Origin of the sequence: Pseudomonas lalkuanensis, assembly GCF_008807375.1 — a bacterium.
In the GTDB taxonomy this organism is placed as follows: domain Bacteria; phylum Pseudomonadota; class Gammaproteobacteria; order Pseudomonadales; family Pseudomonadaceae; genus Metapseudomonas; species Metapseudomonas lalkuanensis.
In genome coordinates this window covers 57,672-150,000 of sequence record NZ_CP043311.1, presented here as the reverse complement: position 1 = coordinate 150,000, position 92,329 = coordinate 57,672, and the positions used below count along the sequence as shown (strand labels likewise).

Sequence of the window (92,329 nt, the reverse complement as noted above, 5' to 3'; positions counted from 1 at the left end):
GAAGTCGTAACCGGCACGCTTGGCATAGGGGCCGAACTGGCCGAAGCCGGTGATGGAGCAATAGATGAGGCGCGGGTTGATGGCCTTCAGCGACTCATAGTCCAACCCATAGGCCGCCAGGCCACCCACCTTGAAGTTCTCGATAAGGATGTCGGATTTCGCCGCCAGTTCGCGAACCAGTTTCTGGCCCTCGGGACGGGTGAAGTCGACGGTCACCGACTGCTTATTGCGGTTGGCAGAGAGGAAATACGCGGCCTCGCTGGTATCCCGGCCATCGGCGCCCTTGAGGAAGGGCGGGCCCCAGGCACGGGTGTCGTCGCCGGAGCCCGGCCGTTCGACCTTGATTACCTCGGCCCCCAGGTCCGCGAGGATCTGGCCGGACCAGGGGCCAGCCAGCACGCGGGAGAGGTCGAGCACACGGATATGGGAGAGAGCGCCAGCCATGGGATCACCTGGGTTCGCGAAAGGGCCCGGGCCTCGCACCTATATATAGAAGAGAGGCCCGGCGGAAGATCAGAAGAACGCCTGGATGCCGGTCTGCGCGCGACCGAGGATCAACGCGTGGACGTCGTGGGTACCCTCGTAGGTGTTCACCACTTCCAGGTTCACCAGGTGACGGGCCACGCCGAACTCGTCGGAGATGCCGTTGCCACCCAGCATGTCGCGAGCCATACGGGCGATATCCAGCGCCTTGCCGCAGGAGTTGCGCTTCATGATCGAGGTGATTTCCACCGCGGCGGTGCCTTCGTCCTTCATGCGGCCCAGGCGCAGGCAGCCTTGCAGGGCCAGGGTGATCTCGGTCTGCATGTCGGCCAGCTTCTTCTGGATCAGTTGGTTGGCCGCCAGCGGGCGACCGAACTGGTTGCGGTCCAGCACGTACTGGCGCGCGGTGTGCCAGCAGGCTTCGGCGGCGCCCAGGGCGCCCCAGGAGATGCCATAGCGCGCGGAGTTCAGGCAGGTGAACGGACCACGCAGGCCGCGTACGTCGGGGAAGGCGTTCTCTTCGGGAACGAAGACGTTGTCCATCACGATCTCGCCGGTGATGGAGGCGCGCAGACCGACCTTGCCGTGGATCGCCGGAGCGGACAGGCCCTGCCAGCCCTTCTCGAGCACGAAGCCACGGATCTCGCCGGCATCGTCCTTGGCCCAGACCACGAAGACGTCGGCGATCGGGCTGTTGGTGATCCACATCTTGTTACCGGTCAGGCGGTAGCCGCCGTCGACTTTCTTGGCGCGGGTGATCATCGAGCCCGGGTCGGAACCGTGGTTCGGCTCGGTCAGGCCGAAACAGCCGATGTACTCGCCGCTGGCGAGCTTCGGCAGGTACTTCTGCTTGGTGGCTTCGTTGCCGAACTCGTAAATCGGCACCATCACCAGGGAGGACTGCACGCTCATCATCGAGCGATAGCCGGAGTCGATGCGCTCGACTTCGCGGGCGATCAGGCCGTAACACACGTAGTTCAGGCCGCTGCCGCCGTAGGTTTCCGGAATGGTCGCGCCGAGCAGGCCGGTTTCGCCCATCTCGCGGAAGATCGCCGGATCGGTCTGCTCATGACGGAAGGCTTCGAGGACACGCGGGGCCAGCTTGTCGGCTGCGAACTGCTGGGCGCTGTCACGCACCATGCGCTCTTCCTCGGTGAGTTGCTGGTCCAGCAGCAGCGGGTCGATCCAGTTGAAGCTTGCTTTGGCGGCCATGGGGAGTGTCCTCGGTAAGCGGGGTTCGGGGGGCGGGCCATCGCGGGCCACTGCCTTACTAGTGTTGACGCATCCTAGACAGCCTAGGACGTATCGGACAAACGAGGATTTCGCATGCTGTTGTGCTAATTTCTCACTCCGAAAAGCCAAAAGACCCATTTCCAAGCCTTTACTTGTGAACCTGAGGTACAGCATGCGCCGCAAGATACCCAGTACCGGCGCCTTGGTCGCCTTCGAATCCGCCGCCCGCCACCAGAGCTTCACCAAGGCCGCTGATGAGCTGTCACTGACCCAGAGTGCCATCTGCCGACAGATCGCCGGACTGGAGGAGTTTCTCGGACTGGAGCTCTTCCGCCGCTCGCGGCGCGGGGTGAAGCTGACCGAGGCCGGCCTGGCCTATTCACGGCGCATTGCCGCCCAGCTCGACGCGGTGGAACGCGACACTCTGGCGGTGATGGGTCAGCAAGGCGCAATGACCGTGGAGCTGGCCATCGTGCCCACCTTCGGCACCCAGTGGCTGGTACCACGGCTGAAGGACTTCCAGCGCCTGCATCCAGAGGTCACGGTCAACCTCACCAACCGCACCCGCCCCTTCCTCTTCGCCGACACCGACTTCGACGCCGCCATCTATTTCGGCGATGCCGAATGGTCGGGTACTCGCGCCGACTTCCTGATGCACGAAAACTCGGTGCCGGTGTGCAGTCCGGCGCTGCTGGAGGACCAACAGGGCCTGGACGCCGACGCCATCGCGCGCCTGCCGCTCCTGCAGCAGACCACCCGCCCCTACGCCTGGCGCCAGTGGTTCAGCTCCCTCGGGATGAACGTCGCCCGCGACCTCAGCGGCCCACGCTACGAACTCTTTTCCATGCTCGCCCAGGCGGCGATGCACGAGATGGGCGTGGCGCTGATCCCACCTTTCCTGATCCAGCGCGAACTGGCCGACGGCCGCCTGGTGATCGCCCACTCCCACAGCTTCCGCAGCGACAAGGCCTATTACCTGATCATTCCCGAACGCAAGCTCGAATCCGCCGCCCTGATCGCCTTCCGCGACTGGCTGGTGGACGCCGCGGGCACCTACCGGAGCGGCGCCGGCCTGGACTGAGTACAGGCTGTAACCCCAGGTAGCACCACCTCGCCCGCCCCCGTCCAGCGAGCGGAGGAAGACCCGTTCCAGGCACTCGCACGACGCGCCTATCACCCTCTAGGGTGATAGGCGAAATCGCCCGTTCAGGCAGTTATGGCGCTGGAAGCGGCTGATTAGCATGAGGCCTCCCAAGACCCGCTCTGGAGAGCCGCATGACAACAAGAACAATGCGCGGAATCTTCCGGCCGCACACGCTGGCCGCCGCCATCGCCCTGGGTTGCAGCGCCCAGGCCTTTGCCATCACGTTCAACATCGGTGAAATCGAAGCTCAGTTCGACTCATCCCTCTCGGTAGGCGCCAGTTGGGCTGTGCGCTCGCCTGATCCGGAGTTCATCTCCACCGCCAGCGGCGGCGAGGCGCTGTCGCGCACCTCGGACGACGGCCGTCTGAACTTCAAGAAGGGGGAGACCTTCTCGAAGATCTTCAAGGGCATCCACGACCTGGAATTGAAGTACGGCGATACCGGCGTCTTTCTGCGCGGGAAGTACTGGTATGACTTCGAGCTGAAGGACGAGCACCGGCTCTTCTACGACATCGACGATCACAACCGCAAAGAGGGCGCCAAGTCCTCCGGCGCGCAATTGCTCGATGCCTTCCTCTATCACAACTACAACCTGGGCGACCTGCCGGGCAGCGTCCGGATCGGCAAGCAGGTGGTTAGCTGGGGTGAAAGTACCTTCATCGGCAACAGCATCAACTCGATCAACCCGATCGACGTGGCTGCCTTCCGCCGCCCCGGCGCCGAGATCAAGGAAGGGCTGATCCCGGTCAATATGATCTACGTGTCGCAGAGCCTGACCGACAGCCTCTCCGCCGAAGCCTTCTACCAGCTGGAATGGGACCAGACGGTGGCCGACAACTGCGGCACCTTCTTCTCCACCTCGGACGTTGTGGCCGATGGCTGCGTCGACCGCCTGATCGTTGCTGGCCCAGACCTCCCGCCCGGCGTATCCACCAATACTGGCGGCACCCTCTACATCCCCCGCGCCGGCGACCGTGACGCCCGCGACAGCGGTCAGTTCGGCGTGGCCCTGCGCTGGTTCGTACCGGAAATGAACGACACCGAGTTTGGCGCCTACGCGATGAACTACCACAGCCGCGGCCCGATCTTCAGCACCATCCGCACCAGGACGCCGAGCGCGGCGATCATTCCGGGCGCCCCCGGTGCGCGCTACTTCATCGAGTACCCGGAAGACATCCGCCTCTACGGCCTGAGCTTCCAGACCAACGTCGAAGGCACCTCGCTCGCCGGTGAAGTCAGCTTCCGCCCGAACATGCCGCTGCAGCTGAACAGTACTGACTTGTCGTTCGCCGCCCTTGGCGTACCCAACACGCCCATCTTCGAAAGTGGTCACTCACGTAACCGCGCCGGTGAAGAGCTGCACGGCTACGAGCGCAAGCCGGTCACCCAGGCCCAGATCACCGCCACCCAGTTCATCGACCAGGTCATGGGCGCCAGCCGCCTGACCCTCGTCGGCGAGGTTGGCTACAACCATATCGGCGGCCTTGACGACAACATCGGCGACCTGCGCTTCGGCCGCGACCCCATCTATGGTCCCGGCCAGCTGTCCTCGCAGGCGGTGTGTCTCGCCCTCACCGCCGCCAGCCCCCAGCAGCGCGAGTGCAACGACAAGGGCTTCTACACCAGCAGCTCCTGGGGCTACCGCGCCCGCGCCAGCCTGGATTACAGCAACGTCTTCGCCGGCATCAACCTGACGCCGAGCATCGCCTGGTCCCACGACGTCGACGGCTACGGCCCGAACTTCAACGAAGGCTCCAAGGCCGTCAGCCTCGGTCTCAACGCTGAGTACCAAAACACCTACACCGCCAGCCTGTCGTACACCGACTTCTTCGGCGGCCACTACAACACGACCACTGACCGCGACTTCGTCGCCCTCAGCTTCGGCCTCAACTTCTGATCGCAAGGATTCCTGCAATGAAGAGAAGCATCCTGCAAAGCGGCGTCCTGGTCCTCAGCCTGCTCGCCGCCAACGTCATGGCCGCTGTCAGCCAGGAAGAGGCAGCCCAACTCGGTACCAGCCTCACCCCGCTGGGCGCGGAGAAGGTCGGCAATGCCGATGGCAGCATCCCGGCCTGGACCGGCGGCCTGCCCACCAACGCCGCGGTAGTCGACGCCAATGGCTTCGTCGGCGACCCCTATGCCAATGAGCAGCCGCTGTTCACCATCACCGCCGCCAACGCCGAGCAATACAAGGACAAGCTGTCACCCGGCCAGATGGCGATGTTCAGGCGCTACGCCAGCACCTACAAGATTCCGGTTTACCCGAGCCATCGCAGCGCCGCCGCACCGCAGGCCATCTATGACGCGGCCAAGCAGAGCGCCGTCAACACCCAGCCGGTGGACGGCGGCAACGGTCTGTCCAACTTCGCCGAGAGCCACTACTACGCCTTCCCTATTCCCAAGGACGGCGTGCAAGTGATGTGGAACCACATCACCCGTTACCGCGGCGGTAACGCCCGGCGCCTGGTAGTCCAGGCCACCCCGCAGACCAACGGTTCCTTCACCCCGGTGCAATTCGAGGACGAAGTGGCCTTCCCGGCCGACATGAGCCAGCTGGACAAGGAGAAGTCGGCCAACGTGCTGCTCTACTTCAAGCAGCGCGTGCTGGCACCCTCGCGCCTGGCGGGTAACGTGCTGCTGGTCCACGAGACCATCGACCAGGTGAAGGAACCTCGCCTGGCCTGGCTCTACAACGCCGGCCAGCGCCGCGTGCGCCGCGCCCCGCAGGTGGCCTACGACGGCCCGGGCACCGCCGCCGACGGCATGCGCACCGCCGACAACTTCGACATGTTCTCCGGCGCCCCGGATCGCTATGACTGGAAGCTGATCGGCAAGAAGGAGATGTACATCCCCTACAACAGCTACAAGCTGGAATCGCCCAAGCTCACCTACAAGGAGATCATCCAGCCGGGCCACCTGAACCAGGACCTGACCCGCTACGAGCTGCACCGCGTGTGGGAAGTGGTCGCCACCCTCAAGCCCAACGAGCGCCACATCTACGCCAAGCGCCATTACTTCATCGACGAAGACAGCTGGCAGGTTGCCTACGCCGACCACTACGACGGCCGTGGCCAGCTCTGGCGCGTGGGTGAAGGCCACGCCAGCTACCACTACCAGCGTCAGGTGGCCACCTATGCCGTGGAAGCCCTCTACGACATCATCGCTGGACGCTACATTGCCCTTGGCCTGAAAAACGAAGAGAAGCACGGCATCGAGTTCGGCTTTGCCGCCACCGGCGCCGACTACACCCCTGCCGCCCTGCGCAACGCAGGCATTCGCTGACCCCTCCGGGCGCCCCGATCCAGGGGCGCCCCTCCCCTCCGCACCGCCGTGTTATGGCGACTCATCAGCGCCATGCATGCTCCTTCAAGCGCACCTGAGGCCGATCTAGTCTGCAAGGGTCCGGTTCACCCATAACAACAACTCCGCGAGAACCGCCTCATGCCCCGTCACGGCCAGACACCGCACGTCCTTGCGTCTCGCCTGCCACGCCTGCCTCCGGCCCATATCCCGCGTCCGCGACTGGTCGAACGCCTCGCCGCCCAGGATGCCCAGCTTCGCCTGCTCTGCGCCCCGGCCGGCTTCGGCAAGAGCGTGCTGATCAACGAGTTCCTCCGCGCCCGGACCGAACCGGCACGGGTCGTCTGGCTCAACCTCGCCGGCCAGGCGCTGACGCCGGAGCAGCTGCTCGCCCAACTCGCCGCCGAGCTGGCCGAGGACGCCCCTGCCCTGCCCACCGCCCAGGCCCTGCAGCAGCTGTTGGCACATCGCGGCGAACCGATATGGCTGGTCCTGGACGACTACCCCGGCCATCCCTCCGCCGGGCTCGACGACTGCATCGACCAGCTCCTGGCGCGCGCCTTGCCCGATCTGTGCCTGCTGGTCAGCGTGCGCCAGCGCCCGGCCTGGAACCTGCCGCGCCTGCTGCTGGCCGGCGAGCTGCTGGAACTGGACGCCCCCCAGCTGGCTTTCGATCGCCAGCAGCACGAACAGCTGGTAGAGCAACTGGCGCCGCGCACCAGCGCCGCCATGCGCGAAGAGCTCTGGCAGGAAACCGAAGGCTGGTGCGCCGGCGTGCGCCTGCACCTCTCCGCCAAGGTGCCGACCAGCGCCAGTGGCAACCACTGCTGGCTCAGGGAATACCTGGACCACGAACTGCTCAACCGCCTGAGCCCTGAAGAAGCCAACTGCCTGTTCGCCCTGGCGCACCTGCCCAAGGTCTCGGCCGAGCTTTGCCAGCACCTCTGGGAAGAGAGCGACGGCGCCGGGCTTTTCGAGCGCCTGCTCGCACGGCAGGCCTTCTGCATGCCGCTGGACGAACACGGCACCTGGTACCGCGTGCTGCCAGCCGTGGCCCGCGCCCTTCGCCACCGCATCAGCGAAGCCGCCGCCACTCGCCTCCACCTCAGCGCCTGCCGCATGTTCATCGCCGCCGGCCAGGTGGAGGACGCCATCGAGCAGGCCCTCTGTGCCGGCCAACCGGAAGCGGCGGCCAACTACCTGGAGCGCCTCGGCCAGGAATGGCTGACCGGCGAACAGCACCTGGCCCACCTCCTGGCCTGGCGCGCGCGACTGCCCGCCACCTTGCTGGAAAGCACACCGCGCCTGCTCAGCCTGAATGCCTGGGGCCTGCTGATTTCCTGGCGCCTGGACGAAGCCGAAGCCTGCATCGCCAAGCTCGGCCATTTCCTGCCGCAACCGACCGCTCTGCGCAACCGCAAGCTGCTGGCCAACTGGCAGGCTCTGCACGGCGTGCTCGCCGCGCTGCGTGGCCAGTCCGTCGCCAACGCTCGGCTGCACTGCCGCGAGGCACTGGAGCACCTGCCCGAACACGACTGGATGCCCATCCTGTTCTGCTACTCCAGCCTGGCACGGGTGGCCATGGCCAGCGGCGCCCCGGAAGAGGCCCAGCCCCACCTGCACAAGGCGCTGGAGATCGCCCGCCGCCAGGGCAGCCTGCTGTTCGAAGTGCTGCTCAACCTCGACCGAATCCGCCTGCTTCTGCTGCGCGGCGAGTTTGGCCGGGCCCAGACCTTGCTGGAGCAAAGCTTCGCGCTGATCGGCAGGCGCAAGCAGGTGGACAGCCTGATGCTTGGCCGCCTGCACCTGATCCAGGCGGAACTGCACCTGATCACCGATCGCCTGGAGGACGCCGAAGGTGCCCTGCGCGCTGGTCTGGAACAGGCCCACGAATGCCTGGATCCCTTTGCCCTGCACGGTTTCCTCGGCCTGGCGGAACTCCGCGCCCGCCGTGGTCAGTTCGACGAGGCCTACCAGGAACTGCGCGAGGCCGAGCGGCAGATGCACTGCCGCCAGGTCTGGCGCTATGCCTACAGCGGCGTCCTGAATCTGCAGGGCATGCGCGTGCTGGCCCGTCAGGGCCGCTGGGAGCGCATCGAGCCGGTTGCCCTGCGCATCCAGCGCTACTTCGAGGGCGATTGCCGCTGGATGGCGCCCCTGGACTACCCCACCCTCCCCCTGCGCAACCAACTGCTGCTGGCCCGTGCACAACTGGAATCCGGGCGTGCCGAGCAGGCTGAAGCCATGCTCCAGTCACTGCTGGCGCACAGTCAGTCGCTGCAGTTCGCGCCCCTGGCCTGCGAGGTGCAACTGGCCCTCGCCGCCACCTGGCATGCCCTCGGCCGTGCCGAGGCCAGCCAGTTGCACCGCCAGGCCCTGGAGGAGGCCGAGCGCCTGGGCATGCACGGCCTGCTGCGTGACTACCCACGCTGCGACAGTGCCGGCGCGGTCGAGAACGATCAGGGCAACCTGCTCAGCCAGCGCGAACGCGCCGTCCTGCAACTGCTGGCTGAAGGCTTCTCCAACCAGGAAATCGGCGGCTACCTGTTCATCTCGGTGAACACGGTTAAAACCCACACGAAGAAGATCAACAGCAAGCTCGGCGTAAAGCGCCGCACCCAGGCGGTGATGCGCGCCAAGACGCTGGGATTGCTGGTCTAGGGCCTCACAAGCGGAAACGCGCCGTGCATCCCCCGGCAGGGTGGAAATCCTTTCCGTGGTTTTCCACCCTGCGTACGAAACCGCCGGCAAAAGCCGAACACCCCCGGTATCGCCTGCCCGAATTTCACCCGAGCGACATCGTCCGTTCCCATTACGGCACCCGCGACAAATTGGCGCAGCCCGCGAGGCGACTGGGTTACACGCGAACTACCCTTCTCCTTGCCAATCGACTGAAATCTGAATCCTGACTCTGTAGTCAGGCATTTTCAAAAGCTACAGAACGCCCATTTTCCGCAGCCTTATGGCAACTATTAAAAAGTCTTACTAACAGTGCGCCAGCCATTAACGGCAGGATGTCACGTACCCAAAGCCTGTACTGGCGCTGCTTTGATGGATAGTCATTCAGCCTGGGGATGGAGACCGGCACCGGAGTCCTTGGTGAAGACTCGCCTCCACCAGTGATGACGGGGTCTGGAACGGAAGCCAGGGACGACAAGTCTAATCGTGACTTGTAGTTTTTGCGCCGTTTTACTCCAGAACTGCTTGAAGCAGTTGAGGTCCCGATTGCAGAATGCCGCGCCACCAGGTTTCGGCTGTTGCGATACCAGGCTGTTGAAAGGCGGATCCGCCTCGCCAGAGCACCATCCGCAGTGCACTGGTTCACCAGATCGATCACGCAGGAGATTTGAAGTGCACATCGGTGTTCCTCTCGAAAGCCATGCTGGCGAGACGCGGGTTGCCGCGACGCCCGAAACCATCAAGAAGCTGGTGAGCCAAGGCCACCAGGTGACGGTGCAAAGCGGTGCCGGCGTCAGCGCCAGTATCCCGGACAGTGCCTATGAGGCCGTTGGCGCCACCATTGGCAACGACGCCGCCGCCTTCGGCGCCGACCTGGTGCTGAAAGTGGTTGCCCCGACCGAGGGCGAGTTGGCGCACATGCGTGCCGGCGCCGTGCTGGTGGGCATGCTCAACCCCTTCAGCAACGAGACCATCGCGCGCATGAACGCTCGCGGTATCACCGCCTTCGCCCTCGAAGCGGCGCCGCGCACCTCTCGCGCCCAGAGCCTCGACGTGCTGTCGTCCCAGGCCAACATCGCCGGGTACAAAGCCGTGCTGCTGGCGGCTCACCACTACCCGCGCTTCATGCCGATGCTGATGACCGCCGCCGGCACCGTTAAGGCCGCGCGCATCCTCATCCTCGGTGCCGGCGTAGCGGGCCTGCAGGCCATCGCCACGGCCAAGCGCCTGGGTGCGGTGATCGAGGCGTCCGACGTGCGCCCGGCGGTGAAGGAGCAGATCGAATCCCTCGGCGCCAAGTTCGTCGACGTGCCGTTCGAGACCGACGAGGAGCGCGAATGCGCCCAAGGCGTTGGCGGCTACGCCCGTCCGATGCCGGCCTCCTGGATGGAGCGTCAGGCCAAGGCCGTGCACGAGCGCGCCAAGCAGTCCGATATCGTCATCACCACCGCGCTGATCCCGGGCCGCAAGGCACCGACCCTGCTCCACGAGGCCACCGTTGCCGAAATGAAGCCGGGCTCCGTGGTCATCGACCTGGCCGCTGCCCAGGGCGGTAACTGCCCGCTGACCGAAGCCGACCAGGTAGTGGTCAAGCACGGCGTGACCATCGTCGGCCACAGCAACCTGGCCGCCATGGTGCCGGCGGACGCCTCCGCCCTCTATGCGCGCAACCTGCTGGATTTCCTCAAGCTGATCCTCGACAAGGACGGCCAGCTCAACATCAACCTCGAAGACGACATCGTCGCCGCATGCCTGATGTGCCGCGACGGCAATGTCGTGCGTAGCAACGGCGCTCCCGCCGCGACCGCTGCTCCGCAAAAAGCGAACGCATAAGGATAGAGACCATGGACCTGATTTCCGACGGCATCTACAACCTGATCATCTTCGTGCTGGCCATCTACGTTGGCTACCACGTGGTGTGGAACGTCACCCCGGCCCTGCACACCCCGCTGATGGCGGTGACCAACGCCATCTCGGCGATCGTGATCGTCGGAGCCATGCTGGCCGCCGCCCTCACCGTCACCCCGCTGGGCAAGGCCATGGGCACCCTCGCCGTGGCACTGGCCGCGGTGAACGTCTTCGGTGGCTTCCTGGTCACCCGACGCATGCTGGAAATGTTCAAGAAGAAAGCACCGAAAGCGCAGTTGGAGAAGCACTGACCATGAGCATGAACCTGATCACTGTTCTCTACCTCGTCGCCTCGGTGTGCTTCATCCAGGCGCTCAAGGGCCTGTCGCACCCGACTTCGTCGCGTCGCGGCAACCTGTTCGGCATGGTCGGCATGGCCATCGCCGTGCTCACCACCGTCGGCCTCATCTATAAGCTCGGTGCGGACCTCGCCACCCAGGGCATCGGCTACGTGATCGTCGGCCTGCTGGTCGGCGGCACCGCTGGTTCGATCATGGCCAAGCGCGTCGAAATGACCAAGATGCCGGAGCTGGTCGCCTTCATGCACAGCATGATCGGCCTGGCCGCGGTGTTCATTGCCATCGCCGCTGTCGTCGAGCCGCAATCCCTGGGTATCGTTGCCTCCCTGGGCGACTCCATCCCGGCCGGTAACCGCCTGGAGCTGTTCCTCGGCGCGGCCATCGGTGCCGTTACCTTCTCCGGTTCGGTCATCGCCTTCGGCAAGCTGTCCGGCAAGTACAAGTTCCGCCTGTTCCAGGGTGCCCCGGTGCAGTTCGCCGGCCAGCACAAGCTGAACCTGCTGGTGGGCCTGGCGATCATCGCCCTCGGCCTGTACTTCACCTTCACCGGCAACATCGCAGCCTTCGCCCTGCTGGTGGCGCTGGCTTTCGTCATCGGCGTGCTGATCATCATCCCGATCGGTGGTGCCGACATGCCGGTGGTGGTGTCCATGCTCAACAGCTACTCGGGCTGGGCGGCGGCTGGTATCGGCTTCTCGCTGAACAACTCGATGCTGATCATCGCGGGCTCCCTCGTGGGCTCCTCGGGCGCGATCCTCTCCTACATCATGTGCAAGGCGATGAACCGCTCCTTCTTCAACGTCATCCTCGGCGGCTTCGGTGCCGAAGCTGACGCCGGCGCATCGGGCGGCAGCCAGGAGCAGCGTCCGGTGAAGTCCGGTTCGTCCGACGACGCGGCCTTCCTGCTGACCAACGCCGACAGCGTGATCATCGTCCCCGGCTACGGCCTGGCGGTGGCCCGTGCCCAGCACGCGCTGATGGAGCTGTCCGAGAAGCTGTCCCACCGCGGCGTGAACGTGAAGTACGCGATCCACCCGGTTGCCGGCCGTATGCCGGGCCACATGAACGTCCTGCTGGCCGAGGCCGAAGTGCCCTACGAGCAGGTGTTCGAGATGGAAGACATCAACTCCGAGTTCGGCCAGGCCGACGTGGTGCTGGTGCTCGGCGCGAACGACGTGGTCAACCCGGCGGCGAAGAACGATCCGAAGTCGCCGATTGCCGGCATGCCGATCCTGGAAGCCTTCAAGGCCAAGACCATCATCGTGAACAAGCGCTCCATGGCCAGCGGCTATGCCGGCCTGGACAACGAACTGTTCTACATGGACAAGACCATGATGGTGTTCGGCGACGCCAAGAAGGTGATCGAGGACATGGTCAAGGCTGTGGACTAAGCCCTGTCCGGCGATACCGAAAACCCCGGCCTGGTGCCGGGGTTTTTGTTTTTTTGAAGCCCCCCTGGGGTAGTCGGATTGTGGGAGCGAATTCATTCGCGAAGCAGGCCGCAGGACTGCCCTCCAGACCGACCGGGGCAGCTGCGCTGCTCTTTCGCGAATGAATTCGCTCCTACGGACGGATCGCCAAGCGTCGGCCATTTACCGACGAAAGGCCCAAAATAGAGCCATTTCTTCGACCTTGGTATAGAAGCCGGGTACCCCGCCAGTCCCTAGACTGCGCGGCTCCTACCCCGTTGTCCGAGGTTTTTCCCCATGTACTCTGATCGCGTGCGCCTGTCCTCCCTGTTGGGCAAGGTGATGAGTGCGGCCGACGCCGCTGCCCTGATCGAAGACGGCATGACCGTCGGCATGAGCGGCTTCACCCGTGCCGGTGAAGCCAAGGCCGTGCCCCAGGCCCTGGCCGCGCGAGCCAAGGAGCAGCCGCTGCAGATCAGCCTCATGACCGGCGCGAGCCTGGGCAACGACCTCGACAAGCAGCTCACCGAAGCCGGCGTGCTTGCCCGGCGCATGCCCTTCCAGGTGGACAGCACCCTGCGCAAGGCGATCAACGCGGGCGAAGTGATGTTCATCGACCAGCACCTGTCGGAAACCGTGGAGCAGCTGCGCAACCACCAGCTCAGGCTGCCAGACATCGCCGTGATCGAAGCCGTGGCCATCACCGAGCAGGGCCATATCGTGCCGACCACCTCCGTGGGCAACTCCGCCAGCTTCGCGATCTTCGCCAAGCGCGTGATCGTCGAGATCAACCTGGCGCACAACCCCAACCTGGAAGGCCTGCACGACATCTATATCCCGACCTACCGGCCGACCCGCACACCGATCCCGCTGACCCGCGTGGACGACCGCATCGGCGGCACCGCCATCCCGATCGACCCGGCGAAGATCGCCGCCATCGTCATCACTGACCAGCCGGATTCGCTGTCCACCGTGCTGCCGCCGGACCACGAGACCCAGGCCATCGCCGACCATCTGATCGACTTCTTCAAGCGTGAAGTGGACGCCGGGCGCATGAGCAACAACCTCGCGCCGCTGCAGGCCGGTATCGGCAGCATTGCCAACGCCGTGATGTGCGGCCTGATCGAGTCGCCCTTCCAGGACCTCAGCATGTACTCCGAGGTGCTGCAGGACTCCACCTTCGACCTGATCGACGCGGGCAAGCTGAGCTTCGCCTCGGGCAGCTCCATCACCCTGTCCGCACGTCGCAACAGCGACGTCTTCGGCAATCTCGAGCGCTACAAGGACAAGCTGGTACTGCGCCCGCAGGAAATCTCCAACCACCCCGAAGTGGTGCGGCGCCTGGGCATCATCGGCATCAACACCGCCCTGGAGTTCGACATCTACGGCAATGTGAACTCCACCCACGTGGGCGGGACCAAGATGATGAACGGCATCGGCGGCTCCGGCGACTTCGCCCGCAACGCCCACCTGGCCATCTTCGTCACCAAGTCCATCGCCAAGGGCGGCGCGATTTCCAGCGTGGTGCCCATGGTCAGCCATGTGGACCACACCGAGCACGACGTGGACATCCTGGTCACCGAACAGGGCCTGGCCGACCTCCGTGGCCTGGCACCGCGCGAGCGCGCCCGGGCGATCATCGACAGCTGTGTGCACCCCGATTACCGCCACGAACTGCTGGACTACTTCGAGCGCGCCTGCGCCAGGGGCGGCCATACCCCGCACCTGCTGCGCGAAGCCATGTCCTGGCATATCAATCTGGAAGAAACCGGCCGGATGCTGGCCAACTGATCCGGTCGGAGCAAAACAGTTATGGGCTTGTAACCATTGATTCTGAGGGCAAGACCTAAAAACAGTTTCTGAAAATACAGAACTGTACTGTTCAAAAGCCCTGCTGTTCATTATTTACTCAGGAAAAATTGCGGTTTCCCGTTGAATTACGAGTGATTCAACGGGGCACCCATACAGTTGCGCAGTTTTTCAGCAAAACAGTTGATAAGCATGCTAATAAAGCCCAGCACAATTTAGAGCAACTGTGACTACAGAGGCAGCTGTTCAGGGTCCATCATAGGCACCAGTTGATAACCAAGCCCCGTCACAAGCGGGAAGGACCTGCCGCCATGGAACGTACCCTCAGTTCCGACCTGATTTTCGAAAGCGCTGAACAATCCCCGAAATCCTCGTGGGCCCTGCGCGCCGTTTCCACCCTGCTGCTGTGGCAGCGCCGCATCGCCAGCCGTCATCAACTGGCCATGCTGGACCATCGCCTGCTGGCCGACGCTGGCATCAGCGAAGCACAGCGCGAAGCCGAACTGAACAAGCCCTTCTGGCGCTAAGCAGTTCGCCGGGCCAGGAGGCCCGAATGCAACACCCCAGACAGAACCCGTCGCCACCCGCGACGGGTTTCGTCGTTTCTGGGACCGGATTTTTCTGGCGACTGAAGAGCGAACTGTAGTGTGAACACTGCGCGCACCAGAATTTCCGGACTTCCCGGTGCGAGCGGCGCCCCCCCTAGGACGCAGCCCCAACACAGCTGCACCGGATCAGACCGATACAGTTTCCAATAAATCAGATCTGCTACAGCACAATTCACCCTTGCTGTGACTGCACAGCTTTTCTGCAGAACGAGATCATGGCCTTCCATAACCAATCCCCGCAGTGCTGCGGGAAGGAAAAGCGCCATGGACCGCACCCTCACTGCCTCTGCCACTGCACAGTTCGAATCCAGCCGCCCGCGCACCCACCGGTACCTGCGCCTGTTCGCCACCCTGGCCCAGTGGCAGCGTAACGCCCGCACCCGGCACCAGCTCGCACAGCTGGACGCCCGCGCCCTGGCTGATGTGGGAATCAGTCCGAGCGAGCGCTACCAGGAACTGGAGCGTCCCTTCTGGCGATGAGTACCGATGTGCGACCCTGCGCGCTGGAACGTATCGAGGCGCCCCCATCACCTCTCCAACGCGCAGCCGCCAATCGCAGGCGCTTGGCCAGTACTGGCCCGGAACAGCCATATTGACTAGGCTTTCCCCTCAGCCGGCGGCATTCATCACGTATCACGCCGCCGTCCCGGTCAGTAAAAGGAGCCCCCAATGACCTCTATTCGCCTGCTCAGCGCGGCCGCCCTGCTGGCGCTCGCCACCAGCGCCTCGGCCACCAGCTTCGTGGTTACCACTGACGCTGTGGTCAACGCCGTTGCGGCCACCTCGGATGCCACGTCCGACGTCACCTCTTCGTTCAAGGACGACAAGATCGTGCTCGCCGCCCGAGACGACGCCGCCAGCTTCGTCGCCAGCGCCGGCGACATCCGTGGCGCCCAGCTGGAAGCCGCGTTCAAGCACATCCGCAGCGCTCAACCGCAGCTGGCGGCCAGCGACCTGCAACTGGCCCAGGCCATCCTCACCCTCTGACGGCCCCCTCCGGGCCGCGCCAGTCGCGGCCCAACAGGCTGCATGCCGCGTCCCGCCTGGCTCTCGTCCGCCCATTCCGCTAACCTTCGCGCCCTGCGCCCGAGGCTGAGAACTGCCGACGGGCATTTCCGTCCAATGCCTTAGAAATTTTCAACGGAGAGCTTCCATGCGCCGCTCGCTGTCTGTCGCAGCCATCGCCCTTTCCCTCGTTGCCGGTGCCGTCCAGGCCCAGACCCTGGTGGCGACCAGCAACATCATCGTCCGCGCGCTGGATCGCACCCTCGATTTCACCTCCGACACCACCACCTCGATCCGCGACATGAAGGTCGTCGTGGCCGCCCGTGACGACGCCGCCAGCTTCGTCGCCAGCGCCGGCGAGATCCGTGGCGCCCAGCTGGAAGCCGCCTTCGCCGCCCTGCGCGAACAGTTCCCGCAAGCCCGCGAGGCCAGCGACCTGGCCCTGGCGGAAACCATCGTCGCCCTCTGACCCTCACGAGAATCGGCCCCTGAACACCTGGTTTCGCCGAATCTGCCTGGGTGGCCTGCTGCTGGCAGGCAGCGCCCAGGCCGATTTGCGCCTGGCTCTGGATGACGAAGGGCTGACCGCGGCCCAGCGCCAGGCCAGCCAGCAACTATTGGACGAGGCCCTCGCGGCCCTGCCGCCGACCTTCGTCCAGCGCCTGGACCGGGAAGTAGAAGTGGGCTGGAGCAATGACCTGCCGGGGAACGGCTACGGCCGGGCCACCCGTTTCGACGCACTGGTACTCAACCGCAACCTGCTGGCGGGCCTCACCGACGGCAGCGCGGCGACCCGGAAGACCAACCGCGTGCACGGCACGGTGCGCCGCGAACTGCTCGCCACCGTGCTCCACGAACTGACCCACATCTACGACCGCGCGCGGCTCTGGTCCGGCGCCGAGAAGACGCAACAGTTCCGCTGCCGCAACCAGGCCGGCAGCAACGGCCCAGTGGGCCTGCCCGGCGACTGCCGCGGGCAGACCGAACGCCGCTTCACCCTGAGCGACGACCCGCGCCTGCTCGACCTCGCCGGCTGGCCGCAGTACGTGGGCAGGCGTGGCCAGCGCGAGCAGGACAACCACCAGGTGGCGCGCAGCCCGGACATCTACGAGCTGTCGAACTCCCGCGAATTCGTCGCGGTGAACATGGAGTACTTCCTCCTCGATCCGGCCTATGGCTGCCGCCGCCCGGCGCTCTACCGCTACTACCGCGAACACTTCGGCTGGGCGCCGGAACGGCAGGACACCTGCAACGACGGCTACGCCTATCTCAACGCCGGTCGCGACTTCGGCAAGCAGCCCCTGGGCAAGCTCGACCCCGAGCGCGTCTACGAAGTGGACTACCTGTTCGCCGAAGCCAACCAGAACTGGGTGAGCCGCTGGGGCCACAGCATGCTGCGCCTGGTCATCTGCGCCCCGGGCCGCCCGCGCGGACCGGACTGCCGCCTCGACCTCGACCAGCACCTGGTGCTGTCCTACCGCGCCTTCGTCGGCGACGTGCAGCTTTCCAGCTGGGACGGCCTCACCGGCGCCTATCCGTCGCGCCTGTTCGTGCTGCCGTTGCACCAGGTGATCGAGGAATACACCAAGGTCGAACTGCGCAGCCTGGCCTCGGTGCCGCTCAAGCTCAGCCGCGAGGAAGTGGACGCCCTGGTGGAACACGCCGCCGAGATGCACTGGAGCTACGACGGCGACTACTGGTTCCTCTCCAACAACTGCGCCGTGGAAACCCTCAAGCTGTTGCGCAGCGGCACCGACCACCCGGCCCTGCGCGACCTCGACAGCATCATGCCCAACGGCCTCCTGAAGCTGCTGGAAGGCCGCGGCGTGGCCGACCCCGCGCCCCTGGAAGATCCCAAGGAAGCCCTGCGCCTGGGCTATCGCTTCGACTCCTTCCGTGACCGTTACCAGGCCATGTTCAAGATCCTCCGCGAGCGCCTGAACGTGCCGCAGGAACAGGTGGAAGACTGGCTGGAACTGGCCGCCGAACGGCGCCGCCCCTGGTTCGACAAGGCCGACCTGCGCGCCAGCGCCGCCCTGCTCCTGCTGGAACAGGCTGCCCAGCGCCGCCAGCTGCTGCTGGCCCAGGACGAGCTCAAGCGCAATTACCTCAGCTCCCGCGAACAGGCCGGGCAGACCCGTTTCGCCAAAGCCGGCGGCACCCTGGAACAGATGCTCGCCAACAGCGGTTTCCTCAGTCGGCCGGCGGAAATGCTGCAAGGCGGCTACGGCCTGCCGCAAAGCGCCGAGTGGCAGCGCCTGGAAGCCGAAAGCAGCAGCCGTCAGCAGACCATGCGCAAGCTCAACGACGACCTCGACCGCGAGGTCCGCAGCCTGCTGGAACCCCAGCGCCTGGCTGAGCTGAATGCCACCGAAGCCAACCTCAAGGCCATCGGCGCGCACTTGCGCCAGTTGCACAAGGACGCCGGCGGGTTAGTCCTTCCGTAAAGCGCGCGATGTGCCCTCGGCAGGTTGGCGCAAAGCGAAGCCCAACGATTCCGCACCCGGGGCCGTTGGATTTCGTGGGGTGCGCCATGCGCATCGGCCCCCCGTGTGGAGATTCCGGTGCGCGCAGCGCACCCTGCGCGGTCCCGACTCACAGCTGCTCCTCATCCTCCTCCGGCAATTGCGGGTCCAGGTGCAGCCACGGAAGACGGCTCTTCACCCAGATATGCCGGTCCGGCGGAACGACTTCCGGCCGGTCCAGGGTGGCCACCGTCAGGTCCAGGGTGTCCGGGGCAAGCTGGGTGAAGAACGCCAACTGGCTGCCGCAATTCGCGCAGAAGTAGCGGATGCAACCGGCCGACGAGGCGTATTCGGCCGGCGTGCCGGCGGTCCAGCGGAAGCTCGCCAGGGGCACCGTGGCCCAGGTGGTGACGATGCCGCCGGTGGTCCGCCGACAGATCGAGCAATGGCAGTGGGCGACGTCGGTCAAGGGCGCCTCGACGCTGTAGCGCAGCTGCCCACAGTGGCAGCCGCCGGTATGCAGTTCGCTCATGGCAGTCTCCGTTCGCTGGCACCTGGTTAACGCTAGCAGGCGGTTGCGCAAGGCCGCCCGCATACAGAAGATGAGGGCTTCCCGCTGACTGGATGTCGCCGTGCTCACCCTCTTCCAGGCCCTCTGGCCCCTCTTCGCCCTGATCGTCGGCGGCTACCTGCTGCGTCGCTGGGACTTCCCCGGCGAAGCCTTCTGGCCCGCCGCCGAGCGCCTGAACTACTTCATCCTCTTCCCCGCCCTGCTCTTCAGCAGCCTGGCCACCGCACCGCTCGGTAACCCGGCGTTGCCGCGCCTGGCGCTGGCGGTGTTCCTCGGCCTCGGCATCGGCTGGGCCGCCCTGCTGCTGGCACGACGCGTGCTGAGCTGGCCGGCCGCACGCTTTGGCGCCATTACCCAGGGCATCCTGCGCTTCAACACCTACCTGGGCCTCGCCGCCATCGGCAGCCTCTTTGGCAAGGATGGCCTGGCCATTGCGGCGCTGATGCTGGCCCTGATGGTGCCATTGGTGAACCTGATGTCGGTCTGGGCGCTGACCGCCGAACGCGGTGTGAGCCTGCGCGGCCTGCTGCTGCCGGTGGCGAAAAACCCGCTGATCCTCGCCTGCCTGGCCGGCGCCCTGGTCAACCTGGCCGGTATCGGCCTGCCTGGCGGCACCGACCGCCTGCTCAACCTGCTGGCGGTGGCCAGCCTGCCGCTGGGCCTGCTCTGCGTCGGCGCCGCGCTACGCCCCCAGGAACTGGCCGGCGAGGTTCCCGCACTGGCCTGGAACTGCGCCCTGCGCCTGCTGGCCATGCCCGCCCTCGCCTTCCTGGTGGCCCGCGTACTCGGCCTGCCCGCCATGGAAAGCAGCATCCTGGTGCTGTTCTTCGCCCTGCCCACCGCGCCCACGGCCTACGTGCTGACCCGACAGCTCGGCGGCGACAGCCACCTGATGGCCGGCATCATCACCCTGCAGACCTTGCTCGCCGCCGGCAGCCTGCTGCTGGTGATGCGCACGCTGTCCGCCTGAAACCACGCAGGCAAATCCGCCATTCGTCGACAAATCGCCACGTAATCGGTACCGATCACCGCCGAAAGCTGGCTGAAAGGTTGCGCGCTTAGCATCCGCCCCCAGCAGGCAGAGTGAAAACGTCGCGAGCGAAGGTGAGGCAAGGCGAAAACAGGCGAAAGAGCGCAGTTTACGAGCAGTAAATGAGCATTTTGAGCCTCCTTTCAACGCAGCATCACCAAGCGCAGCAGTTTTCAACGGCCTGATGTGCCGGCAACAGACCGGACATCTGACAACAACAAGATTGGTGATCGATATGCTCCGCACCCCCTGCCTGCCCGGCACTCCTCCGTCCGTCCTCCGCACGCCTTCGGCCACGCGCTGACAGCCCCGCCCGAATCAAGTCCGGAGAACCGCCATGCTGACTCTGCTCGGCTTCGCCATGGTCATCTGCTTCATGTACCTGATCATGACCAAGCGCCTGTCCGCCCTGATCGCCCTGATCATCGTCCCCATCGCCTTCGCCCTGATCGGCGGCTTTGCCGCGGGCATCGGCCCGATGATGCTGGAGGGCATCGGCAAGCTCGCCCCCACCGGCGTGATGCTGATGTTCGCCATCCTCTACTTTGCGCTGATGATCGACTCCGGCCTGTTCGACCCGGCCGTGCGCAAGATCCTCAAGCTGGTGAAAGGTGACCCGCTGAAAGTCTCGATGGGCACCGCCGCCCTGGCGCTGATCGTCTCCCTCGACGGTGACGGCGCCACCACCTACATGATCTGCGTCGCCGCCCTGCTGCCGCTGTACAGCCGCCTGGGCATGAGCCCGCTGATCATGGCCGGCCTGATCATCCTCGCCGGCGGCATCATGAACATGACCCCCTGGGGCGGCCCCACCGCCCGCGCCGCCAGCGCCCTGCACGTGGACCCGTCGGACATCTTCGTGCCGATGATCCCCGCCATGGCCGCCGGCGCCATCGCCCTGTTCGGCCTCGCCTGGGCCTATGGCAAGCGCGAACGCGCCCGCCTCGGCGTGCTGCACCTGCCGGATGACCAGATCAATCACGACGAAATCAGCGTGTCGCAGTACCCGGAGGCCCGCCGTCCCAAGCTGCTATGGGTGAATGGCGCGCTGACCGCCACCCTGATGGTGACCCTGATCGCCGGGCTGCTGCCGCTGCCGGTGCTGTTCATGATCGCCTTCAGCATCGCCATGATCATCAACTACCCCTGCCTGCAGCAGCAGAAGGAACGGGTCGCGGCCCATGCCGGCAACGTGCTGGCGGTGGTCGGCCTGATCTTCGCCGCCGGCATCTTCACCGGCATCCTCTCCGGCACCGGCATGGTGGAAGCCATGTCCAAGAGCCTGCTGGCGATCATCCCGCCGTCCATGGGACCTTACATGGCGGTGATCACCGCGGTGGTGAGCATGCCGTTCACCTTCTTCATGTCCAACGACGCATTTTATTACGGCGTGTTACCGGTTCTGGCCGAGGCTGCGAGCCACTACGGCATCAGTCCGGTGGAGATGGCGCGAGCGTCTATCGTAGGCCAGCCGGTGCATCTGCTGAGCCCGCTGGTACCCTCCACCTACCTGCTGGTGGGCCTGGCCAAGGTGGAGTTCGGCGACCACCAGCGCTTCACGTTGAAGTGGGCGGTGATGATTTGTCTGTGTATCCTCGTCGCCGCCTTGCTGCTGGGTGTGTTCCCGCTCTTCGGATCACACTGACAGTCGCTAATTGACATTCGATCAAGCCGGAAACTGCGTAAGCTCTTTCCGGCTTGATCGTGTTCCATCCCTAGACCAAGAAACTTGCGAGGATCAACGCATCATGGAATGGCTGACCAGCCCGGAAATCTGGGTCGCCTTCTTCACCCTGACCGCCCTGGAGATCGTCCTGGGCATCGACAACATCATCATGATCGCCATCCTCGTGGGCCGCATGCCGCCGCACATGCAGGCGCGCACCCGCTTCTTCGGCCTGGCGCTGGCGATGGTCACCCGTATCGCCCTGCTGCTTTCCATCACCTGGATCATGCGGCTCACCAACGACCTGTTCCAGGTGTTCGGCCAGGGCATCTCCGGCCGCGACCTGATCCTCTTCTTCGGCGGCCTGTTCCTGCTGTGGAAGAGCACCACCGAGATGTACCACAGCCTGGAAGGCGAAGATGAAGCCGAAGCAGCGCCCAACGGCGCGGCGCGCAACTTCATCGGCACCATCATCCAGATCGCCATCATCGACATCGTGTTCTCGCTGGACTCGGTGATCACCGCTGTCGGCATGGTCTCCCACGTGCCGGTGATGGTGGCCGCGATCATCGTCGCCGTGCTGGTGATGATGCTGGCCGCCGGCACCATCAGCGACTTCATCGACAAGCACCCGAGCCTGAAGATGCTGGCCCTGGCCTTCCTGGTAGTGGTCGGTACCGTGCTGATCGCCGAGTCCTTCGAAGTCCACGTGCCGAAGGGTTACGTCTATTTCGCCATGGCCTTCTCCCTGGCCGTGGAGGCGCTCAACATCCGCATGCGTATCGCTCGCGGCCGCAAGGAAGATCCGGTGAAACTGCGCAAGGACATTCCCGGGCAGTAAGTAAGCCGATGGAATGAAGAACGGGGCCGAATGGCCCCGTTTTTCATTGCACACAGCTCAGGTGCAGGGGCGAATTCATTCGCCAAGGGCTGCGCAGCTGCCCCCCCAGTCCAAGCGCAGACCTTCTGCCCTGCCGGGAAGAAGCATGCAAAGCCTGCAACCCACTGATGGAGAAAAGATTTTCACATCATCAACGACATCGATGTCTTCTATCTGGCGTGATCACTTTTTAATCAGAACGCCATCCGTAACATGGGCTCCAGACGAAGTTTCCTCCCCCCTTCACGGAGCCACAGATCATGAAAACCCAAGCCTTCGCTGCCCTGTTCATCGCCGCCCTGAGCACCTCCGCCTTTGCCCTGCCGTCCGACTCGCAGCCGGTGCTGGGTGAATCGAAAGAAGCCACCACCCTGCAGGTCATCGACCCGGTCGCCGCCGAAGGCAGCTTCATGGTCCTGGACCGCGTGGCTGAAGGTGGCTCCGACCGCGCTGGCGCCAACCGCATCGCCGAAGGCGGCGCTGACCGTAGCGGTGCCAACCGTATCGCCGAAGGTGGTGCCGATCGCACCAATGGCTTCCGCGTAGCCGAAGGCGGTTCTGATCGCACCAAGGCGTTCGACGTCGCCGAAGGCGGCGCCGATCGTCTGCCGCAGGCCCAGCGCGTCAGCTGATCGCAGACTGCAACACCTCAAAGCCCGGCGGATGCCGGGCTTTCTGTTTCCGGGCATCCACCTCTGTAGGAGCGAATTCATTCGCGAACACCGCCTAGCGGCCCAACGAGGCACTGTTGGGTTTCGCTTCGCTCTTCGCCAACCGGCAAGGGCGGCTCCCCATCCGCCTCATGGTCAGAACAGGCTCAGTTGATCCTGGTCCCCTGGTGCTGGCAGCGCGGCCGGAGGGGCGACCTCCGCCGACTCGCCCAGCCTTTCCGCCAGCCCGGCAGCACGCTCGGCGCGGGTCGATACCGCTTCGGTCAGGCGCGCCGGCAAACCCCAGATCTCCACCTTTTTCTTGGCCCGGGTGATGCCGGTGTAGAACAACGCACGGCTGAGCAACGGGCTGGGCTGTTCCGGCAGGGCCAGCAGCACTTCGGTGAACTCCGAGCCCTGGCTCTTGTGCACGGTCATGGCGAAGGCGCTGTCGTGGCTGGGCAGGCGCGCCGGGGCGAAAGGCCGATAACCCTCGTCACCCTCGAAGAAGACCCGCAACCCGTTGGGCGTGGACAGACAAAGGCCGATATCGCCGTTGAACAGGCCGAGGGCGTAGTCGTTCTGGCGCACCATCACCGCCCGGCCGGGATACCAGCGCTCGCGGCTGGACACACTCAGGCGGCGCTTGATACGCGCCTCCAGGGCTTCGTTGATACCACCCACGCCCCAGGGCCCTTCGCGCTGGGCGGTCAGGGCGCGGAAACCGTTGAACGCGGCGAAGGCCGAGGCGGGGTCTGCGGCGCGCACGGCAGCGAAGTAGGGCGCATAGCCCGATTCCAGCCGCTCCAGCAGGGCAGCCGGGGTGGGGCCGGCGTTCCAGGTCAGGTCCGGATGACCACCACGCAGCAGCTCCAGGGTGCCACGGGCGTCGCCGCCATTGATGCGCCGCGCCAGCTCGCCGATGCCGCTGTCGCCGGCAAAGCGGTGGCTGTGGGTCAGCAGCACCACGGCATCGCCGAGGCGCGAACGGGGCTGCTCCACGGGCACGGTCTGGCCCGTGATGCGCGTCAGGTCAGCGGCGGCGGCAGCGTCCAGGCCACGGCCTTCGCAGAGTTCGGCGAACACCGCGCCAGCCTCCACCGCCGCCAGCTGATCCTTGTCGCCCAGCAGGATCAGTCGTGCATTGGGCGGCAGGGCGTCCAGCAGCTTGGCCATCAGCGCCAGGTCGACCATGGACGCTTCGTCCACCACCAGCACGTCCAACGGCAACGGATTGTCGGCATGATGGCGCACCTGAGGGGTGTCGCCACGGCTGCCCAGCAAGCGGTGCAGGGTGCGCGCCTCCTCGGGCAGCGCGGCCTTGATGGCGTCGCTCACCGGCAGTTCGGCCTTGGCGTTACGGATGGCCTCGGCCATGCGCGCAGCGGCCTTCCCGGTAGGTGCGGCCAGGCCAATGGCAAGCCGCTCACCACCGGGCTGCTCCAGCAGCGCCGCCAGCAGGCGCACCACTGTGGTGGTCTTGCCGGTACCCGGGCCGCCGGAAATCACGGCCAGGTTACGGCGCACCGCCTGGGCTGCGGCCAGGCGCTGCCAGTCCGGTTGCTGGGTGTTGCGGGCGAACAGCCGCGCCAGGGATTCGCTGAGCTGCGCCTCGTCCACCTCCGGCCGGGCGGATGCCCGCCGCAACAGGTTCTCCGCCAACTGCGCCTCGTAGGCGTGGTAGCGGCTGAGGTAGAGGCGGGCGCCGTCCAGGGTCAACGGCGCATAACCGCCGGGCGCAGCCACCAGGGCCGATGCCTGCAACGCGGCGAGCCAGGCGGGCAGGGCGGGGGCCTGCAGGCCGGGACCGCCCTCGACGAACAATGGCTGCCCGGCCCAACGTGCCAGCGGCAGGCAGACATCGCCGGCGCCCAGGGCCTGGCAGCACAACGCGGCGGCCGCCAGCACGGCATCGGGCGCCTGCGGCTCGAGGCGCTGCAGGCTCTCGGTGAAATGGCGTTCCAGCGGCCCCAGGGACCAATCGGACAGGCTCATCAGCGGCCCTCCTCGAACAGCAGGTCCAGCGCATCCAGCAGGCTGTCGGCGGGACGATGGAAGAACACCCCGGAATCCGGCATGCCGCGCAGGAACAGGTACCAGGCGCCGCCGAGCTGCCCGCTGGCGAAACCATCCAGCCGCTGGCGCAGGAAGCGCCGCAGCGCCACCAGGTAGATCAGGTACTGCAGGTGGTAGTGCTCGGCGGCGATGGCCTGCTCCAGGCGCTCGCCGCCATAGTAACTGGCATCCGGGCCGAGCCAGTTGGACTTGTAGTCAGCGATGTACCAGCGCCCGTCGTGCTCGAAGGTCAGGTCGATGAAGCCCTTCATGAAGCCCTTGAGGGTATCGAACTCCAGGCGCTCGGCAGCCACGCGCATCACTTCCGGCAGGCCATGGGCGGGGTCGGCGAGGATCGCCCGCAGGCGCCCCACATCCAGCCCGGCCACGGGGAAGGTGAAGCCCAGCTCCGGCAAGCGGCGATTGGCGGCAAGGGCCGACAGGCGCAGGCCCCGGCCGTCCAGGTCGGTATCCAGCACCCGCTGCAGATGGTCGCTGGCGATCTCCACCCAGCTATCGGGCAGGCCGTGGCCCTGCAGATGCTTCTGCACCAGCGCCGGCAGCTCGCCTTCGCCACGCATCCAGTCCTCCAGCACGGCGTGCAGGCAGGTACCGGCCCGGGCGCCACGGGGAAAGGCGAAGAAGCCGCTGCCCGGTTCGGTGGCCGGCGGCACCACCAGGCCATCGCGGTCGGGTGCTTCCATGTGCATACCAGCAGCCAGGCCGGAGAAGCTGCCCACCCGCCAGGCGCTGGCCAGGGTGCGCTCCAGGGTCGCCAGTCCGGCCGGCGGCAGGGCACGGGACTCGCCCTGCGCATTGGCTTCCTCGACCTGGGGCGGCACCACGGCGATCTGGCCCCGGCTGGCTCCGGCCAGGGCTTCGAGCTCGGCGCGCAGGGCCGCGCCATCCCGGACGGCCATATGGTGGGCGAGGGCGCCGAGCACGTCGGCCTCGTCCAGTTCGCGGCCGTGCAGCAACCAGGCGAGGGCGCAGCTGTGCAGGCCGTCTTCCGGCAGCTCGCCGTCCTTCTTCGCCTTGGGCAGGGCCACTGGCCCCCAATGGATCCACAGGCGGTCGCGAGCACGGGTCAGCGCCACGTAGGCCAGGCGCAGACGCTCGGCGAAGCGCTCGCGGCGGGCCACGGCGCGGTGCTCGTCGAGGTGCTCGCCACCAAGGTCCAGCAGCGGCGTGCCGTCCTCGGCGTGGCAGGTGATGTCCTCATCGCGGCGCAGCAGGGCGCCGTCCCAGAGGTAGGGGCAGAACACCAGCGGGTACTCCAGACCCTTGCTGGTGTGCACGGTGACGATCTGCACCCGTTCGGCATCGCTCTCCAGGCGCAGCAGGGCATCGTCGCCATGGCTCTCGGCGACGCGCTGGGCGTTGAACCAGGCCAGAAGCGGCTCCAGTCCGGGGCGCTGGAGACTTTCGGTCTGCAACAGTTCGGCCAGGTGGAGGAGGTTGGTCAGGCGCCGCTCGCCGTCGGGCAGGGCGATCAGGCGTTCGGCCACGCCCTGCTCATCGAGCCAGGCGCGGAAGGCACGCATGAAGCCTTGCTGCTGCCAGAGCTGATGATAGCGCTCGGCGTTCTCGCGCTCCTCGTCCCAGGCGTGCTCGTCGTCCTGGCAGCGCGCCAGTTGCTGGGCATCGCGGCCCAGCAGGCGAGTGGACAGGGCGTAGCGCAGCACACCTTCGCGACCGGGTTCGGCATAGGCGGCGAGCACTGCCGCCAGTTCCTCGGCCTCTTCGCTGTGCCAGACGCTGTCCCGCCCCCGGCGTACGCTGGGTACGCCACGGGCGGCGAGTTCGGCGGCGACATCACCGGCCTGGCGGTGGCTGGCCACCAGCACGGCGATGTCCCCACCCTTGAGGGGCGAACGTACGCCATCTTCGTCGAAATAGGCTTCACCACGGGCACTGGCAGCCAGGAGGCCAGCGATGCGTCGCGCGGTATCGCTGGCCACCGCGCGCCCCGCATCGCCCTTGCCGATCGGCTCGTCCCCCAGCCACACCAGCTCCAGCGGCGCACCGGTTTCGGGCAGCACCAGGTGCGCACGAGCCTTGCTGCTGGCGCCCACCGGTGGGTAGTCCAGTCCGGGCTCGGCAAAGGGCAGGGGTCGGTCGAACACCTGGTTGAGGGCGGCGATCAGCTGCGGCGTGGAGCGGTGGTTGGTGTCCAGGCTGTACTGCCGCGCGGCCTCGTCGCGGGCCTTGAGGTAGGTGGCGAGGTCGGCGCCACGGAAGGCGTAGATGGCCTGCTTGGGATCACCGACGAAGCAAAGGTCTCCCTGGTGCTCGTACACCCGGTGGAAGATGGCGTACTGCACCGGGTCGGTGTCCTGGAATTCGTCGATCAGCGCCACCGGATAGCGCTCGCGCAGGGCCTGGCCGAGGGCTTCGCCGGCCGGACCGCGCAAGGCATCGTCGAGGCGGTTGAGCAGATCGTCGAAGGCCAGCAGGCGCTGGGCCGCCTTGCGGGCCGGCAACTCGCGGTTGAGGGTCTGCAGCAGGCGCACCTGCAGGTCGATCAGGCGCTCCTCACCGGCTGGAACAGCTTCCTGCAAGGCGTCGAAGAGGCCCTGCAGCGCGGCGCAGACCGCGTGATCCGGCGCATCGAAGCCCTTCCGGGTGGCCTTGGCCAAGGCCTCGGTGCCCAGCTTTTCCAATCCGGTCGGCGGGGCGAAGAGGGCAGCCGGATCGGCGAAGTAGGCATCCAGTTCGGTTTGCCACAGGGCGAACTTGGCGGCGTCGTAACTGCGCTTGTTGAGGCTGTCGAGCTGCGCAAGCTGGGCCACGCACTCGCTGCCCAGGCGCTGCCAGAAGCTCTGGGCATGGCTCCAGGCTTCGCTGGCGGCGGACAGGTCTCCCGCTTTCAGGTCACGGGGCTCGACACGCAGGTACGGCTTGCCCAGGTGCGAACGCAGGCGCTGGCGCAACCAGGCCGGCGTGATGCGTTTCTGCGCCAGGAAACGCGCCCAGGCCGGTTCTGCGTCCGCCAGCTCGCGCCGCCAGAGGTCGGCGAGCAGCGCGTCCAGCACTTCGCGGTCGTCGGTGGACAGCTCACTGTCGAAATCTCCGCCGGCTTCGAAGGCGGCGTCCTGCAGGGCGCGCTGGCAGAAGCCGTGGATGGTGAAGATGGCCGCCTCGTCGAATCCGTGGACGGCCAGCAACAGACGGCGATGGGCGTCCTCGCCCGGGTACTGCGCATGCAATCCGGCCAGTACCGGATCGGCTGCCGGAGCGCCTTCGTACATGGCCAGCAAGGCTGCCAGACGGGCACGGATGCGCTCGCGCAACTCGGCGGTAGCCGCCGTGGTGTAGGTCACCACGAGGATCTGCCCGACACCCAGCTGGCGTTCCAGCAACAGGCGCGCGTACAGGGCGGTGAGGGTCCAGGTCTTGCCCGTGCCGGCGCTGGCCTCGATCAGGCTGCGGCCGGTGAAGGGGTCCTTGAGCAGGTCGAGGCTCATGGGTGCTCCTTGCCGATGACGAGGCCGCAGGGCAGGCCTGCGGCCTGCATCGCGAATGAATTGGCTCCCTCAGGGAGCTGGCGATCACTCTTCATCGTCACCTCCCGCCAGAGCGTCCAGGGCCGGACCGTAGAGGGTTTCGGCGAGTTGCTCGAAGCGTTCTCCCAGGGGTTCGCGGTCGCGGAAGGCGAGGGCGTACCAGGGGTCACGGGATTCGCCCACCGGGCCGAAGTCGAGGCCTTCCCAGGCCACGCGGGCCTTGTCGCGGGCGGCGTCGATCGGCTCCTTGCGGCCCGGCTTGCGCAGGCCATGGGCGAAGCCGTAGCTGGCCTTGGTGAGCAAGGGCAGGGGCGCGCACAGGGCCTCGCGGTAAGCCTGCAGCCAGGGCTCCAGCAACTCGCGGGCGTTGGCCAGGGGACCGGCCTGCCAGTCGCCGGCCGGGGACAGCAGCCGGCTGTCGCGGGCGATGCCGGGCGTGGCAGCCAGGTTGAGCAGCAGGTGACGCAGCCAGAAGGGCGCCAGCTCCCATTCGCCGAGGCGATTCAGGCGCCAGCCGAACAGGCCGTCCGGGGTGACGCCGTCAAGCCAGCCGTGGATGCGCACACCGGCCAGCTCGATATCCACCAGTAGCGGCTGCGGCACGGCATCCGGGCGTGCCTCGAACAGGCGCGGGGCGAAGGCGCGCACCGGGCCGCGCAATTGGCCCCAGAGCGCGTGCCCCACCTCGCCCACCGGCAGCCAGCCAGCGGCCCGGGCAATGCGTTTTTCAGCCTCCTCGCTCCAGCCACGTTCCACGGCATCCAGCGCCAGCTGGCGCAGGCCGCGCCAGGCCGGACCTTCGAGGCTGAAAGGCTCGTCCCCGGCCAGGGCTTCCTCGGCTTCTGCCAGGCGCAGTCCCAGACGCTGTTCGAGCAGGAAGCGCGCCGGGTGGCGGAAGCACTGGATCAGTTGCGACGGCTCCAGGGTCAGCCAGTCGGCGCCGGGCTCCGGCAGGGGCAAAGCGAAGGGCGCGGCGGCCGGCTGCGGGGTTTCCGCCAGGCGGCTCGCGGCGCGGAACCAGGGCGCGGCAAAACCGGCCCACTGGCCACCGGCGAAGTTGGCCGAGGCGAAGGGTTGCAGTGGATGGGCCACCAGCACGCGTTCGCTCGCCTTGCGCTCACCCGCGGTGGCAGTGACGTCGATGGTTTCCAGCAACTCGCTGACCAGCACCGAGGGCGGCAGGTGGGCGTTATCCCGGGGATCGCGGCCAACGAAGCTCAAGTACAGGCCATCGCGCGCCGATTGCAGGGTTTCCAGCAGCAGGTAGCGATCGTCGAGACGTCGGGCGCGATCGCCGCGCCGGGGTTTGCGGGCGATCAGGTCGAAGCCGGCAGCCGGAGTGCGGCGCGGGAAGGCACCGTCGTCCAGGCCCAGCAGGCAGACCTGGCGGAACGGCAGGCTGCGCATGGGCACCATGGTGCAGAAGGTCACGGCACCGGTGAGGAAGCCCGAGGCGCCACTGCCCTGGTCCAGGGCGGCCACCAGGTGCTGGCGCACCAGGGCCAGTTCCAGCGGACGCTCGATGCCGGCGGCCTCTGCCTGTTCGCGCAGGGCGCCGCAGGCCTGGGACAACAGCAACAAGGTATCGCCGGCCTCGCGCTCGTCGAACAGCTGGTCGATCAGGCCCTGCAGGGTTTCCGCCCAGTCGGCCAGCGGCCGTGGCCGGGCCATGTCGTCAGCCAGGGCACTGAGGCGCTGGACGAAACCGGCGAGGCGGCCGAGCAGCTGTGCGCGCGCCCCTTCCAGGGCATCCAGCGGCCAGCTGTCGCCGAGCAGGGGCGGAGCGTCGCCGGCCAGTTGCGGCGGCGCGGCGAAGCCCAGCAGCAGGCGATCAAGGCCCTGGCGCCAGCTGAAGGCACCTTCCTCCGGCAACCCCAGCCGTGCGCGGTGGGCGCCGTCGCGGCCCCAGCGCACACCAGCGTCGCGCAGCCAGTCGCGCAGCAGTGGCAGGTCCTCGTTCTCGATGCCGGCACGGGCGGCCAGGGCGGGCTGCTCCAGCCAGGCGAGCAGCTCTTCGGCAGCGAAACGGCTCTGGGGCAGCTCCAGCAGCGCGAGGAAGGCTTCCACCAGCGGCAGCTCGGCGCGCAGGCTGCGATCGGCGAGGCTGAAGGGAATGCGCGGCACGCCTTCCCGGGGGGCGAACACGGCCTCGATATAAGGGGCGTAGCGCTCGATGTCAGGGGTCAGCACCACCACCTGGTCCGGCGTGAGGCCGGGGTCGGCCTTGAAGCGCGCCAGCAGCTGGTCATGCAGCACCTCCACTTCACGCAGGGGCGAGTGGCAGAGGTGCACTTCCAGGGAGCGGTCGTCTTCGCGCAGGACCATGCGCTCTTCGGGACGGCGGGTGCGCAGGCACAGGATGTCGTTCTGCACGGCGCGCAGCAGGCTGCTGTCGTGCAGGTCCTCGTCCTCGGCATAGACGCCGACTTCCTGGCCGCCCAGGGCGAAGAGGCCATCGAAGAAATCGCGGCCCTGCTTGCCAAGGCTGGCCAGCAGCGGGTGGCCGACATCCAGGTACCAGTCGTCGATGCCCGGCTCCGGCAGTTTAGCCAGCTCGCGGATGTCACGGATATCGCCCCAGGCTTCGCGGCAGGGGTTGAGGGCGAAGAGGATCACCTGGCAATGCCGCGCCAGACCTTCGAGCACGCGCATGTGGTGCGGCGGCAGGCTGCTGATGCCGAACACCACCAGCCGCTCCGGCAGCCCCTCGACAGGAGCGCCATCATGCAGTCGCGCCAGCAGGTCGCCCAACAGGCGTGCGCGGTGCGGGTGGCCATCGGCGGTGAGTTCGCGCCAGAGCAGGGCCTGCCATTCCTCATCCGCGCCCAACCCGAGCAGCTCGCCGCGTTCCCAGGCATCGAGCCAGTCGTCGCGGTAGAGCAGGTACTGGTCGAAGACGTCGGCGATGCGCGAGGCCAGGGTCAGCCGGCGGCGTTCGTCGCCGCCCTCAAGGTACTGTGCCAGGCGCGGCGCGCGGGCCAGGTTGTCCGTCTCGCAGAGCCAGTCGTAGAGGCGCCAGCCCAGGGTGACCGGGTTGAAGGCCGATTGCGGCGGCAGCTCGCCGAGCACCAGGCGGGTGACATCCCAGACGAAACGCGCCGGCAGCTGGATATCCAGGTGCATGGCGATGCCTTGCTTGCGCGCCAGTTGCAGGGTCAGCCAGCGCCCCATTCCCTGGCTCGGCACCACCACCCTGGCGGGTGCCAGCGGGTCCTGCTGGGGTTGCGCGAGCAGGGTGCAGGCCAGCTCGCCGAGGCTTTCCAGGTCATTGGCGTGGTAGAGGTTGAGCATGGGGGCGCCGCTTGCTGAAGGTGGGCACAGGTTAGCAGCCGGGCCGGGCGACGGTCGCCCCCATCACGCACCATGGGGCCCGGAAATCCCATGCGGAAACCACCTCAGCTTTTTGCGCCAACTTATTGATCGACAACGAGCACAAACCCCGGAGACGGGCTTTACTTGTCACCATGTAAAGAAAACTCAGGCAGGCAACGGTAATCAGCCAGGGCCGGGACGGTCCAACGATGACAATCTTGTTGCAACTCGCCTGACTGGGCCGCTGTTTTCCCGCCCACGGACACAGCGGCCTTCGAGATCGCCAGGAGGGCCACCATGCTGACCTTGCTCAATCTCCTCTCGGCCGTCGCCCTGCTCATCTGGGGCACGCACATCGTGCGAACGGGCATTCTCCGCGTGTACGGCTCCAACCTGCGCCGCCTGCTCAGCCGCAGCGTGCGCCGCCGGCCCCTGGCCTTCGCCTCGGGTATCGGCGTCACCGCCCTGGTGCAGAGCAGCAACGCCACCGCGCTGCTGGTCAGTTCCTTCGTCGCCCAGGGCCTGATGCTGCTGGCGCCGGCGCTGGCGATCATGCTCGGCGCCGACGTCGGTACGGCGCTGATGGCCCGGGTGCTGACCCTGGACCTTTCCTGGCTGTCGCCGCTGCTGATCTTCTTCGGGGTGATTTTCTTCCTCTCCCGCAAACAGACCCGCCTGGGGCAGTTGGGGCGAGTCGGCATCGGCCTCGGGCTGATCATCCTCGCCCTGCAGCTGATCATCGCCGCCGCCGAACCCATCACCACCGCCAAGGGGGTGAAGGTGCTGTTCTCCTCGCTGACCGGCGACGTGCTGCTGGACGCCCTGACCGGCGCGCTGTTCGCCATGGTCTCCTATTCCAGCCTGGCGGCCGTGCTGCTCACCGCGACGCTGGCGGCCTCCAAGGTGATCTCCCTCAAGGTGGCGCTCTGCCTGGTGATCGGCGCCAACCTTGGCAGCGGCGTACTCGCGCTGCTCAGCAGCAGCCTGCAGAACCCCGCGGGGCGCCGGGTGGCCCTCGGCAGCCTGCTGTTCAAGCTGGCCGGCTGCATCCTGGTGCTGCCGCTGGTGGGGCCGCTGGCCAACTGGATCGATAGCTGGCCGATCTCCACCGCCGAACTGGTGATCGCCTTCCACCTGCTCTACAACAGCGTGCGCTGCACCCTCTGCCTGCCGCTGACAGTGCCCATGGCGCGCTTCTGCGACTGGCTGCTGCCGGACCGCCCGCAGCCCGACGATGTGGCCAAGCCGCGCCACCTCGACCCGGCCGACCTGGAAACCCCCAGCCTGGCGCTGGCCAATGCCGTGCGCGAGACCCTGCGCATGGGCGATATCGTCGAGCAGATGCTGAACAACCTGCTGCACCTGCTGCGCGGCGGCGACCCGCTGCTGGGCAAGGACATCCACCGCCTCGACGACGACATCGACGCCCTCTACACCGCCATCAAGCTCTACCTGGCGCGCATGCCCCGCGAAGACCTGGGCGAGCGCGACAGCCGGCGCTGGGCGGAAATCATCGAACTGACCATCAACCTGGAGCAGGCCGGGGACATCATCGAGCGCATGCTCGACGACGTACAGAGCAAGAACAACGCCCAGGGCCGGGCCTTCTCCGATGAAGGCCTGGGAGAGATCGTCAGCCTCCACGACCAGTTGGTGGAGAACCTGCACCTGGCCCTCTCGGTGTTCCTCAATGGCGACCTGGAAAACGCCAAGCGCCTGCGCCGCGCCAAACAGCGCTTCCGCATCCTCGAACGGCGCTTTGCCCACGCCCACGTCTCGCGGCTGCACCAGCAAGTGGTGCAGAGCATCGAGACCAGCGCGCTGCACCTGGGCCTGATCGGCGACATGAAGCGTCTCAACTCGTTGTTCTGCGCCATCGCCTATGCGGTGCTGGACAACCCGGACGCCCCCGATGCAGTCGAGGACGAGCACGCGCCTGCCGCGCCCTCGCACTTCTTCGAACCGGAGATCGGCTCGCATCGCTGAATCAAGCGCTTCACAGCGTGCCGGCCGCTTGGGCAGAATCCGGGCATGACGCCTCATGCCCCCTCCAGCGCCTCGGTCAGCGCCAGTCTGACCCAGGCCGTCCTGCACGCCGCCACCGGGCTCGGCCTCGCCCGCGAGGAACTGCTGCGCGCCAGCAGCCTCGACGAAAGCCGCCTCGCCGACCCGGACGCGCGCATCCCCTTCAGCACCCAGGAGGCACTCTGGGGAACCATCCACAGCCGCCTGCCACATCCCGAACCGGGCCTGGCCATCGGCCGGGCCCTGGCGCCCGGCCAGTTCAGCGTGCTCGGCTACCTGCTGCAGAGCAGCCCGACCCTGGGCGAAGCGCTGGAGGCCGAATTGCGCTACCAGCGGCTGGTAGGCGAGGGCGGCAGCCTGGCCCTGGAAGTGCGTGGCGATGAGCTCTGGACCCTGTACCGTCCGCTGCACCCGGCGCTGCCGGCAACCCGTGCACGCGTGCTGGCGCTGATGGCGTTCTGGCTGGAGCTGATGCGTCCGCTGCTGGCGGACCTGCGTCTGCTCAAGGCCTGTTTCGTGCACGCGGCGCCGGCCGATACCAGCCTTTACCAGCAGTGTTTCGCCTGCCCGCTGCAGTTCGAGGCGGAGGATTACGCCCTGGTACTGCCCCTGGCCTTGCGCACGGCGCCGCTGAAACAGGCCAACCCGCCACTGCAGGCGGTGCTGCGCCAGCACGCCGAGGCACTGCTGGCACGCCTGCCCAGCGAAGGATTACGGGCGCGGGTCGTCGCCCTGCTCGGCGCCCAGTTGGCCCGTGGCGAACCTGACCGCAGCGCCCTGGCCGCGGCCCTCGGCATCAGCGAACGAACCTTGCAACGGCGCCTGGCGGAAGAAGGCAGCAGCTACCAGCAACTGCTCAGCGACACCCGCCGCCACCTGGCTGAGCGCCATCTGGAGGAAAGCCGCCTGCCGATTGCCGACATCGCCGTGCTGCTCGGTTATTCCGAGCCCAGCGTGTTCTTCCGCGCCTTCCGCCAGTGGACCGGGCTGACGCCGGGGGAGTACCGGCAGAAGCACAGGAGCTGAGCCTTGGGTGCCTGACCGGCTTTCCGTAGAGGCGAATCCGCCACCGAACACAACGCCGACCTCTTTAGCCCGGACTGGACCGCAGGGTGCGCTGTGCGCACCGACTTCAGGACCAGCTTCGGCACCAGGCCAAACCGACGCTGCGCACGGCGCACCCTACCCGATGGGCCCCACAGGGATTCAACCCAGTTTTGGGGCAATGCCCCGCGCCTTGAGAAACGCCAGGAACGCCTCGCGGCTGGAGTACTTCGGCCGGTAGCCGAACTCGTCCTTCAGCCGGCGGTTGTCCAGTACCGGGCGGTAGCGCAGGAAGTCCAGCTGCTCCGGCCCGTACTGTGTCAGGCCCAGGGGCTTGAGCACGGCCAGGGCGGTACGCAGCAGACCGGCGGGCAGCGGCCGGTAGGGCTTGCCGAGGATGTCGGCGATCTCGGCCATGCTCAGCGCGCCGTCGCCGGCCAGGTTGTAGATGCCTTCGGCGCGGCGCTCCAGGCCTTCGCGGATGATCGCCACCACGTCCTGGTCCCAGATGAACACGAAGCGGCTGTCGTGCCCCTTGATGCCCAGCACCGAGCGCTTCTGGAACAGCTCGGTGATCTGGTTGTTCACCTGCTCGCCAAGGATGGTGCCAGGGCGCAGCACCAGCTGGCGCAGTTGCGGATGTCGCTTGCGCGCGTCGGCCAGCAGCAGCTCCACTTCGCGCTTGTGACGGGCGTAGGCGAAGCGTTCATGGCCGCGCAGCGGGTGCTGCTCGTCGATCCACTCGGCGTTCTCCGGGTAATAGCCATAGGCAGCGCCCGAGCTGGTGACGACCAATTGACCGACGCCCTGGGCCACGGCCGCATCCAGCACGGCGCGGGTGCCACCGACGTCGATGGCATGCAGGCGCGCCTCGCCCATGCCCAGTGGCGGGGTCACCACGGAGGCCAGGTGCACGATGGCGTCGGGCTTCCAGCGCTGCACGCAGGCGGCCACTTCGCGGGGCAAGCTGATGTCCAGTGACACCGGTTCGATATTGGCCTGGAGCGCCTGGTGGCTCAGCGGGCGGATGTCCGCGGCGACCAGGGTCCAGTCCGGATGGCGCAGAGTCAGGTCGCGCAACAGTTGTTGGCCGATGAAGCCGGCAGCGCCGGTGATCAGGACGCGCACGAGAGTTCCTCCTGGCCACGGGGCGGATTGCGCCGCCAGACGGCCACCAGCAGCAGGCCGGAAACGATGTGCCAGAGCCCCCAGAAGCCGGCCACCAGGGCCATGTCCACCTGGCCGCCGAACTGGGTGAGGATCAGCCCCAGGGCCAGCCCGGAGTTCTGCATGCCGACCTCGATGGTCAGGGCGCGGCGGTCCGCGTCGGCGAGGCCGGTCAGGCGCGAGGCGCTCCAGCCCAGCAGCAGGGCGCCGGCGTTGTGTCCAACCACCACCAGCAGCACCAGCCCGGCGTTGGCCACCAGCAATTGCCAGTTGCCCGCCGCGGCCACCACCAGGAAGAGGCCGAAGGCGAGCAGTGAGAAGCGCTTGAACCAGGGCAGCACGCGGGTGCTGAAGGCTGGTGCCAGGTTGCCCGCCGCCATGCCGGCCAGCAATGGCAGCACCAGCAGCAGTACCAGGCCGCCGATGATGCCGCTGGCGTCCACGTCCAGGCTGCTCATCTGGCCCCGCAGGAACGCAGCGGTGTCCGGGTTGAGGCTGGCGGTGGCGGCGAAGTTCAGCGGCAGGCTGAGGATCGCCAGGAGGCTCGACAGGCTGGTGACGCTCACCGACAACGCGGTATTGCCCCGCGCCAGGTGGGTGATGACGTTGGACAGGTTGCCGCCGGGGCAGGCGGCCACCAGCAGCATGCCCAGTTCGAGGCCGGGGCGCAGGTCGAGGAAGAGGGTAGCCACCAGGGTCAGCCAGGGCAGCAGCAGGCACTGGCAGAGCAGCCCCACCAGCGCCGGCAAGGGCCTTCTCAGGACCAGGAGGAAGTGGGCCAGGCGCAGTTCCAGCGCCACGCCGAAGATCAGCGCGGCGAGCACCAGCCCGAGTATCAGTTGCTGACTGCTGTCGTAGTTCATCGATGGGTTCTCTTGTTGTTCTTCTGTCGCCGCTCGCGGGGGCAAGGCCAGAGCAGCTTAGTCGCCCGTCCCGGGAGCGGCAGTGGCCGACATCGCCAGGGCGGGTGGCGAATCGCGACAACTGATGCGGGTCAATATTTGTCCACAGGCTCGTGGATAAAGTTGATGGCCACTTGATATCAGGTCATCCCGCCATGCCACGCATCCTCCCGCCCCTGCTGCTGATCAGCGATGACCGTGTGCTCGCCGACCAGGCGCGCCAGCTGCTGACCTACAACGCCCTGGAATGCACCGTGCTGACCACCAGCAGCGACTGCTCGAAGGCCCCGCTGTGCCGCTGGCTGAAGGACGCGCCGCTGAACCATTCCGGCCGTGTGCATGCCCTGCTGGGGGAGGCGGTGGAGGTGCTCGAGCGCACCCGCCACGCCTTCCGCTCCAGTGAACTGGGCCGCCTGCGCAAACGCCTCGAACAGGCACTGGGGGAGTTGCCGCCTCCCGACGACTGAGGTAAAAACGGGGCCGCAAGGTTCCGCCAACGCGGAAGCCGGCTTTGCCGGGCAGGACGTTAGGGGCCTGCAAGACAAAGCGCCGTGATCGGCATCTCCTCCGGGGATGTCGATCACGGCGCTTTTTTTATGCCCGCAGAAAACATCCAAGGGAGGATGCATGGGCCTGGAACGACAACTCGAGGGAATGCTCGGCCGCATCGGCCTGTCACGTGCGGAAGTCACGATGCGCTGCCGTTATCTGGACTGGCAGGACGAGGACGCGGCACACCTGGCCAGCCGGGGCGCAAGCCTGGACGACTGCCACCAGGCCTTCGTCGAACGCCTGTACGACCATCTGGCGCAGTTCGGGCCCATCGCCGGCATCCTCCGCGACCCCGTCACCCTTCAACGCCTCAAGCACAGCCAGCTCGACTACTACCAGCGGCTCTGGCGCGGTCCTTACGACCGTGGCTATGTGCTCGACCGGTTGCGCGTGGGCCTGGTGCACCAGCACGTGGGGGTGGACCTCAAGTGGTACCTGGGCGCCTACCGCCTGTACCTGGATCACATGCTCGGCGCACTGCTGGGCGAAGGCGCGGACCAAAGGATCTACGCCAGCCTGCTGAAGGCAGTGTTCTTCGACATGACACTGGCCATCGACACTTACAGCAGCGCACAACGCCAGGCCCTGGAGGACAGCGAAGCGCGCTTCGCCCGGGCCCTGCGCGGGGCCAACGACGGCCTCTGGGACTGGGACCTGGAAACGGACCGGATCTACTTCTCCGAACGCTGGGCGGCGATGCTTGGCCTGGGCCGCGACAGCCTGGGCGAAGGCAGCACCAGCTGGTTCGGCCGGGTTCATCCGGACGACCTGCCCGGCTTGCGCCAGTCGGTGGATGCCCACCTGCGCGGCGACACGCCCTGGCTGAACCATGAGTACCGCATCCGCCGTCGCGACGGGGCCTACCTCTGGGTGCTGGTACGCGGCGTGGCGGAACAAGGGCGCATGGCCGGTTCGCAGACCGACATCAGCCAGCGCAAGCTCTCCGAACAGCAACTGCGCCACGCCGCCCGCCACGATCCCCTGACCGGCCTGGCCAACCGCCTGCGCCTGGACGAGTTGCTGCAACAGGCACTGCAACGTCGCCAGCGTCCCGGGGCAAGGGAGGCCGGGCTGCTGTTCATCGACCTCGACCGCTTCAAGCTGATCAATGACAGCCTGGGCCACGCCATGGGTGACCGCGTGCTGGTGGAGGTGAGCCAGCGCCTTACCCGTTGCCTGCGTCCGGGGGACCACCTGGTGCGGTTCGGCGGCGACGAGTTCGTGGTGCTGCTGGACGACCTGGCCTGCCTGGCCGACGCCGAACAGGTCGCCCAGCGCATGCTCGACAGCCTGCACCAGCCCCTGCACCTGGACGACCACAGCCTGGCGGTCAGCGCCAGCATCGGCATTACCGGGCTGCTGGCCGAGGGGCAGGCGGTGGATACCCTCCAAGCCGCCGACCTGGCCCTGTACCGCGCCAAGGAAGCCGGCAAGGCCCAGTTCGCCCGCTACAGCACCGAACTGCAGGCTGCCGCCCAGAAGCGCCTGGACCTGCACAACGCCCTGGCCCACGCGCTGGCCCGCGAAGAGTTCGAACTGCATTACCAGCCGATCTGCCGCATCGATGGCAGCCGACCGCAGGTCACCGCGGTCGAGGCCCTGCTGCGCTGGCGCCGGAATGGCCGGCTGGAATCGCCACTGCAGTTCATTCCAGCGCTGGAGGAATCCGGCGAGATCATCGCGGTCGGCGACTGGGTGCTGCGGGAAGCCTGCCGGCGGACTCGCCGCTGGCAACTGGCAGGCCAGCAGGACCTGCGCTGCTCGGTGAATCTCTCCAGCCGGCAGCTGCTGCAACCAGGATTCGCCCAGCGGGTCGCGGCCATCCTGCGCGAGTGCGGGCTGCGCCCCACCAGCCTGGTGCTGGAGATCACCGAGAGCCTGCTGATGCAGGACAGCGCCGAGACCCTGGCATGCCTGCGCGAACTGGCCGTGCTCGGGGTCCGCCTGGCCCTGGACGACTTCGGCACCGGCTATTCCTCCCTCGGCTACCTCAAGCGCTTCCCGTTGCAGATCCTCAAGGTGGACCGCAGCTTCATCGGCGGCGCGCCGGACGATCCCGAACTGAACGCCATCTCCCGAGCCATCATCGGCCTGGGCCGCAGCCTCGGCCTGGAAGTAGTGGCCGAGGGCGTCGAAGACCCGGCCCACCTGGACTTCCTGCTTGGCCAGGACTGCCGCTACGCGCAGGGGTACTGGTTCAGCCGCCCCCGGCCGCCGGGCATGCTCGAACCGCTGTTGCTGGGCGAGGAAGGGTTCGAAGGCGAGGGCTGCCTGCCAGGTCCGGCCACCGGGCCCCGGGAAGATAGCCAGGGGAGCCGCCGATGAAGATCAACTTGCCGGTGAGCGGACGAGCGGTGGAGTTCGACGCCAATGCCAACATCCTCTCCACCACGGACCTGAAAGGGATCATCACCCACGTCAACGACGACTTCCTGGCCATCAGCGGCTTCGACCGCGACGAACTGCTGGGGCGCAGCCACAACCTGGTGCGTCACCCGGACATGCCGCCGCAAGCCTTCGCCCATCTCTGGCAGACCCTCAAGGACGGCCGCAGCTGGATGGGGCTGGTGAAGAACCGTTGCAAGAACGGCGACCACTACTGGGTCAGCGCCTATGTCACGCCGGTGCTGCGGGACGGCAAGGTGGTGGAATACCAGTCGGTGAGAACCCGCCCCGATTCCGTCCAGGCTGCAGCTGCAGAACAGCTCTACACAAGCCTGCGGGAGGGGCGCCGACCCAGTGCCCTGCGGCGTCCGCTCCTCGGCCTGGGTGCACGCCTGCTGGCGGGTTGCGTCGCTGCCGGCCTCTCCGGCCTGGGCCTCGCCCAGCTACTCGACGGCATGCTGCCGTTGGCCGGTGTTCCCGCCGCCCTCGCCAGCCTCGGGGTCTGCGGTGCCTGGATCCACTGGCAGTTGCGTCCCCTGAGCGCACTGCTGGAAAAGGCCAGGCGCATCGCTGACAACCCCATCGGCCAGTGGCTCTATTGCGGCCGGACCGACGAATTCGGCGAACTCGACTTCGCCATGCGCATGCTGGAAACCGAAACGGGTGCCGTGGTCGGGCGTATCGCCGAATCCGCCCGGCAACTGGCGGGCCATGCCGGCCACCTGGCGTCGTCGGTGACCAGCACCAGCGCTGCGACCCGCCGCCAGCAGCTGGACACCGAGCATGTCGCCAGTGCCATCGAGCAGATGGCCTGCAGCGTCCAGGAAGTGGCCCGCAGCGCCCAGCAGAGCGCCACCGCCGCCGACCAGACCGACGCTGCCGCGAGCGCCGGCCGGGAAGAAGTGGATGCCACCCGCCTGCACATCGCCAGCCTCGACGAAGAGGTTCGCCAGGCCAGCGGCACCGTGCAGGCACTGCGCAGCCACAGTGGCGATATCAGCCAGATCCTGGAGGTGATCCGCAGCATCGCCGAACAGACCAACCTGCTGGCGCTGAACGCTGCCATCGAGGCGGCGCGCGCGGGCGAGGCCGGCCGTGGATTCGCGGTGGTCGCCGACGAGGTGCGGGCCCTGGCTTCGCGGACCCGGCACTCCACGGAAGAGATCCACACACTGATCGCCAGACTCCAGCAGGGCGCCGGCGATGCCGTGGAAGCGATGCAGCAGAGTTGCCGGCAGGCATCCGCGAGCCTGGGGCAGGCGTTACGCGCCAGCGACTCCCTGGCCCGGATCAATGGCCAGGTCAGCGAAATCAGCAGCATGAGCCTGCAGATCGCCAGCGCGGTGGAGCAGCAGAGCGCCGCCAGCGAGGAGATCCAGCGCAGCCTGGCGAGCATCCGTATCGCCGCCGACAGCAACGCCGAAAGCAGTGGCCACAGCCAGCACAGCGCCCACCAGGTGGCGGACCTGGCGGCGGAACTGCAAGCACTGGCCCAGCAATTCTGGGAGAGGCGCCACCGGCACGGCTGAAGCATTGCCAGACATCGAACCCTGGGCGAGAGTGCCAGCATTTCCCCGGAGCAGGACGCCATGTCGATCAGGAAGCTGCGCATCAGCGATATCGAAGCCTTGCATCGCCTCTTCGCCGAGGTCAGCGCCGAGGGTGAGTTCCTGCTGCGAGCCGAGGCGCCGCCCATCGAGCAGATGCGGGCGATGCTGCTGCGCTCGCTGCCACTGGACCTGCCGCAGTTCGTTGCCGAAGTCGAAAGCGACCTGGTGGGGTCCATCGAGGTCTTCCCCGCGAGCTTCTGCGGTATGAAGGATGGCTCCGGGGAAGACTTCGGCGTGCTCGGCATGCAGGTTAAGAAGGCTCACCGCAACCGGGGCCTGGGCGGCAACCTGATGGAAGTGGCGCTCGAACATTGCCGCCGGCTCGACATGCGCCGGGTGGAGCTGACGGTGCTGAAGTCCAACGCGACGGCCATCCGCCTCTACGAGCGCTTCGCCTTTCGCTGGCTGACGGACCTGCCGCCGGTGACCCTGCCCAACGGCCGCACCGACCAGCCGCAGAAGATGCGCCTGCTGCTGGGCTGAGCCGCAGGCCGTCAGCCCGGCGCCGGCGCGCCTTCTCAGGGCTCCCGGCGGGCAGTATCCTGCGCGCCTTCGCCCCCAGCCCAGTCGCGACCGATGCTGCTGTCCACCTTCAAACCCCAAGTGCTCAAGCTCATCGAGCTGCTGCAACGCCATCCACGGCTGATCGCCCTCTACGGCTTCTGCTCCGGCATGGCGAGCTTCTTCCTGGTGGACCGGGGCGCGCGGGTGGCCAAGGTGATCGCCATCCTGCTGCTGGTGAGTTGGCTCTGGTTGATGCTGGAGAACCTGTTCCGACGCAGCGTCGAGCGCCTGTTCGGCATCGAGCTGCCGCCACCCCTGATGCGCTTCCTGACCCAGCTGATCCACCAGGAAAGCCTGTTCTTCGTGCTGCCGTTCTTCGCCATCACCACCAGCTGGAACAGCGGCCAGGCCCTGTTCACCGGGCTACTGGGCGTGGCGGCGCTGTGCTCGATCACCGACCCGATCTACAACCGCCACCTGGCGCCGCGACGCTGGCTGTTCCTGGCCTATCACACGCTGACGCTGTTCGCCGTGCTGCTGGCCGCGCTGCCGCTGATCCTCCAGCAGACCACCGCGCAGAGCTACCGCTGGGCACTGGGCACCGCCGTCGCACTGTCCTTCGTCAGCCTGCTCGGGGTGTTTCGTGGGCAACGCTGGTGGCGGGTGCTGGGCCTGGCGGTACTGATCCTGGCCCTGGGCGGGCTGGGCTGGGTGACGCGGGTCTGGGTGCCGCCGGCGACGCTCTGGCTGACCGAAGTGGCGGTGACGCCGGACCTGGATAACCACCAGCGCACCCCGGGCGATGGCGTGGAAGAAGTCAGAGCCGCCGAACTGCGCAGCAAGGGCTTGTACGCCTACACCTCGATCAATGCACCGCGCGGGCTTAACGAGCGCATCTACCACGTGTGGCGCTTCAATGGCCGCGAAGTGGACCGCATCGCCCTGGACATCCACGGCGGCCGTGAAGCTGGCTACCGCGCCTGGACCCACAAGCAGAATTTCCCCGGCAACCCGGTGGGGCGCTGGCAGGTCCAGGTCCTGACTGAAGCGGGGCAGATGATCGGCACCCTGCGCTTCAAGGTCACCCCATCCGAGCTGCCGCCCAAGCCCCACTGACATGTGCAGGAGCGAATTCATTCGCGAATGAGTTCGCTCCTGCACATCGCGACTCAGCCGAAGAACCAGTAGCAGACGCCGATGGACGCGAGCACGCCGGACAGGTCCGCCAGCAGGGCGCAGCCCACGGCATGGCGGGCACGCTGGATGCCCACGGAGCCGAAATACACCGCCAGCACATAGAAGGTCGTCTCGGTGCTGCCCTGCATGGTGGCGGCCACCAGCGCGGGGAAGCTGTCGACGCCCTGGGTCTGGATCGTCTCGATCAACATGGCCCGCGCCGCGCTGCCGGAGAAGGGCTTGACCAGGCCGGTGGGCAGCGCCTCGACGAAGCGGCTGTCCAGCCCCAGGCCTTCCACCGCCCAACGGATGACATCGAGCAACTGGTCCAGGGCTCCCGAGGCGCGCAGGGCACCTACGGCGCACAGCATGGCGACCAGGTAGGGCAGGAGGTTCTTCGCGACGTCGAAGCCTTCCTTGGCGCCTTCCACGAAAGTCTCGTAGATCGGCACCTTCTTCAGCGCCCCCATCAGCAGGAAGCAGAGGATCAGGGCGAACAGGGTCAGGTTGCCGAGCAGCGAAGACAGCGCCGTCAGCGCGGTCGCCGACAGGCCGGCCAGCACCGCCATGAACCCGCCGAGCAGGAGCGCGGCGCCGCCGAACCAGGCGAGCAGGACCGGGTCGGTCAGCTTGATCCGCTGCATGAAGGCCACCGAAAGCAGCGCCGTCATGGTGGAGATCGCGTTGGCCAGGAGGATCGGCAGGAACACCAGGGCGGGATCCGTGGCACCGGCCTGGGCGCGGTACATGAAGATGGTCACCGGCAGCAGCACGAAAGAGGAGGCGTTCATCACCATGAACAGCACCTGGGCGTTGCTCGCCGAGATGCTGCTGGGGTTGAGCTCCTGCAGCGCCTTCATCGCCTTGAGGCCGATCGGCGTGGCCGCGTTGTCCAGGCCCAGGCCGTTGGCGGTGAAGCTCAGGGTGACCAGGCCGAGCGCATGATGCCCCCGCGGGACCTCCGGCATCAGGCGGGCGAACAACGGGCCGAGCAGCCGCGCCAGGATATCCACCAGGCCGGCCTTCTCGGCGATGCGCAGGAAGCCCAGCCACAGGGTCAGGGTCCCGAACAGCAGGACCATCACATCCACCGAGAGCTTGGCCATGGCGAACAGGCTTTCCACCATCGCCGCCCACACCCCCGGGTCCCCCCCGATCCAGCGCACCAGCGCGGCCACCGCCGCCACCAGGAAGAAGCTCAGCCACAGGCCGTTGAGCATTTGCAGTCCCCCAGAAATCAGTGAGGCGGATTCTAGCGGGGCAGCTCGTACAGCGGCGAATTCAATCTGCCTTTGAGTCCGTGCAATACCAATCCTCCCTCACCCCCGGCCCCTCTCCCTGAAGAGGAGAGGGGAGATAAAAGCAGAAAGCCCCGACCAGGTCGGGGCTTTCTCGTTCAGCGCGGCGCGATCTCAGTCAATGACCGCACGCCCCTTGGGCGAGGCTTCGGCGCTCGGCAGGGAGGCCAGGTAGCGCAGGCCCTTCTCGGCGTCGTACATGCCTTCCCACTTGGCGATCACCAGCACCGCCAGGGCGTTGCCGATCACGTTCAGGGCGGTGCGCGCCATGTCCATGATGCGGTCGACACCGGCGATGAAGGCCAGGCCTTCCAGCGGGATGCCGACGCTGCCCAGGGTGGCCAGCAGGACCACGAAAGACACGCCCGGAACGCCGGCGATGCCCTTGGAAGTGACCATCAGGGTCAGCACCAGCAGCAGCTGCTGGCCAACGGACAGGTCGATGCCGTAGAGCTGGGCGATGAAGATCGCGGCGATGCTCTGGTACAGGGTCGAGCCGTCGAGGTTGAAGGAGTAGCCGGTGGGCACCACGAAGCTGCTGATGGCACGCGGCGCGCCGTAGGCTTCCATCTTCTCGATGATGCGCGGCAGCACGGTCTCGGAGCTGGCGGTGGAGTAGGCGAGGATCAGTTCGTCCTTGAAGATGCGCATCAGCGTGGTGATGGAGAAGCCGAACAGGCGGGCCACCAGGCCCAGCACCATGAAGGCGAAGAAGGCGATGGCGAAGTAGACCAGCACCACCAGCTTGGCCAGCGGCAGCAGGGAGGCGAAGCCGAAGTTGGCCACGGTCACGGCGATCAGCGCGAAAACACCGATGGGCGCGTACGCCATGATCATGTGGGTGACCTTGAACATGGTCTCGGACACCCCCTGGAATACCTTCACCAGGGGTTCGCGGGTCTCGCCCGGCAGGCTGGACAGGCCAAGGCCGAACAGCACCGAGAAGAAGATGATCGGCAGCATCTCGCCACGGGCCACGGCGGCGAAGATGTTGGAGGGGATCAGGTTCAGCAGGGTCGAGATCAGTGCATGGTCATGCTGCACTTCCTGGGCGGTCTGCTGGTACCTGGAGATATCCACCGTACCCAGGGTGCTCATGTCGATGCCGGAGCCGGGCTGGAAGAAGTTGGCCAGCAGCAGGCCGACCACGATCGCCACCGTGGTGATGATCTCGAAGTAGATGATGGTCTTCAGGCCGATGCGGCCGAGCTTCTTGGCATCGCCCACGCCGGCGATGCCGACGATCAGCGAGGCGATGACGATCGGGATGACGATCATCTTGATCATGCGGATGAAGATATCGCCCGCCGGTTGCAGGACGTTGGCGATCCACCAGGCCTTTTCCGCGCTGAAGTGGTTGAGCAGGGCGCCAATGGCGATACCCAGCACCAGCCCGATGAGAATCTGCCATGCGAGGCTCAGTCTGGCCTTGGTCATAGTCGTCACCCTCTGATTTCTTGTGGAAGTCGGGAGCACGGCACCGTCCGGGATGGCCGGGCGGACCGCAAAAAGGGGCGACATGATTCATAGGAGGCTAACGATCGTCTAATGCCGTAACCGCCTACCCCATGCCGAATCGGCATGACCAAAACCAGATGGGACGATGGTTCCAGAGGCCGCGCAATAGCATTTCCGGCATGGGATATTCCGTTGAAGCTACGGCGGCAAAGTGCGTGAGCACCATCTAGGCTGTCTGGGTCCGACCCGCTCGGGTCCCAGAATTTCGATCGGATGGAGAGCTGAAATGAAGAAGGTCCTGGTGCTCTATTACTCGATGTACGGTCATATCGAACGCATGGCGGAATCGGTCGCCGAAGGTGCCCGCAGCGTTCCGGGCGTGGAAGTCACCCTCAAGCGCGTGCCGGAAACGATGCCCGAGGATCTGGCCCGCAAGGCCGGCGCGAAGCTGGACCAGGCCGCGCCGGTGGCCAGTCCACAGGAACTGGCGGACTACGACGCGATCCTGTTCGGTACACCCACCCGCTTCGGCAACATGAGCGCGCAGATGCGCAACTTCCTCGACCAGACCGGCGGGCTCTGGGTGAAGGGGGCGCTGATCGGCAAGATCGGCAGCGTCTTCACCTCCACCGGGACCGGCGGCGGCTCGGAAACCACCATCACCTCCTTCTGGCATACCCTGGCCCACCACGGAATGTTGCTGGCCGGGCTGCCTTACTCGGCACCGGAACTCACCGACATCAGCGAACTGCGCGGCGGCTCGCCCTATGGCGCAGCCACGGTGGCCGGTGCCGACGGCTCGCGCATGCCAAGCGCCAAGGAACTGGCCCTGGCGAAGTTCCAGGGCGCACACGTGGCGACCTTGGCTAGCAAGATGCAGTGAGCGAAGGTGAACAATCTGTGGGGGCGGATTCATTCACCAGGGGATGCACAGCATCCCCGATAGGCCAGCAGGCGGACCTCCGCTCTGCAAGGCGATTGAAATCGCCCCTTCATAGGGTGCTGTAGCTGCGTGGCGCTTTCCGCTGCCCGCCGGGAGCTGGAGGTTATCCAGCTCCCGGCAGCAGCTCTCCTGACCTGGCCCGCATGATTGCGGAGGCACCCCTTCTGCCCCTGGGTCACGCCGCTCCTGACGACGCGGAACAACCCGGCCCCCTGGTCCCTCGGCCCATCGGCGGGCCTGGTTCCCTCTGGTCTCGATACCAGTTCGGGTCCGCCTTCAATTGCTCGTCGAGGATGCGCCGGACTTCGTCATCCGGCTCGCCGAGCCAGCGGAAACTGGCATGTCGACTGGGCGACTTACCGGACGGCAATCCATCCGGTACCTGCACATAGAGTCCCCGGACGGCGTCCTTGTTCCAGCTGAAGGCGACATAGCGGTGCTGGTTGCAGCAACTCCTCGCTTCGCAGAGCTCGCCCACCAGGAACCTGTCGCCCTTGTCTTCCACACTCTCCTGCCAGGTCTCCCGATACCCGGGATCACTGCCAGGCAATTCGTTGAGCCGATGCTGGGCATCCCTGTCGGCGGCCAGCGCCGAGGGGCCGGCCAAATCCGCGCGCCAGGCGACCGGCACCTTGTCCAGGCATTCCATGCAACCGCCTCAGGGCGCTCGTCGACCAATGATGAAGGACACCACGAACAACACCAGGAAGATGACGAAGAGGATCTTCGCGATGCCCGCGGCGGTCCCGGCGATGCCGCCAAAACCCAGCACGGCGGCAACGATGGCAATGACGAGAAAAGTAAGTGCCCAGCTCAACATGGCCTTCTCCTTCTGCTTTGACGTTTTCAGCGCAGCGGCCGACGGCACGGCTGCACCTTGACGATCGGCACGACGCAGCGCGTCGAGTCGATGGATGTTGCAAACCCGAGGAAGGCACCGCGCGGCGAGGCAAGGCAGCACAGCGAAGAGGCCAGGACAGCGGCAAGACTCCACATGGCGAAGCTCCTTGAGCGGACTCAGAAGACCCAGCGCAGCTGGGTAACGACCTCGGTCTGCGCGGGCTGACTCACTTCGTGCAGCGGCCCGTCGGCACGAACCGGCGCCGTCCTGCTGCTCTGTTCCACTGCGGGAATCTGCAGCGGCGCAGGCCGGGCGCCTTCGCGCAGGAAATAGTCAGCGAGCATGCCGAGCACTACCACGAGCCCGATCAGCACCACCATGAGCCAACTGGGCGACCACCACTGGAAACCCTTCATCCTCGAATCCTCCCCTTGGGCGGATGTTCGATCGACCTCGAGACTACGAGCGCACGGCCCATGCCACTCGGGGCCCTGAATACATCGGAAATTCACTCGCTTGCGCCGGCATCCCTGCCAGCTCCGACGGAAATTCCCGTCCTGCTCCCCGGACGGATCACCGCTGACAAAAGGCCCGGAACCTCCCTGTTCCAGGCGGAGTGGTCCTGGGGTGTGTAACGGTCACAAGAGGTGAAAGACCGACGCGCCTTCAGGTACCAGGGATCTCGCAAGGCCTGTGCCAGTCTTTCAAGTTGAAGAATTTCCTTATCGATCAGCGTATTAGCGTCCGGCTCACGACTTCCTTCGCTTGCATGCTGCAAGGCCTGCCGGAAAAGTGCGTGCAACTTGCACGATATTTCTTCATGGCTGGCCACACCGGCAGCCCGAACCAGCTGCGCAAGGCGGAGCCCGGGGTGACGGCGATGTTCCTCACCGGCCCCGGTAGTTCCTGGATTCATGGCATCAGGCGACCGAAATCGCTCCAGGTGGATTGACCCCACTCATTCGGCGGCCATTCAGAGAGCAGCCCGAGCAGACCGAATATCCCCACCAGGCCGAGCAAGAAGTGTGGGCCCGCCAGCGGGGGTTCGGGCGAGTACGAAGGGAGCGCACCTGGTTGGGAAAAGGCCCCCACAGGAATCGACCCTTTCCGCATTCAGGTAAGGGAAAAGGGGCAACGCCCGTGCCGGAAATCCCCGGAAATCAGCAATCTGGACCTGCAGCCCAGTGTTCCTGCGCTTGCATGCTGCAAGCCGTGTAGGAAAAGCGCGTGCAACTTGCACGATGATTCTTGGACTAACTTTCTATGACTCGGAAATGGAGCGAGATCATGGAACAGGCAAGCGAGAACCAGGGACGAATTCTCTTGGTGGATGACGAAGCCGCCATCCTGCGCACTTTCCGTTACTGCCTCGAGGATGAGGGCTACAGCGTCGCCACGGCGGGCAGCGCGGCGCAGGCCGAGGCGATCCTGCAACGGCAGGTGTTCGACCTGTGCTTCCTCGACCTGCGCCTGGGCGAGGACAACGGCCTGGATGTGCTGGCGCAGATGCGCGTACAGGCGCCCTGGATGCGCGTGGTGATCGTCACCGCGCACTCGGCCGTGGATACGGCGGTGGACGCCATGCAGGCCGGCGCCGCCGACTACCTGGTCAAACCCTGCAGCCCGGACCAGTTGCGCATGGCTGCGGCCAAGCAGCTGGAAATGTGCCAGCTCACCGCGCGCCTGGAAGCCCTGGAGGGCGAGATGCGCCGCGCCGGTGAAGGCCTGGCGTCCGAGAGCCCGTCGATGATGACGGTGCTGGAAACCGCACGACAGGTGGCCGGCACCGACGCCAACATCCTCATCCTCGGCGAATCCGGCACTGGCAAGGGTGAGCTGGCCCGCGCCATCCACGGCTGGAGCAAGCGGGCGAAGAAGTCCTTCGTCACCGTCAACTGCCCTTCGCTGTCGGCAGACCTGATGGAAAGCGAGCTGTTCGGCCACAACCGCGGCGCCTTCACCGGGGCCAGCGAAAGCACCCTCGGCCGGGTCAGCCAGGCCGACGGCGGCACCCTGTTCCTCGATGAGATCGGCGACTTTCCCCTGAGCCTGCAGCCCAAGCTGCTGCGCTTCATCCAGGACAAGGAATACGAGCGTGTGGGCGACCCGGTGACCCGCCGTGCCGACGTGCGCATCCTCGCCGCCACCAACCTCGACCTGGAGGAGATGTCCCGCGACGGCCGCTTCCGCGAGGACCTGCTCTACCGCATCAATGTGATCGCCCTGAGCCTGCCGCCGCTGCGGGAGCGCCACGAAGACATCCTCGACCTCGCCGAGCGCTTCCTGGCGCGCTTCGTCGGCGACTACGGGCGCCCCGCGCGCGCCTTCAGTGAGGCGGCGATCTCGGCGCTGCAGGGTTACCGCTGGCCAGGCAATGTGCGAGAGCTGCGCAACGTGATCGAACGCGCCAGCATCATCTGCAACCAGGAGGTGGTGGACGTCAGCCACCTGGGGTTGGGCGACACGCCCGCCGCCAACACGCCGCGAGTGGGTGGGCCCCTGAGCCTGGAGGAACTGGAGCGGGCGCATATCGCCGGGGTGCTGGCCAGCAGCGACACCCTGGACCAGGCCGCCCGCACCCTCGGCATCGACGCTTCCACCCTGTACCGCAAGCGCAAGCTCTACGGCCTCTGAACGAGGCAAAGGCCATGCGACTGCGCACGCGGCTGTTCCTGAGCATCTCGGCACTGATCACCGTCGCCCTCGTGGGCCTGTTGCTGGGGCTGGTCAGCGTGACCCAGATCGCCGGCTCCCGGGAGCGGCTGATCAACCAGTCTTTCTCGACCCTCGACATCGGCCAGCGTATGCGCCAGCACCTGGGCGACCAGATGGTCAACTTGCTGGGCGAGGAAGTGGACGTCGCGGCCCTGCAGGACGCCCAACAGAGGTTCATGGAGGCGCTGAAGGAAGGTCTGGATTCGACCTCCGATCCACAGGCCCACGAGCATTTCGAGAAGATCGCAGCGTCCTACCAGGTCTTCCTCGATGTCGTGCGCCAGCCTGCCAGCCTGCGCACGACCCTGCTGGACCAGCGCGAGACCGACCGCGCCCTCGACGCCCTGCGCGCCAACCTGGCGGAGCTGCAACGTCATTCCCTGTCCATCGTCAGGACGGCGGAAACGGCGACCCGTGACCGCGCCCGGATGATCGCCGGGCTGCTCGGGCTGGTCAGCGGCGCCGTGCTGTTGATCGGTTTCATCACCGCCCAGGGTATCGCCCGTCGCTTCGGTGCGCCGATCGACGCCCTGGCCAAGGCGGCCGACCAGGTGGGGCGGGGAGATTTCCAGGTCACCCTGCCGTTGTCGCCGGTGAACGAGATGGCTGCGCTGATCCGCCGCTTCGGCCTGATGACCGAGGCCCTGCGCCTGCTCAAGGAAACCAACGTGGAGAAACTGCTGGGCGAGCAACAGCGCCTCAAGGCGGTGCTCGACAGCATTGACGATGGCCTGCTGATCCTCGATCGCCAGGGACGCATCCAGCACGCGAATCCGGTGGCCCAGCGGCAGCTGTCCTGGGAGGAAGTGCCGCATGGCCACCTCCTGTCCAAGGCGCTCGGCCGAGCGGAACTGGACGAGCAGGCCCAGCGCGTACTGCGCGGCGATCCTCTGGAGGACGAGCCCGAGGACCTGGTGGTCATGGCCGAAGCCGAGCAGCGCCTGCTGAGCTGGCGCATGGTCCCGGTGGCGCTGGAGGGCGGGCGCGTGCTGGGCGGGGTGATGGTGCTGCGCGACGTGACCGAGGAGCGCGCCTTCGAACGGGTACGCAAGGAGTTCGTGCTGCGCGCCTCCCACGAACTGCGGACGCCGGTGACCGGCATGCAGATGGCCTTCGGTCTGCTCAACGAGCGGCTGCGCTTCGACCCGGAAAGCCGCGAGGCCGACCTGCTGGCAACCGTGGACGAAGAGATGCAGCGGCTGGTGCGGCTGATCAACGACCTGCTGGATTTCTCCCGTTACCAGAGCGGCGTGCAGGCCCTGGAGCGTGAACCCTGCGACCTGGAAGAACTGCTCTGTGCCTTGCGCCAGCGCTACAGCGCCCAGGCCAGCGAACGCGGTATCGGGATCGAGCTGGAACTGCACCCGCCGCTGCCACGGGTGAAGCTGGACCGCCTGCAGATCGAGCGGGCGCTGGACAACCTGGTGGGCAACGCAATCCGCCACAGCCCGGACGGCGGACAGATCCGCCTGCAGGCCCGGCGTCACGGCGAACGGGTGCTGCTAGGCGTGGCGGACGACGGCGACGGTGTGCCCTACAGCCAACAGGCGCGAATCTTCGAACCCTTCGTGCAGGTCGGCCACCGCAAGGGCGGCGCCGGCCTGGGCCTGGCGCTGTGCAAGGAGATCGTGCAGCTGCATGGCGGGCGCGTCGGCCTCTATTCACGGCCGGGGCAGGGGGCGCAGTTCTATATGACCTTGCCTGTGTGATCCCAGGCCAAGAATTGCCGGCCGAGACCTGTGGGAGCGAATTCATTCGCGAAACGGGCCGAAGGACCGTCCAGCGGGGCTGGGAAAATCGGGCAGCGGAGCTGCCCTTCGCGAATGAATTCGCTCCTACGAAAAAGCAGCTCCTGCACGCGCCCGGGCTCAGTGCCGCATCCCATTGAGCACCAGCAGCAACGCGGCGGTTTCGGCGTCGGGCTGGCCGTCGAACAGCTTCTGGCGGTACTTCATCTGGAAGGCGGCGATGACGTTGCGGGTTTCCTTGTCCAGCACGCCGGTCTGCGGCGTGGTGTAACCCTGGCGCAGCAGCTGCTGCTGGAACCAGCCGACGGTGGGCAGGGCCGCGACGAAGCGCGCCTGCTCGCGGGCCACCGCGTTGGCATCCGGCCAGGGCACGAGACCGACGTCGGCCAGCCGCTTCCAGGGGAACAGCGGGCCCGGATCGACCTTGCGCTGGGGGGCGATGTCGCTGTGGCCGATGATGCTGCCCGGCGGCAGGTTGTGGCGCTGGACGATGTCCTTGAGCAGCAGGATCAGGGCATCGATCTGCTCGTCGCTGTAAGGCTGGTAGACCCGGCCACCCGGGGCTTCGCGATAGCCATCGTTGACCAGTTCGATGCCGATGGTGCTGGCGTTCAACCAGGTGCGGCCCTGCCATTCGCTTTCCCCGGCGTGCCAGGCACGGCGGTTTTCGTCCACCAGGCGGTAGATCTTCGCCGGGTGGTCGCCGATCAGGTAATGGCTGCTGACGCCGTCGCGGGTCAGCAGGCGCAGGGAGTTCTCCATGTTGGTGGAGGTGTAGTGCAGCACCACGTACTGCACGCGACTGCTCTGGCTCACCGAGCGCTGGCTGTCGTCGATGCGCAGCCCGCCGGCGCAGCCACCCAGCAGTAGGAATGCAAGGCTCAGAACGAGGGTCTTCATGGGTTCAGGTGAAGGACGCTTTGCAGGTTGTCGAGCAGCATGTCGACGCTGAGCATGATCAGCAGCATGCCGGTCAGGCGCTCCACGGCCATAAGGCCGCGGTCACCGAGGAAGCGCTGCAGGAACGCAGCCTGCAACAGGATCAGGGCGGTGCAGGCCCAGGCCAGGATCACCGCGACATAGAGTTCCCAGAGTTCGCCCTGGTGAGTGTTGCGCAGGGTCATCAGCACGGCGAGGGCCGATGGGCCGGCCACCGCCGGGGTGGCCAGGGGCACCAGCATCGGCTCGCCGCCGGGCAGGTCGCCGAGCACGCCTTCCGGGCGCGGGAAGATCAGCCGCAGGGCGATGATGAAGAGGATGATGCCGCCTGCGATGGCGATGGATTCGCGGGACAGGCCCAATCCGCTGAGGATCTTGTCGCCGAAGGTGAGGAACAGCAGGAGCAGGGCGAGGGCGAACAGCAGCTCGCGCAGGGCCACCTTGAGGCGGCGCTCGGGGGCCACTCCCTTGAGCGCGGCGATGAAGATGGCGATGTTGCCGAAGGGGTCGGTGACCAGAAAGATCAGAACGGCAATGCCGAGGATTTCCATGAGGTGCTCCCCTGAACCAATGGGCAGAAGTGTAATGGCCGGTTGCGCCGTCGTCTGCGCACAGGCCGCACTCCCTGGTGGCGAACCTGTTGCGAAATCTTCCCTGGCGCGACGCCTGGCCAAAGGGCGCGGATTATAGCCTGAGGCCACCGTCGTTATCGGACATGGGGACTTCGAGCCGGGATGAACGGCGGCGTGGCTTCTTCAGGCTGCAGTTAATGTTGTAGCTAGGGGTTCCCAGCCGAGGAAATCGCCATGCGCCGCGCGCTGCTCTGGTTGAAGCAGGATCTCAGGCTCGACGATCACCCGGCGCTGCAGGCGGCGCTCCAGGCCGATCGCCTGTTGCCGCTCTACGTCTTCGATCCCGCCCTGCTTCGTCCCTCGCGGTTCGGCGCGCGCCGGCTCGGCGTGCATCGCGCGCGCTTCCTGCTGGAAAGCCTGGCGGCGCTGGATGCCGGCCTGCGCCAGCATGGCTCACGGTTGATGGTGGTGCAGGGCCACGCCGAACTGGTGATTCCCGCCCTGGTGGAGCACCTCGGACTGGATGAGGTACTGACCCTGGAAGAGATAGCCCCCTACGAGCGCGACGAGCTGCGCCGGGTGCGCCATGCCCTGGGCGTGCAGCTGAGCGAGCTGCCGGGCAACAACCTGCTGCGCGAGGAAGAGCTGCCCCGTCCCTTGAACGAGCTGCCCTCGGCCTTCAACCAGTTCCGCGATCTGCTGGAAACGCGCATCCATGTGTTCCAGCCACGCCCCGCCCCCTACAGCCTGCCGCCGCTGCCCAGTGGCGCAGCCAGCCTGATGGAACCACTGCCGACCTTGTCCCGCCTGGGCCTGGGCGAACCCCTCGGGGTGCCGGCCACCGCCTTTCCGTTCGCCGGCGGCGAGCCCGCGGCACTGGCGCGGCTGCGCGACTACCTGTGGGAAACCCAGGGCGTGCACCAGTACCTGGAATCGCGCAACGGCATGATCGGCAACGCGTACTCGTCCAAGCTGTCGCCCTGGCTGGCCAACGGCAGCCTGTCGCCGCGACGCGTGGCCGCCGAGCTGCACCGCCTGGAAGCGCAGCACGGCCGCAGCGAGTCCACCCAGCAGTTGCGGATGGAGCTGCTTTGGCGCGAGTTCTTCCGCTGGACACTGCTGCGCTACGGCAACGCCCTGTTCCGCGCGGATGGGCTGAAAGCCACGGCACGGGCACCAAAAAACCTCGATGAGCGCTACCTGCACTGGTGCAACGGGCGTACCGGCATGCCGCTGGTGGACGCCAGCATGCGCGAAATGATGGCGACCGGCTGGATGTCCAATCGCGGCCGCCAGATAGTCGCGGCCTACCTGGTCAACGACCTGCAGCAGGACTGGCGCTACGGCGCGGCCTGGTTCGAGGAACACCTGCTGGACTACGACCCGGCGAGCAACTGGGGCAACTGGGCCTACCTCGCCGGCGTCGCCAGCGACCCGCGACGCGCCCTGGCCTTCAACGCCCTGCGCCAGGCTCGCCAGTACGATCCGGAAGCGACCTACGTCAGCCTCTGGCTGCCCGAGCTGCGCGGCCTGCCGATTGAACAGCGGCACACGCCGTTCATGCTCAGCGAACTCCAGTTCGCCGGGCTCGACTATCCGCGCCTGGAGCACATTCCGGAAACCTGGAAGCCCTATCTCTCCAGCGCGGCCTGAGGGCTCAGACCGGCTGAGGCACGCCCCGCGCGCCGGCTTCGCCACCTCCGGACGGCGGCTGCACCAGCGCCAGCTCGACGCGGTTTCGCCCCTGGTGCTTGGCCCGATAGAGCGCCTGGTCGGCACGCTGGAAGGCGGCGTCACTGGGCTCACCGGCCATCAGGGTGGTCAGCCCGGCGGAGAGGGTGATGGACACCCGCTCGCCCTTGAAGTGGAAGGGGCAGGCCTCGATGGCCGCACGCAGGTTCTCCAGCAATCGCTCGCCGCCGTCCACGGGGGTGGAAGGCAGCAGCAGGACGAACTCCTCGCCACCGAAGCGGGCGATGAAGTCGGTCTTGCGCAGGCGCCGGCTGAGTTCGCCGGCGATGATCTTCAACACCTTGTCGCCGGCCAGGTGGCCGAAGCCGTCGTTGATGCGCTTGAAGTGGTCGATGTCGATCACCGCCAGCAGCAGGTCGCCGCCGTAGCGCTGCTGCCGCGCCTGTTCGATCTCCAGGCGCTCGTTCCAGGCAGCGCGGTTGGGCAGGCCGGTCAGGGGGTCCTGCAGGGCCTTCTGGCGCTGGACCTCGAGGTTGTCGTGGAAGACCCTGGCTTCGTCTTCCATGGCTGCCACCCGCGTCATCAGTACCTGCAAGCGCTCGCCCACTTCCTGCTCGCGGGCCGAGCGTTGTTGCTGGTAGCGGTTCATGGTGTCGAGCAAGCCGTCGAGGCGATGCTCGAGGCTCTGCTTGAGATGGTCGAGGTCGGTGGCGTCCTGCACGCTGGCCTGCAGGCCACTGACGTGTTCGCGCAGCTGGTCGTCCAGGGCGCGGGCGCTGTCCAGCGACTCGGCATAACCTTCCTGGGCGGCGCTGAGGTTTTCGAGGAACAGCGCCAGCCGCTGGTTGAGCTGTTTGAGATAACCGGCGAACTCGCGGTGACCATTGTCGGTCACCGCCAGCACCAGCACGCCGAAGTCATCCAGCACCGGCACCAGTTCGTACCAGTTGAGCCCACCCTCCAGGCGCTGGCGCAGCAATGCTGCCTGGGGCTGGTGATGTTCGGGCAGGTCCAGCTCATCCAGCAGTGAACGCAGGCTGTCGGCCACGTGGGGAGCGATGGCGCTGTAGCCGGGCTCTGGCTGGGCCGGCAGGGCGTACTCGGGGTCACCCTCTCCGGTCAGGATGGAGGCGGCCAGCGGCAGGCTGTCGAGGGTGCTGCTGCGCGCTGGGGCAACCGAGACGGGCACTGCGGGCGCGGGTTCGACAGGCGCTGGCAGCGGGCGGGTGGCAGCAGGATCTGCGTCGGTCGGCGTCGGGTGGTCAACCGGCTCGGGCAGGGCCTCGGCCCGGGGAGCGGCTTCGCCCGCCGGGGAACGCTCCTGGACTTGCGGAGCGGCAGGAACGGCTGACGCAGGGGCGGCTTCGGCCGAAGGCTCGTCGCGTCCGTTGCCGAACAGGCGTTGCAGCAGGCCGGGCCTGGCGACCGTCGCGTCTTCGCGGGCAAGCGCTTGCAGCGCCTGGCCCTGGAGCACGCCCAATTCAGCCAGCACTGCAGGCAGCTCGCGGGATTGGCGCGCACGCTCGTCGATGCGCTTGGCGAACTGCTTGAGGCCCTTGCGCACGTCACGGGGCAGGTCAAGGGCAAGCAGGCGGCTGGTGATGCCGGTCAGGGCGCTGACGTTCTGTTCCACGCGCTGCTGGCGGCGTTGCTCGGAGTCCAGCACGGCCTTTTCCAGGCGCGGAATCAGGGCCGCGAGGCCGGCGTCCATCTGCTCGCCGCGGATGATTTCGCGCAGCTCCTGCATGCACTGGTCGACTGCCTTGTCGGAGCCCTCGGCCGCCAGGGAGCTGCGCACCAGGCCGCGACGCAGGAGGTCGAGGCGGGCATCCCAGCGCTTCTCCAGCTTCTCCTGCTGTTCGAGGTTTTCCAGGTATCTGGCTTTCCAGCGCTGGGCGTCATCGCTCATGCAGGGATTCCGCGCTTGGGTTGGCTGAGGGCCAGGGGCAGGTCGGCCTGCAGTTCGACGGGCAGGCGAATGTCCACGGCCACGGGCAGGTGGTCGGAAATGGGTTGGCTGAGCACCTCCACCCGCTCCAGGGTCAGGCTGGGGCTGAGCAGGATGTGGTCGAGGCAGCGCTGTGGCCGCCAGCTGGGGAAGGTCGCCTCGACCTGCGGGGCCAGGAGGCCCAGCTCGCGCAGCGGCGAGCGTTCCAGCAAGTCGTTGGCGTGGGTGTTCATGTCGCCCATCAGCACCAGGTGGCGGTAGCCGGCCACCAGTTCGCGGATGTAAGCCAGTTGGCGAGTGCGGGTACGCGCGCCGAGGGACAGGTGCATCATCACCACGGCGAGAGCCTCGGAGCCCTTGCCGAAGCGCATCAGGATCGCGCCACGACCGGGCGGCCCCGGCAGGGGATGGTCCTCCAGCAGGCTGGGCTGCAGGCGGCTGAGCAGGCCATTGCTGTGCTGGGCGAGGCGCCCGAGATTGCGATTGAGCTGCTGGTACCAGTAGGGGAAGTCGCCAAGCTGGGCGAGATGCTCGACCTGGTTGACGAAGCCGGAGCGGATGCTGCCGCCGTCCGCTTCCTGCAGGGCGACCAGGTCGTAGTCGCCAAGCAGACTGCCGATGCGCTGGAGGTTTCCGGCGCGGCCCGTGTGCGGCAGCAGGTGCTGCCAGCCACGGGTCAGGTAGTGATGGTATCGCTCGGTGTTGATACCGACCTGGATGTTGAAACTGAGCAAGCGCAGGCGGCCATTGGCGGGCAGCCCGCCCCTGTCGCAGTGGGGGTTCACCCGTGCATCGCACGAGCTCGCCGCCCGCTCACCCACCCAGCGTCGCAGCATCGGGCGAATGCGCCGCTTACTTCGCGGCGCGCTCCTTCTCGATCAGGTGTTCGGCGACCTTGAGGGTCTGCTCCGGGCCACCCGAGGAGCTGATGTCGAAACGGTACTTGCCATTGACCACCAGGGTCGGGACGCCGGTGATCTGGTAGGCCATGGCCAGTTTCTTGGCTTTCTCCATCTGGCCCTTCACGGCAAAGGAGTTGTAGGCCTTGAGGAAGGCGTCCTTGTCGACGCCCTGGCCAGCGAGGAATTCAGCCATCTCTTCCGGGGTAGCCAGCTTCTTGCCTTCCTTGTGGATGGCATCGAACACGGCTTTGTGCACCTGATGCTCGACCTTCATGCTTTCGAGGGTGATGAACAGCTGGCCGTGGACGTTCCACAGGCCACCGAACATGGCGGGAATGCGCACGAAATTCACGTCTTCCGGCAGCTTCTCGGCCCAGGGGTTGAGGGTCGGTTCGAACTGATAGCAGTGCGGGCAGCCGTACCAGAACAGCTCCACCACTTCGATCTTGCCGGGTACGGACACCGGAACCGGGCTGCTCAGCTCGACGTACTGCTTGCCGGCCTCGATGTCGTCAGCCTGTACGGCACTCACGCCCAGCAGGCTGGCACCGGCAAGAACGGCGGAAAGGATCAGGTTACGCATGCTTCACTCCTTGAGGGGTAATGGGGCCGCGAAGGCCATGATTCGACCTGCGACTACACAGCGGGTTCCGGCCATTGTAGCGGGCCGCAGAACGAAAAAGGGTGGCCGAGGCCACCCTTGTTCAGATTCCAGACAACGGGTCTTAGTGCAGACCCTGGATGTAGCTGGAAACCGCTTCGATATCCTTGTTGCTCAGCTTGGCCGCGATGCCGCGCATGACCATGCTGTCGCCATCGTTGGTGCGGTTGCCTTCGCGGAAGTCGGTCAGCTGTTTGGCCACGTACTGGGCATGCTGGCCGCCCAGGTGCGGGAAGCCGGCAGCCGCGTTGCCGGAGCCGTCAGGAGCATGGCAGCCGGTGCAGGCAGGCATGCCTTGTTCCAGCTTGCCGCCACGGAAGAGGGCTTCGCCACGAGCGACCACTTTCGGGTCGGCGGCACCGACGCTGCCCTTCTGGCTGGAGAAGTAGGCGGCGATGTCGGCCATGTCCTGGTCGCTGGTGTTGGTCAGCAGGCCGGTCATTTCCAGCACGGTACGGTTACCGGCCTTGATGTCCTTCATCTGCTTGAGCAGGTAGCGCTCGCCCTGGCCAGCCAGTTTCGGGAAGTTCGGGGCGGCACTGTTGCCATCCGGACCGTGGCAAGCGCCACAAACAGCGGCCTTGGCCTGACCAGCCTTGGCGTCGCCAGCGGCGTGGGCCATGCCGGTGATGCCCAGGGTCAACAGCAGACTCACGATTACTTTGTTCATCAGCTAATCCAACTACGGCTAAAGGGTAAAGGTGTTATGTGCCGGGCTACTTTATTGGCTCATCCACTGGATGACGGCCTTGTAGTCCTCGGCACTGCAATCCATGCACAGGCCTTTCGGCGGCATGGCGTTCAAACCATTGGTGACGCTCTGCACCAGAGTGTCCATGCCCTTGGCCAGTCGCGGTTCCCAGGCAGCCTTGTCGCCTTTTTTCGGCGCCATCGGCAGCTGACCAGAGTGACAGGCACCACAGGCCCTGTTGAAAACCGCTTCCGGATCCTGAGCCGCCTGAGCGGCGAAGGACAGCGCCGCAAGGCTAGCGACGAGCAGTACTTTCTTCATGATCAACCTCATCGGGAGGGCATTGCCGCGCATTCTTTTCGTGCGTCGGTCGTTGCCGTGGACACCAGACCCTGGGGGATAAAGCGCACACTAAATCTGCGGCATTATATACTGGCGAGGCATAAACGGAAACGAAACCGCCCTATGCGACACCGCGTCGCACCCCCTGGATTCCCCATGTCATTGAAGAACCCCATTCTTGGCCTGTGCCAACAGGCCCGCTTCCTCATCAGTGCCGCCAAGGTCGACCAGTGCCCGCCAGACAGCGGCCTGGAAGTAGCCTTCGCCGGACGCTCCAACGCCGGCAAGTCGAGCGCGCTGAACACCCTGACCCACGCGAACCTGGCGCGAACCTCGAAGACGCCTGGCCGCACCCAGCTGCTGAACTTCTTCTCCCTGGACGAAGAACGCCGCCTGGTGGACCTGCCGGGTTACGGCTACGCCAAGGTGCCGATCCCCCTCAAGCAGCATTGGCAGCACCACCTGGAGGCCTACCTCAGCAGCCGCGAAAGCCTCGCCGGCCTGGTGCTGCTGATGGACATCCGCCACCCGCTCACCGACTTCGACCGCCTGATGCTGGACTGGTCGAGCGCCGGCAACATGCCCATGCACATCCTGCTGACCAAGGCCGACAAACTCGCCTTCGGCGCGGCGAAGAACGCTCTGCTCAAGGTGCGCCAGGAAATCCGCAAGGGTTGGGGCGAGGGCGTGAGCATCCAGCTGTTCTCGGCGCCCAAGCGCCAGGGCGTCGAGGAAGCCCACGCAGTGCTGGCGCACTGGCTGCAGCTGGATCAGGAAGAAGGCGAGGCCGAAGCCTGAATTCCGGGCAAAAAAAACCCCGGACTTCGTATGGGGAGGGGGAAGTTCGGGGTCTAAGTCTGAACCGCTAGGGCGGGGTCCAGATATCTGCCAACACTAAACACAGCAAAAGGAGCATCGAAAGGCTTCACCAGCCATTCATGTGTGTGACTCCCCTGCCTCGCAGAAAGTTCAGACCGCCCATAAAAACAATTCGCTATCAAAATAATCTGTTTATTCGATCAGGAACTAAGCATCTGTTTCAGCCCTGAAACAGATGCCCGCCACGAAGGCGCACTCAGTGCGCCTCATCCCAGTTGTCACCCACACCCACTTCCACTACCAGCGGCACATCCAGTTCGGCGGCACCGCTCATGAGCGGACGAATCTGCTCGGATACCTGATCCACCAAGTCCTCGCGCACTTCGAGCACCAGTTCGTCGTGCACCTGGAGGATGACGCGGACGTCCAGGCCGCTTTCCTGCAGCCAGTTATCCACAGCTACCATGGCGCGCTTCATGATGTCCGCCGCGGTGCCCTGCATCGGCGCGTTGATCGCGGTGCGCTCGGCGCCCTTGCGCATGGCCTGGTTCTTCGAGTGGATTTCCGGCAGGTACAGCCGGCGACCGAACAGGGTTTCGACGAAGCCCTGCTGCGCAGCCTGCTCGCGGGTGCGCTCCATATAGGCCAGCACACCCGGATAGCGGGCGAAGTAGCGGTCGATGTAAGCCTGGGCTTCCTTGCGCTCGACGCCGATCTGCTTGGCCAGGCCGAAGGCGCTCATGCCATAGATCAGGCCGAAGTTGATCGCCTTGGCGCTACGGCGCTGGTTCGGGGTTACCTCGTCCAGCGGTACGCCGAACACCTCGGAAGCGGTGGCACGGTGCACGTCGCGGTCATGGCGGAAGGCGTCCAGCAGGCCTTCATCCTTGGCCAGGTGGGCCATGATGCGCAGCTCGATCTGCGAATAGTCCGCCGCCAGGAGCTTGTAGCCCTTGGGCGCGACGAAGGCCTGGCGGATGCGCCGGCCCTCGGCGGTGCGGATCGGGATGTTCTGCAGGTTCGGATCGGTGGACGACAGGCGCCCGGTAGCCGCCACCGCCTGGTGGTAGGAGGTGTGGATACGCCCGGTGCGCGGGTTGATCTGCTCCGGCAGTCTGTCGGTGTAGGTGCTCTTGAGCTTGCTCAGGGAGCGGTACTGCATGATCACCTTGGGCAGCTCGTAATCCTGCTCGGCGAGGTCGGCGAGCACGTTCTCGGCGGTGGAAGGCTGGCCGGTCGCAGTCTTGGCCAGCACCGGCAGGCCGAGCTTTTCATAGAGGATGGCGCCAAGCTGCTTGGGCGAGCCGAGGTTGAACTCCTGGCCGGCCAGATCGTAGGCCTGGCGCTCCAGCGCCACCATCTTCTCGCCCAGTTCCAGGCTCTGCTGGCCCAGCAACTTGCCGTCGACGAAAGCACCGTTTCGCTCGATACGCGCAAGGACCGGTACCAGCGGCATCTCGATCTCCTTCAGCACCTTGGCCAGGGACGGGATCGCCTCCAGCTTCTGCCACAGGGTCTGGTGCAGGCGCAGGGTGACGTCCGCATCTTCGGCGGCGTAGGGGCCGGCCTGCTCGATGGCGATCTGGTCGAACGTCAGCTGCTTCGCGCCCTTGCCGGCGATGTCCTCGAAACGGATGGTGCTATGCCCCAGGTACTTGAGGGACAGGCTGTCCATGTCGTGGCGCGTGGCAGTGGCATCCAGCACGTAGGATTCGAGCATGGTGTCGAAGGCGATGCCCTGCACGGCGATGGGTGTCGTGGCATTGGCCAGGACGTTCATGTCGTACTTGGCATGCTGGCCGACCTTGGCCTTGTTCGGGTCTTCCAGCAGCGGCTTGAGGGCCTTGAGCACGGCGTCGCGGTCAAGCTGCGCCGGTACGCCCATATAGCTGTGGGCCAGGGGCACGTAGGCGGCTTCACCGGCTTCCACGGCGAAGGACACGCCCACCACCTGCGCCTGCTGGGCGTCGATGCTGGTGGTTTCGGTGTCGAAGGCGAACAGCGGGGCGGCCTCCAGCTTCTTCAGCCAGGCATCGAACTGCGCCTGCTCCAGGATGATCTCGTAGCGCGCCTCGGCCTCGGCGGGCGCGGCTTCGACGAGCTCCAGCTGCTCGCCGTCGGACTTGGCCTGGCGCTGCAGGTCGTCCAGCCAGGTCTTGAATTCCAGGGTGCGATACAGCTCGGCCAGGGCCTCCCGGTCGGGTTCGCCGGGGTGCAGGGCGTCGATCTCGACGTTCAGCTCCACGTCGCACTTGATGGTCGCCAGCTTGTAGGACAGGTAGGCCATGTCCTTGTGCTCTTCGAGCTTGGCCGGCAGGCCCTTGGCGCCGCGGATCGGCAGGGCGGGCACCTTGTCCAGGCTGGAATAGAGGACGTCCAGGCCCCCCCCTACGCCGGTGAGCAGGCCGAGGGCGGTCTTCTCGCCGATGCCGGGCACGCCGGGGATGTTGTCCACCTTGTCCCCCATCAGCGCCAGGTAGTCGATGATGAGCTCAGGACCGACACCGAATTTCTCCTTCACGCCATCCACGTCCAGCGTGCTACCGGTCATGGTGTTGACCAGCGTAATGTGCCCGTCGACCAACTGCGCCATGTCCTTGTCGCCGGTGGAGATCACCACCGGACGCCCGCCCGCCGCACTCTGCCGGGCCAGGGTGCCGATCACGTCGTCGGCTTCCACGCCCTCCACACAGAGCAGCGGCAGCCCCAGTGCGCGCACGCTGGCATGCAACGGCTCCACCTGAACGCGCAGCTCATCCGGCATCGAGGGGCGATTGGCCTTGTACTCGGCGAACATTTCATCGCGGAAGGTGCCGCCCTTGGCGTCGAAGACTACCGCGAAGGGGCTGTCAGGGAACTGCCGGCGCAGGCTCCTGAGCATGTTCAGCACGCCTTTGACCGCGCCCGTGGGCAGGCCGGCCGAGGTGGTCAGTGGCGGCAGGGCATGGAAGGCGCGGTACAGGTAGGAGGATCCGTCCACCAGGACGAGGGGGGCTTGGCTCATGCGTGAAATCAACCTTTATTCACCGGACCCGAAGTAGAATGGACCGATCATTGACGAGAAGGGACAAGGTTACCATGCGCGCACTGAACCGCCTTTTGCTGGCCAGCCTGCTGGCTCTTGCACCAGTCACCACCTTCGCCGCAGACGAGCCGTCCGCCGAGCCGGACGTGACCATCCGCCAGGAAGGCGACAAGACCATCCAGGAATACCGCGTCAACGGCATTCTCTACGCCATCAAGGTGACTCCCAAGGGCGGCAAGCCCTACTTCCTCGTCCGCGCCGACGGCGAAAACAATTTCGTCCGCTCGGACTATCCCGACATGCTCATCCCAGCCTGGGAAATCTTCAGCTGGTAGCACACACGCAACCCCGTAACAAGGTAGTCCAATGTCTGTATTCACTCCGCTCGAACGCCCGGAACTGGAAGCTTTCCTCGCCCCCTACGGGCTGGGCCGGCTGAAGGACTTCCAGGGCATCGCCGAAGGCTCCGAGAACAGCAACTTCTTCGTCAGCCTGGAAGGGGGTGAATACGTACTGACCCTGGTGGAGCGCGGCCCGGTCCACGACCTGCCGTTCTTCATCGAACTGCTGGATGTGCTCCACGACGCGGACCTGCCGGTGCCCTTTGCCCTGCGCACCGGGGACGGTGACGCCCTGCGCGAGCTCGCCGGCAAGCCGGCGCTGCTGCAACCGCGCCTGCCGGGCAAACACGTGCACCAACCCAATGCCCACCACTGCGCGGAAGTCGGTGCCCTGCTGGCGCGCCTGCACCTGGCCACCCGCGATCAGGTCCTGGAGCGCAAGAGCGATCGCGGCCTGGACTGGATGCTCGATGAAGGTCCGGCGCTGGCCCTGCAACTGGACCAGACGGCCCTGCCGCTGCTGCGTGATGCACTGAAGGAAATCGGCGCGGTGAAGGCGCGTTTCCTCGCCCTGCCGCGCGCCAACCTGCACGCCGACCTGTTCAAGGACAATGCCTTGTTCGACGGCACCCACCTGTCCGGCGTGATCGACTTCTACAACGCCTGTTCCGGGCCGATGCTCTATGACCTGGCCATCTGCCTGAACGACTGGTGTTCGGACGCCGACGGCCGCCTCGACAGCCAGCTCGCCCGCGCCCTGCTCGGCGCCTACGCGGCGCTGCGCCCCTTCACCGCCGCCGAAGCCGAACTCTGGCCGACCGCCTTGCGCATCGCCTGTGTGCGCTTCTGGTTGTCGCGCCTGATCGCCGCCAATGCCTTCGCCGGGCAGGATGTGCTGATCCACGATCCAAGTGTGTTCCAGCGGCGCCTGGCGCAGCGGCAGAAAGTAGAGCTGCCGTTGCCGTTTGCGCTCTGAGGCGCACGGTTCTTCGCATTTCCTGTGGGAGCGAATTCATTCACGAATGAATTCGCTCCCACAGATCCGCACTTCGTAGAAATTCCGAGTCGACATCCCTGTCATGACCCATCTGCCTCGCTTACCCCCGGCCTGGCCATCCATGGCCTGTCGTTCGCCGGGGCAACGCATGCGTTGCCTGCCCCGGCTCACCCACACTTGGAATGGCCGCAGTTGAGGCAGGTCGCGCAGCCATCCATTTGCACCACCGCCTGGGTATTGCACTTGCCGCAGAGCTGGGCGCCGGGCGGGAAGCCCTCGCCGGGCTCGGCGGTGGTGGTGCCCTGGCTGGCCTCGTAGGCGGCACGCTTTTCCGCCAGGTAGAGGCGCTGTTCCTCGTCCAGCTTCTGGCCTTCCATCAGGCCGATGGCGATCAGGTGGCGCTCCAGCACGGCGCCGATCTCCGCCACCAGCGACGGCATGTAGACGCCGCCGCGCTTGAGGTAACCGCCTCGTGGGTCGAACACCGCCTTCAGCTCTTCCACCAGGAAGGTGCAGTCGCCTCCCTTGCGGAATACCGCCGACATGATGCGGGTGAGGGCGACGATCCACTGGAAGTGCTCCATGCCCTTGGAGTTGATGAAGATTTCGAAGGGCCGGCGCTGCTCGAAGGCGGTGCCGGGGTTGAGCACGATGTCGTTGATGGTCACGTAGAGCGCGTGCTCGAACAGCGGCGACTTGATCTTGTAGGTGGCACCCACCAAGGTTTCCGGCCGCTGCAGGGTTTCGTCCATCTGCACCACGGCAGCCGCTTCCTCGGCGGCCTTGCGGACCTTTTCCTGTTCCAGGTCCACCAGGCTGAAGCCCTTGATCTTCTTCTCGATCTTGATGGTCATGACCGCCTCCGATCATTCAGTACTTGCCGTAGTAGCCTTCCTTCAGGGCTTCGAACAGGTTGGCGGCGGTGTGCACCTCGCCGTCGTACTCCACCTCCTCGTTACCGCGAAGCTCCACCAGGGTGCCGTCTTCCAGCTCGAAGCGGTAAACCGTCCTCTCAAGGTCCGCGTCCTTCACCAGTACGCCCTGGAAGGCCGCCGGATTGAAGCGGAAGGTGGTGCAGCCCTTGAGGCCCTGGCGCCAGGCGTGCAGATAGATGTCCTTGAAATCCTCGAAGGGGAAATCGGAGGGCACGTTGGCGGTCTTGGAGATGGAGGAGTCGACCCACTTCTGCGCCGCCGCCTGCATGTCCACATGCTCGGCCGGACTGATATCGTCGGCACTCACGAAATAGTCCGGCAGGCGCTGCGCCGGGTGCTCGGCATCCGGCCGGGCCTGGCCGTTGACCAGGGCGCGGTAGGCCAGCAGCTCATAACTGCGCACTTCGATCTTCTCCTTGGTCTTGCGCCCGGGACGGATCAGGTTGCGCGAATACTGGTGCGCGTAACTCGGCTCGATGCCGTTGGAGGCGTTGTTCGCCAGGCTGAGGCTGATGGTGCCGGTGGGGGCGATGGAGCTGTGGTGGGTGAAGCGCGCGCCCACCTCGGCCAGTTCGGCCACCAGTTCCGGGGCATGCTCGGCGACACGCTGCATGTAGCGGGAATAGCGGGCGTGGAGGACGCGGCCGGGAACACGGTCGCCTACCTTGTAGCCGTCGTCCACCATTTCCGGGCGCTTGCGCAGCATGGCGGCGGTCACCTCATAGTCGAGCGCCAGGATGGGCGCCGGACCTTTCTCCCGCGCCAGCTCCAGGGCCACCTGCCAGCCGGCCAGGGCCATTTCCCGCGCCACCTCTTCGGTGAACACGCAGGCCTCGGTGCTGCCGTAGCGCAACCGCAGCAGCGCGAGGGCCGAGCCGAGGCCGAGAAAGCCCATACCGTGACGGCGCTTGCCGAGAATTTCCTCGCGCTGCTTCTCCAGCGGCAGCCCATTGATCTCCACCACGTTGTCGAGCATGCGGGTGAAAACCCGCACCACGGCGCGGAAGCGCTCCCAGTCGAAATGAGCGTCCTCGGTGAACGGCTCCTCGACGAAGGCAGTGAGGTTGATCGAGCCGAGCAGGCAGGAACCATAAGGAGGAAGTGGCTGCTCCCCGCACGGGTTGGTGGCCCGGATCGCCTCGCACCACCAGTTGTTGTTCAGCTCGTTGACCCGGTCGATGAGGATGAATCCGGGCTCGGCGAAATCGTAGGTGGACACCATGATCATGTCCCACAGGTGCCGGGCCTGGACGCGGCCGTAGACCTTGCACGCCACCAGGCCGTCCTCGCGGGTGATGTAGCCCTCGTGCACCGGCCAGTCGCGCCAGATCACCTGGGTCGAGTCACCGAAGTCGAGCTCCTCGCGTTCCTTGGGGTGCACCGGGTAGAGCAGCGGCCATTCGGTGTCGTTCTCCACCGCGTGCATGAAGGCATCGCTCACCAGCAGGCTGAGGTTGAACTGGCGCAGACGGCCATCCTCGCGCTTGGCGCGGATGAACTCGCGCACGTCCGGATGGCAGACGTCGAAGGTGCCCATCTGCGCACCGCGGCGGCCGCCTGCGGAACTCACGGTGAAGCACATCTTGTCGTAGATATCCATGAAGGACAGCGGCCCGCTGGTCTGCGCACCGGCCCCGGAAACGTAGGCACCGCGCGGGCGCAGGGTGCTGAATTCGTAGCCGATGCCGCAGCCGGCCTTGAGGGTGAGCCCGGCTTCATGGACCTTGCCGAGGATGTCGTCCATGGAGTCGAGGATGGTGCCGGAAACGGTGCAATTGATGGTCGAGGTGGCGGGCTTGATGTCCTGGGCGCCGGCGTTGGAAATGATGCGCCCGGCGGGGATGGCGCCATTGCGCAGGGCCCAGAGGAAGCGTTCGTACCAGTGCTCGCGGGCCGAGGCGTCGGTCTCCACCTCCGACAGGGCACGGGCCACGCGTTGCCAGGTGGCGTCGGGGGTGAGGTCGATCGGCGTACCGTCCCTGTGCTTGAGGCGGTACTTGCTGTCCCAGATGTCTTCCGACGCCGCCTGCAAGGCGATGCCGTGATTGCCCTGGACCTGCCTGGGGGTTCCCGTTCTGGCCATCCGTCGCCCTCCTGCGATGAAGCGTCCAGACTAGTCTGACCACGAATGCCGGCCGCTGACTCATATCAAGACAGCCCGCGGCCCCTCTCTCACCTTAGCAGTCCGTGCGATATCGCCCGGTAGGGTGCGCCATGTATACCGGCTAAACATGTGCACCCTACCGTCGAGATCAGAGGGCCTCCAGGCACCCCGCCAGGCCGTCGCCCAGGTTCTGCAGCAGGGCCTCGTAGCCGTTGGCGGACACCGGGGCGTTCATGCCCAGGGCATCCAGTTCGGCCAGGCGCACCGGGAGGCCGGCGGTCAGGGTGTCGGCCAGACGCGGGCGCACCGGCGGCTCGCTGAACACGCAGCTCGGGCCGGCCGCCTGCAGCCGCTCACGCATGGCAGCAATGTGGCGCGCACCGGGTTGCACTTCGCTGGCCACGCTGAATACGCCGGCATGACGCAAGCCGTAGGCGGCCTCGAAATAGTCGAAGGCCTCGTGGAAGACGAAGAACGGCTTGTCGGCGACCTTGGCCATGCGCGCCTTGAGAGTGGCATCGAGCTGGTCGAGGCGACCCTGGAACGCCGCCAGATTGTCCTGGTAGCGGGCGGCGTTGGCCGGGTCGGCGGCAGCCAGGTCGGCGGCCATGCGAGCGGCGATCAGCCGGGCGTTGGCCGGCAGCAGCCAGAGATGGGCGTCCATCGAGCCGGGACGATGGTCGTGGTCGTGCTCGTGTTCGTCGTGCTCGCCTTCATGCTCATCCTGCAGCGCCTCGAAATGGCGCAGGGTCATGCCGGGCTCGCTCTGCAAGGCCACGCTGGGCTTGTCGCGCCCTGTCAGCACGCGGGGCAGGAAGCCTTCGAGGTCCGGGCCAACCCAGTAGAACAGGTCGGCCTCACGCACCCGGCGCACGTCGGAAGGGCGCAGGGCGTACTGGTGCGGCGAGGCTCCGGGGGGCAGCAGCACCTCCGGCTGGCCGGCGCCGTCCTGAACGGCTGCGGCGATCAGTTGCAGTGGCTTGATGCTGGTCAAAAGGCGCACGTCGGCCTGGGCCGACAGGGCAAAGGCGCTGAGGAACAGGGAGACGAATAGACGGAACACGGCACAGACTCGGCGGGAAAAGAGTTATAGAATAACGTCTCTTTCTCTGAACGTCGCCGCCATGCTCAAGCCGATCAGCGCAAAAGCCCCCCTGGCCTGTCGCCCCCACGACCATTCCCACTGCGTATCCAACGCCCTGGCCGAAGCCGAAGCCATCTGCGGCCGGCAGGGCCTGCGCCTGACCGCCCTGCGCAAACGCGTGCTGGAACTGGTATGGCAGAGCCACAAGCCGCTGGGTGCCTACGACATCCTCGGCGTGCTGACCGAGGAAGATGGCCGCCGCGCGGCACCGCCCACCGTCTACCGTGCCCTGGATTTCCTCCTGGAAAACGGCCTGGTGCACCGCATCGCCTCGCTCAACGCCTTCGTCGGCTGCAACCATCCGGGCGAGTCCCACCAGGGCCAGTTCCTCATCTGCCGCAACTGCCAGACGGCCATCGAGCTGGAGCAATCCTGCATCAGCCAGGCCATTGTCGACAGCGCGAAATCCGTCGGATTCTCCGTCGAGGGCCAGACCGTCGAAGTCGTCGGCCTCTGCGCCAGCTGCCAGGTGGCCGCATGAGCGAGGCACTGATCCGCCTCGAAAAGGTCGGCGTCGACTTTGCCGGGCAGCCGGTGCTGCAGGACGTGCACCTGGCCGTGAAGGCCGGGGAGATCGTCACCCTGATCGGCCCCAACGGTGCCGGCAAGACCACCCTGGTGCGCACCGTTCTCGGCCTGCTCAAGCCGGACAAGGGCGAGGTCTGGCGCAAGCCGCGGCTGCACATCGGCTACATGCCGCAGAAGCTCCAGGTGGATGCCACCCTGCCGCTCACCGTGCTGCGTTTCCTGCGCCTGGTGCCGGGCGTGGACCGCAAGGCGGCCCTCGCCGCGCTGGATGAAGTAGGCGCCGTGCAGGTGATCGACAGCCCGCTGCAGAACATTTCCGGCGGCGAATTGCAGCGCGTGCTGCTGGCCCGTGCGCTGCTGCGCGAACCCGAGCTGCTGGTGCTCGACGAGCCCGTGCAGGGCGTCGATGTCGCCGGCCAGGCCGAGCTCTATCGCCTGATCACCCGCCTGCGCGACCGCCACGGCTGCGGCGTGCTGATGGTTTCCCACGACCTGCACCTGGTGATGAGCGCCACCGACCAGGTGGTCTGCCTCAATCGCCATGTCTGCTGCTCCGGCCACCCGGAACAAGTCAGCGGCGACCCGGCCTTCGTCGAGCTGTTCGGCCAGGATGCCAAGAGCCTCGCGGTCTACCACCACCATCACGACCACGCCCACGACCTGCATGGCGAAGTGGTGAAGCAACCTTTCCCCGCCGGCACCCGTTTCACTCCCGTCCACCAGCACGGCCCCGACTGCAACCATGGCTGATTTCCTGCTCAACGCACTGCTCGCCGGCCTCGCCCTGGCCCTGGTGGCCGGTCCTCTCGGCTCCTTCGTGGTCTGGCGGCGCATGGCCTATTTCGGCGACACCCTGTCCCACGCCGCGCTGCTCGGCGTGGCCCTGGGCCTGATGCTGGACGTCAGCCCGACCCTCGCCGTGACCGTCGGCTGCGTACTGCTCGCAGTGCTGCTGGTCACCCTGCAGCAACGCCAGCCGCTGGCGTCAGACACCCTGCTGGGCATCCTCGCCCACAGCACCCTGTCGCTGGGTCTCGTGGCCCTGAGCTTCATGAGCGAAGTGCGTATCGACCTGATGGGCTACCTCTTCGGCGACCTGCTGGCGGTCAGCCGCAGCGACCTTGCCTGGATCCTCGGCGGCAGCGCCCTGGTGCTGCTGGTGCTGATCCCCATGTGGCGGCCGCTGCTGGCGATCACCGTGCACGAGGAACTGGCGCGGGTAGAGGGCCTGCCAGTGGCAGCCATCCGCCTCGCCCTGATGCTGCTGATCGCGGTGGTGATCGCCGTGGCGATGAAGATCGTCGGCGTGCTGCTGATCACCTCGCTGCTGATCATCCCGGCCGCCGCCGCCCAGCGCCACGCCCGCAGCCCCGAGCAAATGGCCCTGGGCGCCAGCCTGCTGGGCCTGGTGGCGGTCTGCGCCGGCCTTGCGCTGTCCTGGTTCAAGGACACCCCGGCCGGCCCGTCCATCGTGGTCTCCGCCGCCAGCCTGTTCCTCTTCAGCTTTGCGCTGCCGCGCCGCGCCTGAGATCGGCAAGCACCAGGGACGCGGCCTTCTCGGCGATCATCAGGGTCGGCGAGCAGGTGTTGCCGGAGACGATTTCCGGCATCACCGAGGCGTCGGCAATGCGCAACCCCGGAATACCGTGCACCTTGAGGTCGGCATCCACCACGGCGTCCCGATCCTGCCCCATGCGGCAGGTACCCACCGGGTGGAAGATGGTGGTGCCGATCTGCCCCGCTGCCTCATGCAGCTCCTCTTCGCTCTGCAGCGCCGGTCCCGGCAGGTACTCCTCCGGCCGATAGCGCGCCAACGCCGGCGCGGCGGCGATACGCCGGGTCAGGCGGATGGCATCGGCGGCCACCCGCAGGTCCTCGGCATCACTCAGGTAACCGGGCTGAATCAACGGCGGCGCCCGGTGATCGACAGAGCGGATGTCTACCCGGCCACGGCTACGCGGGCGCAGGTTGCACACCGACGCGGTAAAGGCAGGGAAGGAATGCAGCGGCTCGCCGAATCGCTCCAGGGACAGCGGCTGTACGTGGTATTCGAGATTCGCCCGGGTCTGCTCGGGACCGGAACGGACGAAGGCGCCGAGCTGGCTCGGCGCCATGGCCAACGGCCCGCTGCGGCTGGTGAGGTAGCGCAGCCCCATGCCCAGCCGGCCCCACAGGCTGCCGGCCATCTGGTTGAGGGTCGGCACGCCGGAGACCTTGAAGATCAGCCGCAGCTGCAGGTGGTCCTGCAGGTTTCCGCCCACCCCGGCGAGCTCATGTCGCACGCCGATGCCGAGGCGCTCGAGCAGCGGTCGCGGACCGACCCCCGAGCGTTGCAGCAGCATCGGCGTGCCTACGGCACCGGCGCAGAGGATCACTTCCCGCCGCGCCCGGAATTCATGCTGCACACCCTCCCAGCGCCCCGACACGCCTGCTGCGCGGCCCTGCTCCAGCAACAGGCGCTGCACCTCCACTCCGGTGCGCACCGTGAGATTGGGCCGTTGCGACGCGGGTCGCAGGAACGCCTTGGACGCATTCCAGCGCACCCCGGCACGCTGGTTGACCTGGAAGTAGCCGCAGCCTTCGTTGTCGCCGGTGTTGAAATCGTCCAGCGGGGCAATGCCGCATTCGCCGGCGGCCAGCCGGAAGGCGTCGAGGATTTCCCACGAGAGGCGCTGGCGTTCGACCCGCCACTCGCCGGCACCGTTGTGAAACTCGCTGGAACCGCCGAAATGACTTTCGCTGCGCAGGAACAGGGGCAACACGTCCTTCCAGCTCCAGCCCGCATTGCCCAGCGCCTCCCAGCGATCGTAGTCGGCAGCCTGGCCGCGCATGTAGATCATCCCGTTGATCGAGGAGCTGCCGCCCAGCACGCGCCCGCGCGGGTAACCCAGGCTGCGGCCATGCAGGCCAGGCTCGGCCTCGGTGCGATAGCACCAGTCGGTACGTGGGTTGCCGATGCAATAGAGGTAGCCGACCGGAATGTGGATCCACGGATAGGTGTCACGGCCGCCGGCTTCCAGCAGCAGCACGCGCACGCCGGGGTCGGCGGAAAGCCGGTTGGCCAGCAGGCAGCCGGCAGGGCCGGCGCCGACGATGAGGTAGTCGAAGTCCTGGAGGGCTGGGTACATGGCAATCCTCGCCGTTCTTGTCGTTGTGGCTGGCCATATTGCAGCAGTGGCGGTTCCGACAGGAGCCGCGAAAGGTCCGCAAGGCCAGTGAGATGCCTCTGGAAATGCCATCTTCGCGGCCGTTTTGCCCCTACTTTTTGTCCTGATCAGCGCTGCAGTGTAGAATCGCGCGTTTTTTGAGCAATCAGAGACCTGCTGGAATGAAGCTGTTCGCCACTCGTTGCCTGCCCGTTGTCGCCTTTTCCCTGCTGTTGGCCGCCTGCCAGACCGCCCAGCAAGTGGCCGAGGTACCAACCGACGATCTGGTCAGCAGCTTCCGACATCTCGACCAGGACCTTGCCGACGGCAAGCTCACCGAAGCAGAGACTCAGCTCAAGGGCCTGGAAGAAAGGGCCGCCGGCGACACCCGTCTCGAGCAGTACCAGCGCCAGCTGGCCGATGCCTGGCTCAAGCGCGGCCAGGACGCCCTGCAGCAAGGCGACCTGGACAACGCCACCAAGGCCCTCAGCCATGCCCGTAGCCTGATGCCCCAGGCGCCCGCCCTGACCACCGGCCTGGACGGCGCCATCGACCAGGCCCGCGAAGCCGCCGAAGCCCGCGCCGAACAGGCCCGCCACGCCGCCGAGGCCGCCGCTGCCAAGGAAAATGCCGCGCGCCTGGACCAGGCCCGTCAGCTGCGCGAGGCCGCCGAACGCCAGGCCGCCGCCATCCAGGCGCAGACCGTCCTGCCCAATACGCCCCTGGGCGAAAAGCCCGTTGTCCAGGACAGCAAGCCACGCGCGCTGAAACCGCTGGTGGAGCTGCCCATGCTCGACCGCGACGACAACGAGAACCTGCGCCGCCTGCTGGATGGCGTGGCCGCCGATATCGTCGCCCACGATTGCACCGTGCAGATCCAGGTGCGTGAGGCCAAGGACTACCCCTGGGTCGCCGCCCTGCTGTCGGCACGGGTGAAGAAGCTCGATCCCGGCTTCAAGACCCAGTACAGCCAGGCCCTGAACCCCGACCAGGTGCCGCGCCTGGTACTCAGCCCGCGCCACTGAACGTCCCGGCCGGCGGCAGCTAGACTCCACGGAGTCCGCCTGTCGCTTATTCCCTCCTGCTATAGCCATAGGTCCAGAAAGATTTTCTGTGCCTATGTGCCAGCAGGTAAACTTGCCGGTTTTTAGCCGATCCGGCTAACGACGAACCCACAAGGTTTCCGCAGTGATCGAATTCCATAACGTCCACAAGGCGTACCGCGTCGAAGGCCGCGAAATCCCGGCCCTGCAGCCGACCGACCTCGCCATCCAGAGCGGCGAAGTGTTCGGCCTGATCGGCCACTCCGGTGCTGGCAAGAGCACCCTGCTGCGCCTGATCAACCGCCTTGAAGAACCCACCGGTGGTCGCATCGTCATCGATGGCGAAGACGTCACCGCCCTGGACAGCGAAGGCCTGCGCCGCTTCCGCCAGCGCGTCGGGATGATCTTCCAGCACTTCAACCTGCTGTCGTCCAAGACCGTCGCCGAGAACGTCGCCCTGCCGCTGAAGCTGGCGGGCGAGCTGTCCCGCACCGAGATCGATCGCCGCGTCACCGAACTGCTGGACCGCGTCGGCCTCAGCGACCACGCCCGCAAGTACCCGGCACAGCTTTCCGGCGGCCAGAAGCAGCGCGTCGGCATCGCCCGCGCCCTGGCCACCCAGCCGAAGATCCTGCTCTGCGACGAGGCCACCAGCGCCCTCGACCCGCAGACCACGGCCTCGGTGCTGCAACTGCTGGCCGAGATCAACCGCGAGCTGAAGCTCACCATCGTCCTCATCACCCACGAGATGGACGTGATCCGCCGGGTCTGCGACCGCGTGGCGGTGATGGATGGCGGCGTGATCGTCGAGCAGGGTGCGGTGGCCGATGTGTTCCTGCATCCGCAGCACATCACCACCCAGCGCTTCGTGCTGGAAGACGAGCAGGTGGACGAGAGCGAACAGCGCGATGACTTCGCCCACGTCAGCGGCCGCATCCTGCGCCTGACCTTCCGTGGCGAGGCGACCTACGCCCCGCTGCTGGGCACCGTCGCGCGCCAGACCGGCGTCGACTACAGCATCCTTGCCGGACGCATCGACCGCATCAAGGACACCCCCTACGGCCAGCTGACCCTGGCCCTGACCGGCGGCGACATCGACGCCGCGCTTGGCTGCTTCCGCGAGGCGGACGTGCACCTGGAGATCCTGCGCTGATGGACGCCCTGCTCGCCAATATCGACTGGTACGAAATCTGGCTCGCCACCCTCGACACCTTCCTCATGCTCGGTGGCTCGCTGCTGTTCACCGTGCTGCTGGGCCTGCCGCTGGGCGTGCTGCTGTTCCTCACCGGCCCGCGCCAGCTGTTCGAGCAGAAGGCCGTATACGGCCTGCTGTCGCTGCTGGTGAACGTGCTGCGTTCGCTGCCCTTCATCATCCTGCTGATCGTGATGATCCCCTTCACCGTGTTCCTCACCGGTACCTCCCTGGGCGTCGCTGGCGCCATCCCGCCGCTGGTGGTCGGTGCCACGCCGTTCTTCGCGCGCCTGGTGGAAACGGCGTTGCGCGAGGTGGACCGCGGCATCCTGGAAGCCACCCAGGCGATGGGCGCCACCACCGGCCAGATCATCTGGAACGCCCTGCTGCCGGAAGCGCGGCCGGGCATCTTCGCCGCCATCACCGTCACCGCCATCACCCTGGTGTCCTACACGGCGATGGCCGGCGTGGTGGGCGCGGGCGGCCTCGGCGACCTGGCCATCCGCTTCGGCTACCAGCGCTTCCAGACCGACGTGATGGTGGTCACCGTGGTCCTGCTGCTGGTGCTCGTACAGATACTGCAAACCGTCGGCGACAAGCTGGTGGTGCATTTTTCCCGTAAATGACCTGGCGCCGGCGCCAACCGCGCCGGCCCGATGACTTCCCACAAGGAGCCGTTCATGAAGAAACTGCTGGTGGCCTTCGCTGCCCTGACCGCCCTCTCCGCCCAGGCCGACACCCTGAAAGTCGCCGCCACCCCGGTGCCCCACGCGGAGATCCTCGAGTTCATCAAGCCGCAACTGGCCAAAGAAGGCGTGGACTTGCAGGTGAAGGTCTTCACCGACTACGTCCAGCCCAACGTGCAGGTTGCCGAAGGCCGTCTGGACGCCAACTTCTTCCAGCACCAGCCTTACCTCGACGAGTTCAACAAGGCCCGCCAGACCAAGGTGAAGCTGGTTTCCGTCACCGGCGTGCACGTCGAGCCCTTCGGCGCCTACTCCAGCAAGGTGAAGTCCCTGGCCGAGCTGCCGGAAGGCGCCCAGGTGGTCATCCCCAACGACGCCACCAACGGCGGCCGCGCCCTGCTCCTGCTGGACAAGGCCGGCGTGATCAAGCTGAAGGACAACACCAGCATCACCGCCACCCCGAAGGACATCGTCGAGAACCCCAAGGGCATCAAGGTCCGTGAGCTGGAAGCCGCCACCCTGCCGCGCGTGCTGAACCAGGTCGACCTGGCGCTGATCAACACCAACTATGCGCTGGAAGCCAAGCTGAACCCCACCAAGGACGCCCTGGTGATCGAAGGCAGCGACTCGCCCTACGTGAACATCCTGGTATCGCGCGAGGACAACAAGGCCAGCGCCGACATGCAGAAACTGGCCAAGGCCCTGAACAGCCCCGAGGTGAAGAAATTCATCGAGCAGAAGTACAAGGGCGCCGTGGTTCCGGCGTTCTGATCGCGTCCGGCTGAATGAGAAAGCCCGCTCAATGAGCGGGCTTTTTTGTGGGTGCCTGGCTAGCGCACTCGGCTTGATCGTAGGGTGCGCCGGGATTTCGGTGCGCGCAACGCAGCCTGCGCGGTACGCCCGATTCGCGTCAGCTTTTCGGTGCGACCAGACCCGGCAGCTGCTCCTTGAGCTTCTGGTTGTTCAGCGGCGAGCGGATGAAGCCGCGCTGGGTGCCGTCAGGGCCGAGGACCACCAGGTTGCCGCTGTGGTCGACGGTGTAGTTTTCCTTGCTGGTATCGGCCGGGATGAAGGGAATGCTCACGGCGTTGGCGAGCTTCTGCAGGGTGGGCAGGTCACCGGTGATGCCGACGAACGTCGGGTCGAAGTAGCCGATGTACTGCTTGATCTGCTGCGGGGTGTCGCGGTTCGGGTCGACGCTGACGAACACGAAGCGCAGGTTGTCCTGCGCCTGCTGTGGCAGCAGGCCCTTGAGCTCACGCATCTGCGCCAGGGTGGTGGGGCAGATGTCGGGGCAGAAGGTGTAGCCGAAGAACACCAGGCTCCACTTGTCCTTGAGCTGGTCCACTGCGATCTTCTGGCCGTTCTGGTCGACCATTTCCAGCGCCGGCAGGGTGCGGCTCTGGGGCAGCAGGACGATACCGGCATCGAGCAGCCTGGTCGGGTCGGCCTGGCCCTGGCTGGTCAGGACACGGTGCACGGTGAGGCCGAGCACCACGGCCACGATGGCGACGAGGACGAAGACGGTTTTCTGGATTCTGGTCATAGGTTCAGCATCAGGTAGTGGTCCACCAGCAGGGCGATGAACAGCAGGAAGAGGTAGGCGATAGAGTACTTGAAGGTCTTGATCGCAGCGTGCGGTTTGCTGTCACGGTACAGCACCCAGGCCCACTGCAGGAAGCGCGCCCCAAGAGCCACCGCGCACGCCAGGTAAAGCACGCCGCTCATGTGGATGACGTAGGGCAGCAGGCTGACCGCGAACATCACCAGGGTGTAGAGCAGGATGTGCACCTTGGTGTAGTGCTCACCATGGGTCACCGGCAGCATGGGGATGTCGGCCTTGGCGTACTCCTCCTTGCGATGGATGGCCAGGGCCCAGAAGTGCGGAGGGGTCCAGGCGAAGATGATCAGAACCAGCAGCAGCGGCTCGGCGGACATGTGCCCGGTGACGGCGACCCAGCCCAGCAGCGGAGGTGCGGCGCCGGCCAGGCCGCCAATGACGATGTTCTGCGGTGTGGCACGCTTGAGGAAACCGGTGTAGAGCACCGCGTAGCCCACCAGGGACGCCAGGGTCAGCCAGGCGGTCAGCTCATTGGTGAAGGCCAGCAGCAGCGCCTGGCCCAGCACGGCCAGCACGAAGGCGAAGCTCAAGGCAGCCACCGGCGAGACGCGGCCATTGACCACCGGGCGTTTCAGGGTGCGCGCCATGATCGAGTCGATGCGCCGGTCCACCACATGGTTGACCGCCGCCGCCGCACCGGCGCAGAGACCGATACCGAGGTTGCCGAACAGCAGCACCGTCCAGGGCACGCCGGCGCGGGTGGCGAGGAACATGCCGACCAGGGAAGTGATGAGCATCAGCACCACCACCTTGGGTTTGGTCAGTTCCAGGTAATCGCGCCAGCTGGCACGGGCCTGGGTGTGTCCTTGGCTGAGCAGAGTGGCCATGGCGTGTACTCCTTATTTGCTGGGCGAAGTGATCACCGCAGGAGCGAGCTCTGCTCGCGATTCCCCGGCAATCCCGCGTTCGCGAGCAGAGCCCGCTCCTACCGAAAGGGCTGAAGCGCGCACCCGGTAATTGGTGGTGACCAGCACCAGCAGCAACAGGGCGCCGCCACCGTTGTGGGCCACCGCCACTGGCAGCGGCAGATGGAAGATCACGTTGCTGATGCCCAGGCCCACCTGCAGGCACAGGGCCGTCAACAGCAACCCGGCCAAGCCCTTGAGTCCGGCAGCGCGCAGCTGCCAGGCAAGGGCCAGCAGCACGAGGGTGACGACCAGCGCGCCGAGGCGATGGGTCATGTGGATGGCGGTGCGGGCGTCGCTGTCCAGTTGCCCGCCCAGGTAGTTGGGGCCGATGTGCTGGGTGAGGTGGAAGCCGTTGGCGAAGTCCATCGCCGGCCACCACTGGCCGTGGCAGGTGGGCAGGTCGACGCAGGCCACGGCTGCGTAGTTGGAGCTGACCCAGCCGCCGAGGGCGATCTGTCCGATCACCAGCGACAGACCCAGTGCCGCCCACAGCCGCAATCGCTGCGGCAATTGCAGCGGCGGGAAGGCGTTGGACAGCCGCAAGCTCAGCAGCAGCAGCAGCGAGAGCGTGGTGAACCCGCCCAGGAGGTGCGCGGTCACCACCTGGGGCCAGAGCTGCAGGGTCACTGTCCACATGCCGAAGGCGGCCTGGGCGACGACCACCGCCACCAGCAGCAGCGGCAGCTTCAGCGGCTGACCGTCGCGGCCGCGCAGGCGTACGGCATGAATGGCCAGACCGAGGATCACCAGTCCGAGGGTGCCGGCGAAGTAGCGGTGGACCATCTCGTTCCAGCCCTTCCGGGCCTCCACCGGTGCGTGGGGGAAATTCGCCTCGGCATGGGCGAGCTGGGCGTCGGTCTGCGGCACGCCGATGAAGCCATAACAGCCGGGCCAATCGGGGCAGCCGAGGCCAGCGTGGGTCAGGCGGGTGTAGGCACCCAGCAGCACCACGACCAGTGCCAGCAGGGTGGCGAACAGGGCGAGGCGAAATCCGGGCCGGTTCTTGTAGGTATCCACAGCAGTCGCTCCTCACCTTTCCCGAGAAAGGGGTCGATCAACCGATATTGGAAAGCTTCAGCAGGTGGCGCAGGTCGTTGAGGATCTGCTTGCCCTTGGCGGTGCCGTCGTAACGCAGGACGAGGTTGCCGTGAGGGTCGACGATCCACAGGCGGGCGCCACCCAGATTGTCGGTGGCCTTCGCGTAGGTGCCCCTGTCCAGGCCGTAGCGTTTCAACTGCGGATATTCCTGCTTGAGCTTGTCGGCGTAGTCCGCTGGCACATCGGCAGCGGCCAGGGAGTGGCTGGCGCGCGACGCATCGCGGCCCAGGCCGATGTGGATCTGCCGCGCCAGGTAGACCAGCTGCTGGCAATCGGCCTCGCAGGCACCCGGCGCAGTGACCAGTAATTGCCAGGTCTCCTGCGGCGAAGCGCCCTGGACGCCGATATCGGCGCTGGTCTGGCCGTTGCCGATCATCGCGCCGTGATAACTGCGGCCTTCCGGCACCCAGAAGCTGAACTTGTACATGGCGGTGGCGAGCATCATCGGGCCGATCACCACCATCAGGATCAGCAGCAGCTGGATGCGCCCACGGCGGCGCGGCGGCACGGCCTCAGGCATGGCGAGTGCTGGGTTCATTGTTGTTCTCCCGTCCTTTGCGCAATCCGAAATAGATGAACAGGCCGAGCAGGGCCGCCGCCAGGGCGAACCACTGCACGGCGTAGCCGATGTGCTTTTCCGGCCCCATGGCGACCACCGGCCAATCGGTGCGGTAGGCCGCCGGGCCTTCCTCGAGGCGCAGCTCCAGGGGCAGGCCGTTGCGGCCGAGGTGTCGCCAGAGGGCGGCGGCCTCCACCTGGTTGACCAGCTGCGGCCAGCCGCTCGCTTGCAGGTGCTTGAGTTCGAACGCAGCGCCCGGCGGTACATAGGCCCGGGCGACCAGCATCTGCTCGCCATCAGGGGTGGTGAAGGCCGGTGCCACGCGGCGATCGGGCCAGGGCAGCCAGCCACGGTTGACCAGCAGCCACTGGCCGCTGGCGCTGTCCTGGAAGGGTTGCAGCAGTTCGACGCCGGCCTTGCCGTCGCGGATGCGGCTGTCCAGCAGCAGGCTGTGGGCGGCGTCGAAATGGCCGTTCAGGCGTACCCGCAGGTGGGCGGGTTCCGAGCTGGCGCGGAGGCTCTCGATGCCGACAGGGGCGGCGATGCGCCGGGCATCAGCGGACGCCAGCAGCTGGCGTTTTTCCTCGGCGCGGGAGAGCTGCCAGAAGCCCAGCCCGAGCAGCACCGGCAGCAGGGCGAGCACCACCAAGGTGGGCGCCAGGCCGGGCCGGAAGGTGCTCATGGCCGCCGTCCGCGAGGCTGAACAGGGCTGGCTATACTGCAAAACATCCCCCTTCCCCCGGAGTCACGCATGCTCAAAGCTGCGATCGTCCTCTTGTTGCTTGCCACGGTGGCCAGCTTGTTCAGCGGTCTTTTCTTCCTGGTCAGGGACGAAGGCCGCAGCTCCCGCGTGGTCAATGCGCTAACGGTTCGTGTAATCCTGGCCGCCCTGACCCTGGCGCTCATCGCCTGGGGTTTCTACAGCGGCCAGTTCGTTTCCCATGTCACCTGGTAAGCCGGAAGCCCCCGCCTCCGGCCACCGCCTTCACAGCACGTAGACGAAGGTGAACAGGCCGATCCAGACCACGTCCACAAAGTGCCAGTACCAGGCCGCCGCCTCGAATCCGAAGTGATGCTCGGGGTCGAAGTGGCCGCGCAGGATGCGCACCAGCATCACAGTCAGGATCAGCGCCCCCAGGGTCACGTGGGCGCCGTGGAAGCCGGTGAGCATGAAGAAGGTGGCGCCATAGATGCCCGAACCCAGGGTCAGCCCCAGCTCCTTGTAGGCGTGGATGTATTCCTCGGCCTGGAAACCCAGGAAGGTCACACCGAGCAGGATGGTCAGCGCCAACCAGAGCTTCAGCGGACCACGCTTGTTCTTGCGCAGGGCGTGGTGGGCGAAGGTCACGGTGAAGCTCGAGGTCACCAGCAGGATGGTGTTGATCAGCGGCAGGTGCCACGGATCTATCACCGCCTTGGGCGGCGGGAACAACTTGGAGTCCGGGTTGTTCAGCAGCGGCCAGGCGTACTCGAAGTTGGGCCAGAGCATGTTGGCGACGCCCTTGGCGCCCTCCCCGCCGAGCCAGGGACCGGCGAAGTGGCGCACGTAGAACAGCGCACCGAAGAAGGCGGCGAAGAACATCACCTCGGAGAAGATGAACCAGCTCATGCCCCAGCGGAATGAACGGTCCATCTGCGGGCTGTAGAGACCGCCCCGGCTCTCGCGGATCACATTGCCGAACCAGCCGAACAGCATGTAGGCCAGGATCAGACCGCCGACGAAGAAGATGATCGGCCCGTTGGATTCCGGGCGCGCCGCCTTGAGGTCGTTGAACCAGGTGCCCACGCCATAGACCGTGGTCAAAAGGCCTATGGTGGCAATGATCGGCCACTTGCTCTGGGCCGGAACGTAATAGTGCTCGTGACTAGCCATCGTTGTTGTTCTCCTTATCGGCCCGTCAGCCGTCATTCCTGGCGACTGGTGGCTTGCGGGCAGTGATATCGAACAGCGTGTAAGCGAGGGTCAGGTGATGCACATCGGCCGGCAGATCACGGTCGACGATGAAGCGCACCGGCATCTCGATGCGCTGGCCGGGCTGCAGGACCTGCTGGGTGAAACAGAAGCATTCGGTCTTGTGGAAGAACGCCGCCGCCTTCGACGGCGCCACGCTGGGGATGGCCTGGGCCGTCATCGGCTTGTCGGTGGGGTTGTAGGCAATGAACAGCATCTCGTTGCTCGCCCCCGGGTGCACCACCAGGTCATCCGCCTTGGGGCGGAACTCCCAGCTCATCCCCGCCGCGTTGGTGGCGAGGAACTGCACCCGCACCTGGCGCTGCTGGTCTTCGTTCTGCGCGCCCTCGTAGGCCGACCCGGTGGTCTTGCCGTTGATGCCGAAGGCCTGGCACATCACGTCATAGATCGGTACCAGGGCAAAACCGAAGCCGAACATCACCACCACCAGCAACAACAGGCGCTGGATCAGGCGGCGAGTGCTCATTTCCCCGCTCATCTCACTTCACTTCCGGCGGTGTAGTGAACGTGTGGTAGGGCGCCGGCGACGGCACGGTCCACTCCAGGCCCTCGGCACCGTCCCAGGGCTTGGCCGGGGCTTTCTTGCCGCCACGGATGCACTTGATGACGATGAACAGGAAGAGGAACTGGGTAGCGCCGAAGGTGAAGGCACCGATGGACGAGATCATGTTGAAGTCGGCGAACTGCAGGTTGTAGTCCGGAATCCGCCGCGGCATGCCCGCCAGCCCCACGAAGTGCATGGGGAAGAACGCCATGTTCATGCCGATGAAGCTCATCCAGAAATGCAGCTTGCCGAGGGTCTCGTCGTACATGTGGCCGGTCCACTTCGGCAGCCAGTAGTAGGCCGAGGCGAAGATGCCGAAGATGGCGCCGGGCACCAGCACATAGTGGAAGTGAGCCACCACGAAGTAGGTGTCGTGGTACTGGAAGTCCGCCGGGGCGATGGCCAGCATCAGGCCGGAGAAGCCGCCGATGGTGAACAGGATGACGAAGGCCACGGCGAACAGCATGGGCGTCTCGAAGGTCAGCGAGCCTTCCCACATGGTGGTCACCCAGTTGAACACCTTCACCCCGGTGGGCACGGCGATCAGCATGGTGGCGAACATGAAGAACAGTTCACCGGTCAGCGGGATGCCCACGGTGAACATGTGGTGCGCCCAGACGATGAACGACAGGAAGGCGATGGACGCGGTGGCGTAGACCATCGAGGTGTAGCCGAACAGCGGCTTGCGGCTGAAGGCCGGGATGATCGAGCTGACCGCACCGAAGGCGGGCAGGATCATGATGTACACCTCGGGGTGGCCGAAGAACCAGAACACGTGCTGGAACAGCACCGGGTCGCCGCCACCGGCGGCACTGAAGAAGCTGGTGCCGAAGTGGATGTCCATCAGCATCATGGTCACGCAACCAGCCAGCACCGGCATCACCGCAATCAGCAGGAAGGCGGTGATCAGCCAGGTCCAGACGAACAGCGGCATCTTCATCAGGGTCATGCCCGGGGCGCGCAGGTTGAGGATGGTGGCGACCACGTTGATCGCGCCCATGATCGAGCTGATGCCCATCAGGTGGATGGCGAAGATGAAGTAGGTGACGCTTTCCGGCGCATAGGTGGTCGACAGCGGCGCGTAGAAGGTCCAGCCGAAGTTCGGTCCGCCACCTGCGCTGAACAGGGTGCTGACCAGCAGGCCGAAGGCGGCCGGCAGCAGCCAGAAGCTGAAGTTGTTCATCCGCGGCAGGGCCATGTCCGGCGCGCCGATCATCAGCGGGATCATCCAGTTGGCCAGGCCCACGAAGGCCGGCATCACCGCGCCGAACACCATGATCAGACCGTGCATGGTGGTCATCTGGTTGAAGAATTCCGGCTGCACGATCTGCAGGCCAGGCTGGAACAGCTCGGCGCGGATCACCATCGCCATGGACCCCCCGAGGAGGAACATGGCGAAGCTGAACCACAGGTACATGGTGCCGATGTCCTTGTGGTTGGTGGTCAGTACCCAGCGCATCAGCCCCTTGGCCGGGCCGTGGTGGTGATCATGCCCGGCATGATCGTGATCGATCACTGCACTCATGTCAGTCTCCATATAGGCCGGTGTCTTCTTCATTGGCTTTCCGCCTGTTTCAGGGCCAGCACTTCCTTCGGAGTCACCATGTCGCCGGTGTTGTTGCCCCAGGCGTTGCGCTCGTAGGTGATGACGGCGGCGATATCGACTTCGGAGAGCTGCTTGCCGAAGGCGGCCATGGAGGTACCCGGCTTGCCGTGGAAGACGATGTTCAGGTGGTCTTGCTTCGGCCCGGTGGCGATCTTCGAGCCTTTGAGCGCCGGGAACATGGGCGGCATGCCCTGACCTTCAGGCTGGTGACAGGCGGCGCAGGTGGTGTGGTAGACCTTGTCGCCTCGCGCAACCAGTTCGTCCAGGGTCCATTCCTTGTCGGTCAGCTCCTTCTGCTTGGCGGTCTCTTCCTTGCGCGCGGCCAGCCACTTGGCGAAGTCCTCCTGGGACTTGGCCTCGACAACGATGGGCATGAAGCCATGATCCTTGCCGCACAGCTCGGTGCACTGGCCACGGTAGAGGCCGGGCTTCTCGATGCGCGTCCAGGATTCGTTGACGAAGCCGGGAATGGCGTCCTTCTTCACCGCCAGCGCCGGCACCCACCAGGAGTGGATCACGTCGGCGGCAGTGATCAGGAAGCGCACCTTGGTGCCCACCGGCACCACCAGCGGCTGGTCGACTTCCAGCAGGTAGTGCTCGTCCTTCGGCGCCTTGTTGTGGATCTGCTCGGCGGGCGTGGCCAGGTTGCTGAAGAACTCCACGTCCTGGCCCAGGTACTTGTAGTGCCATTTCCACTGGTAGCCGGTGATCTGCACATCCAGTCCGGACTCGGAGGTGTCGTAGATGTCGATCAGGGTCTTGGTCGCCGGCACCGCCATCAGCACGAGGATGACGAAGGGCACGACAGTCCAGAGGATTTCAACCGTGGTGCTCTCGTGGAAGTGCGCCGGCTGCTGGCCGGTGGAGCGGCGGTGGATGATCATCGACCAGAACATGGCACCGAAGACCAGTACGCCGATGACGACGCAGATCCAGAAGATGGTCATGTGCAGATCGAAAACGGTGCGGCTGACCTCGGTTGCACCAGGCGCCATGTTGACTGTCCAGGCAGCCTCCGCCTGGCTGAGAACAGACAGCAGCAGGAGTCCCATCCAGACTCGTGGATGTCGCATCATTGCGGGTTCCCCTTCTCGTTCTTGTTATCCCGCCGGCTGGGCCAACGGCTTGGGGACGGCTGTCCGGACTACCACACTCGGACCGCCGACCTCGGCACGCAGGTGCACAGTCGGGTTCCATCAGGTAATGCCTTTCGAGTCGGAGTATAGACAGGGACTTCCGGTGCGCAACGCGACCGAAGAAATGGCTGAAGGCGCGTAAGCCTTGTCCTAAACGCCACGGGTGGCGTGGGCTGCAAGCAGATGGCAAAGTGCTTTTATAGCCTGCCCGAATAACCGCCGGGCAATTATGACAATCCGGTCTTAGCAGTTCCGCTGAGCGAGCTAAGGTCTTGTCTTCAACTTTTCATTCACCTGCAACCGCCATGTCCTTTTCAGGAGCAGTCATGAACACCGCCGCACTGCGCGAACTCATCCAGCGCGCCCTCCAGAACGAAGTCGCCTCCTCCCAACTGACCCGGATACTGGAAGCCCAGGTCGCCAGCCTGCACCCCGCCATTCGTCTGCCGGCAGAGGATGCCCAGGGCGTGCTCGCCCGTTTCATCGCCGCTTATGTGGAACAGGTCCCGGACGTGCTGGATGCCGCCGCCAATGTCGCCCGTGAAGCCGGGATCGAAGCCCGCATCAAACCGGTGCTCAAGGTCGCCGAACAATTCTTTCTGCAACCCCCGGCCCTGATGGCCGGTCATGAAGGCCTGGAGGGCCTGCTCGACGAGGCCTACCTGGCCCATCGCCTGGTGGAGGAAGTCAATGACCGCTACATCGTGCACTTCGGCCAGCCGCTGATCCCGCTGGATACCACGGTGGCCAACCTGATCGCCCACCAGCTCATCGGCGAGCCATTCGCCAACCAGTTGGACGAAGCCGTGCACCATGCCGTGGACGGCCTGCTGGACGACCAGGTGTTCAGCCAGCCGTCGGCCCAGGCCTATCGCCAGCAACTGCACGATCCCAAGGTGGAGGAAGCCTGGAAACGCTGGCCGTGCATGTCCCAGCAACTGGGCGTCGGGCTGGAACTGAACCAGGGCCAGCGTTCCGCCGGTTGAATGAAAAAGGGGCTGCACCGGCAGCCCCTTTTTTCATCACTCCGCCTGGTAGCGCGGTCGTGGCGTGGCCATCGGCAGCGGACCGTCACCGATCGCGCGGAAGCGCCCCTGCTCGGCATCGTAGGCCTTGATGACGGAAGTCTCGATGTCATAGACCCAGCCATGGATGAACAGCTGTCCGCTGGCCAGGCGCGCCGCCACCGAGGGGTGGGTGCGCAGGTGGTCGAGCTGGGCCACCACGTTCTCTTCGGTGAGCACCGCCAGGGACTCGTGGCTGGCGCAGCCGCAGTTTTCCTGAACCACCACCTTGGCCACCTCGGCATGGCGCAGCCAGGCCTTTACGGTGGGCATGCGCTCCAGCGTCTGTGGGTCCATCACCGCCTTCATGGCGCCGCAGTCGGAGTGGCCGCAGATGATGATGTGGTGCACGCCGAGGGCCATCACCGCGAATTCGATGGCCGTCGAGACGCCGCCGTTCATCTGGCCATAAGGCGGCACCACGTTGCCGACGTTACGGGTGACGAACAGGTCGCCGGGCGAGCTCTGGGTAATCAGCTCGGGGACGATACGCGAGTCGGCACAGGTGATGAACATGGCGCGGGGTTTCTGCTCATGGGCAAGCTTCTTGAACAGTTCCTCCTGTTGCGGGAAGACTTCGTCGCGGAACCGCTGGAAGCCCTCGACTATGTTCCGCAGGGCTTCTTCGGCGCTTTCACTGCCCAGCTTGTCGTGCTCGTTGCTCATGCTGCCAACCTCGGTGATCGTAGGAATTGTCTTTTATGCCGCGCATTATCCACGTATTGCCGGCATTTGAATTCCTACAGGACTGTCGTAACAGCCCCCCGAGTCACACTTCAAAGTAACGCCATTTGTCCACCGGGCGGACAGAAGCGTGAACAGTCCAGCTCATAGTCGCGTCGCCGGTTCAGTCCCAGCTTGCGGATGGCGACGGCAAAACGCTGCGCCAGCAATTCGGCGAAAGGTCCCTGGCCCTTGAAGCGGTGGCCGAAACGGCTGTCGTAGATTTCCCCGCCACGGCACTGGCGAATGATGCTCATCACATGGGCGGCGCGCTGCGGGTAATGCGCTTGCAACCATTCTTCAAAAAGCGGGCCCACCTCCCTGGGCAGGCGCAGCAGCATGTAGTTCGCCTGTAGCGCACCATTATCCCGAGCCGCTTCCAGCAGGCTCTCCAGCTCCATGTCATTGACCATGGGGATCATCGGCGAACAGAGCACACCCACCGGGACGCGGTTCTCGCTCAGCACACGAATCGCCCGCAGGCGTGCCGACGGGGCGGCGGCGCGAGGTTCCAGGGTGCGTTTCAGTTCATCGTCGAGGGTGGTGAGGCTGACCATCACCGCCACCAGGTTCTGCTCTGCCAGATCAGTGAGCAGGTCGAGGTCGCGCAGCACCAGCGAGCCCTTGGTAACGATGGTCACCGGGTGGCGGTAGCGCAGCAGGACTTCGAGGGTCTGGCGGGTGAGGCGGTATTCGCGCTCGATGGGCTGGTACGGGTCGGTGTTGGAACCGAGGTTGATCGGCGCGCACTGGTAACCCGGCTTGGAGAGCTGCTGTTCGAGCAGGGCGACGGCGTTGGTCTTGGCGATGAGCCGGGTTTCGAAATCCAACCCCGGCGACATGTCCCAGTAGGCATGGCTGGGCCGGGCGTAACAGTAGATGCAGCCGTGCTCGCAGCCGCGGTAGGGATTCACCGAACGGTCGAAGGGCAGGTCCGGCGACTGGTTGCGGGTGATGATGCTTTTGGCGGTTTCCTGCCGCACTTCGGTCGCGCGGCTGGGCGGGACTTCCTGGAACCAGCCGTCATCCATCGCCACCGAGGTGGTCGGTGAGAAGCGATTGAAGGGGTTGCTGGCCGTACCACGGCCACGGGGCGGAAGAGGGGCAGGCATGGAAGAATCTCCGCAAACTGTATATTCATACAGTATATGGAGATTCTTCCTACGACTAGCTGGATTCTGCCGGACGGTGCGTGCTCAGCGGCAGGGCTATCCGTGGGAAATTCCATGTCAGCACTGCAGCCTTCCAGGGTGGATGGCGCTTTTCCATCCACCAGAGGCGCCATGCCAGGCCTCGAATGGTGGACCGGCGAAGCGTGGTCCACCCTGCGACTGCCATGACGGGGATACCTGCGGGAGCGAATTCATTCGCGACTGAATTCGCTCCCGCAAAGCAGAACAATCGTCAGCTCAGGCGAACGGTGAGTCCGCCGTGGCCGTCCTGGCCAGCGGTGCCGCCCAGTTCGAGACGTCCCTGGGCAGCCAGCTCACGAGCGCGCCAGAAGGCGAAGAAGTCGGTGGCGAAGAAGCCGTCGCTCTGCCCCATCAGCTCGGTCATCACCCGCGCCAGCGGCTGCCAGTCCGACGTGCAGGCACCGAGGAGGATGGCATCCACCTTGCGATGATCCTCACCCCGGAAATCCCCCTTCTGCCAGCGGCGAACATCGGCATTGCCGGCCACGGCGCTGCGCCACTGGCTGGCGAGCAACGCCTTGCGCCCGACATCGACCTGCTTCGGCAGGAAATACGCGCCCAGCCCGGCGGGGTCGATCATGCCTACCGCTCGACGCGTCTCGACGCTGCTGTCGCCGGTGCCACAAGGCACTTCCCAGAACGGCAGGTCGCTACCTTCCAGAGCGGCCGCGACGCGGGCCAGCAGGAGTTGTTCGGAGCAGCTGTCGCCATGCCAGAGGGTGACCGGCCGATCTTGCCGTTTCAGCGCGGCAAGCCAGTCGGCATCGGCGCAGAGCCCAATACCGAAGTCCGGCCGCGGCGTCACCGTGCTGGGCCAGACGTCCCGCCAGAACTGTGCGCGGAGCGTGCAGGGCGGCGTCTCGACATCCACCAGTGGCCCCACCGCCAGGTCGTCACGCAGCACGCGCAATGCGCGGGCGGCGACGTCCACACCGATGACACGGGTTACGCCTGCTGCCGCCACATCACCACACACCAGATGCCACATTCGCCCTCCTTGGCGCTCAGCTCACTCGCCGGGCTTCCTCAGCTTCGGATTGGGGAAGAACTGCACGCCCTGCACCTTGGGATCGGCCACTTTCGGCTTCACCTGGTTGACCCGGGTACCCAGTTCCTTCGGCACCGACTGGCCCTGGGCGTTCAGGGTGTCGGCGTAGCCGCAGGCCACGCACTGACGGTGCGGCACACCGTCTTCGTCCCACATCTGGATCTTGTCCATCTCGCTGCACGCCGGGCACACGGCGCCGGCGATGAAGCGCTTCGGTGTGGCGGTCATGCTGCGTCCTCCGTCAGGCCGCTATGGCGCAGCAGGGCGTCGATGGAGGGCTCGCGACCGCGGAAGTCGACGAACAGCACCATGGGCTCCTGGGAACCGCCTCGGGCCAGGATGGCCTCGCGGAATGCGCGGCCGGTAGCCGGATTGAGCACCCCTTCTTCCTCGAAGCGGGAGAAGGCGTCGGCGGACAGCACTTCCGCCCACTTGTAGCTGTAGTAACCGGCTGCGTAACCGCCGGCGAAGATGTGCGCGAAGCTGTTGGCAAAGCGGTTGAAAACCGGCGGACGCATCACCGCGACTTCGGAGCGGATCGCTTCCAGTACATCGAGGACACCGCGGCCATCGCCATGGGTGGCATGCAGTTCGAAGTCGAAGAGGGAGAACTCCAGCTGGCGCACCATCATCAGGCCGGACTGGAAGTTCTTCGCCGCCAGCATCTTGTCCAGCAGGTCCTGGGGCAAGGGCTCACCGGTCTGGTAGTGGCCGGAGATCAGCGCCAGGCCTTCGGGTTCCCAGCACCAGTTCTCCATGAACTGGCTGGGCAGCTCCACCGCGTCCCAGGCCACGCCATTGATGCCGGAAGCACCGGCATGCTCGACGCGGGTCAGCAGGTGATGCAGGCCGTGGCCGAACTCGTGGAAGAGGGTGGTGACTTCGTCGTGGGTCAGCAGGGCCGGCTTGTCGCCCACCGCGGGGGTGAAGTTGCAGACCAGGTTGGCCACCGGGCTCACCAGTTCGCCACCGACGTTGCGGCGCTTGTCACGGGCACCGTCCATCCAGGCGCCGCCGCGCTTGTTGGCGCGGGCATAGAGGTCGAAGAAGAAGCGACCGACGTGCTGGCCGTTCTCGCTGATCTCGAACAGGCGCACATCCGGGTGCCAGGTGTCGAAGCCGGACAGCTCGCGGATTTCGATGCCGTAGAGCTTCTGCACGATGGCGAAGAGGCCGGACAGCACCTTGTCGACGGGGAAGTAGGCGCGCAGGGTTTCCTGGGAAATGCTGTAACGCTGTTCGCGCAGCTTCTCGCTGAAGTAGCCCACGTCCCAGCTCTGCAGGTCGCTCACGCCGCGCTCGGCGGCGAAGGCCTTGAGTTCGTCCAGGTCCTTGGCGGCGAACGGCTTGCTGCGCTTGGCGAGATCGCGAAGGAAGCCCAGCACCTGCGGGGTGGACTCGGCCATCTTGGTGGCCAGACTGAGGTCGGAGAAATGTTCGAAGCCCAGCAGGCGGGCCAGCTCCTGGCGCAGGTCGAGGATTTCGGCCATCACCGGGCCGTTGTCGTTCTGCCCGGCGTTCGGCCCCTGGTCGGAGGCGCGGGTGCTGTAGGCGGTGTAGACCTCTTCGCGCAGGGCGCGGTCGTCGGCGTAGGTCATCACTGCGTAGTAGCTGGGGAATTCCAGGGTGATCAGCCAGCCGCCGAGGCCCTTGGCTTCGGCAGCCTGCTTCATCTGTGCCTTGGCCGAATCGGTGAGACCGGCCAGGGCTGCTTCGTCGTGGATTTCCCGGGTCCAGGCCTGGGTGGCATCCAGCAACTGGTTGGAGAAGCGGCTCCCCAGCTCGGACAGCTTCATCTGGATTTCGCCGTAACGCTGCTGCTTGTCGGCCGGCAGGTCGATGCCGGACAGGCGGAAGTCGCGCAATGCATGGTCGAGGATGGTCTTCTGCGCCACATCGAAACCGGCGGCTTCGGGACCCGCGGCCAGCGCCTCGTAGGCCTGGAACAGCGCGCGGTTCTGGCCCATTTCCGTCCAGTATTCGGACAGCTTGGGCAGGCAGGCCTCATAGGCATTGCGCAGTTCGGCGTTGTTGCACACGGCATTCAGGTGGCTCACCGGGCTCCAGGCTCGCCCCAGGCGTTCGCCCAGTTCGTCCAGTGCCAGAACCAGCCCCTGCCAGGTGGGGGTGCCGTCCTGGCGTTGGAGCAGTTCGGCGATGGCCGCACGGTTTTCGGCGAGGATCTGGTCGACGGCCGGTTCGACATGTTCCGGACGAATGGCGGAGTAGGGCGGCAGGTCGAAGTCCTGCAGGAGGGGATTGCTCAGGGTCACGGCATTCACCTGTATTCGAGGAAGGGCGCAGGCTGCGCGAGGAGACGAGACACAGCCCGGATGGGAGCCATCTTAATTACAATCGCCGGCTGACGCAGCCTCAGGAATTTCTATGAACCCGATCAGAACCTACCAGGGCATCAGCCCCCAGCTCGGCGAGCGGGTCTTCGTCGATGCCTCCGCCGTGGTCATCGGCGACGTGCACCTCGGCGACGACAGCTCGGTCTGGCCGCTGGTGACCATCCGTGGCGACATGCACCGCATCCGCATCGGCGCCCGCACCAGCGTCCAGGATGGCAGCGTGCTGCACATCACTCACGCCGGCCCGTTCAACCCCGACGGCTACCCGCTGGAAATCGGTGACGACGTGACCATCGGCCACAAGGCCCTGCTGCACGGTTGCAAGGTCGGCAGCCGGGTGCTGATCGGCATGGGCAGCATCGTCATGGACGGTGCGGTGATCGAGGACGACGTGGTGCTCGGCGCCGGCAGCCTG

Annotated in this window: 82 protein-coding genes (2 of these 82 only partly in view); 42 read left to right on the top strand and 40 right to left on the bottom strand. The window is 66.1% G+C overall.

Translation table 11 applies throughout. The features are described 5' to 3' along the window. Together FXN65_RS00685 and FXN65_RS00680 are read right to left on the bottom strand one after the other, a co-directional pair. On the bottom strand, nt 1-444 hold the start of the coding sequence (locus FXN65_RS00685) for a CaiB/BaiF CoA transferase family protein (protein WP_151131183.1). It extends 780 nt beyond the left edge of the window; only the first 444 of its 1,224 coding nucleotides appear in the window; its start codon is at nt 442-444; the stop codon falls past the left edge of the window. Between the two features lie 69 nt (nt 445-513). After that, on the bottom strand, nt 514-1,695 hold the full coding sequence (locus tag FXN65_RS00680; protein ID WP_151131182.1) for an acyl-CoA dehydrogenase: 1,182 nt from the start codon (nt 1,693-1,695) through the stop codon (nt 514-516). A 193-nt stretch (nt 1,696-1,888) separates the two neighbouring features. Between FXN65_RS00680 and FXN65_RS00675 the strand changes: the two genes are divergently transcribed. From FXN65_RS00675 to FXN65_RS00615, 13 genes are all read left to right on the top strand, one after another. Further along, on the top strand, nt 1,889-2,797 hold the full coding sequence (locus tag FXN65_RS00675) for a LysR family transcriptional regulator (protein ID WP_151131181.1): 909 nt from the start codon (nt 1,889-1,891) through the stop codon (nt 2,795-2,797). Between the two features lie 194 nt (nt 2,798-2,991). Then, nucleotides 2,992-4,758, top strand: coding sequence for a DUF1302 domain-containing protein (locus FXN65_RS00670; RefSeq protein ID WP_151131180.1), 1,767 nt, complete (start codon nt 2,992-2,994; stop codon nt 4,756-4,758). Nucleotides 4,759-4,775: 17 nt separating this feature from the next. After that, the gene (locus FXN65_RS00665; protein WP_151131179.1) at nt 4,776-6,143 is read left to right on the top strand and encodes a DUF1329 domain-containing protein; all 1,368 of its coding nucleotides are present in this window, start codon (nt 4,776-4,778) and stop codon (nt 6,141-6,143) included. Nucleotides 6,144-6,302: 159 nt separating this feature from the next. Further along, nucleotides 6,303-8,822, top strand: coding sequence for a LuxR C-terminal-related transcriptional regulator (locus FXN65_RS27825; RefSeq protein ID WP_178119257.1), 2,520 nt, complete (start codon nt 6,303-6,305; stop codon nt 8,820-8,822). A gap of 690 nt (nt 8,823-9,512) precedes the next feature. Continuing rightward, nucleotides 9,513-10,673 (top strand): Re/Si-specific NAD(P)(+) transhydrogenase subunit alpha, encoded by a 1,161-nt coding sequence (locus FXN65_RS00655; RefSeq protein WP_151131178.1) that lies wholly within the window; start codon nt 9,513-9,515, stop codon nt 10,671-10,673. Nucleotides 10,674-10,684: 11 nt separating this feature from the next. Beyond that, a complete protein-coding gene (locus FXN65_RS00650; protein ID WP_151131177.1) occupies nt 10,685-10,999 on the top strand; it encodes an NAD(P) transhydrogenase subunit alpha in 315 nt (104 codons plus the stop codon). Nucleotides 11,000-11,001: 2 nt separating this feature from the next. Continuing rightward, nucleotides 11,002-12,438 (top strand): NAD(P)(+) transhydrogenase (Re/Si-specific) subunit beta, encoded by a 1,437-nt coding sequence (locus tag FXN65_RS00645; RefSeq protein WP_151131176.1) that lies wholly within the window; start codon nt 11,002-11,004, stop codon nt 12,436-12,438. Nucleotides 12,439-12,753: 315 nt separating this feature from the next. Then, nucleotides 12,754-14,247 (top strand): acetyl-CoA hydrolase/transferase family protein, encoded by a 1,494-nt coding sequence (locus FXN65_RS00640; protein WP_151131175.1) that lies wholly within the window; start codon nt 12,754-12,756, stop codon nt 14,245-14,247. A gap of 329 nt (nt 14,248-14,576) precedes the next feature. Continuing rightward, nucleotides 14,577-14,792, top strand: coding sequence for a DUF1127 domain-containing protein (locus FXN65_RS00635; protein WP_151131174.1), 216 nt, complete (start codon nt 14,577-14,579; stop codon nt 14,790-14,792). Between the two features lie 345 nt (nt 14,793-15,137). Then, nucleotides 15,138-15,353 carry a DUF1127 domain-containing protein gene (locus FXN65_RS00630; RefSeq protein WP_151131173.1) on the top strand — a complete coding sequence of 72 codons (216 nt, stop codon included), beginning with the start codon at nt 15,138-15,140 and terminating at the stop codon, nt 15,351-15,353. Nucleotides 15,354-15,542: 189 nt separating this feature from the next. Beyond that, nucleotides 15,543-15,860 (top strand): DUF2388 domain-containing protein, encoded by a 318-nt coding sequence (locus FXN65_RS00625; protein WP_151131172.1) that lies wholly within the window; start codon nt 15,543-15,545, stop codon nt 15,858-15,860. Nucleotides 15,861-16,026: 166 nt separating this feature from the next. Next, nucleotides 16,027-16,347, top strand: a complete 321-nt coding sequence (locus FXN65_RS00620) for a DUF2388 domain-containing protein (RefSeq protein WP_151131171.1) — start codon at nt 16,027-16,029, stop codon at nt 16,345-16,347. A gap of 19 nt (nt 16,348-16,366) precedes the next feature. Then, entirely contained in the window at nt 16,367-18,325 is a 1,959-nt protein-coding gene (locus tag FXN65_RS00615) for an Lnb N-terminal periplasmic domain-containing protein (RefSeq protein ID WP_449288521.1), read from the top strand. A gap of 148 nt (nt 18,326-18,473) precedes the next feature. On the opposite strand, the gene FXN65_RS00610 is transcribed toward FXN65_RS00615, so the two are convergent. Further along, complete coding sequence (locus tag FXN65_RS00610; protein WP_151131170.1) at nt 18,474-18,875, bottom strand: GFA family protein; 402 nt, start codon at nt 18,873-18,875, stop codon at nt 18,474-18,476. 88 nt (nt 18,876-18,963) lie between these two features. Here FXN65_RS00610 and FXN65_RS00605 point away from each other — a divergent pair, with 88 nt between their 5' ends. The 4 genes from FXN65_RS00605 (at nt 18,964) to FXN65_RS00590 (ending at nt 23,122) form a co-directional block, all read left to right on the top strand. Further along, a complete protein-coding gene (locus FXN65_RS00605; protein ID WP_178119411.1) occupies nt 18,964-19,884 on the top strand; it encodes an AEC family transporter in 921 nt (306 codons plus the stop codon). 397 nt (nt 19,885-20,281) lie between these two features. After that, the gene (locus FXN65_RS00600) at nt 20,282-21,589 is read left to right on the top strand and encodes a CitMHS family transporter (protein ID WP_151131168.1); all 1,308 of its coding nucleotides are present in this window, start codon (nt 20,282-20,284) and stop codon (nt 21,587-21,589) included. Between the two features lie 103 nt (nt 21,590-21,692). After that, the gene (locus tag FXN65_RS00595; RefSeq protein ID WP_151131167.1) at nt 21,693-22,451 is read left to right on the top strand and encodes a TerC family protein; all 759 of its coding nucleotides are present in this window, start codon (nt 21,693-21,695) and stop codon (nt 22,449-22,451) included. 299 nt (nt 22,452-22,750) lie between these two features. Next, nucleotides 22,751-23,122: a phage infection protein gene (locus FXN65_RS00590; protein ID WP_151131166.1), complete on the top strand. Its 372-nt coding sequence runs from the start codon at nt 22,751-22,753 to the stop codon at nt 23,120-23,122. Between the two features lie 174 nt (nt 23,123-23,296). Here FXN65_RS00590 and recD read toward each other — a convergent pair whose 3' ends face one another. The 3 genes from recD to recC all read right to left on the bottom strand — a co-directional run bounded on the left by recD (nt 23,297) and on the right by recC (nt 31,992). Next, a complete protein-coding gene (gene recD / locus FXN65_RS00585) occupies nt 23,297-25,135 on the bottom strand; it encodes an exodeoxyribonuclease V subunit alpha (RefSeq protein ID WP_151131165.1) in 1,839 nt (612 codons plus the stop codon). Continuing rightward, nucleotides 25,135-28,662, bottom strand: coding sequence for an exodeoxyribonuclease V subunit beta (gene recB / locus FXN65_RS00580; RefSeq protein WP_151131164.1), 3,528 nt, complete (start codon nt 28,660-28,662; stop codon nt 25,135-25,137). Before recB ends, recD begins: the two co-directional genes overlap by 1 nt. An 84-nt stretch (nt 28,663-28,746) precedes the next feature. Continuing rightward, nucleotides 28,747-31,992 (bottom strand): exodeoxyribonuclease V subunit gamma, encoded by a 3,246-nt coding sequence (recC, locus tag FXN65_RS00575; protein ID WP_151131163.1) that lies wholly within the window; start codon nt 31,990-31,992, stop codon nt 28,747-28,749. A 318-nt stretch (nt 31,993-32,310) separates the two neighbouring features. Here recC and FXN65_RS00570 point away from each other — a divergent pair, with 318 nt between their 5' ends. Both FXN65_RS00570 and FXN65_RS00565 read left to right on the top strand, forming a co-directional pair. Next, nucleotides 32,311-33,999: a Na/Pi cotransporter family protein gene (locus FXN65_RS00570; RefSeq protein WP_151131162.1), complete on the top strand. Its 1,689-nt coding sequence runs from the start codon at nt 32,311-32,313 to the stop codon at nt 33,997-33,999. Between the two features lie 45 nt (nt 34,000-34,044). Then, on the top strand, nt 34,045-35,064 hold the full coding sequence (locus tag FXN65_RS00565) for an AraC family transcriptional regulator (RefSeq protein ID WP_151131161.1): 1,020 nt from the start codon (nt 34,045-34,047) through the stop codon (nt 35,062-35,064). Nucleotides 35,065-35,244: 180 nt separating this feature from the next. Here FXN65_RS00565 and FXN65_RS00560 read toward each other — a convergent pair whose 3' ends face one another. Both FXN65_RS00560 and FXN65_RS00555 read right to left on the bottom strand, forming a co-directional pair. Beyond that, nucleotides 35,245-36,210: an NAD-dependent epimerase/dehydratase family protein gene (locus FXN65_RS00560; protein WP_151131160.1), complete on the bottom strand. Its 966-nt coding sequence runs from the start codon at nt 36,208-36,210 to the stop codon at nt 35,245-35,247. After that, entirely contained in the window at nt 36,198-37,112 is a 915-nt protein-coding gene (locus FXN65_RS00555) for a bile acid:sodium symporter family protein (RefSeq protein WP_151131159.1), read from the bottom strand. Before FXN65_RS00555 ends, FXN65_RS00560 begins: the two co-directional genes overlap by 13 nt. A gap of 194 nt (nt 37,113-37,306) precedes the next feature. Between FXN65_RS00555 and FXN65_RS00550 the strand changes: the two genes are divergently transcribed. The 5 genes from FXN65_RS00550 (at nt 37,307) to FXN65_RS00530 (ending at nt 43,318) form a co-directional block, all read left to right on the top strand. Continuing rightward, nucleotides 37,307-37,618: a hypothetical protein gene (locus FXN65_RS00550; protein WP_151131158.1), complete on the top strand. Its 312-nt coding sequence runs from the start codon at nt 37,307-37,309 to the stop codon at nt 37,616-37,618. Between the two features lie 160 nt (nt 37,619-37,778). Then, the gene (locus FXN65_RS00545; RefSeq protein WP_151131157.1) at nt 37,779-40,028 is read left to right on the top strand and encodes a putative bifunctional diguanylate cyclase/phosphodiesterase; all 2,250 of its coding nucleotides are present in this window, start codon (nt 37,779-37,781) and stop codon (nt 40,026-40,028) included. Next, nucleotides 40,025-41,617 carry a methyl-accepting chemotaxis protein gene (locus tag FXN65_RS00540; protein ID WP_151131156.1) on the top strand — a complete coding sequence of 531 codons (1,593 nt, stop codon included), beginning with the start codon at nt 40,025-40,027 and terminating at the stop codon, nt 41,615-41,617. The genes FXN65_RS00545 and FXN65_RS00540 overlap by 4 nt, the downstream gene beginning before the upstream one ends. A 60-nt stretch (nt 41,618-41,677) precedes the next feature. Next, entirely contained in the window at nt 41,678-42,181 is a 504-nt protein-coding gene (locus FXN65_RS00535; protein WP_151131155.1) for a GNAT family N-acetyltransferase, read from the top strand. Between the two features lie 93 nt (nt 42,182-42,274). Continuing rightward, complete coding sequence (locus FXN65_RS00530; RefSeq protein ID WP_151131154.1) at nt 42,275-43,318, top strand: DUF5924 family protein; 1,044 nt, start codon at nt 42,275-42,277, stop codon at nt 43,316-43,318. A gap of 53 nt (nt 43,319-43,371) precedes the next feature. Here FXN65_RS00530 and FXN65_RS00525 read toward each other — a convergent pair whose 3' ends face one another. Together FXN65_RS00525 and gltP are read right to left on the bottom strand one after the other, a co-directional pair. Beyond that, on the bottom strand, nt 43,372-44,598 hold the full coding sequence (locus FXN65_RS00525) for a nucleoside recognition domain-containing protein (protein WP_151131153.1): 1,227 nt from the start codon (nt 44,596-44,598) through the stop codon (nt 43,372-43,374). Nucleotides 44,599-44,790: 192 nt separating this feature from the next. Then, entirely contained in the window at nt 44,791-46,113 is a 1,323-nt protein-coding gene (gene gltP, locus FXN65_RS00520) for a glutamate/aspartate:proton symporter GltP (protein WP_151131152.1), read from the bottom strand. A 307-nt stretch (nt 46,114-46,420) separates the two neighbouring features. Between gltP and wrbA the strand changes: the two genes are divergently transcribed. Next, on the top strand, nt 46,421-47,017 hold the full coding sequence (gene wrbA, locus FXN65_RS00515; RefSeq protein WP_151131151.1) for an NAD(P)H:quinone oxidoreductase: 597 nt from the start codon (nt 46,421-46,423) through the stop codon (nt 47,015-47,017). A gap of 235 nt (nt 47,018-47,252) precedes the next feature. Here wrbA and FXN65_RS00510 read toward each other — a convergent pair whose 3' ends face one another. The 4 genes from FXN65_RS00510 to FXN65_RS00500 are packed head-to-tail and all read right to left on the bottom strand — an operon-like array spanning nt 47,253 to nt 48,334. Next, a complete protein-coding gene (locus tag FXN65_RS00510; RefSeq protein WP_151131150.1) occupies nt 47,253-47,726 on the bottom strand; it encodes an Ivy family c-type lysozyme inhibitor in 474 nt (157 codons plus the stop codon). Between the two features lie 9 nt (nt 47,727-47,735). Beyond that, nucleotides 47,736-47,897, bottom strand: coding sequence for a DUF1328 domain-containing protein (locus FXN65_RS00505; RefSeq protein WP_151131149.1), 162 nt, complete (start codon nt 47,895-47,897; stop codon nt 47,736-47,738). 26 nt (nt 47,898-47,923) lie between these two features. Continuing rightward, nucleotides 47,924-48,073, bottom strand: a complete 150-nt coding sequence (locus FXN65_RS27820; RefSeq protein WP_178119256.1) for a hypothetical protein — start codon at nt 48,071-48,073, stop codon at nt 47,924-47,926. A gap of 21 nt (nt 48,074-48,094) precedes the next feature. Beyond that, nucleotides 48,095-48,334: a hypothetical protein gene (locus FXN65_RS00500; protein ID WP_151131148.1), complete on the bottom strand. Its 240-nt coding sequence runs from the start codon at nt 48,332-48,334 to the stop codon at nt 48,095-48,097. A gap of 380 nt (nt 48,335-48,714) precedes the next feature. On the opposite strand from FXN65_RS00500, the gene FXN65_RS27815 reads away from it, so the two are divergent. From FXN65_RS27815 to FXN65_RS00490, 3 genes are all read left to right on the top strand, one after another. Continuing rightward, on the top strand, nt 48,715-48,870 hold the full coding sequence (locus FXN65_RS27815) for a hypothetical protein (RefSeq protein WP_178119255.1): 156 nt from the start codon (nt 48,715-48,717) through the stop codon (nt 48,868-48,870). 335 nt (nt 48,871-49,205) lie between these two features. After that, nucleotides 49,206-50,552: a sigma-54-dependent response regulator transcription factor AlgB gene (gene algB / locus FXN65_RS00495; RefSeq protein ID WP_151131147.1), complete on the top strand. Its 1,347-nt coding sequence runs from the start codon at nt 49,206-49,208 to the stop codon at nt 50,550-50,552. Between the two features lie 14 nt (nt 50,553-50,566). After that, entirely contained in the window at nt 50,567-52,342 is a 1,776-nt protein-coding gene (locus tag FXN65_RS00490) for a KinB sensor domain-containing domain (protein WP_151131146.1), read from the top strand. Between the two features lie 159 nt (nt 52,343-52,501). On the opposite strand, the gene FXN65_RS00485 is transcribed toward FXN65_RS00490, so the two are convergent. Both FXN65_RS00485 and FXN65_RS00480 read right to left on the bottom strand, forming a co-directional pair. After that, nucleotides 52,502-53,281: an N-acetylmuramoyl-L-alanine amidase gene (locus FXN65_RS00485; RefSeq protein ID WP_151131145.1), complete on the bottom strand. Its 780-nt coding sequence runs from the start codon at nt 53,279-53,281 to the stop codon at nt 52,502-52,504. Then, nucleotides 53,278-53,871 (bottom strand): MarC family protein, encoded by a 594-nt coding sequence (locus tag FXN65_RS00480; RefSeq protein ID WP_151131144.1) that lies wholly within the window; start codon nt 53,869-53,871, stop codon nt 53,278-53,280. Before FXN65_RS00480 ends, FXN65_RS00485 begins: the two co-directional genes overlap by 4 nt. Before the next feature lie 255 nt (nt 53,872-54,126). On the opposite strand from FXN65_RS00480, the gene FXN65_RS00475 reads away from it, so the two are divergent. After that, nucleotides 54,127-55,545 (top strand): DASH family cryptochrome, encoded by a 1,419-nt coding sequence (locus tag FXN65_RS00475; protein WP_151131143.1) that lies wholly within the window; start codon nt 54,127-54,129, stop codon nt 55,543-55,545. Nucleotides 55,546-55,549: 4 nt separating this feature from the next. On the opposite strand, the gene FXN65_RS00470 is transcribed toward FXN65_RS00475, so the two are convergent. From FXN65_RS00470 to FXN65_RS00450, 5 genes are all read right to left on the bottom strand, one after another. Then, on the bottom strand, nt 55,550-57,493 hold the full coding sequence (locus FXN65_RS00470) for a GGDEF domain-containing protein (protein WP_151131142.1): 1,944 nt from the start codon (nt 57,491-57,493) through the stop codon (nt 55,550-55,552). Continuing rightward, nucleotides 57,490-58,368, bottom strand: coding sequence for an endonuclease/exonuclease/phosphatase family protein (locus FXN65_RS00465; protein ID WP_151131141.1), 879 nt, complete (start codon nt 58,366-58,368; stop codon nt 57,490-57,492). The genes FXN65_RS00470 and FXN65_RS00465 overlap by 4 nt, the downstream gene beginning before the upstream one ends. A 16-nt stretch (nt 58,369-58,384) precedes the next feature. After that, entirely contained in the window at nt 58,385-59,017 is a 633-nt protein-coding gene (locus FXN65_RS00460) for a thiol:disulfide interchange protein DsbA/DsbL (RefSeq protein ID WP_151131140.1), read from the bottom strand. A 142-nt stretch (nt 59,018-59,159) separates the two neighbouring features. Next, the gene (locus tag FXN65_RS00455; RefSeq protein WP_151131139.1) at nt 59,160-59,765 is read right to left on the bottom strand and encodes a c-type cytochrome; all 606 of its coding nucleotides are present in this window, start codon (nt 59,763-59,765) and stop codon (nt 59,160-59,162) included. A 51-nt stretch (nt 59,766-59,816) separates the two neighbouring features. Beyond that, the gene (locus tag FXN65_RS00450) at nt 59,817-60,107 is read right to left on the bottom strand and encodes a c-type cytochrome (RefSeq protein ID WP_151131138.1); all 291 of its coding nucleotides are present in this window, start codon (nt 60,105-60,107) and stop codon (nt 59,817-59,819) included. Nucleotides 60,108-60,284: 177 nt separating this feature from the next. On the opposite strand from FXN65_RS00450, the gene yihA reads away from it, so the two are divergent. Further along, nucleotides 60,285-60,926, top strand: coding sequence for a ribosome biogenesis GTP-binding protein YihA/YsxC (gene yihA, locus FXN65_RS00445; protein ID WP_151131137.1), 642 nt, complete (start codon nt 60,285-60,287; stop codon nt 60,924-60,926). A gap of 277 nt (nt 60,927-61,203) precedes the next feature. Here the strand turns inward: yihA and polA are convergent, their stop codons facing one another. Beyond that, complete coding sequence (gene polA / locus FXN65_RS00440; RefSeq protein ID WP_151131136.1) at nt 61,204-63,951, bottom strand: DNA polymerase I; 2,748 nt, start codon at nt 63,949-63,951, stop codon at nt 61,204-61,206. A gap of 74 nt (nt 63,952-64,025) precedes the next feature. Here polA and FXN65_RS00435 point away from each other — a divergent pair, with 74 nt between their 5' ends. Then, on the top strand, nt 64,026-64,307 hold the full coding sequence (locus FXN65_RS00435; RefSeq protein ID WP_151131135.1) for a DUF2782 domain-containing protein: 282 nt from the start codon (nt 64,026-64,028) through the stop codon (nt 64,305-64,307). 31 nt (nt 64,308-64,338) lie between these two features. Continuing rightward, nucleotides 64,339-65,289 (top strand): homoserine kinase, encoded by a 951-nt coding sequence (locus FXN65_RS00430; RefSeq protein WP_151131134.1) that lies wholly within the window; start codon nt 64,339-64,341, stop codon nt 65,287-65,289. Between the two features lie 188 nt (nt 65,290-65,477). Here the strand turns inward: FXN65_RS00430 and FXN65_RS00425 are convergent, their stop codons facing one another. From FXN65_RS00425 to FXN65_RS00415, 3 genes are all read right to left on the bottom strand, one after another. After that, nucleotides 65,478-66,164, bottom strand: coding sequence for a TSCPD domain-containing protein (locus FXN65_RS00425; RefSeq protein ID WP_151131133.1), 687 nt, complete (start codon nt 66,162-66,164; stop codon nt 65,478-65,480). A 16-nt stretch (nt 66,165-66,180) separates the two neighbouring features. Continuing rightward, on the bottom strand, nt 66,181-68,328 hold the full coding sequence (locus FXN65_RS00420) for an adenosylcobalamin-dependent ribonucleoside-diphosphate reductase (protein ID WP_151131132.1): 2,148 nt from the start codon (nt 68,326-68,328) through the stop codon (nt 66,181-66,183). Nucleotides 68,329-68,497: 169 nt separating this feature from the next. Then, nucleotides 68,498-69,412: a zinc ABC transporter substrate-binding protein gene (locus FXN65_RS00415; protein ID WP_151131131.1), complete on the bottom strand. Its 915-nt coding sequence runs from the start codon at nt 69,410-69,412 to the stop codon at nt 68,498-68,500. Nucleotides 69,413-69,473: 61 nt separating this feature from the next. On the opposite strand from FXN65_RS00415, the gene FXN65_RS00410 reads away from it, so the two are divergent. From FXN65_RS00410 to znuB, 3 genes are read left to right on the top strand one after another with little or no spacing between them, the layout of a single operon-like run. Then, a complete protein-coding gene (locus FXN65_RS00410; protein ID WP_151131130.1) occupies nt 69,474-69,974 on the top strand; it encodes a Fur family transcriptional regulator in 501 nt (166 codons plus the stop codon). Then, entirely contained in the window at nt 69,971-70,771 is an 801-nt protein-coding gene (znuC, locus tag FXN65_RS00405) for a zinc ABC transporter ATP-binding protein ZnuC (protein WP_151131129.1), read from the top strand. Before FXN65_RS00410 ends, znuC begins: the two co-directional genes overlap by 4 nt. After that, a complete protein-coding gene (gene znuB / locus FXN65_RS00400) occupies nt 70,764-71,549 on the top strand; it encodes a zinc ABC transporter permease subunit ZnuB (RefSeq protein ID WP_151131128.1) in 786 nt (261 codons plus the stop codon). Before znuC ends, znuB begins: the two co-directional genes overlap by 8 nt. Here znuB and FXN65_RS00395 read toward each other — a convergent pair. Further along, nucleotides 71,521-73,149 carry a GMC family oxidoreductase gene (locus FXN65_RS00395; protein ID WP_151131127.1) on the bottom strand — a complete coding sequence of 543 codons (1,629 nt, stop codon included), beginning with the start codon at nt 73,147-73,149 and terminating at the stop codon, nt 71,521-71,523. The genes znuB and FXN65_RS00395 overlap by 29 nt on opposite strands. A gap of 200 nt (nt 73,150-73,349) precedes the next feature. Here FXN65_RS00395 and FXN65_RS00390 point away from each other — a divergent pair, with 200 nt between their 5' ends. The 4 genes from FXN65_RS00390 (at nt 73,350) to FXN65_RS00375 (ending at nt 76,859) form a co-directional block, all read left to right on the top strand. Further along, nucleotides 73,350-74,192 (top strand): PA5502 family lipoprotein, encoded by an 843-nt coding sequence (locus FXN65_RS00390; protein WP_151131126.1) that lies wholly within the window; start codon nt 73,350-73,352, stop codon nt 74,190-74,192. A 163-nt stretch (nt 74,193-74,355) separates the two neighbouring features. Continuing rightward, nucleotides 74,356-75,363, top strand: coding sequence for a methionine ABC transporter ATP-binding protein (locus tag FXN65_RS00385; RefSeq protein WP_151131125.1), 1,008 nt, complete (start codon nt 74,356-74,358; stop codon nt 75,361-75,363). Further along, nucleotides 75,363-76,028, top strand: a complete 666-nt coding sequence (locus tag FXN65_RS00380; RefSeq protein ID WP_151131124.1) for a methionine ABC transporter permease — start codon at nt 75,363-75,365, stop codon at nt 76,026-76,028. Before FXN65_RS00385 ends, FXN65_RS00380 begins: the two co-directional genes overlap by 1 nt. 54 nt (nt 76,029-76,082) lie before the next feature. Beyond that, entirely contained in the window at nt 76,083-76,859 is a 777-nt protein-coding gene (locus tag FXN65_RS00375; RefSeq protein WP_151131123.1) for a MetQ/NlpA family ABC transporter substrate-binding protein, read from the top strand. Between the two features lie 139 nt (nt 76,860-76,998). Here the strand turns inward: FXN65_RS00375 and FXN65_RS00370 are convergent, their stop codons facing one another. The 5 genes from FXN65_RS00370 to FXN65_RS00350 are packed head-to-tail and all read right to left on the bottom strand — an operon-like array spanning nt 76,999 to nt 80,956. Next, on the bottom strand, nt 76,999-77,634 hold the full coding sequence (locus FXN65_RS00370) for an SCO family protein (RefSeq protein WP_151131122.1): 636 nt from the start codon (nt 77,632-77,634) through the stop codon (nt 76,999-77,001). Next, nucleotides 77,631-78,536, bottom strand: a complete 906-nt coding sequence (gene cyoE, locus FXN65_RS00365) for a heme o synthase (RefSeq protein ID WP_151131121.1) — start codon at nt 78,534-78,536, stop codon at nt 77,631-77,633. The genes FXN65_RS00370 and cyoE overlap by 4 nt, the downstream gene beginning before the upstream one ends. Before the next feature lie 12 nt (nt 78,537-78,548). Beyond that, nucleotides 78,549-79,634: a COX15/CtaA family protein gene (locus FXN65_RS00360; protein WP_151131120.1), complete on the bottom strand. Its 1,086-nt coding sequence runs from the start codon at nt 79,632-79,634 to the stop codon at nt 78,549-78,551. Nucleotides 79,635-79,671: 37 nt separating this feature from the next. Then, nucleotides 79,672-80,253 carry a hypothetical protein gene (locus FXN65_RS00355; RefSeq protein ID WP_244620702.1) on the bottom strand — a complete coding sequence of 194 codons (582 nt, stop codon included), beginning with the start codon at nt 80,251-80,253 and terminating at the stop codon, nt 79,672-79,674. Next, nucleotides 80,228-80,956: an SURF1 family protein gene (locus FXN65_RS00350; protein ID WP_151131119.1), complete on the bottom strand. Its 729-nt coding sequence runs from the start codon at nt 80,954-80,956 to the stop codon at nt 80,228-80,230. Before FXN65_RS00350 ends, FXN65_RS00355 begins: the two co-directional genes overlap by 26 nt. Nucleotides 80,957-81,025: 69 nt before the next feature. On the opposite strand from FXN65_RS00350, the gene FXN65_RS00345 reads away from it, so the two are divergent. Then, the gene (locus FXN65_RS00345; RefSeq protein ID WP_151131118.1) at nt 81,026-81,229 is read left to right on the top strand and encodes a twin transmembrane helix small protein; all 204 of its coding nucleotides are present in this window, start codon (nt 81,026-81,028) and stop codon (nt 81,227-81,229) included. A 30-nt stretch (nt 81,230-81,259) separates the two neighbouring features. Here the strand turns inward: FXN65_RS00345 and FXN65_RS00340 are convergent, their stop codons facing one another. Genes FXN65_RS00340 through coxB form a run of 4 tightly spaced genes read right to left on the bottom strand, consistent with a single transcriptional unit; the run spans nt 81,260 to nt 85,472 of the window. Further along, nucleotides 81,260-82,147 (bottom strand): cytochrome c oxidase subunit 3, encoded by an 888-nt coding sequence (locus tag FXN65_RS00340; protein WP_151131117.1) that lies wholly within the window; start codon nt 82,145-82,147, stop codon nt 81,260-81,262. Between the two features lie 25 nt (nt 82,148-82,172). Beyond that, on the bottom strand, nt 82,173-82,724 hold the full coding sequence (locus FXN65_RS00335) for a cytochrome c oxidase assembly protein (protein WP_151131116.1): 552 nt from the start codon (nt 82,722-82,724) through the stop codon (nt 82,173-82,175). Between the two features lies 1 nt (nt 82,725). Beyond that, a complete protein-coding gene (ctaD, locus tag FXN65_RS00330; RefSeq protein ID WP_151131115.1) occupies nt 82,726-84,315 on the bottom strand; it encodes a cytochrome c oxidase subunit I in 1,590 nt (529 codons plus the stop codon). Nucleotides 84,316-84,344: 29 nt separating this feature from the next. Continuing rightward, entirely contained in the window at nt 84,345-85,472 is a 1,128-nt protein-coding gene (gene coxB / locus FXN65_RS00325; protein WP_178119254.1) for a cytochrome c oxidase subunit II, read from the bottom strand. Nucleotides 85,473-85,858: 386 nt separating this feature from the next. Here coxB and FXN65_RS00320 point away from each other — a divergent pair, with 386 nt between their 5' ends. Next, the gene (locus FXN65_RS00320; protein WP_151131113.1) at nt 85,859-86,518 is read left to right on the top strand and encodes a hypothetical protein; all 660 of its coding nucleotides are present in this window, start codon (nt 85,859-85,861) and stop codon (nt 86,516-86,518) included. Nucleotides 86,519-86,554: 36 nt separating this feature from the next. On the opposite strand, the gene FXN65_RS00315 is transcribed toward FXN65_RS00320, so the two are convergent. The 5 genes from FXN65_RS00315 to prlC all read right to left on the bottom strand — a co-directional run bounded on the left by FXN65_RS00315 (nt 86,555) and on the right by prlC (nt 91,833). Then, entirely contained in the window at nt 86,555-87,262 is a 708-nt protein-coding gene (locus tag FXN65_RS00315; protein ID WP_151131112.1) for a carbonic anhydrase, read from the bottom strand. A 110-nt stretch (nt 87,263-87,372) separates the two neighbouring features. Then, on the bottom strand, nt 87,373-88,431 hold the full coding sequence (locus FXN65_RS00310; protein ID WP_151131111.1) for a PA0069 family radical SAM protein: 1,059 nt from the start codon (nt 88,429-88,431) through the stop codon (nt 87,373-87,375). A 292-nt stretch (nt 88,432-88,723) separates the two neighbouring features. Further along, on the bottom strand, nt 88,724-89,500 hold the full coding sequence (locus FXN65_RS00305) for a DUF3658 domain-containing protein (protein ID WP_151131110.1): 777 nt from the start codon (nt 89,498-89,500) through the stop codon (nt 88,724-88,726). Between the two features lie 21 nt (nt 89,501-89,521). Continuing rightward, nucleotides 89,522-89,788, bottom strand: coding sequence for a YheV family putative zinc ribbon protein (locus FXN65_RS00300; RefSeq protein WP_151131109.1), 267 nt, complete (start codon nt 89,786-89,788; stop codon nt 89,522-89,524). After that, complete coding sequence (gene prlC, locus FXN65_RS00295; protein ID WP_151131108.1) at nt 89,785-91,833, bottom strand: oligopeptidase A; 2,049 nt, start codon at nt 91,831-91,833, stop codon at nt 89,785-89,787. Before prlC ends, FXN65_RS00300 begins: the two co-directional genes overlap by 4 nt. A gap of 112 nt (nt 91,834-91,945) precedes the next feature. Here prlC and FXN65_RS00290 point away from each other — a divergent pair, with 112 nt between their 5' ends. Next, nucleotides 91,946-92,329: the 5' portion of a gamma carbonic anhydrase family protein gene (locus FXN65_RS00290; RefSeq protein ID WP_151131107.1), read on the top strand. Its footprint extends 162 nt past the window's final position; the window shows 384 of its 546 coding nt (coding positions 1-384); it begins with the start codon at nt 91,946-91,948; its stop codon lies off the right edge, out of view.

What these genes read in the sequence shown, in the direction of transcription:
- FXN65_RS00510 (WP_151131150.1), bottom strand. Translation starts at nt 47,726, where the DNA reads ATGGAATGCCTGGACAAGGTGCCGGTCGCCTGGCGCGCGGATTTGGCC.
- FXN65_RS00665 (WP_151131179.1), top strand. Translation starts at nt 4,776, where the DNA reads ATGAAGAGAAGCATCCTGCAAAGCGGCGTCCTGGTCCTCAGCCTGCTC.
- ctaD (WP_151131115.1), bottom strand. Translation starts at nt 84,315, where the DNA reads ATGAGTGCAGTGATCGATCACGATCATGCCGGGCATGATCACCACCAC.
- FXN65_RS00535 (WP_151131155.1), top strand. Translation starts at nt 41,678, where the DNA reads ATGTCGATCAGGAAGCTGCGCATCAGCGATATCGAAGCCTTGCATCGC.
- recC (WP_151131163.1), bottom strand. Translation starts at nt 31,992, where the DNA reads ATGCTCAACCTCTACCACGCCAATGACCTGGAAAGCCTCGGCGAGCTG.
- znuC (WP_151131129.1), top strand. Translation starts at nt 69,971, where the DNA reads ATGAGCGAGGCACTGATCCGCCTCGAAAAGGTCGGCGTCGACTTTGCC.
- FXN65_RS00380 (WP_151131124.1), top strand. Translation starts at nt 75,363, where the DNA reads ATGGACGCCCTGCTCGCCAATATCGACTGGTACGAAATCTGGCTCGCC.
- polA (WP_151131136.1), bottom strand. Translation starts at nt 63,951, where the DNA reads ATGAGCCAAGCCCCCCTCGTCCTGGTGGACGGATCCTCCTACCTGTAC.
- FXN65_RS00315 (WP_151131112.1), bottom strand. Translation starts at nt 87,262, where the DNA reads ATGAGCAACGAGCACGACAAGCTGGGCAGTGAAAGCGCCGAAGAAGCC.
- FXN65_RS00610 (WP_151131170.1), bottom strand. Translation starts at nt 18,875, where the DNA reads ATGAGCGAACTGCATACCGGCGGCTGCCACTGTGGGCAGCTGCGCTAC.
- FXN65_RS00350 (WP_151131119.1), bottom strand. Translation starts at nt 80,956, where the DNA reads ATGAGCACCTTCCGGCCCGGCCTGGCGCCCACCTTGGTGGTGCTCGCC.
- FXN65_RS00540 (WP_151131156.1), top strand. Translation starts at nt 40,025, where the DNA reads ATGAAGATCAACTTGCCGGTGAGCGGACGAGCGGTGGAGTTCGACGCC.
- recB (WP_151131164.1), bottom strand. Translation starts at nt 28,662, where the DNA reads ATGAGCCTCGACCTGCTCAAGGACCCCTTCACCGGCCGCAGCCTGATC.
- FXN65_RS00675 (WP_151131181.1), top strand. Translation starts at nt 1,889, where the DNA reads ATGCGCCGCAAGATACCCAGTACCGGCGCCTTGGTCGCCTTCGAATCC.
- yihA (WP_151131137.1), top strand. Translation starts at nt 60,285, where the DNA reads ATGTCATTGAAGAACCCCATTCTTGGCCTGTGCCAACAGGCCCGCTTC.
- FXN65_RS00590 (WP_151131166.1), top strand. Translation starts at nt 22,751, where the DNA reads ATGAAAACCCAAGCCTTCGCTGCCCTGTTCATCGCCGCCCTGAGCACC.
- FXN65_RS00370 (WP_151131122.1), bottom strand. Translation starts at nt 77,634, where the DNA reads ATGACCAGAATCCAGAAAACCGTCTTCGTCCTCGTCGCCATCGTGGCC.
- FXN65_RS00505 (WP_151131149.1), bottom strand. Translation starts at nt 47,897, where the DNA reads ATGTTGAGCTGGGCACTTACTTTTCTCGTCATTGCCATCGTTGCCGCC.
- znuB (WP_151131128.1), top strand. Translation starts at nt 70,764, where the DNA reads ATGGCTGATTTCCTGCTCAACGCACTGCTCGCCGGCCTCGCCCTGGCC.
- cyoE (WP_151131121.1), bottom strand. Translation starts at nt 78,536, where the DNA reads ATGGCCACTCTGCTCAGCCAAGGACACACCCAGGCCCGTGCCAGCTGG.
- wrbA (WP_151131151.1), top strand. Translation starts at nt 46,421, where the DNA reads ATGAAGAAGGTCCTGGTGCTCTATTACTCGATGTACGGTCATATCGAA.
- FXN65_RS00410 (WP_151131130.1), top strand. Translation starts at nt 69,474, where the DNA reads ATGCTCAAGCCGATCAGCGCAAAAGCCCCCCTGGCCTGTCGCCCCCAC.
- FXN65_RS00305 (WP_151131110.1), bottom strand. Translation starts at nt 89,500, where the DNA reads ATGTGGCATCTGGTGTGTGGTGATGTGGCGGCAGCAGGCGTAACCCGT.
- FXN65_RS00620 (WP_151131171.1), top strand. Translation starts at nt 16,027, where the DNA reads ATGCGCCGCTCGCTGTCTGTCGCAGCCATCGCCCTTTCCCTCGTTGCC.
- FXN65_RS00530 (WP_151131154.1), top strand. Translation starts at nt 42,275, where the DNA reads ATGCTGCTGTCCACCTTCAAACCCCAAGTGCTCAAGCTCATCGAGCTG.
- FXN65_RS00565 (WP_151131161.1), top strand. Translation starts at nt 34,045, where the DNA reads ATGACGCCTCATGCCCCCTCCAGCGCCTCGGTCAGCGCCAGTCTGACC.
- FXN65_RS00435 (WP_151131135.1), top strand. Translation starts at nt 64,026, where the DNA reads ATGCGCGCACTGAACCGCCTTTTGCTGGCCAGCCTGCTGGCTCTTGCA.
- FXN65_RS00650 (WP_151131177.1), top strand. Translation starts at nt 10,685, where the DNA reads ATGGACCTGATTTCCGACGGCATCTACAACCTGATCATCTTCGTGCTG.
- FXN65_RS00345 (WP_151131118.1), top strand. Translation starts at nt 81,026, where the DNA reads ATGCTCAAAGCTGCGATCGTCCTCTTGTTGCTTGCCACGGTGGCCAGC.
- FXN65_RS00595 (WP_151131167.1), top strand. Translation starts at nt 21,693, where the DNA reads ATGGAATGGCTGACCAGCCCGGAAATCTGGGTCGCCTTCTTCACCCTG.
- gltP (WP_151131152.1), bottom strand. Translation starts at nt 46,113, where the DNA reads ATGACCAAGGCCAGACTGAGCCTCGCATGGCAGATTCTCATCGGGCTG.
- FXN65_RS00570 (WP_151131162.1), top strand. Translation starts at nt 32,311, where the DNA reads ATGCTGACCTTGCTCAATCTCCTCTCGGCCGTCGCCCTGCTCATCTGG.
- FXN65_RS00390 (WP_151131126.1), top strand. Translation starts at nt 73,350, where the DNA reads ATGAAGCTGTTCGCCACTCGTTGCCTGCCCGTTGTCGCCTTTTCCCTG.
- FXN65_RS00420 (WP_151131132.1), bottom strand. Translation starts at nt 68,328, where the DNA reads ATGGCCAGAACGGGAACCCCCAGGCAGGTCCAGGGCAATCACGGCATC.
- FXN65_RS00545 (WP_151131157.1), top strand. Translation starts at nt 37,779, where the DNA reads ATGGGCCTGGAACGACAACTCGAGGGAATGCTCGGCCGCATCGGCCTG.
- recD (WP_151131165.1), bottom strand. Translation starts at nt 25,135, where the DNA reads ATGAGCCTGTCCGATTGGTCCCTGGGGCCGCTGGAACGCCATTTCACC.
- FXN65_RS00470 (WP_151131142.1), bottom strand. Translation starts at nt 57,493, where the DNA reads ATGAGCGATGACGCCCAGCGCTGGAAAGCCAGATACCTGGAAAACCTC.
- FXN65_RS00555 (WP_151131159.1), bottom strand. Translation starts at nt 37,112, where the DNA reads ATGAACTACGACAGCAGTCAGCAACTGATACTCGGGCTGGTGCTCGCC.
- FXN65_RS00635 (WP_151131174.1), top strand. Translation starts at nt 14,577, where the DNA reads ATGGAACGTACCCTCAGTTCCGACCTGATTTTCGAAAGCGCTGAACAA.
- FXN65_RS00395 (WP_151131127.1), bottom strand. Translation starts at nt 73,149, where the DNA reads ATGTACCCAGCCCTCCAGGACTTCGACTACCTCATCGTCGGCGCCGGC.
- algB (WP_151131147.1), top strand. Translation starts at nt 49,206, where the DNA reads ATGGAACAGGCAAGCGAGAACCAGGGACGAATTCTCTTGGTGGATGAC.
- FXN65_RS00490 (WP_151131146.1), top strand. Translation starts at nt 50,567, where the DNA reads ATGCGACTGCGCACGCGGCTGTTCCTGAGCATCTCGGCACTGATCACC.
- FXN65_RS00355 (WP_244620702.1), bottom strand. Translation starts at nt 80,253, where the DNA reads ATGAACCCAGCACTCGCCATGCCTGAGGCCGTGCCGCCGCGCCGCCGT.
- FXN65_RS00475 (WP_151131143.1), top strand. Translation starts at nt 54,127, where the DNA reads ATGCGCCGCGCGCTGCTCTGGTTGAAGCAGGATCTCAGGCTCGACGAT.
- FXN65_RS00465 (WP_151131141.1), bottom strand. Translation starts at nt 58,368, where the DNA reads ATGCTGCGACGCTGGGTGGGTGAGCGGGCGGCGAGCTCGTGCGATGCA.
- FXN65_RS00500 (WP_151131148.1), bottom strand. Translation starts at nt 48,334, where the DNA reads ATGAAGGGTTTCCAGTGGTGGTCGCCCAGTTGGCTCATGGTGGTGCTG.
- FXN65_RS00425 (WP_151131133.1), bottom strand. Translation starts at nt 66,164, where the DNA reads ATGACCATCAAGATCGAGAAGAAGATCAAGGGCTTCAGCCTGGTGGAC.
- FXN65_RS00335 (WP_151131116.1), bottom strand. Translation starts at nt 82,724, where the DNA reads ATGAGCGGGGAAATGAGCACTCGCCGCCTGATCCAGCGCCTGTTGTTG.
- FXN65_RS00680 (WP_151131182.1), bottom strand. Translation starts at nt 1,695, where the DNA reads ATGGCCGCCAAAGCAAGCTTCAACTGGATCGACCCGCTGCTGCTGGAC.
- FXN65_RS00340 (WP_151131117.1), bottom strand. Translation starts at nt 82,147, where the DNA reads ATGGCTAGTCACGAGCACTATTACGTTCCGGCCCAGAGCAAGTGGCCG.
- FXN65_RS00625 (WP_151131172.1), top strand. Translation starts at nt 15,543, where the DNA reads ATGACCTCTATTCGCCTGCTCAGCGCGGCCGCCCTGCTGGCGCTCGCC.
- FXN65_RS00640 (WP_151131175.1), top strand. Translation starts at nt 12,754, where the DNA reads ATGTACTCTGATCGCGTGCGCCTGTCCTCCCTGTTGGGCAAGGTGATG.
- FXN65_RS00455 (WP_151131139.1), bottom strand. Translation starts at nt 59,765, where the DNA reads ATGAACAAAGTAATCGTGAGTCTGCTGTTGACCCTGGGCATCACCGGC.
- FXN65_RS00375 (WP_151131123.1), top strand. Translation starts at nt 76,083, where the DNA reads ATGAAGAAACTGCTGGTGGCCTTCGCTGCCCTGACCGCCCTCTCCGCC.
- FXN65_RS00670 (WP_151131180.1), top strand. Translation starts at nt 2,992, where the DNA reads ATGACAACAAGAACAATGCGCGGAATCTTCCGGCCGCACACGCTGGCC.
- FXN65_RS27820 (WP_178119256.1), bottom strand. Translation starts at nt 48,073, where the DNA reads ATGTGGAGTCTTGCCGCTGTCCTGGCCTCTTCGCTGTGCTGCCTTGCC.
- FXN65_RS00480 (WP_151131144.1), bottom strand. Translation starts at nt 53,871, where the DNA reads ATGGAAATCCTCGGCATTGCCGTTCTGATCTTTCTGGTCACCGACCCC.
- FXN65_RS00550 (WP_151131158.1), top strand. Translation starts at nt 37,307, where the DNA reads ATGCCACGCATCCTCCCGCCCCTGCTGCTGATCAGCGATGACCGTGTG.
- FXN65_RS00630 (WP_151131173.1), top strand. Translation starts at nt 15,138, where the DNA reads ATGGACCGCACCCTCACTGCCTCTGCCACTGCACAGTTCGAATCCAGC.
- FXN65_RS00310 (WP_151131111.1), bottom strand. Translation starts at nt 88,431, where the DNA reads ATGCCTGCCCCTCTTCCGCCCCGTGGCCGTGGTACGGCCAGCAACCCC.
- FXN65_RS00600 (WP_151131168.1), top strand. Translation starts at nt 20,282, where the DNA reads ATGCTGACTCTGCTCGGCTTCGCCATGGTCATCTGCTTCATGTACCTG.
- FXN65_RS00525 (WP_151131153.1), bottom strand. Translation starts at nt 44,598, where the DNA reads ATGCTCAACGGCCTGTGGCTGAGCTTCTTCCTGGTGGCGGCGGTGGCC.
- FXN65_RS00450 (WP_151131138.1), bottom strand. Translation starts at nt 60,107, where the DNA reads ATGAAGAAAGTACTGCTCGTCGCTAGCCTTGCGGCGCTGTCCTTCGCC.
- coxB (WP_178119254.1), bottom strand. Translation starts at nt 85,472, where the DNA reads ATGATGCGACATCCACGAGTCTGGATGGGACTCCTGCTGCTGTCTGTT.
- FXN65_RS27825 (WP_178119257.1), top strand. Translation starts at nt 6,303, where the DNA reads ATGCCCCGTCACGGCCAGACACCGCACGTCCTTGCGTCTCGCCTGCCA.
- FXN65_RS00320 (WP_151131113.1), top strand. Translation starts at nt 85,859, where the DNA reads ATGAACACCGCCGCACTGCGCGAACTCATCCAGCGCGCCCTCCAGAAC.
- FXN65_RS00430 (WP_151131134.1), top strand. Translation starts at nt 64,339, where the DNA reads ATGTCTGTATTCACTCCGCTCGAACGCCCGGAACTGGAAGCTTTCCTC.
- FXN65_RS00485 (WP_151131145.1), bottom strand. Translation starts at nt 53,281, where the DNA reads ATGAAGACCCTCGTTCTGAGCCTTGCATTCCTACTGCTGGGTGGCTGC.
- FXN65_RS00645 (WP_151131176.1), top strand. Translation starts at nt 11,002, where the DNA reads ATGAGCATGAACCTGATCACTGTTCTCTACCTCGTCGCCTCGGTGTGC.
- FXN65_RS00460 (WP_151131140.1), bottom strand. Translation starts at nt 59,017, where the DNA reads ATGCGTAACCTGATCCTTTCCGCCGTTCTTGCCGGTGCCAGCCTGCTG.
- FXN65_RS00300 (WP_151131109.1), bottom strand. Translation starts at nt 89,788, where the DNA reads ATGACCGCCACACCGAAGCGCTTCATCGCCGGCGCCGTGTGCCCGGCG.